At 49.5% G+C, this 115,343-nt stretch carries 104 protein-coding genes and 1 tRNA gene (1 of these 105 running past the window's edge); 97 read left to right on the top strand and 8 right to left on the bottom strand.

What is annotated here, in order from left to right; genetic code table 11:
• From recJ to ftsZ, 33 genes are all read left to right on the top strand, one after another.
• Positions 1 to 38, top strand: partial view of a single-stranded-DNA-specific exonuclease RecJ gene (recJ, locus tag DXA36_RS09020; protein ID WP_118678339.1) — the 3' portion only. Its footprint begins 1,732 nt before the window's first position; the window shows 38 of its 1,770 coding nt (coding positions 1,733-1,770); its start codon lies off the left edge, out of view; the stop codon is at positions 36 to 38.
• A 94-nt stretch (positions 39 to 132) separates the two neighbouring features.
• A complete protein-coding gene (pfkB, locus tag DXA36_RS09015; RefSeq protein WP_118678337.1) occupies positions 133 to 1,059 on the top strand; it encodes a 1-phosphofructokinase in 927 nt (308 codons plus the stop codon).
• Between the two features lie 444 nt (positions 1,060 to 1,503).
• On the top strand, positions 1,504 to 2,508 hold the full coding sequence (locus DXA36_RS09005; RefSeq protein WP_118678333.1) for an NAD-dependent epimerase/dehydratase family protein: 1,005 nt from the start codon (positions 1,504 to 1,506) through the stop codon (positions 2,506 to 2,508).
• Positions 2,496 to 3,059, top strand: coding sequence for an NAD(P)H-dependent oxidoreductase (locus tag DXA36_RS09000; protein WP_182478987.1), 564 nt, complete (start codon positions 2,496 to 2,498; stop codon positions 3,057 to 3,059). The genes DXA36_RS09005 and DXA36_RS09000 overlap by 13 nt, the downstream gene beginning before the upstream one ends.
• 439 nt (positions 3,060 to 3,498) lie before the next feature.
• Positions 3,499 to 4,041 (top strand): cysteine hydrolase family protein, encoded by a 543-nt coding sequence (locus tag DXA36_RS08995; RefSeq protein WP_118678329.1) that lies wholly within the window; start codon positions 3,499 to 3,501, stop codon positions 4,039 to 4,041.
• Between the two features lie 382 nt (positions 4,042 to 4,423).
• A complete protein-coding gene (locus DXA36_RS08990; protein WP_118678327.1) occupies positions 4,424 to 5,899 on the top strand; it encodes a UDP-N-acetylmuramoyl-L-alanyl-D-glutamate--2,6-diaminopimelate ligase in 1,476 nt (491 codons plus the stop codon).
• Positions 5,900 to 5,918: 19 nt separating this feature from the next.
• Positions 5,919 to 8,159, top strand: coding sequence for a replication restart helicase PriA (gene priA / locus DXA36_RS08985; protein ID WP_118678325.1), 2,241 nt, complete (start codon positions 5,919 to 5,921; stop codon positions 8,157 to 8,159).
• Positions 8,160 to 8,202: 43 nt separating this feature from the next.
• Positions 8,203 to 8,676, top strand: coding sequence for a peptide deformylase (gene def, locus DXA36_RS08980; RefSeq protein WP_118678569.1), 474 nt, complete (start codon positions 8,203 to 8,205; stop codon positions 8,674 to 8,676).
• 49 nt (positions 8,677 to 8,725) lie between these two features.
• Positions 8,726 to 9,658, top strand: coding sequence for a methionyl-tRNA formyltransferase (fmt, locus tag DXA36_RS08975; protein ID WP_118678323.1), 933 nt, complete (start codon positions 8,726 to 8,728; stop codon positions 9,656 to 9,658).
• Positions 9,652 to 10,356, top strand: a complete 705-nt coding sequence (locus DXA36_RS08970; RefSeq protein ID WP_118678321.1) for a zinc metallopeptidase — start codon at positions 9,652 to 9,654, stop codon at positions 10,354 to 10,356. The genes fmt and DXA36_RS08970 overlap by 7 nt, the downstream gene beginning before the upstream one ends.
• 97 nt (positions 10,357 to 10,453) lie before the next feature.
• The gene (gene rsmB / locus DXA36_RS08965; protein WP_118678319.1) at positions 10,454 to 11,827 is read left to right on the top strand and encodes a 16S rRNA (cytosine(967)-C(5))-methyltransferase RsmB; all 1,374 of its coding nucleotides are present in this window, start codon (positions 10,454 to 10,456) and stop codon (positions 11,825 to 11,827) included.
• A gap of 1 nt (position 11,828) precedes the next feature.
• Positions 11,829 to 12,872 carry a 23S rRNA (adenine(2503)-C(2))-methyltransferase RlmN gene (rlmN, locus tag DXA36_RS08960; protein WP_118678317.1) on the top strand — a complete coding sequence of 348 codons (1,044 nt, stop codon included), beginning with the start codon at positions 11,829 to 11,831 and terminating at the stop codon, positions 12,870 to 12,872.
• A 254-nt stretch (positions 12,873 to 13,126) separates the two neighbouring features.
• Positions 13,127 to 14,872: a sensor histidine kinase gene (locus DXA36_RS08955; RefSeq protein WP_118678315.1), complete on the top strand. Its 1,746-nt coding sequence runs from the start codon at positions 13,127 to 13,129 to the stop codon at positions 14,870 to 14,872.
• 12 nt (positions 14,873 to 14,884) lie between these two features.
• Positions 14,885 to 16,213, top strand: coding sequence for a response regulator transcription factor (locus DXA36_RS08950; protein WP_118678313.1), 1,329 nt, complete (start codon positions 14,885 to 14,887; stop codon positions 16,211 to 16,213).
• 142 nt (positions 16,214 to 16,355) lie between these two features.
• Positions 16,356 to 17,318 (top strand): ABC transporter permease, encoded by a 963-nt coding sequence (locus DXA36_RS08945; RefSeq protein ID WP_243114596.1) that lies wholly within the window; start codon positions 16,356 to 16,358, stop codon positions 17,316 to 17,318.
• A 15-nt stretch (positions 17,319 to 17,333) separates the two neighbouring features.
• Positions 17,334 to 18,212, top strand: coding sequence for a carbohydrate ABC transporter permease (locus DXA36_RS08940; RefSeq protein ID WP_118678311.1), 879 nt, complete (start codon positions 17,334 to 17,336; stop codon positions 18,210 to 18,212).
• Between the two features lie 98 nt (positions 18,213 to 18,310).
• Positions 18,311 to 19,894 carry an extracellular solute-binding protein gene (locus DXA36_RS08935; RefSeq protein ID WP_118678309.1) on the top strand — a complete coding sequence of 528 codons (1,584 nt, stop codon included), beginning with the start codon at positions 18,311 to 18,313 and terminating at the stop codon, positions 19,892 to 19,894.
• A gap of 20 nt (positions 19,895 to 19,914) precedes the next feature.
• Positions 19,915 to 21,513: a DUF4091 domain-containing protein gene (locus DXA36_RS08930; RefSeq protein ID WP_118678307.1), complete on the top strand. Its 1,599-nt coding sequence runs from the start codon at positions 19,915 to 19,917 to the stop codon at positions 21,511 to 21,513.
• A 240-nt stretch (positions 21,514 to 21,753) separates the two neighbouring features.
• Entirely contained in the window at positions 21,754 to 22,479 is a 726-nt protein-coding gene (locus tag DXA36_RS08925; RefSeq protein WP_118678305.1) for a Stp1/IreP family PP2C-type Ser/Thr phosphatase, read from the top strand.
• Positions 22,480 to 22,547: 68 nt separating this feature from the next.
• Positions 22,548 to 24,659 carry a Stk1 family PASTA domain-containing Ser/Thr kinase gene (gene pknB, locus DXA36_RS08920; RefSeq protein ID WP_118678303.1) on the top strand — a complete coding sequence of 704 codons (2,112 nt, stop codon included), beginning with the start codon at positions 22,548 to 22,550 and terminating at the stop codon, positions 24,657 to 24,659.
• 4 nt (positions 24,660 to 24,663) lie between these two features.
• Positions 24,664 to 25,554, top strand: coding sequence for a ribosome small subunit-dependent GTPase A (gene rsgA / locus DXA36_RS08915; protein WP_118678301.1), 891 nt, complete (start codon positions 24,664 to 24,666; stop codon positions 25,552 to 25,554).
• A 40-nt stretch (positions 25,555 to 25,594) separates the two neighbouring features.
• On the top strand, positions 25,595 to 26,692 hold the full coding sequence (gene ychF / locus DXA36_RS08910; protein ID WP_118678299.1) for a redox-regulated ATPase YchF: 1,098 nt from the start codon (positions 25,595 to 25,597) through the stop codon (positions 26,690 to 26,692).
• Positions 26,693 to 27,033: 341 nt separating this feature from the next.
• Positions 27,034 to 27,471, top strand: coding sequence for a division/cell wall cluster transcriptional repressor MraZ (gene mraZ, locus DXA36_RS08905; protein WP_118678297.1), 438 nt, complete (start codon positions 27,034 to 27,036; stop codon positions 27,469 to 27,471).
• A 22-nt stretch (positions 27,472 to 27,493) separates the two neighbouring features.
• Positions 27,494 to 28,438 (top strand): 16S rRNA (cytosine(1402)-N(4))-methyltransferase RsmH, encoded by a 945-nt coding sequence (rsmH, locus tag DXA36_RS08900; protein WP_118678295.1) that lies wholly within the window; start codon positions 27,494 to 27,496, stop codon positions 28,436 to 28,438.
• A 57-nt stretch (positions 28,439 to 28,495) separates the two neighbouring features.
• Positions 28,496 to 28,999: a cell division protein FtsL gene (locus DXA36_RS08895; RefSeq protein ID WP_118678293.1), complete on the top strand. Its 504-nt coding sequence runs from the start codon at positions 28,496 to 28,498 to the stop codon at positions 28,997 to 28,999.
• A gap of 14 nt (positions 29,000 to 29,013) precedes the next feature.
• Entirely contained in the window at positions 29,014 to 31,308 is a 2,295-nt protein-coding gene (locus DXA36_RS08890) for a peptidoglycan D,D-transpeptidase FtsI family protein (protein WP_118678291.1), read from the top strand.
• A gap of 105 nt (positions 31,309 to 31,413) precedes the next feature.
• Positions 31,414 to 33,168, top strand: coding sequence for a peptidoglycan D,D-transpeptidase FtsI family protein (locus DXA36_RS08885; RefSeq protein WP_118678289.1), 1,755 nt, complete (start codon positions 31,414 to 31,416; stop codon positions 33,166 to 33,168).
• A gap of 56 nt (positions 33,169 to 33,224) precedes the next feature.
• A complete protein-coding gene (gene mraY, locus DXA36_RS08880) occupies positions 33,225 to 34,181 on the top strand; it encodes a phospho-N-acetylmuramoyl-pentapeptide-transferase (protein ID WP_118678287.1) in 957 nt (318 codons plus the stop codon).
• 31 nt (positions 34,182 to 34,212) lie between these two features.
• A complete protein-coding gene (gene murD, locus DXA36_RS08875) occupies positions 34,213 to 35,565 on the top strand; it encodes a UDP-N-acetylmuramoyl-L-alanine--D-glutamate ligase (RefSeq protein ID WP_118678285.1) in 1,353 nt (450 codons plus the stop codon).
• 45 nt (positions 35,566 to 35,610) lie between these two features.
• Positions 35,611 to 36,765, top strand: a complete 1,155-nt coding sequence (locus DXA36_RS08870) for an FtsW/RodA/SpoVE family cell cycle protein (protein ID WP_118678283.1) — start codon at positions 35,611 to 35,613, stop codon at positions 36,763 to 36,765.
• Positions 36,766 to 36,865: 100 nt separating this feature from the next.
• Positions 36,866 to 38,116: a UDP-N-acetylglucosamine 1-carboxyvinyltransferase gene (gene murA / locus DXA36_RS08865; RefSeq protein ID WP_118678281.1), complete on the top strand. Its 1,251-nt coding sequence runs from the start codon at positions 36,866 to 36,868 to the stop codon at positions 38,114 to 38,116.
• Between the two features lie 14 nt (positions 38,117 to 38,130).
• Positions 38,131 to 39,153 carry an FtsQ-type POTRA domain-containing protein gene (locus DXA36_RS08860; RefSeq protein ID WP_118678279.1) on the top strand — a complete coding sequence of 341 codons (1,023 nt, stop codon included), beginning with the start codon at positions 38,131 to 38,133 and terminating at the stop codon, positions 39,151 to 39,153.
• 96 nt (positions 39,154 to 39,249) lie between these two features.
• Positions 39,250 to 40,440, top strand: a complete 1,191-nt coding sequence (ftsZ, locus tag DXA36_RS08855) for a cell division protein FtsZ (protein WP_118678277.1) — start codon at positions 39,250 to 39,252, stop codon at positions 40,438 to 40,440.
• Positions 40,441 to 40,573: 133 nt separating this feature from the next.
• Here ftsZ and DXA36_RS08850 read toward each other — a convergent pair whose 3' ends face one another.
• Entirely contained in the window at positions 40,574 to 41,443 is an 870-nt protein-coding gene (locus DXA36_RS08850; protein ID WP_182478986.1) for a LysR family transcriptional regulator, read from the bottom strand.
• Between the two features lie 182 nt (positions 41,444 to 41,625).
• Here DXA36_RS08850 and DXA36_RS08845 point away from each other — a divergent pair, with 182 nt between their 5' ends.
• The 27 genes from DXA36_RS08845 to gdhA all read left to right on the top strand — a co-directional run bounded on the left by DXA36_RS08845 (position 41,626) and on the right by gdhA (position 66,245).
• On the top strand, positions 41,626 to 42,909 hold the full coding sequence (locus tag DXA36_RS08845; RefSeq protein ID WP_118678273.1) for an L-cysteine desulfidase family protein: 1,284 nt from the start codon (positions 41,626 to 41,628) through the stop codon (positions 42,907 to 42,909).
• Between the two features lie 64 nt (positions 42,910 to 42,973).
• Positions 42,974 to 44,716, top strand: a complete 1,743-nt coding sequence (locus DXA36_RS08840) for a peptide ABC transporter substrate-binding protein (protein WP_118678271.1) — start codon at positions 42,974 to 42,976, stop codon at positions 44,714 to 44,716.
• A gap of 145 nt (positions 44,717 to 44,861) precedes the next feature.
• Positions 44,862 to 45,818, top strand: a complete 957-nt coding sequence (locus DXA36_RS08835; protein WP_118678269.1) for an ABC transporter permease — start codon at positions 44,862 to 44,864, stop codon at positions 45,816 to 45,818.
• Between the two features lie 12 nt (positions 45,819 to 45,830).
• Positions 45,831 to 46,748, top strand: a complete 918-nt coding sequence (locus DXA36_RS08830) for an ABC transporter permease (protein WP_118678267.1) — start codon at positions 45,831 to 45,833, stop codon at positions 46,746 to 46,748.
• Positions 46,749 to 46,764: 16 nt separating this feature from the next.
• Positions 46,765 to 47,793, top strand: coding sequence for an ABC transporter ATP-binding protein (locus DXA36_RS08825; RefSeq protein ID WP_118678265.1), 1,029 nt, complete (start codon positions 46,765 to 46,767; stop codon positions 47,791 to 47,793).
• Entirely contained in the window at positions 47,790 to 48,779 is a 990-nt protein-coding gene (locus tag DXA36_RS08820) for an ABC transporter ATP-binding protein (protein ID WP_118678263.1), read from the top strand. The genes DXA36_RS08825 and DXA36_RS08820 overlap by 4 nt, the downstream gene beginning before the upstream one ends.
• Positions 48,780 to 48,804: 25 nt before the next feature.
• Positions 48,805 to 49,161, top strand: coding sequence for a hypothetical protein (locus tag DXA36_RS08815; RefSeq protein ID WP_118678261.1), 357 nt, complete (start codon positions 48,805 to 48,807; stop codon positions 49,159 to 49,161).
• A 308-nt stretch (positions 49,162 to 49,469) separates the two neighbouring features.
• Positions 49,470 to 50,318, top strand: coding sequence for a sigma-E processing peptidase SpoIIGA (locus DXA36_RS08805; protein ID WP_118678257.1), 849 nt, complete (start codon positions 49,470 to 49,472; stop codon positions 50,316 to 50,318).
• The gene (sigE, locus tag DXA36_RS08800) at positions 50,278 to 51,015 is read left to right on the top strand and encodes an RNA polymerase sporulation sigma factor SigE (RefSeq protein ID WP_009252084.1); all 738 of its coding nucleotides are present in this window, start codon (positions 50,278 to 50,280) and stop codon (positions 51,013 to 51,015) included. Before DXA36_RS08805 ends, sigE begins: the two co-directional genes overlap by 41 nt.
• A 91-nt stretch (positions 51,016 to 51,106) precedes the next feature.
• Positions 51,107 to 51,886 carry an RNA polymerase sporulation sigma factor SigG gene (sigG, locus tag DXA36_RS08795; protein ID WP_118678255.1) on the top strand — a complete coding sequence of 260 codons (780 nt, stop codon included), beginning with the start codon at positions 51,107 to 51,109 and terminating at the stop codon, positions 51,884 to 51,886.
• Positions 51,887 to 52,127: 241 nt separating this feature from the next.
• A complete protein-coding gene (locus DXA36_RS08790) occupies positions 52,128 to 52,367 on the top strand; it encodes a YlmC/YmxH family sporulation protein (protein ID WP_118678565.1) in 240 nt (79 codons plus the stop codon).
• A gap of 302 nt (positions 52,368 to 52,669) precedes the next feature.
• On the top strand, positions 52,670 to 53,128 hold the full coding sequence (gene nrdR, locus DXA36_RS08780) for a transcriptional regulator NrdR (RefSeq protein WP_118678251.1): 459 nt from the start codon (positions 52,670 to 52,672) through the stop codon (positions 53,126 to 53,128).
• A 203-nt stretch (positions 53,129 to 53,331) separates the two neighbouring features.
• The gene (locus DXA36_RS08775; protein WP_118678249.1) at positions 53,332 to 54,849 is read left to right on the top strand and encodes an ABC transporter substrate-binding protein; all 1,518 of its coding nucleotides are present in this window, start codon (positions 53,332 to 53,334) and stop codon (positions 54,847 to 54,849) included.
• A gap of 37 nt (positions 54,850 to 54,886) precedes the next feature.
• On the top strand, positions 54,887 to 55,828 hold the full coding sequence (locus tag DXA36_RS08770) for an ABC transporter permease (protein WP_118678563.1): 942 nt from the start codon (positions 54,887 to 54,889) through the stop codon (positions 55,826 to 55,828).
• 30 nt (positions 55,829 to 55,858) lie between these two features.
• Positions 55,859 to 56,668 (top strand): ABC transporter permease, encoded by an 810-nt coding sequence (locus DXA36_RS08765; RefSeq protein ID WP_118678247.1) that lies wholly within the window; start codon positions 55,859 to 55,861, stop codon positions 56,666 to 56,668.
• Positions 56,661 to 57,458 carry an ATP-binding cassette domain-containing protein gene (locus DXA36_RS08760; protein ID WP_321013206.1) on the top strand — a complete coding sequence of 266 codons (798 nt, stop codon included), beginning with the start codon at positions 56,661 to 56,663 and terminating at the stop codon, positions 57,456 to 57,458. The genes DXA36_RS08765 and DXA36_RS08760 overlap by 8 nt, the downstream gene beginning before the upstream one ends.
• Position 57,459: 1 nt before the next feature.
• Entirely contained in the window at positions 57,460 to 58,248 is a 789-nt protein-coding gene (locus tag DXA36_RS08755) for an ABC transporter ATP-binding protein (protein ID WP_118678243.1), read from the top strand.
• A 49-nt stretch (positions 58,249 to 58,297) separates the two neighbouring features.
• Positions 58,298 to 58,819 (top strand): YqeG family HAD IIIA-type phosphatase, encoded by a 522-nt coding sequence (locus tag DXA36_RS08750; protein ID WP_118678241.1) that lies wholly within the window; start codon positions 58,298 to 58,300, stop codon positions 58,817 to 58,819.
• Positions 58,812 to 59,681 (top strand): shikimate dehydrogenase, encoded by an 870-nt coding sequence (gene aroE, locus DXA36_RS08745; RefSeq protein WP_118678239.1) that lies wholly within the window; start codon positions 58,812 to 58,814, stop codon positions 59,679 to 59,681. The genes DXA36_RS08750 and aroE overlap by 8 nt, the downstream gene beginning before the upstream one ends.
• 28 nt (positions 59,682 to 59,709) lie before the next feature.
• Entirely contained in the window at positions 59,710 to 60,264 is a 555-nt protein-coding gene (locus DXA36_RS08740; protein ID WP_118678237.1) for a shikimate kinase, read from the top strand.
• Positions 60,245 to 60,691: a type II 3-dehydroquinate dehydratase gene (aroQ, locus tag DXA36_RS08735; RefSeq protein WP_118678235.1), complete on the top strand. Its 447-nt coding sequence runs from the start codon at positions 60,245 to 60,247 to the stop codon at positions 60,689 to 60,691. Before DXA36_RS08740 ends, aroQ begins: the two co-directional genes overlap by 20 nt.
• 109 nt (positions 60,692 to 60,800) lie before the next feature.
• Positions 60,801 to 61,358: an elongation factor P gene (efp, locus tag DXA36_RS08730; protein WP_118678233.1), complete on the top strand. Its 558-nt coding sequence runs from the start codon at positions 60,801 to 60,803 to the stop codon at positions 61,356 to 61,358.
• A gap of 150 nt (positions 61,359 to 61,508) precedes the next feature.
• Positions 61,509 to 62,498: a DUF5688 family protein gene (locus DXA36_RS08725; protein ID WP_118678231.1), complete on the top strand. Its 990-nt coding sequence runs from the start codon at positions 61,509 to 61,511 to the stop codon at positions 62,496 to 62,498.
• 147 nt (positions 62,499 to 62,645) lie between these two features.
• A tRNA-Arg gene (locus DXA36_RS08720) sits at positions 62,646 to 62,717 on the top strand.
• A 100-nt stretch (positions 62,718 to 62,817) separates the two neighbouring features.
• Positions 62,818 to 64,173, top strand: a complete 1,356-nt coding sequence (locus tag DXA36_RS08715) for an SH3 domain-containing protein (protein ID WP_118678229.1) — start codon at positions 62,818 to 62,820, stop codon at positions 64,171 to 64,173.
• A gap of 138 nt (positions 64,174 to 64,311) precedes the next feature.
• Positions 64,312 to 64,743, top strand: a complete 432-nt coding sequence (locus DXA36_RS08710) for a hypothetical protein (protein WP_118678227.1) — start codon at positions 64,312 to 64,314, stop codon at positions 64,741 to 64,743.
• Between the two features lie 167 nt (positions 64,744 to 64,910).
• Entirely contained in the window at positions 64,911 to 66,245 is a 1,335-nt protein-coding gene (gene gdhA / locus DXA36_RS08705) for an NADP-specific glutamate dehydrogenase (protein ID WP_118678225.1), read from the top strand.
• Between the two features lie 223 nt (positions 66,246 to 66,468).
• On the opposite strand, the gene DXA36_RS08700 is transcribed toward gdhA, so the two are convergent.
• The gene (locus tag DXA36_RS08700; RefSeq protein ID WP_118678223.1) at positions 66,469 to 66,711 is read right to left on the bottom strand and encodes a helix-turn-helix domain-containing protein; all 243 of its coding nucleotides are present in this window, start codon (positions 66,709 to 66,711) and stop codon (positions 66,469 to 66,471) included.
• Positions 66,712 to 67,051: 340 nt separating this feature from the next.
• Here DXA36_RS08700 and DXA36_RS08695 point away from each other — a divergent pair, with 340 nt between their 5' ends.
• The 20 genes from DXA36_RS08695 (at position 67,052) to DXA36_RS08600 (ending at position 90,211) form a co-directional block, all read left to right on the top strand.
• Positions 67,052 to 68,116, top strand: coding sequence for a GGDEF domain-containing protein (locus DXA36_RS08695; protein WP_118678221.1), 1,065 nt, complete (start codon positions 67,052 to 67,054; stop codon positions 68,114 to 68,116).
• A 105-nt stretch (positions 68,117 to 68,221) separates the two neighbouring features.
• Positions 68,222 to 69,394 carry an AI-2E family transporter gene (locus tag DXA36_RS08690; protein WP_118678219.1) on the top strand — a complete coding sequence of 391 codons (1,173 nt, stop codon included), beginning with the start codon at positions 68,222 to 68,224 and terminating at the stop codon, positions 69,392 to 69,394.
• A gap of 3 nt (positions 69,395 to 69,397) precedes the next feature.
• Entirely contained in the window at positions 69,398 to 70,933 is a 1,536-nt protein-coding gene (cls, locus tag DXA36_RS08685; protein WP_118678217.1) for a cardiolipin synthase, read from the top strand.
• Between the two features lie 51 nt (positions 70,934 to 70,984).
• Complete coding sequence (locus DXA36_RS08680; protein WP_118678215.1) at positions 70,985 to 71,866, top strand: EamA family transporter; 882 nt, start codon at positions 70,985 to 70,987, stop codon at positions 71,864 to 71,866.
• Positions 71,867 to 72,036: 170 nt separating this feature from the next.
• Complete coding sequence (alaS, locus tag DXA36_RS08675) at positions 72,037 to 74,643, top strand: alanine--tRNA ligase (protein ID WP_243114600.1); 2,607 nt, start codon at positions 72,037 to 72,039, stop codon at positions 74,641 to 74,643.
• 210 nt (positions 74,644 to 74,853) lie between these two features.
• On the top strand, positions 74,854 to 75,030 hold the full coding sequence (gene rpsU / locus DXA36_RS08670; RefSeq protein ID WP_009252110.1) for a 30S ribosomal protein S21: 177 nt from the start codon (positions 74,854 to 74,856) through the stop codon (positions 75,028 to 75,030).
• A gap of 161 nt (positions 75,031 to 75,191) precedes the next feature.
• Entirely contained in the window at positions 75,192 to 75,785 is a 594-nt protein-coding gene (locus DXA36_RS08665) for a putative ABC transporter permease (protein WP_118678211.1), read from the top strand.
• Positions 75,786 to 75,906: 121 nt separating this feature from the next.
• Positions 75,907 to 77,169 carry a GH25 family lysozyme gene (locus DXA36_RS08660; RefSeq protein ID WP_118678209.1) on the top strand — a complete coding sequence of 421 codons (1,263 nt, stop codon included), beginning with the start codon at positions 75,907 to 75,909 and terminating at the stop codon, positions 77,167 to 77,169.
• A gap of 219 nt (positions 77,170 to 77,388) precedes the next feature.
• Complete coding sequence (locus tag DXA36_RS08655) at positions 77,389 to 78,579, top strand: D-alanyl-D-alanine carboxypeptidase family protein (protein WP_118678208.1); 1,191 nt, start codon at positions 77,389 to 77,391, stop codon at positions 78,577 to 78,579.
• Positions 78,580 to 78,636: 57 nt separating this feature from the next.
• Complete coding sequence (locus DXA36_RS08650) at positions 78,637 to 79,563, top strand: metallophosphoesterase (RefSeq protein ID WP_118678207.1); 927 nt, start codon at positions 78,637 to 78,639, stop codon at positions 79,561 to 79,563.
• Positions 79,563 to 80,390 carry a segregation and condensation protein A gene (locus DXA36_RS08645; RefSeq protein ID WP_118678205.1) on the top strand — a complete coding sequence of 276 codons (828 nt, stop codon included), beginning with the start codon at positions 79,563 to 79,565 and terminating at the stop codon, positions 80,388 to 80,390. Before DXA36_RS08650 ends, DXA36_RS08645 begins: the two co-directional genes overlap by 1 nt.
• A 59-nt stretch (positions 80,391 to 80,449) precedes the next feature.
• On the top strand, positions 80,450 to 81,019 hold the full coding sequence (scpB, locus tag DXA36_RS08640) for an SMC-Scp complex subunit ScpB (RefSeq protein ID WP_118678203.1): 570 nt from the start codon (positions 80,450 to 80,452) through the stop codon (positions 81,017 to 81,019).
• A gap of 135 nt (positions 81,020 to 81,154) precedes the next feature.
• Entirely contained in the window at positions 81,155 to 82,663 is a 1,509-nt protein-coding gene (locus DXA36_RS08635; protein WP_118678201.1) for a flotillin family protein, read from the top strand.
• Positions 82,664 to 82,789: 126 nt separating this feature from the next.
• Positions 82,790 to 84,133 carry a D-alanyl-D-alanine carboxypeptidase family protein gene (locus DXA36_RS08630; RefSeq protein WP_118678199.1) on the top strand — a complete coding sequence of 448 codons (1,344 nt, stop codon included), beginning with the start codon at positions 82,790 to 82,792 and terminating at the stop codon, positions 84,131 to 84,133.
• Between the two features lie 226 nt (positions 84,134 to 84,359).
• Positions 84,360 to 85,790: an acyl-CoA carboxylase subunit beta gene (locus DXA36_RS08625; RefSeq protein ID WP_118678197.1), complete on the top strand. Its 1,431-nt coding sequence runs from the start codon at positions 84,360 to 84,362 to the stop codon at positions 85,788 to 85,790.
• A gap of 18 nt (positions 85,791 to 85,808) precedes the next feature.
• On the top strand, positions 85,809 to 86,564 hold the full coding sequence (locus tag DXA36_RS08620; protein ID WP_182478985.1) for an OadG family protein: 756 nt from the start codon (positions 85,809 to 85,811) through the stop codon (positions 86,562 to 86,564).
• Positions 86,565 to 86,593: 29 nt separating this feature from the next.
• Positions 86,594 to 86,977, top strand: coding sequence for a biotin/lipoyl-containing protein (locus DXA36_RS08615; protein ID WP_118678193.1), 384 nt, complete (start codon positions 86,594 to 86,596; stop codon positions 86,975 to 86,977).
• Positions 86,978 to 87,061: 84 nt separating this feature from the next.
• Positions 87,062 to 88,213, top strand: coding sequence for a sodium ion-translocating decarboxylase subunit beta (locus DXA36_RS08610; RefSeq protein WP_118678191.1), 1,152 nt, complete (start codon positions 87,062 to 87,064; stop codon positions 88,211 to 88,213).
• 55 nt (positions 88,214 to 88,268) lie between these two features.
• Positions 88,269 to 89,675 carry an oxaloacetate decarboxylase subunit alpha gene (locus DXA36_RS08605; protein ID WP_118678189.1) on the top strand — a complete coding sequence of 469 codons (1,407 nt, stop codon included), beginning with the start codon at positions 88,269 to 88,271 and terminating at the stop codon, positions 89,673 to 89,675.
• Between the two features lie 113 nt (positions 89,676 to 89,788).
• Entirely contained in the window at positions 89,789 to 90,211 is a 423-nt protein-coding gene (locus tag DXA36_RS08600) for an acyl-CoA thioesterase (protein WP_118678187.1), read from the top strand.
• Here DXA36_RS08600 and DXA36_RS08595 read toward each other — a convergent pair.
• Positions 90,208 to 91,017: a helix-turn-helix transcriptional regulator gene (locus DXA36_RS08595; RefSeq protein WP_118678185.1), complete on the bottom strand. Its 810-nt coding sequence runs from the start codon at positions 91,015 to 91,017 to the stop codon at positions 90,208 to 90,210. The two genes, DXA36_RS08600 and DXA36_RS08595, sit on opposite strands and share 4 nt — an antisense overlap.
• Before the next feature lie 185 nt (positions 91,018 to 91,202).
• On the opposite strand from DXA36_RS08595, the gene arfA reads away from it, so the two are divergent.
• From arfA to DXA36_RS08555, 7 genes are all read left to right on the top strand, one after another.
• Positions 91,203 to 92,702: an arabinosylfuranosidase ArfA gene (gene arfA / locus DXA36_RS08590; protein WP_118678561.1), complete on the top strand. Its 1,500-nt coding sequence runs from the start codon at positions 91,203 to 91,205 to the stop codon at positions 92,700 to 92,702.
• Between the two features lie 161 nt (positions 92,703 to 92,863).
• Positions 92,864 to 95,332, top strand: coding sequence for an efflux RND transporter permease subunit (locus tag DXA36_RS08585; protein WP_118678183.1), 2,469 nt, complete (start codon positions 92,864 to 92,866; stop codon positions 95,330 to 95,332).
• Positions 95,329 to 99,126: a hypothetical protein gene (locus DXA36_RS08580; RefSeq protein WP_118678181.1), complete on the top strand. Its 3,798-nt coding sequence runs from the start codon at positions 95,329 to 95,331 to the stop codon at positions 99,124 to 99,126. The genes DXA36_RS08585 and DXA36_RS08580 overlap by 4 nt, the downstream gene beginning before the upstream one ends.
• A gap of 249 nt (positions 99,127 to 99,375) precedes the next feature.
• Positions 99,376 to 99,825 carry a LytTR family DNA-binding domain-containing protein gene (locus DXA36_RS08570; protein WP_118678177.1) on the top strand — a complete coding sequence of 150 codons (450 nt, stop codon included), beginning with the start codon at positions 99,376 to 99,378 and terminating at the stop codon, positions 99,823 to 99,825.
• On the top strand, positions 99,822 to 100,262 hold the full coding sequence (locus tag DXA36_RS08565; RefSeq protein WP_118678175.1) for a DUF6608 family protein: 441 nt from the start codon (positions 99,822 to 99,824) through the stop codon (positions 100,260 to 100,262). Before DXA36_RS08570 ends, DXA36_RS08565 begins: the two co-directional genes overlap by 4 nt.
• A complete protein-coding gene (locus DXA36_RS08560; RefSeq protein ID WP_118678173.1) occupies positions 100,243 to 100,929 on the top strand; it encodes a hypothetical protein in 687 nt (228 codons plus the stop codon). The genes DXA36_RS08565 and DXA36_RS08560 overlap by 20 nt, the downstream gene beginning before the upstream one ends.
• 241 nt (positions 100,930 to 101,170) lie before the next feature.
• Positions 101,171 to 102,571 (top strand): RsmB/NOP family class I SAM-dependent RNA methyltransferase, encoded by a 1,401-nt coding sequence (locus DXA36_RS08555; protein ID WP_118678559.1) that lies wholly within the window; start codon positions 101,171 to 101,173, stop codon positions 102,569 to 102,571.
• Between the two features lie 277 nt (positions 102,572 to 102,848).
• Here DXA36_RS08555 and DXA36_RS08545 read toward each other — a convergent pair whose 3' ends face one another.
• Both DXA36_RS08545 and DXA36_RS08540 read right to left on the bottom strand, forming a co-directional pair.
• Positions 102,849 to 103,301, bottom strand: coding sequence for a DUF3021 domain-containing protein (locus DXA36_RS08545; RefSeq protein WP_118678169.1), 453 nt, complete (start codon positions 103,299 to 103,301; stop codon positions 102,849 to 102,851).
• Positions 103,302 to 103,303: 2 nt separating this feature from the next.
• Positions 103,304 to 103,747: a LytTR family DNA-binding domain-containing protein gene (locus DXA36_RS08540; RefSeq protein ID WP_118678167.1), complete on the bottom strand. Its 444-nt coding sequence runs from the start codon at positions 103,745 to 103,747 to the stop codon at positions 103,304 to 103,306.
• Positions 103,748 to 104,024: 277 nt separating this feature from the next.
• Here DXA36_RS08540 and DXA36_RS08535 point away from each other — a divergent pair, with 277 nt between their 5' ends.
• The 10 genes from DXA36_RS08535 to guaA all read left to right on the top strand — a co-directional run bounded on the left by DXA36_RS08535 (position 104,025) and on the right by guaA (position 113,860).
• Positions 104,025 to 104,801, top strand: a complete 777-nt coding sequence (locus DXA36_RS08535) for an ABC transporter ATP-binding protein (RefSeq protein WP_182478984.1) — start codon at positions 104,025 to 104,027, stop codon at positions 104,799 to 104,801.
• Positions 104,798 to 105,550: an ABC transporter permease gene (locus DXA36_RS08530; protein ID WP_118678163.1), complete on the top strand. Its 753-nt coding sequence runs from the start codon at positions 104,798 to 104,800 to the stop codon at positions 105,548 to 105,550. Before DXA36_RS08535 ends, DXA36_RS08530 begins: the two co-directional genes overlap by 4 nt.
• 128 nt (positions 105,551 to 105,678) lie before the next feature.
• Entirely contained in the window at positions 105,679 to 106,176 is a 498-nt protein-coding gene (locus DXA36_RS08525; RefSeq protein ID WP_118678161.1) for a hypothetical protein, read from the top strand.
• A gap of 129 nt (positions 106,177 to 106,305) precedes the next feature.
• Positions 106,306 to 106,974, top strand: a complete 669-nt coding sequence (locus DXA36_RS08520; RefSeq protein ID WP_118678159.1) for a GTP pyrophosphokinase — start codon at positions 106,306 to 106,308, stop codon at positions 106,972 to 106,974.
• Positions 106,975 to 107,030: 56 nt separating this feature from the next.
• Positions 107,031 to 107,711 carry a response regulator transcription factor gene (locus DXA36_RS08515; RefSeq protein ID WP_118678157.1) on the top strand — a complete coding sequence of 227 codons (681 nt, stop codon included), beginning with the start codon at positions 107,031 to 107,033 and terminating at the stop codon, positions 107,709 to 107,711.
• The gene (locus DXA36_RS08510) at positions 107,708 to 108,955 is read left to right on the top strand and encodes a sensor histidine kinase (RefSeq protein WP_118678155.1); all 1,248 of its coding nucleotides are present in this window, start codon (positions 107,708 to 107,710) and stop codon (positions 108,953 to 108,955) included. Before DXA36_RS08515 ends, DXA36_RS08510 begins: the two co-directional genes overlap by 4 nt.
• Before the next feature lie 218 nt (positions 108,956 to 109,173).
• Positions 109,174 to 110,367 carry an NEW3 domain-containing protein gene (locus tag DXA36_RS08505; protein ID WP_118678153.1) on the top strand — a complete coding sequence of 398 codons (1,194 nt, stop codon included), beginning with the start codon at positions 109,174 to 109,176 and terminating at the stop codon, positions 110,365 to 110,367.
• A gap of 2 nt (positions 110,368 to 110,369) precedes the next feature.
• Positions 110,370 to 111,395 carry an ABC transporter ATP-binding protein gene (locus tag DXA36_RS08500; RefSeq protein ID WP_118678151.1) on the top strand — a complete coding sequence of 342 codons (1,026 nt, stop codon included), beginning with the start codon at positions 110,370 to 110,372 and terminating at the stop codon, positions 111,393 to 111,395.
• Positions 111,379 to 112,335, top strand: coding sequence for an ABC transporter permease (locus DXA36_RS08495; protein ID WP_243114595.1), 957 nt, complete (start codon positions 111,379 to 111,381; stop codon positions 112,333 to 112,335). Before DXA36_RS08500 ends, DXA36_RS08495 begins: the two co-directional genes overlap by 17 nt.
• 232 nt (positions 112,336 to 112,567) lie before the next feature.
• Positions 112,568 to 113,860, top strand: a complete 1,293-nt coding sequence (gene guaA, locus DXA36_RS08490) for a glutamine-hydrolyzing GMP synthase (RefSeq protein WP_118678149.1) — start codon at positions 112,568 to 112,570, stop codon at positions 113,858 to 113,860.
• Positions 113,861 to 113,979: 119 nt separating this feature from the next.
• Here the strand turns inward: guaA and DXA36_RS08485 are convergent, their stop codons facing one another.
• From DXA36_RS08485 to DXA36_RS34205, 3 genes are all read right to left on the bottom strand, one after another.
• The gene (locus DXA36_RS08485; RefSeq protein ID WP_118678147.1) at positions 113,980 to 114,672 is read right to left on the bottom strand and encodes a hypothetical protein; all 693 of its coding nucleotides are present in this window, start codon (positions 114,670 to 114,672) and stop codon (positions 113,980 to 113,982) included.
• A gap of 89 nt (positions 114,673 to 114,761) precedes the next feature.
• The gene (locus DXA36_RS08480; protein ID WP_118678145.1) at positions 114,762 to 114,995 is read right to left on the bottom strand and encodes a helix-turn-helix domain-containing protein; all 234 of its coding nucleotides are present in this window, start codon (positions 114,993 to 114,995) and stop codon (positions 114,762 to 114,764) included.
• A gap of 135 nt (positions 114,996 to 115,130) precedes the next feature.
• On the bottom strand, positions 115,131 to 115,316 hold the full coding sequence (locus tag DXA36_RS34205) for an Arc family DNA-binding protein (protein ID WP_243114594.1): 186 nt from the start codon (positions 115,314 to 115,316) through the stop codon (positions 115,131 to 115,133).
• Positions 115,317 to 115,343 lie beyond the last annotated feature (27 nt).

Here is a 115,343-nt window from a genome sequence, read left to right as displayed (position 1 = left end):
ATACAAAGCTTCAGCTGGTGATGCAGCAATATCAGTGAAAAGGAATAGGGAACACCGCTCTGGCAGCGGGCGGATGGTCATTTGGCACCTGATGAGTCAAGTTTACAAATAAAAAAGAACAGGGGATTTTATATGATTTTGACAGTAACGCTGAATCCGGCAGTTGATAAGACATACAGGACAGGAGAACTGTTCCCCGGCAGGGTGAACAGGATGCGTTCCGTTGACAATATCCCGGGCGGCAAAGGAATCAATGTGAGTAAAATTCTCCGCCAGTATAATTACGAGGTGACGGCCACCGGTTTTCTGGGCGGTTATCAGGGAAGGTGGATGGAAGCCCAGCTGGACAGGCTCCGGATAAGGAGCGCCTTTATCCGGGTGGAGGAAGAGACGCGCTCCAGCATGAACATCGTGGCGGATAACGGTTATGTGACGGAAATACTGGAGCCAGGCCCTCACATCAGTGATACCAGCCTGAAGGAATTTATGAAAAATTTTGTCCTGCTGGCAGAGGAAAGCAGCCTTGTTATCCTTTCCGGCAGCGCAGCTCCCGGTATCCCGTCAGATATCTATGCCAGGCTTATCCAAAGCGCTTCCGCGGTGGGAAAGCAGGTGGTTCTGGATACCAGCGGGGAACTGCTGAAGGAAGGGGTAAAGGCATCCCCAGCCGTGGTCAAACCAAACCGGAAGGAACTGGAATATATTATCGGACGCCGGCTTCCGGATCGGGAGGCGGTCAAAGAGGCAGCAGAGGTGCTGCTTTCCGATGGTGTGGGACTTGTCATGGTTTCCCTGGGGGACAAAGGCCTTCTTCTGGCGGAGCAAGGAAGATGCCTGTATGCCAGGGCGCCCAGGGTTTCGGCCCTGAACACGGTAGGCTGCGGCGACAGTGTGGTAGCTTCCCTGGCTATGTCCATAACCGCAGGGGAGGAAAAAGAGGAAATGCTGAGAAAAGCCGCTGCCATTTCCGCGGCGAATGCGACCACCCTGGAAAGCGGAAATGTTCCGCTTAAGCTGGCGGAAGATATGCTCCGCAATATCCAAATCGAAGAAATATAACAACTGCCCGTCAGGTAACCGCAGTACTGCGCATCCCTGCTGAACAATTAAGTAATAGAAAAAGATAAGATAAAAAGGCACCTGCTGACAGGCGCCTTTTTATCTTATCTTTTATGAGGGGGGAGATAGGTGTTGTTCATCTATCTGAAATATATGATAACCGGGAATTGTGACAGGAGTATGTCCATTTTAATAAAATGATATAAAATTTATAAAGTGTTTCTTTAGAATTCCTAAAAGAATAGGAGTCGGCAACATTTTTCTCCGATCTGTTCAAAAAGGGGGCAGAGAGGGGAAATCTGCTTATTGAGAGGGAAAATAGATGTTGCTATAATGATATTGACAAAAAGTTTGTAACTGTTCCGTACTTTCACAGCTACAAAATCTGCCGCTGCAGGAACCGCTTCCTGCAGCGGCAAACGACTCTGGACAGGGAGGTTCGCCATGAAGAAAATGTATATCATTACCGGCGCGGACGGACATCTGGGGAGTACCATCGTCCGTATGCTGGAACAACAAGAGTGTCTTGTGAGGGGGCTGCTTCTGCCTGGTGAGGAAGGGGCGGACAGGGGGAATATCACCTATTACAGGGGGGATGTACGCAGACGGGAGTCCCTGCTGCCGCTTTTTGAACATACGGACGGTATGGACATAATTGTGATACATACTGCCGGCATCATTGATATTTCGGGGAAGGTGACACCCCGGGTATACGATGTGAATGTAAACGGGACGAAAACCATTGCCGGGCTGTGCCTGGAAAAGCGGATAACAAGATTCGTATATGTCAGTTCCGTACATGCGATCCCGGAAAACGGAGATTACGGCGTGATGAAAGAGGTCAGTCAATTTTCAGAAAATGCGGTTACCGGCGGATATGCCAAAACCAAAGCGGAAGCGACAAAAGCGGTACTCTCCCTGGTAAAGCAGGGGCTGGACGCCGTGGTAGTGCACCCGTCCGGCATACTGGGGCCGTTTGGAGGTACGGGCAATTACCTGGTACAGCTGGTAAATGATTATATTATGGGGCGGCTCCCTGCCTGTGTGAAAGGCGGCTATGACTTTGTGGATGTGCGGGATGTGGCACAAGGCTGCCTTCTGGCGGCGGATAAAGGCAGGAAGGGGGAGTGCTATATCCTCTCTAACCGCCACTATGAAATCCGGGAAGTACTTGCCATGGTGCACAGGCTCTGCAGCTGCAGGCGGGTTCCTGTACTGCCTATGTGGATGGCAAAAGCGGCCGCCCCTATTCTGGCAGGCTATGCGAAATGCAGGAAAAAGCGGCCGCTGTACACCCGATATTCTCTTTATACGTTACGGAGCAACGACCGTTTTTCCCATGATAAGGCTACAAAAGAGCTTGGGTATAGTCCTCGGGATTTGATGCAGACGATGAAGGATACGGTACAATGGCTGAAGGAAGGGAAGAAACAAATATGCTTGGAATAAATTTCAGTTCCAGAAAAGACGGTAATTGCGGGGATTTTCTGTTGTTTCTCAAGCAGCAGACAAAAACAAGGTTTGTGGTGAAATGGATTCATGATTTTCCCTTTGACGGCTGCGGTCCCTGCTCCTACGAGTGTACACACGGCAGTTGTCCCAAAAAGGATGGCTTTGCGGAACTGACGGCCTGGCTGGACAGGGAAGAGGCGTATGTTTTTGTGATACCCGTGTATAATGGTAATTTACCGTCCGCTTTTTACCGCATGCTGGAACGGCTTTCGCCCAGGCTTCATGAAGAGGCGGAGGAACGGCGGTTCTGGAAGAAGGTGCGCATTCTTCTCATAGGGAATCCAGGGCATGGGCTGGAACGGTCGTCAGGGATTTTGAAGGAATTATTCCGTAATGCGGGACAGGTGCCGGGAATTATTACCTTTTCCTCCACGGATTATGGCATGAAGTCCACCAGGGACAGGCTGATTGAAGAAAAAGAGGTGCGTAAAAAGCTTATGAAGGCGGCAGAGGAAGAGGAACAGGAGGGGATGCCGCAGGGCACATAGGGACGCTGATCTGTTCAAACGAAAGGATTTCCGGCAGGAAGTGCCCGGGCATATACAGAAGAAAACGAAAAAGCTGCCAGCGGTTTGCACCGTACTGACAGCTTTTCGTTTTCTTATGAGGGGGGAGATAGTTTTGAGTTGTTTAACTATCTGAGATTATAATACAGGAAAAATGTGACGGGAATGTGTACGTTTTAGAAAAAGAAAATAAAAAGTCTTAAGGTTTTCTTTAGAAAAAGAGAAGAAGATCTTGCGGTGGGGCGGCATGGATAAGCTTTTTTGTCTGATGTGGTAACATTCTTAGGTATGTGGTAAAATAGAGGAGATTTCGGGAGGGTTATAAAAACAATAATTTACGAATTGCAATTGAATGTGGGTGCGCGGCTTTTTTTATACGTAATAATTAACGGGTAACAGTAATTAGGAAAGGACAGAGAAGATGAAACGGGAAAACACAATAGTACTGATTGTAGATATGCAGAATGCGCTCATGGAAGCACATCCCTTTCGTGAGGAGGAGTTAAAGGAGAATCTGAAGGCGGTTATCGGCACGGCCAGGCAAAGGGGTATCGAAGTGATATATGTTCGTCATGACGGCGGGGAAGGGGATGAACTCGCTTACGCAACCCAAGGCTGGCAGATATATGACGGGGTGTCGCCGCAGGAGGGGGAGCGGATATTTGATAAAACCTATAACAGTGCTTTTAAGGAAACCGGGCTGGATGCATATCTCAGAGAAAAGAAGATAACCGATATTATCCTTGGAGGGCTGCAAACAGAATATTGTATTGATGCCACCTGCAAGTCTGCATTTGAGAAGGGGTATCACGTATGCATTCCCGTTCACACAACATCAACCTTTGACAATGATTATTTTAGTGCGGAACAATTGACGGCATATTTTGAGAGGAAAATGTGGAATGGAAGATATGCTTCGGTAAGGCTGCCGGAGGATGTAATCCGAAAAATGGAAAACCTGTAACTGTTTAGCCGGACTGTGCATTTACTGCACGGAGCCGCTGAATAATACAAAACTCTTCCCTATTTCTTAATAATTCCTTCAGGGAATTAAGAACTTTTTTAAACTTTAATCACAGAATGAACACAATTTAAAGGTATCATTAGTGTCAGATAGTTGATTAACAACTCACTTAACTATCTCCCCCCTCATAAGCGATAAGCTCTCACGAAAGTGAGGGCTTATTGCATTTTGTGATGGATTTTTTCACCCCGGCCGCAGTGCCCGGAAGACGGCAGGGAACGGGCAGCTGGGACATATTGGTTGAAAAAACCGTCCCCCTGTGCTATTCTTATGGAAGTATTACGCTTAAATATCCATTTTTCAAAAAGAAAAGAGGAAAGATATGGCAGCATTAAAGACATTACTTGAGAATCTGGATGTTACGGTAGTGCGGGGGACAACGCAGCTTGATGTACCCGACGTTGTATACGATTCCAGAAAAATTACAAAAGGATGTTTATTCATTTGTATAGAAGGCGCTAATTTTGACGGGCACAGCGCTGCGGCACAGGCCGTGGAAAAAGGGGCTGCGGTTCTGGTGACACAAAAGGAAGTGGACGTACCCGGGGATGCCGTAGTGACGATCCTTCGGGTGGAGGATACCCGTTACGCCATGGCTTTTATTTCCGCTGCCTGGTTCGGACATCCGGCACGGCGGCTTAAGACCATAGGGATCACGGGAACCAAGGGAAAGACCACTTCCGCCTATCTTGTTAAATCCATTCTGGAAAAGACCGGATGTAAGGTAGGGCTGGTGGGCACCATAGAGGTTATCATCTCTGATACCCATATCCCTTCGGATAACACCACGCCGGAATCCTATATTCTGCAGTCTTATATGGCCAGGATGGTTGAGGCGGGTTGTGATACGGTGGTCATGGAAGTTTCCTCCCAGGCGCTCATGATGCACAGGAGCCAGGGCTTCGTGTTTGATTTTGGGATTTTTACGAATATTGAGCCGGACCATATCGGGCCGAATGAACACAAAAGCTTTGAAGAATACATGCACTGCAAGGGGCTGCTGTTCAGGCAGTGCCGTGTCGGGATAGCCAACCGGGATGATGGTCACTGGGAAAAAGTGATGGAAGGCCATACCTGTGAGCTGGAGACCTACGGTTTATCTCCTGATGCGGATTTGCGTGCGGAAAATCTGCGGCTGACCAATCATAACGGCCATCTGGGAGTGGCCTTCCAGGTGTGCGGGCTTATGGATTTCGAAGGGGAAATCGCCATGCCCGGCCGGTTCAGCGTATACAACGCTCTGACGGCGATCGCTATCTGCCGTCATTTCGGAGTGTCGGAGGAAGCGATAAAAAAAGCGCTCCGGGAAGCCAGGGTAAAGGGCCGGATAGAAATGGTGAAGGTGTCGGACGCATTCACTCTTCTTATCGATTATGCGCATAATGCCATGGCGCTGGAAAGCCTTCTGACCACGCTGAAGGAATATGATCACGGCAGGCTGGTATGCGTGTTCGGCTGCGGAGGCAACCGTTCCCGTCTGCGCCGTTACGAAATGGGTGAGGTGAGCGGCAGGCTTGCGGATTTAACTATTATCACATCCGATAACCCGCGGTTTGAAGAGCCTCAGGCAATTATCGAAGATATCAAAACCGGAATCGGGAAAACGGACGGAGAATATATAGAGATCTGTGACAGAAAAGAAGCCATTGCCTATGCGATTGATAACGGCCGTCCGGGAGACATTATCGTACTTGCCGGCAAAGGACATGAGGATTATCAGGAGATCAGAGGCGAAAAGCACCATATGGACGAAAGGGAGCTTATCGCGGAGATTTTGAAGGAACGCAAAGATAATTAAAAAAGAAGATGAGGTATACATGCAGGGCAGATTTGCGAATATTATAGTGGATATATCCCACGAAAAGGTGGACCGCCCGTTTCAGTACCGTGTTCCGGATGCCCTTTTGGGCGTGCCGGAGCCGGGGATGCGGGTGAGGATTCCTTTTGGCAGCGGCAACAATCTGCGCACAGGCTATATTATAGAAATGACGGATGAACCGGAATTTGATATAACCCGTCTGAAGGAAATCCATTCCATTATGGAAGAAGGCATACAGGTGGAAAGCCGTCTTATCCGGCTGGCCTTCTGGATGAAAGAGCACTATGGCTCCACTATGATTAATGCGCTGAAAACAGTCCTGCCGGTCAGGCAGAAGCTGAAACAGCAGGAAAAGAAAGAAATATGCCTCCGGGTGAGCATAGAAGAGGCCCGGGCCGAAATGCGGGAATGCGAACGGAAAGCGCAGAGAGCCAAGGCCAGGGTCCTGCAGGAGCTGATTGCCGAAGAACGGCTTCCCCAGGCGCTGGTGGCAAGGAAACTGAATATTTCCCCGGCCACATTTAAAAGCCTCCGGGATGCGGGTCTGATTGCGGTCAACAGCGTCCCCTATTACAGAAATCCTGTAAAACTGGATGCCAGGAGAGAAGCGGGGCGTATGCTCAGCAGGAACCAGCAGGCGATTGTGGATGCCGTAACCGCCGATTATGATCAGGGAATCCGGCAGACCTATCTGCTGCGGGGAATTACCGGCAGCGGTAAAACGGAAGTTTATATGGAGCTGATAGCCAGGGTTATCGCCAGGGGACGTCAGGCCGTTATGCTGATTCCGGAAATTGCACTTACCTATCAGACGGTGCTCCGGTTTTATAAAAGATTCGGGGATCGGGTGTCTGTTTTGAATTCCACCCTTTCTCCCGGGGAAAAATATGATCAGTGTGAAAGAGCCAGAAAAAGGGAAATTGATGTGATCATCGGCCCCCGGTCGGCTTTGTTCACGCCGTTCCCGGATATCGGAATCATCATCATAGATGAAGAACATGAAAACAGTTATAAAAGCGAAACGATGCCCAAATACCATGCCAGGGAAACGGCGGAGGAACTTGCCAGGCTTCATGGGGCAAGCGTCTTTTTAGGTTCGGCAACTCCTTCCCTGGACAGCTATTACCGGGCGAAACAAGGCCGATACCGGCTGTTCACGCTGGATGAACGTCTTACCGGAGGCGAACTTCCCCGCGTCTATGTGGAGGATCTTCGCAAAGAGCTGAAGGAAGGAAACCGTTCCATTTTTTCCGCCAGGCTTCAGAACCTTCTGCAGGATCGGCTGGAACGGGGGGAGCAGAGCATGCTCTTCCTTAACCGGCGGGGGTATGCGGGATTTGTTTCCTGCCGGATGTGCGGGCATGTTATGAAATGCCCGCATTGTGACGTGTCTTTATCCGAGCACAAAAACGGTACGCTGGTCTGCCATTACTGCGGCTTTACCCAGCCTGCCGTAAAACTCTGTCCGGAATGCGGTTCCAAATATATTCTGGGTTTCCGGGCCGGGACGGAACAGATAGAGGAGCAGCTGCATAAGCTGTATCCTGATAAAAAGGTGCTTCGTATGGATGCGGATACCACGAAAACGAAGGACAGCTATGAAAAGATCCTGTCCTCTTTTTCCGCAGGGGAAGCGGATATTCTGGTGGGGACACAGATGATAGTCAAAGGACACGATTTCCCCAATGTAACGCTGATGGGTATTATGGCCGCGGATATGTCCCTCTCGGTTAACGACTACCGGGCGGGGGAACGTACCTTCCAGCTGCTTACCCAGGCGGCGGGAAGGGCCGGAAGAGGAACCAGGCCCGGAGAAGTGGTGATCCAGACCTATCAGCCCGAACATTATAGTATTTTGCATGCGGCGGCCCAGGACTATGAAGGGTTTTATGAAGAAGAAATCCTTTACCGGCAGCTGCTTTCGTATCCGCCGGTATCCCATATTCTGGCAGTACAGGTAACCTCTTTGACGGCAGAAGGCGGGGAAGCGCTTGCCGGCCTGCTGAAAGGGCTTGCGTTAAAATCGGAGGAAGGCAGGGAGGAACACACGATCCTCATCGGCCCGGCTCCGGCCTTTATCGGCAGAATTAATGATATTTTCCGGTACGTCCTTTATATTAAGAACCCGGAGTATGCTATCCTGATCCGGCTGAAAAACCGGATGGAGCGTTTCCTGAAGGAACAGGAGCGCAAGGATGAAAATGTACAGTTCGATTTTGATCCCATGTCCTCTTTCTGAGAGAGGAACAACTATTATCAAAAGAAGAAAGGTGGAAGAAAAAATGGCTATCAGAAATATCAGAATCATGGGGGATCCCATCCTGGAAAAGGTTTGTAAGGAAGTAAAGGAAGTGACCCCCCGTATCAAAGAACTGATTGATGATATGTTGGAAACTATGTATGATGCGAACGGCGTCGGCTTGGCTGCACCTCAGGTGGGAATCCTGAAAAGAGTGGTGGTAGTTGATGTGACAGGGGAAGACCCCATTGTTTTGATCAATCCCCGTATCCTGGAAACCAGCGGAGAGCAGACCGGAGGCGAAGGGTGCCTGAGCCTGCCGGGAAAAAGCGGAACGGTAACCAGGCCCAATTATGTAAAAGTCAGGGCTTATGACAGGGATATGAAGCCCTTTGAAATAGAAGGAACGGAACTGTTGGCCAGAGCTTTCTGCCATGAAATTGATCACCTGGACGGCCATATGTATGTGGAAAAAGTGGAAGGTGAGCTGATGGATGTGGAAGAAGCGGAAGAATAGTAACTGTGAAGGGACGGAACAGTTACGACGAATAAAGGAAGGCAATCGTATGAAAATGGTATTTATGGGTACCCCCGATTATGCGGCCAGAGCGCTGGAAGCGATCTGGAAGGCGGGACATGAGATAAGCGCTGTGGTGACACAGCCGGACAAGCCGAAGGGAAGAGGAAAAGAACTGCAGATGAGCCCGGTAAAGCAATTTGCGGTTTCCCATGATATCCCTGTTTTCCAGCCCGTGAGGATAAAAAAGCCGGAAGCTGTGGAACAGCTGAAAACCTATGAGGCGGATATTTTTGTGGTGGCGGCTTTCGGACAGATTCTTTCCCGGGAAATCCTGGATATGCCAAGGTTCGGATGCGTGAATATCCATGCCTCCCTTTTGCCGAAATACAGAGGGGCTGCGCCTATTCAGCGGGCGATTATCAACGGAGAGGAAAAGACGGGCATAACGATTATGCAGATGGACACGGGTATCGATACCGGGGACATGCTTTTTAAAACGGAAGTGGCTATCACACCGGAGGATACCTATGCCAGCCTCCATGATAAGCTGGCCGAAGCGGGGGCTGCTTTGATTGTCCCTGCCCTTTCAGCCATTGAAAAAGGCGAGGCGGTTCCGGAGCCTCAGGACGATTCGGAAAGCTGTTACGCGGGAATGATTGATAAATCCATGGGACAGATTGATTTTACCCGTCCGGCGGCGGAAACCGCACGATTGATAAGAGGATTAAATCCATGGCCCAGTGCGTATACTTCATATAAAGGAAAAACGCTGAAAATCTGGGAGGCCTCTTCCTGTGGGGAGGCTGCGCAGGGAGAACCGGGAAGTGTGGAAAAAGCGGACAGGGAAGCCCTGTATATCAATACCGGGGATGGGATACTGAAGGTGACGCAGCTGCAGCTGGAAGGCAAGAAACGTATGCAGGTTAAGGATTTTCTTCTGGGCTGCAGAATAGAAAAAGGAGAAATGCTGGGATGTTAGGATTTGGTTATTATTTTGACCCTACTTATTTTTTGGTAATTATCGGTGCGGTGCTTTCTATCTGGGCCAGTTCCAGGGTGAACAGCACCTATAACAAGTATTCCCGGGTGCGGAGCATGACGGGCATGACAGGAGCGGAAGCTGCCAGAATGATTTTAAATTATAACGGCCTGGGAGACGTCAGGGTGGAGCATGTGAAGGGAAATCTCACCGACCATTACGATCCCAGGACCAAGGTCCTCCGCCTTTCAGATGCCACCTATGCTTCGGGCAGCGTAGCCGCCATCGGCGTTGCGGCTCATGAATGCGGCCATGCGGTGCAGGATAAGGAAGGCTATGCACCCCTGAAAATAAGAGGGGCGCTGGTTCCGGTAGCAAATTTCGGTTCTGCCCTGGGGCTGCCTATGGTGGTTCTGGGACTGATTTTCGGCCTCAGCTACACGTTCATACAGATCGGAATCTGGGTATTCGCCATTTCCGTGCTGTTTCAGCTGGTAACCCTGCCGGTGGAATTCAATGCTTCCGGCCGCGCCCTGAAGATGCTGCAGGGATATCGTATCCTGTCGGAAGAAGAAACCGGCTATTGCAGGAAGGTGCTCAGCGCCGCGGCACTTACGTATGTTGCCGCCGCTGCGTCCTCTATCCTGCAGCTTCTCAGGCTGTATCTTCTGGCAGGCGGAAGAAGAGATCGTGATTAAAGCCTGGCCGGAAAAGGTGCGGAGTGAAAATCCAGCCTTGTACGAACGGTAAGGATACGGAATAGTTATACAAAAGCAAACACGGATAGGAGTACGGATGAAGACGGAGTGCGGAATAAATGCCAGGGGCCTGGTACTGGATATTTTAATGGAAACGGAAAAAGGGCAGGAATATGTTAACCTTCTTCTGAAACGTGTTCTGGATAAATACAATTATCTGGACGGCCGGGATAAGGCGTTTATCAAACGCCTTACGGAAGGGGTGACGGAACGCAGGCTGCAGCTGGACTATATCCTGGGCCGGTTTTCCAAACTGCCCCTTTCCAAATGCAAGCCACTCATCCGTAATCTGCTGCGGATGGGAGCCTACCAGATCCTTTTCATGGACAGTGTCCCCGATTCGGCGGCCTGCAATGAGGCGGTAAAGCTGGCGGTAAGCCGTCATTTCCAGCAGCTGAAGGGCTATGTCAACGGTGTACTGCGTAGTTTGTCCCGGGGAAAAGAGAAACTGGAATGGCCGGATAAGAAAAAAAATCCGGTCCTTTATCTTTCCGTCATGTACTCTATGCCGGAATGGATAGTGAAAATGTGGCTTGCAGATTATGGGCCTGAGAATACGGAAAAAATCCTGGAGGGATTGCTGGAACCCAGGCCCGTGACTATCAGACTGTCAGGAAGGCTTTCGGAAGAGGAAAAGAAAGAGCTGCTCGCAGATCTTAAGGAATGCGGCGCCGGTCCCGCTCCCCATCCTTATCTGCCCTATGCCTATCTGCTTCAGAAATCCGAGGGAGTGGCTTCTCTTCCTGGTTTTGCCGGCGGTTTGTTTACCGTTCAGGATGTAAGCAGCATGTTGGTGACGGAGTGTGCATTGGCCGGCAGGGCAAAAACGGAGGTCCTTCTGGATGTCTGCGCAGCTCCCGGAGGCAAGGCGGTTCATGTGGCCGACCGGCTGACCGGCAGCGGCCGGGTGGAAGCCAGGGATGTTTCCGAATATAAAGCAGGATTGATTGTGGAAAATGCCCGCAGGCTGGGAATTTCCAATTTGGAAGTAAACGTATGGGATGCCACGGTCCCGGATGAGGGAAAAAAGGAATCTGCGGATGTGGTGCTTGCCGATCTGCCCTGTTCCGGCCTGGGGGTTATCGGGAGAAAACCGGATATTAAGTACCGGGTAACGCCGGACAGCCTGCGGGAGGTAGCGGCGCTGCAGCGACGCATTCTGGCTGTATCGGCGGAGTATGTGAAGCCGGGAGGAACACTCATTTACAGTACCTGTACCATCAATAAGGAAGAAAATGAAGAACAGGCCGCCTGGTTTGCGGATAACTTTCCATTTTCTTTCCAAAGTCTTGATGAAGGACTGCCCCGGGAGTTGAGAAATCGGGAGAGCGCGGCGGGAATGTGCCGGCTTCTGCCGGGGATCCATAAAACGGACGGCTTTTTTATTGCCGCCTTTGTGCGAGAGGGATAATATGGACACTGACATCAAATCCATGACGCTGGAAGAACTGAAAACCGAAATGGAGCGGCAGGGAGAAAAAAGCTTCCGTGCCGGACAGCTGTATGACTGGATGCACAACAAGCTGGCGGCTTCCTATGAAGAGATGACCAATATCCCTCTTTCCTTACGGAAAAAACTGGAGGATCAGTATCCTTATGTGAGCCTGAAGCCGGTTGAAATCCAGGAATCCAGGCTGGACGGTACCCGGAAATTCCTTTTCGCCCTTTCTGATGGGAATATGGTGGAAAGCGTATGGATGAAATATAAGCACGGCAATTCCGTATGCATCTCTTCCCAGGTGGGATGTAAGATGGGCTGCCGGTTCTGTGCCTCAACCCTGGACGGCTGGGAGAGGAACCTTCTGCCGTCGGAGATGCTGGATCAGATCTATGCGATTACCCGGCTGACAGGAGAACGGGTTTCTCATGTGGTGGTGATGGGAACCGGGGAACCTATGGATAACTTTGATAATCTGCTTACCTTTATCCACATACTCACAGAGGCGCACGGCCTTCATATCAGCCAGAGGAACATCACCGTTTCCACTTGCGGCATTGTGCCAAAGATGAGGGAACTGGCGGAAAAAGGGCTTTCCATTACACTGGCGCTTTCCCTGCATGCTACGACGGACGAAAAGCGCAGGAAGCTCATGCCCGTCGCGGAAACCTACCATATGGATGAATTGATGGATGCCTGCGCATACTACTTTGAAAAAACAGGCAGAAGGATTACCTTTGAATACAGCCTTGTTGCCGGCGTGAACGATACGCCCGGGGATGCCATGCAGCTGTCGGCTTTGGCGGGGCCGTTAAACTGCCATGTGAACCTCATTCCTGTGAACCCCATAAAAGAGCGCACTTACAGGCAGTCCGGGCAGGCGGAAATCCTCGCGTTTAAAAATAAACTGGAAAAAAACAAAATAAACGTCACTGTCAGAAGGGAAATGGGCAGAGATATAGACGGGGCCTGCGGTCAGCTGAGACGCAGACACATTTATGAAGAAAAAAGCCGGTAATGTTATGGATCGTTACGCCTCTTCATGGAATCCTAAAAAAAAGAATAGTTATGATCTTCGGGAGTTACAGTTTTTAAGCTGTCTCCCTTTTTTAGTTTTATAAAACATCCCCTTGAATTTGGATCCCCTTTTCGTGTATCATAAAATAAATTGATTACATGCGGAAAAATGATTAAGCCTGGGAGCGGTATCCTACGAACCGCATATACCGTGCTATTATAAAGGCTCTCATCTCACGAAAAGGAGGCGGTCCTATGCATAAACTTAAAATAAGGCAGCAGTTTGCGCTGGTACTGCTCATCATATTATTGACTATTTTATGCATTGGCTATGCGGTTTCCGTTCTGGCAGGCAAAATAGTCCTCCAGAAAAATATCGGTTATGTGGGCAGCATGCTTGAGAAAATCGAGCAGGAAGCAAATTACGTCGATGATAAAGGGAGTGCGGTAATTAACTTTTTACAAAACGACGGACTGCTGCAGGATTATTTTGAAGGAGAGACGGGCGGAGAATATTATGAGCTGGCAAAGCAGATGGACCAGCTTCTGACCAGCATTAAAATTATCTATCCGGAAACCAGTGATATCGTACTGTGCGGAAAACGTATTTATGCGAATATAACCACGAAACGCCAGGTGGATGAGCTGCTTAGCCGCTTCGGCAGGGAGAAGGCTGTTGTCTGCACGGGTATTGAGATGCAGACGGACGTCCAGAATGAATATAAAGCGATCCGTTATATGTCTCCCATTTACTCCAGCAGATCCGGAGAAAATTATGCCAATCCCATCGGTACCTGCATGGTATCCTTCCGGCTCAGGAATTTTAACTGGAACAACGAATTTGCGGAAATGGGAACCAATTATGTGCTGATGGATAATTTTGGGCAGTATTACCCTATTAATTGTGAGGAAGAGAGGGCTAAAATGATAGCCGGTATTTTTCTGGATCATCCGGACAGCAATACGGTGGATACCCGGGAATATTATCTTTCGGTGAAGAAAACCCACAGCAACAATCTGTATGTGATCAGCTATACGGACAAGCAGCAGCTGTTGTTGGACGTCGCCTATGTGCAGCGTTTGATTTTTATATTCGGGGCTGCGGGTATCGCTGCACTGTTGCTTGTATGCGGGCTGCTGTACCATAGTATTGTATCTCCCATTTATATATTGGAACAGTATATGGGAAGAATAGCGGCGGGAAATTTTAAGGAAGTGAAGAATCATGTGACTGTGAAGGGCAGCTGGGAAATGATACGCCTTGCCCGTGTCCTGAACGAAATGACAGATGAACTGGAAGAACGGTCGCGGAGAATTATCAATACTACGAATACGCTGTATGAGGTGGATATAGAAAAGCAAAAAGCGGAAATTGCTTTTCTGCGCAGTCAGATTAATCCGCATTTCCTGTATAATGCGCTTGAGATTATCAAGGGGATTTGTATGAAAAACAACCTCCCGGAGGGGGCAATGGTTGCAGGGAATCTGGGCAAAATATTCAGATACAGCATTAAAGGCGGGGATGTGGTTTTGCTTGCGGATGAGATCGGTATGGCACGGGCGTATATAGATATCCAGAAGTCGCGGTTTCCCTATAAAGTGGATGTTGTGTATAATTTAGCGGAGGAGACGCTTAAGCTGCCGGTAGCAGGTATGATTCTGCAGCCTATTCTGGAAAATGTTTTCCTGCATTCTGTGGAAAAGACCACCGCGATGACTACCTTGTACCTTGCCAGCAAGCTGGAGGGGGAGGAACTGTACTTAACGGTGCAGGATGACGGGGTTGGCATACATGAGGAGACCCTGGAGGAGCTTAAGAGGCTCATGTCCGCAGAAAGTGTCCACCAGTCCCGGCATGTGGGGCTTGCTAATGTAAACTTCCGCCTGCGTCTGATGTATGGGGAAAATTACGGGCTTATTGTGGAAAGCCGCTGGGGAGAGGGAACAAAGGTGGTGTTGCATATGCGCAGTACACCGCTTTACCGTTCCGACAAGAAATAGGAGGAAGAGACAATGCCGGTATCAGTAGTGATTGTAGATGACGAACCCATGGTGATAGAGTCGATACGCTGGGGAGTGGATTTTGAAGCGCTCCATGCAGAAGTATGCGCCGCCTTTACAGACAGCAGGGAGGCGCTGGAATATATCCGTGAGAATCCGGTGGATATTGTTATAACCGACATTGATATGCCTCCGTTTAGCGGCCTGGTGCTCTGCTCACGCATACTGGAGCTGGGCAGCGGCACGCAGTTAATCATTATAAGCGGCTATGCAGATTTTTCCTATGCACAGAAATGTATTGCGTATGGAGCCTTGGGGTATTGCCTGAAGCCCATAGACTATGATGATCTGACTGCCTGTGTGAAAAAGGCGGTTGGAAATATAAACAACGGAAACGGCATGGCGGTACAGGAATTTATTGAAGCGTTGTACGAGGGCAATAAACAGGCGCTGCGGGGCTATCTGGATGAAGGACATATCAATGAGACTTTTTATATCGCAGTATCCGTCAGTAAAGGACCGGTATTTTGCTGTTACGCGCAAAATATCGGGCTGAATGAATATCTGTATCTTTCCAATGAACCGATCCCGGCCCTGGATAAAGAATGGCTGGCAGGTAACCCGGATATTTTCGGGGTCAGCCGGAGCGCGGAAATGGTGTCCTGTAAAGAGCTGCAGCAGAAGGCATGCCAATTGGTCTATAATAGCTACCAGTTTTTCTTTTATGAGAAGGAGAAAGAATTTACAGAAAATACAGTTTATGATTCTCAGGTTATGCAGAAGGCCAGAGCTTTTCTTGCCTGTCCGGAGGAACTGGAGCGCTTGCTGCTTGACGGCGCAGGTATGAACCATATCCGGATGGCGGCGGATCTATATAACTTGGCTTTACAGTACATGGATGAGGAAAGCTGCCTGTATTCCTATAACCAGATCGTGTACCGTTTTAAGAATTTTAAGGGGCTGGCAGCATATATTGTGAAGGAACTGCGCGGGGAAAACGAACCGGAAACGGAGTATGAGAGCGGAAACAGAAAATTTCTGGAGCTGATAAAATTCGTAAATGCAAACTATTCCCAGGATATATCCGCACAGAGTCTTGCTGAGAAGCTGAATCTGAACCCCTGCTACATCAGCCAGCTTTTTAAGAAAGAGACAGGTACCACATTTGTCAAATACCTGACAGAGCTAAGAATAAGCCGGGCGAAGGAGCTGATGCTGAAAACCGATATGTCTGTTAATGAGATTGGCGAAGCCTGCGGCTTTCATGATTATTTTTATTTTATTAAAATCTTTAAGAAATTTACCGGTAAAGCACCCACTGTTTTCAGGCAGGAGAGATAGATAATATAAAAATATTCCGGCAATATGTCTTGTTTTAAGATGCAGTAATGGAAATATAAAAAAATTATTTGTGCAATATGTATTTGCTCCATACCAATCAAATCCCGTCCAAAGTATAATATCCACATGGAGGGGAGCAAAAATGAAATCTGAAAAACGCAATTCTAAATCCAATTCCATGATATCTGGAAAAGTCAGATCAACGTGGAAACAAATCAAAAACGATAAGCTGCTTTATCTCTTGCTGCTGCCGCTGGTGGTCTGGTATATCATATTCTGCTATCTGCCCATGGGAGGCCTCACCCTCGCTTTTAAGAATTTCCGGTATGATCTGGGGCTGTGGAAAAGCCCATGGGTGGGAACTGAACATTTCCGGGCAATGTTTGAGGATCAGGCTTTTTGGCAGGCTCTTAAAAATACATTGATATTCGCCGCCGGCAAAATCCTGTTCATCTTTCCGATTCCTATTTTATTATCTGTTATTCTCAATGAAATTTCTTCTAAAAAAGTGACGAAATTTTTTCAGACAGTATTTACCTTTCCGCATTTTATAACCTGGGTGGTGCTTTCCGGGATTCTGATTAACTTTTTCGGAACCAGCGGTGTTGTAAACGGACTGCTGGGTATGGCTGGGATCGCTTCCATTTCACCGCTTTCAACGCCGGCTATGTTCCGGCCGTTTATATGGCTGTCGGCACTTTGGAAAGAGATTGGCTGGGATTCCATTATTTATCTTGCTGCTTTTTCTTCCATTGATCCGGGTCTTTATGAAGCGGCAAGCATAGATGGGGCCAACCGGTTTCAGAAAATGATCCATATATCCTGGCCGGGTATCAGGGGGACGGTTTGTATTATGCTGATATTGGCGGTGGGCAGCCTGATGACGAACGGGGCCAGCTTTGATCAGGTGTTTAACCTTTACTCCGCACCGGTTTATAGTGTTGCAGATACCATTGATACTTATGTTTACCGTGGTTCCTTCGGTATGGGCATGAACTTTGGTTATACCACGGCGATAGGTTTCCTGAAGTCAATCATAAATATCATACTGATTACAATGGCTAATAAAATCGTGACGAAGAGCGGCGAGGCAGGGCTGTTTTAAAAAAGGAGGTGTATTATGTCCGGAAAAAAGAAAATTTCGTCCTTTCATGTTATTACTATTATGATTCTGTCCATTTTGGCAATTGTGACCATTTTCCCTTTTTATTACGTATTTATTGTATCCTTTTCCAGCCTGGAAGCAATCAGCAGCCATGTTCCCTATCTTTTTCCTTATGTATTTGATACGGAAGGGTACAAAATGGTATTCAGTGAGCCGCGGTTTCTTTCTTCTTTCCTGAATTCCGTTTTTGTAACGGCGGCGGGAACCGTAATCAATATGCTTTTGTCGGTTTTCGGAGCTTATGCCCTTTCTAAAAAGAGGCTTGCGGGAAGGAAAATTATTTTATCCATGATTCTGTTTACCATGCTGTTCAGCGGCGGTTTAATTCCTTATTACCTTGTGGTAAGCGGACTTCATCTTAGCAATACCATTTGGGCAATGATTATTCCCAGTGCAGTTAACACCTTTTATCTCATTATTATGAAAAACTACTTTTCATCGCTTTCACCCAGCCTGGAGGAGGCGGCTAAAATAGATGGGGCAAACGATATCCAGATCCTGTTTCGGGTGATGCTTCCCATATCCCTGCCGTTTATAGCGACTTTTGTCCTGTTCTATTCCGTAGAGCGTTGGAATGAATGGTGGAATGCCCTTCTGTTTATTAACGACAGCAGTCTCCAGCCGCTGCAGATCTATATGCGGAACCTTCTGGTGAACTATAACAATCAGATGTCTCAGCAGGCAATGTTGATCCTTGGTGACAAGCGCAGTGCTAATTTCCAGGCGGTACAGATGGCTTCCATTGTAGTATCCACCGTACCGATTCTATGTATTTATCCATTTGTCCAAAAACATTTTGTAAAGGGGGTTATGGTTGGTTCTGTAAAAGAGTAAGGAATTGCCCATACCGCAAAGCAGTGTGGGGAAAGGTCAAAATTCAGGCCCCGTAAGGGGCGGAAAGTCCTCCTTATGAGGATGGAAAGGGGATTCGTATGAAAAAGAAATATGTACAGGCAGCAGTAGCAGCAGCTTTGGCCGTTACGTTGACGGCATCTCTTATGGCATGTCAGCCGGCGGCTTCGTCATCCGGCAGCCAGGCCGGTGACGGCGGAACGGTCACAAGTGACGGGAAGGGGGAACCCGCCGAAATCAGTATTGCGATATGGGATATTGAAAATGCCATGCGCAATGGAACGGATGATAAGATCCTGACGGCAATTGAAGAAGGAGCCAATGTAACCATCAAGCCGGTCAATACAACCTGGGATGATTACAGGGATAAAATTCAGCTTTGGGCGGCATCGAATCAGCTGCCGGATATGTTTGCCATAGATGTCATCGGTTCCAGCTTTTATCATGATTGGATTTCCCAGGGAGTGGTTTCCCCTCTGCCTGATGATCTGTCCCGCTGGCCTAATCTGGAAAAGTACATGTCATCACCTGAAATACAGGGCCTGCGTGCCCCGGACGGCAAGATGTACGTGGTTCCCAGAGTAATGTGGGAGGATTTGATAGACGGTTCCCAGGAACGCAGAGTCTATTACCGCTGGGACCTGGCGCAGGCGGCCGGTGTAACGAAAGAACCGGAAAATTATGATGAGTTCCGGGATATGATCAAGAAAATTATAGCGGCGGATCCTGAAAATAAAAAAATTACCGGGCTGACTGTTTCCGTACCGCAGCTGTTTGACAGCTTTTTTATGCCGTATGGTGTGCCGCTGGGAATGGGGGATGGTTCCGGCAGTGATTTTAAATGGATTGAAAAGGATGGAAAATATGTACCGGCCTATTTTAACGGGGATCTGCTAAGTGTTTTCCAGCTTGCCCGCGATATGTATACGGAAGGTACCATCGATCCGGACGTGGCCCTTGCCAAAGCACAGCTGTCCGAAGATAAATTCCTTCAGGGAAAAGTAGCAGCCTATTTCTTAAATACTACAACAGACTCGCTGCAGCGGAAATGGGAAAAATCAAACCCTGGTATGAATTTTGAAGATTGTGTCAAAATTGCCCATCCTTTCCCTATGCAGGACGGCAGTATGACGACGGTTCCCGTATTTAAAAGCTATTGGTCTGAGACCTATATCGGAACCAAGGATCCGGAAAAGATAGAACGTATCCTGGATCTTATGGAATGGATGCTGGCGAATGACGAGCTGGTGCGCTTCGGCTTTGAAGGCGAAGATTATAAGATGGAAGATGGCGTCAGGATTACGCTGGGAGATATACCCATCGGTGAGAAGTATCCTGCAAATGCCCTGTGCTCCCTGGTTCAGTATGCAAACTGGTACCGCTTTGAAATGACCGGCAATGAGAATGTGGATAAATATCGTCAGTGGGATTTGGAATACCGTGATTGGGTACGTGAAAACTGTGAGCTTCCGGACTTTGAACCGGCTGTAACTAATCTTTCAACGCCTGCCAAGAATCAGTTCTCCATTAAGCCTGCCGATGACATCATAAAGATAATGACCGGGACGGAGCCTGTTGAGAAAATGTATAATGATTTGATGGATGCCTATGAAAAGATGGGCCTGCAGAAAATGATCGATGAAGTCAATGAAGCAATGAAATAGCAGCTTTCAGGAGGAAATCAATGAAGGGTTATTGTACCGTAAAAGAGGAATGGTTATACCCGGATCAAACGCTGGAGGAACTCCCGGAAAGAGTGGCGCTTCACAGTGCAAAGAACGGCAGAGAGGGGATACGGCTTTTACTGGAAAGCGGAAATGAAAAATTGAATGTCAGCCTGAATGGGAAAGGCTTTACGGCCGAACTGTTCGAGATGGTTGATGTATTTGTAGGCTATAATGAAGCGGAGACAGAAGAGCAGAATGGCATGTTCGTCATTACGGCTGAAGAATATGAGAAACCCGATTACTGTACAAGAAAGGCGCCTTTCAGGGTTTACGAGGCTCTCAGGCCGCTGCAAAACGATGAGCTTGCGGTGAAACATGGATTGGGTGCCTTGTACCTTACACTCACTGCACAGGAGGAAACGGCGGCAGGTATACATGAGCTGGAGCTGAGGGTGGGAGAATACAGGCTGATGATCCAATTACACCTGTATGAAGTCCGTATCCCGGAGGAATCTCTGGGGATTACGAACTGGTTTTCTCTGGATAATGTGGCGCTGCGCCATGATCTTGTGTTTGGATCAGAGGCTTATTATACGATGCTTCGGCGCTATGCGCGTGCCATGCGCCGCACCCGTCAGACACATTTTTTTATATCCTATGACCACAGGAGGCTTCCCTTTGATAAGGAGGAGGGCAAATTTGATTTCAGTTATCTGAAGCCTATTATCGGGATTTTTTTTGAAGAAGGCTTTTCCGTGATGGAATTTGGAAACTTTGCAACCCGCGGCGGCGATATGTTTACGGATGAAATGAAGTGTAACATGGATCCGTCTGTCTGTGTATCCAGTGACGAAGGCTATCATATGCAGCAGAATTTTATCAGGGGCCTGGCATCGTTTCTGAAGGAGAACGGCTGGGAGAAGAAGGTTATCTTTCATATTTTTGATGAACCGGATGTCCATCTTAAGGATAGGACGGCTCTTGAGAAAAGAAAACAGCAGTACCTTCGTATCAGTAACCTGCTGCGCCGGCATCTTCCGGGATGCCGCATTATAGAAGCGGTTAAAACCACGGAATTTAAAGCGGGTGTGGATATCTGGGTTCCGCTCAGTGCCAATTATGAAGAACAGAAGGCGGATTTTGATAAGCTGCTGGCGGCCGGAGAAGAGGTATGGGTTTATGTATGCTGTGTGCCTACAGGCTGTCATCTGAACCGTTTTCTCGATATTGACCTTATCAAGTCACGTTTGCTCTTCTGGGGCTGTGCGCGCTACGGGCTTACGGGATATCTCCATTGGGGATTCAATTACTGGCCGGAAGATGCGCAATACGATCCGTTTGAATGTTCCAATACACCGAATGCGGCATTTCGTGGTATCTATCCTTCAGGCGATGCTTATATTGTCTATCCCGGAGAGGATGGCCCTTTGCCGGGAATGCGTCTGGAGGCTCAGCGCCGGGGGGCAGAAGATTATGAATTGCTTTTGCTTCTCAAAGCTGTAAAACCGATGGAGTATGAACGCCTTATGAAGAAAACCCTGCGCGGCTTTTCCGACTATAACGCAGATGCAGAGGCTTTTGAAGAAACACGAAGGGAACTGCTTTCTCTTCTTTGACATCTGGCTGTTTCTCATGCAGATTATTGTAGAGGAAGGGACAGGACAATTACAAAAAATATTATAGCAGCCCGCGTCTAGTAATTGAATATATGGGAATAATATAGAAATAAAATTAATAAATATAAAGGATAAGCCGCTCTCTAAGTACTGCGGCTTGTCCTTTTCCTGTTTTTGTGTTAAAATGTGCTGTGTTATTCGTAATGAAATGCTGTATATGAAGGGAAATGGGAAGTATAAGTGAAAGCATTTTCTATCACCGATATCGGTAAGAAAAGACAACTGAATCAGGATCATATATATTCCTCCCTGGAACCTGTCGGGAACCTGCCGAATATTTTTCTGGTGGCAGATGGCATGGGAGGCCACAAGGCCGGCGGATATGCTTCCAGCTGCGCGGTGGAAACCATACTGGAGGGAGTCCGGGAATCGGAGGGCGGCAAGCCTGAGGAAATCCTGACACAGGCCATACAGAGAGCAAATGAAGTGATTGAAAAAAGAGCCGGAGAGGATGAACGTTTTTCCGGCATGGGGACTACGGTCGTTGCCGCCTGCTGGGACGGAGAAGAGCTGATTGCGGCAAATGTGGGAGACAGCAGGCTGTATGTGGTAAACGGCGGAATTGAACAGGTTACGGAAGACCATTCCCTGGTGCAGGAAATGGTCAGGATTGGAGGCATCAACAAGGAAGAAGCCAGAAGCCATCCGAATAAGAATATCATTACCCGGGCGGTGGGGCTGGAACAGGATTTAAGCGTGGACTGTTTCAGAAGGCCGCTGAAACCGGGGAATATCGTGCTGCTATGTTCAGACGGCCTGACAGATATGCTGGAGGATGAAGAAATTTACCGGATTTTGACCGGTGAGGGAACGATTCAGCAGAGGGCGCAGGCTCTGGTGCAGGCAGCCAACGATAATGGCGGCAGGGATAATATCGCAGTGATTGTGATTGACCCGTTTTCATAATAGATGGGCGATTCTATTTTTACCTGTCGGGAAAGCAGCGTATTTTCCGGGCGGGCAGGAGGACTGGAATGATTAAAATTGGAATGATGCTGGGAGAAAGATATGAAATGCTCGAAAAAATCGGTACCGGCGGGATGTCGGATGTTTATAAAGCCAAGTGCCATAAGCTGAACCGGTATGTGGCGGTAAAGGTACTGAAACAGGAATTCAGTGAAAATTCAAATTTCGTATCCAAATTCAGAGTGGAGGCCCAGGCCGCGGCAAGCCTGATGCATCCCAATATTGTAAATGTGTACGACGTAGGGGAGGACAACGGCATCCATTATATTGTCATGGAGCTGGTGGAAGGAATCACCCTTAAGAAATATATTGAAAAAAAAGCACGTCTTTCCGTAAAAGAAGCAGTCAGCATAGCCATTCAGGCGTGTATGGGCATTGAGGCGGCCCACAATAACCATATAATCCATCGTGACATCAAGCCTCAGAATATCATTATTTCAAAAGAAGGAAAAGTTAAAGTTACGGATTTTGGGATTGCCAAGGCTGCAACCAGCAATACCATTACTTCCAATGTCATGGGAAGCGTCCATTATACCTCACCGGAGCAGGCCAGAGGCGGCTACAGTGATGAAAAAAGCGATATTTATTCCATGGGCATAACATTATTTGAAATGCTCACAGGACGCGTCCCTTTTAACGGGGATACAACGGTGGCAATTGCCATTAAACATATACAGGAACCGATGCCTTCGCCCAGGGATTATGTGCCGGAAATACCGGTGAGCGTGGAGCAGATTGTGCTCAAATGCACCCAGAAAAGCCCGGATCGCCGATACCAGTCCATGAACTCACTGATTGAGGATTTAAAAAAATCCCTCATTTCACCGGACGAGGATTTTGTCCGTACCGTGGATCCGGAAGCGACGGCGGCCACACGTACCATTTCCAGGGATGATATGGAGCAGATTAAAAAGCAGTCCAAGAAACCCTCTCATACCGAGGAAATCCGGCTGAAAAAGAACACGGCCAAACCTTCCGCCCCTCCTTCCCGGAGCGGGAAAAAGAGGACACAGGCGGTATATCAGCCGGAGCCGGAAGACGATGAGGAGGAGGAAGAATACGAATCCAGGATGGAAAAGGTGACCACGGTCCTTGCGGTTATCGGCGCTATTATAATCGGCTGTGTCGTGATTTTCCTTGTCGGCAGGGCTATCGGAATCTTTGATTTTTCTTCCTCCACAGAAGACGGGACCGTAAAAATGATCGAGGTTGCCGGAATGACGGAGGATGAGGCCAAACAGAAGCTTACCAAGATGGGCCTTGAGCCGTCGGTGGAATATGTGGAAAGCGACAGCGTGGAAGAAGGCCTTGTTATTGATTCAGATGTCAAGAAGGGAACCCAGCTGAAGCCCGGATCCAAGGTAGTGCTTCGGGTGAGCGGCGAGGATGCAGGAATAACGGTGCCCGACACGTATAATAAACCGCTGGCGGAAGCGGTGGCCGCCCTGGAAGGGGAAGGCTTCCTTACGGAAAAGAAGGAAGGTTACTCCGATACCGTCCCCAAAGGAAATGTTATGACACAGAAACCGGAGGGCGGTACCAATGCGGAAAGAGGGAGTACGGTAACGATTACAATCAGCCAGGGCCCTCAGGAAAGCAAGGTGCAGGTGCCCGATGTCATGGGCCTGCTGCCTGACGAAGGAAAGAGCATGATAGAGTCCGCCGGACTCACGGTACGCAATATATCCGAAGTTTATAACGAAGATGAAAGCCTGCTTGGCAAAATATGCGGTTTGAGCTATTCTGTGGGAACTGAGGTTGATCCCGGCACATCCATCGATGTGTACGTTAGCAAGGGACCGGAGGCGACATACACCTACGCGGAGAATATCGCCAGCCCTGCGCTGGAGGATCCCCAGTATGTGGAGGGGACACCCTGTGTTCTCGTCGTGACCACGGCGTCCGGTACGGAGATTGCCCGTACGGTTGCAACCTCCTTCCCCTGGCCGCTTAACCTGTCCCAGATTAAAGAGCCGACAGGTACCCTTACCCTCATTTACAATGTGGCTACGGAATCGGTTACCACGACGGATCCGGTAACGGGAGAAGCTATGGTGGAACCCGGCGGGGTCCAGGAGAAAACAGTGACCAGGCCGCTGCAGTTTATGAAGAAAGAGTAGTTGCATGAGGGGAAGAATAGTCAGAGGGATAGCCGGTTTTTATTACGTGCAGGCCGGCAGCCGGATATATGAATGCAAGGCGAAGGGGATATTCCGGAAGGATAAGAAAAAACCGCTCCCCGGGGATTATGTGAAAATAGATATATTGGATGAGGGCACACGTACTGCCAACATCAGCACCATACTGCCCAGGACGAATGAACTCATTCGTCCTGCGGTAGCGAATGTGGATCAGGCGCTGGTCATCATGGCGGCGGCAAGCCCCGCACCCAACCTGAACCTCCTGGATCGGTTCCTGGTTACCATGGAGAAGCAGAAGGTGCATTGCTGCATCTGCTTTAACAAGCAGGATCTGGTGGAGGAAGAAGAAAAGGTAAGACTGCTGGATAGCTATCGGAATACGGGCTATCGGGTTTTATTCACCAGTGCCAGGCAGGGTGACGGGCTGGAAGAGCTTCGTCAGGTGCTTGCGGACAAGACCACCACGGTGGCAGGCCCAAGCGGCGTAGGCAAATCCTCCCTGATCAACCGGCTTCAGACGGGAATCTCCATGGAGACCGGTGAAATCAGCGTGAAAATCGAAAGAGGCAAACATACCACAAGGCACTCCGAGCTGATATATGTCAGTGAGGGAACCTATATCGTGGACACACCCGGTTTCAGTTCCATTGAACTTTACGGCATGGAAAAAGAGGAGCTGCAGGAATTTTTCCCGGAATTTGTTTTATGGGAGCCGAAATGCCGGTTTGCCGGCTGCGCCCACATAAAAGAGCCTGACTGCGGCGTGAAAACGGCGCTGGAGCAGGGGGAAATCAGCAGGAGCAGATATGAGAATTATTGCCAGCTGTATGAAGAACTGAAAGACAGAAGAAAGTATCGTACGCTACGTCAGTAAATACGTAAATAACCGAAAACCAAAGGAGATTTAAAAGAAAATGAAATTAGGTATCGTAGGCCTCCCCAACGTAGGAAAAAGCACCTTATTTAATTCCCTGACAAAAGCAGGAGCGGAATCCGCCAATTATCCCTTCTGCACCATCGATCCCAACGTTGGGATCGTGACCGTACCCGATGAAAGACTGAAGCTTCTGGGCGATATGTACCATTCCAAAAAGGTAACCCCTGCGGTCATTGAGTTCGTGGATATCGCAGGTCTGGTAAAAGGAGCCTCCAAGGGAGAGGGGCTGGGCAATCAATTCCTCAGCAACATCAGGGAGGTGGATGCCATTGTCCATGTCGTACGCTGCTTTGAAGATGACAATGTTGTGCATGTGGACGGAAATATTAATCCCATCCGGGATATTGAGACTATTAATCTGGAACTGATTTTTTCCGACATCGAAATCCTGGAAAGAAGGATCGCCAAAGTAGGGAAGCAGGCCAGAATGGACAAGACCGTTGCCAAAGAGGCGGCGCTGCTGGAACGGGTTAAGGCTCTTTTAGAGGACGGTAAGCTGGCGATGAGCTTTGAGGCGGAGGATGAAGAGGAGCAGGAAATTTTTGCATCATTGAATCTGCTGACGGCAAAACCCGTGATTTATGCAGCTAACGTTTCGGAATCGGATCTGGCGGACGATGGGGCCTCCAATGCAGGTGTGGCGGCTGTCAGGGAGTTTGCGGCCGAAAACGGCAGCGGCGTTTTTGTTATCTGTGCCCAAATCGAAGAAGAGATTTCCGAACTGGAGGAGGACGAAAAGGCGATGTTCCTGGAGGATCTCGGCCTGAAGGAATCCGGTCTGGACAAACTGGTGAAGGCCAGCTACCGGCTCCTCGGACTGATCAGCTTCCTTACCTCCGGGGAGGATGAGACAAGGGCATGGACGATTAAGCTGGGAACCAGGGCGCCCCAGGCGGCAGGCAAGATACATACCGATTTTGAAAGAGGTTTTATCAAGGCCGAGGTCGTGAATTATAAGGACCTGTTAGAACAAGGCTCTCTGGCAGCGGCGAGGGAAAAGGGACTTGTGAGAATGGAAGGCAAGGAATATGTGGTTCAGGATGGGGATAACATTCTGTTCCGGTTTAATGTATAAAATATGGGATTCTCCCCCACCATGGTAATTTATGGAAATGGAGTGGGGACGGGTGAAAGAAAAAACTATATATAGTGTTGGAAATAAAATTTCATACCATATGTGGATAATACGATAAAAAGCGGTTTGCAGTTCCTTTTGCAGACCGCTTTTTTTTATGGGAAAGGGTTGATTTTACTTGCAAATTGCTTTAGATTATACTAAAATCATAGTAAAAGTGGTGGAAAGTGGCACGAAGTGGTGGAAAGTGGTAGATTTTCCTTCGGCCGGACAGAAATTGCAGGCGAGGCAGCTTCGGAAGTGCTTTTCCGTGACAGGCCACTTTTGAGGCGGTGATTGTCATGTTCATGGGAGAATACAATCATACAATTGATACGAAAGGCAGGCTGATCATACCCTCAAAATTCCGTGAGGCTTTAGGCGGGGAATTCGTAATTACGAAAGGGTTGGACGGCTGCTTATTTGTGTATGACAATCAGGAATGGAACGCCTTTGAGGAAAAGCTGAAGGCTTTACCTTTGAATAAGAAGGATAACCGGCAGTTCGTCAGATTCTTTCTTGCAGGCGCTGCGGAAGTGGAAGTGGACAAGCAGGGAAGGATTCTGCTCCCCGGGAATCTGAGAGATTTCGCGGGACTGGATAAGGATGTGGTTCTGGTTGGCGTAGCCAGCCGTATCGAAATCTGGAGCAAGGCGAAGTGGGATGGAATGACAGAAGAGGAAGACGAAGCGATGGAAGACATCGCGGAACGTATGGCCGATTTGGGGCTGGGAATATAAGACACGGAAAGGTTGAGGCCCTATGGAATTTGTTCATAGATCGGTACTTTTAGATGAGACAATAGAAGGACTTGCGATAAAACCCGGCGGTATCTATCTGGACGGAACGCTGGGAGGCGGCGGCCACAGCAGTGTGATCTGCAGCAGGCTTGAAACAGGACGCCTGATTGGAATCGATCAGGATGCCCAGGCTCTTGCCGCGGCGTCGGTAAGGCTGGAGCCATATCAGGATAAGGTGACGCTTGTACGGGATAATTATTGTAACGCGCCGGCCGTAGTCAGGAGCCTTGGGCTTGACGGTGTGGACGGGATCGTGCTGGATTTAGGGGTTTCCTCCTATCAGCTGGACAATGCGGAACGCGGGTTTTCCTACCGTTATGATACCGCTCTGGACATGCGGATGGATACCAGGCAATCGCTGACCGCAAGGGAAATTGTCAACGACTACCCGGAAAGAGAGCTATACCGTATTATCCGGGATTATGGAGAAGATCAGTTTGCCAAGAACATTGCCAAGCATATAGCGGCGGCCAGGAAGGACAAACCCATTGAAACTACAGGCGAACTGAACGAATTGATAAAGGCGGCGATACCGGCCAGAATGAGGGCAAACGGGGGACACCCGTCCAAGCGCACCTTCCAGGCTATCCGTATCGAATGCAATCATGAGCTGGATGTTTTGAAGAATTCCCTGGATGAATTGATAGCATTGCTTCATCCCGGAGGAAGAATATGCATTATCACCTTCCATTCCCTGGAGGACCGCCTTGTGAAGTCGGCCTTCCGGAAAAAGGAAAACCCCTGTACCTGCCCGCCGGATTTTCCGGTGTGTGTGTGCGGGAAACAGTCACAGGGCAAGGTGATTACCAGAAAGCCGGTTTTACCCAAAGAGGAGGAACTGGAAACAAATTCCCGTTCCAAAAGCGCAAAACTGCGTATTTTTGAAAAAGCAGCAGCCGACAAGTGAACGCGCTTGTGTGTTTGTTTGGCTCGTTGCACGAAGAAAAAATGAAGGAGAATTGCCATGGCACAGACAGTTAGAAACAGACAAAACAGAAGCACTGGAAAAAGCGAATACAGAAAATCAGTCAGCCGCAGTGCATATGTGGCAGGCAATACGGTAAGACAAATAGATGTTGTAGAAGAGATACATAAGCCCCGCAGACAGGAACTGAGCCATGCGGTAAAGAAGAACAGGGACAAGGCTGTTTACATGAATCTGGGCTATGTGCTTTTTTTGACGGCTTCCCTGATCGTGGCGGGTGTGGTTTTGATCGGCTATATCCGTCTGCAGTCGGAAATCACTGCCAGCGTAAAGCATATCTCTGCCATGGAAAGCACCCTCAACAGCCTGAAGGTTGCCAATGATGAAGAATACAGCAGGATCGAAAGCTCCGTGGATTTGGATGAAATCAGGAGAATCGCTATTACCGAACTGGGTATGACCTATCCGGATCAGAACCAGATTGTGACTATTCCGGATGAAGGCAGCGATTATGTAAGGCAGCTGGCAGATATTGCAGATTAGAAGTAGGTGGCGGTTTGGATAGAAACAGAGAGAACAACGATAGAAAAGACGTACAGAATACAAATAAATTTACAACAAAAATGCAAAAGAAGCTGGTAGTACTGTATTTCCTGGTATTACTGGCTTTTGCAGGATTAAGCGTAAGGCTGGTAATGATTAACCGGGATAACGGGGAACAGTATAAGCGTCAGGTACTTTCCCAGCAGCAATACTCCAGCCGGACGATTCCTTTTAAAAGAGGGGAAATCCTGGATTCCAAAGGAACCAGGCTGGCAGTGAGTGAAAAGGTATACAACCTGGTGCTGGACTGCAAGCTGATGAATGAAAAAGAAGAATATGTAGAGGGAACCATTGCTGCCCTCACCCAGTGCTTTGATGTGGAGGAAGCTTCCATCCGGTCTTATAATGAGCAGAACCCCACCTCCCAGTACCATGTCCTGTTAAAGCAGCTGACCTATGATGAAATTGCCCCTTTCCAGGAACTGCAGAACGATGAGGAGCTGGGGAAATATATCCAGGGCGTGTGGTTTGAAGAGGAATACCGGAGGGTGTACCCCAACAATACCATGGCCGCTGATGTCATCGGTTTTACCAGTAAGGACAATGTGGGCAATTACGGGCTGGAGGAATACTATAACGATATTCTCAGCGGTGTGAACGGCAGGGAATACGGCTATATGAACGATGATTCCAACCTGGAGCGGACCACAAAGGCCGCGGTGGACGGCTATAACCTGGTTACCACGCTGGATGCCAATATCCAGGGTATTGTGGAGCGGAAGCTGCAGGAATATAACGATACCTATAAAAATGCGGCGGGAGAAGGAAACGGCGCCCAGAACGTAGGCTGCGTTATTATGGATGTAAATAACGGAAATGTCCTGGCTATGGCCAGCTATCCCTTTTTTAACCTGAATGATCCGAGAAATACGGACATGCTTCTGGGACAGCATGTGGTGGATGGGCAGGGAACGATTCAGGAGACCGTAATCAATGAGGAAACGCTGGCGGCCATGGATGATGATACCCTATACCAGCAGCTCAATGCCCTCTGGAAAAATTACTGTATAGCCAATACCTTTGAACCTGGTTCCACCATAAAGCCATTTACGGTGGCTGCCGGTCTGGAGAGCGGTAAGATGACCGGGAATGAGACCTATCAGTGCAACGGGAGCCTGACGATAGTGGAAGGGCAGAAGCCTATCAAATGCCATAGTTACAGGGTTGGCGGAGACGGATTGGTAACAGTTTCCGGAGCCGTTGAACGCTCCTGCAATGTTGCCCTTATGAAAATGGGACAGACCATCGGCAAAACCACGCTGCTGAAATATATGCAGGACTTTAATTTCGGCCTGAAAACCAATATTGACCTTGCCGGGGAAGCGCGTACCGCGTCGCTGGTGTTTACAGAGGACAGCATGGGGCCGGTTGAGCTGGCAACAGCCTCCTTCGGCCAGGGCTTTAACGTGACAATGATACAGATGGTGGCGGGCTTTTGCTCCCTGATTAACGGAGGCTATTATTATGAGCCGCATATGGTGAGCAAGGTCACCGCATCCGACGGATCCGTGGTAAGAAATATCGAACCCCGCCTTTTAAAACAGACCATTTCCGAGGCAACTTCCGAGAAAATAAGGGAATACTGTAAAGCGGTGGTTGTGGGGGAAAACGGAACCGGACATACGGCCAGGCCCGCCGGATATATAATCGGAGGAAAAACAGGTACGGCTGAGACCCAGCCCAGAGGAAATGGGCAGTATGTGGTTTCTTTTATCGGTTATGCGCCTGCCGACGATCCCCAGATCGCCATTTATGTGGTGGTTGACAGGCCCAACTCCGACAAACAGGATGATGCCAAATATGCAACGAGGATTGTGCGCAGCATACTCACAGAGGTCCTGCCGTATATGGATATTTTTATGACAGAGCCTCTTTCCGAAACAGAACGCAAGGAGCTGGAGGAACAGCAGATAGCCTATAAACAGAAGCTGATGGATCAGGTAAGCGGCAACGATATCAGCGGGAATGATATAGGCGGTGAAGGGGATGTGCCCCAGGAAGGAAGCCAGACCGGGGAAAGTTCTGCGGCCGGGGAAAGTACAGGAGACGAGGGGGATAATCCCAACCGGCCGGAGATGGAAATCGATCCGGAAACCGGGTACGGGATCCTGCCTGACGGTACCAAAGTGGATCCCAATACGGGGGAAGCGATAGACGAAGATACCCCTCTGGATCTTCCGGAGCCTAACCTGCCTCTGGGCGATGGGCAGGGCCGGGGAGAGGAAGACGGGGATGAAAACCCATTCTGATGAGCAGCTTTTCCGGAATCTTTCGTACAAAAGAAAGCTGAAATGAGAATAACCTCATAAATCCGGTAATAGATTGTATCAATTACCGCTTTATGAGGTTTTCCAATGGAAGAGAAAAATAAAACATTCCACAGAAAGAAAACAGTCTGGGCTTTCGCACTCTGTCTGGCCGCTTTTGTCGGGCTGGCGGGACGCCTTGTTTATCTGATGGTATACCAGTCGGCTTACTATACCCAGGCGGCGGAGGAACTCCATCAGAGAGAAAGAAATATCAAAGCAAAACGGGGAAGGATCATTGATGCCACCGGGACGGTGCTGGCGGATAACCGGACCGTATGTAACATTTCCGTTATCCACAACCAGATATCGGATCCGGACAAAGTGGTCGAAGTGCTTGCCAAAGAACTGGATCTGGAGGAGGAATATGTCAGAAAGCGGGTGGAAAAATATACCGCCATTGAAAAGATAAAAAGCAATGTGGACAAATCGGTGGGAGATGCTATCCGTGCTTACCAGCTGGACGGCGTTAAAGTGGATGAGGACTACAAGAGATATTATCCCTTTGACAGCCTGGCCTCCAAGGTGCTTGGCTTTACCGGCGGAGATAACCAGGGAATTGTGGGACTGGAAGTCAAATACGATGAATACCTGCAGGGGGAACCGGGAACCATCCTGACAGTGACCGATGCCAGAGGCGTGGAGGTGACGGAGGAGGGAGAAGACCGGGTGGAGCCGGTAAACGGCGACGATCTGCATATCAGCCTGGATGTGAATATTGAACAGTATGCCACCCAGCTTGCCAACCAGGTTCTGGCGGCCAAGGAAGCGGAGAGTGTTTCCATCCTTGTTATGAAGCCTGATAACGGTGAAATCCTTGCTATGGTCAATGTGCCGGAATTTAACTTAAATGACCCTTTTACCCTTCCGGAGGGGACGGATACGGAGAATCTGTCCGATAAGGAAAAACAGGATCTGCTGAACCGGATGTGGAGAAACGGCTGTATTAATGATACCTATGAGCCGGGGTCTATATTTAAAATCATCACCGCTGCCGCCGGGCTGGAGGAAGGTGTGGTGACGATGGAAGATAATTTCAGCTGCCCCGGTTATATTATGGTGGAGGATCGCAGGATCCGGTGCCATAAAACCTCAGGTCACGGGGCGGAAAACTTTGTCCAGGCTACCATGAATTCCTGCAACCCTGTTTTTGTTACGGTGGGGCTGCGGCTGGGAGCGGACAATTATTACAGATATTTTAACCAGTTCGGGCTTCAGAACAAAACCAATGTGGATTTGCCGGGAGAAGCCGGAACGATTATGCACAAGCTGGAAAACATCGGTCTGGTGGAGCTGGCTACCATTTCGTTCGGCCAGTCCTTCCAGATTACCCCGATACAGCTGGCGACTACGGTATCGTCCCTGATTAACGGGGGCAACCGGATCACCCCCCATTTCGGAGTGGAAACGGTGGATGAAGAAGGCAATGTAACAAATACCTTCGAGTATCCGGTTACGACCGGCATCGTATCGGAGGACACCTGTGAGAAGCTGCGCTATATGCTGGAGCAGGTGGTGGAAAACGGAGGTGGTAAGAACGGATATGTGGAGGGCTTCCGGGTGGGAGGCAAAACGGCAACCAGCCAGACCCTGCCGAGAGGAACCGGGCGTTATATTGCCTCTTTTCTGGGATTTGCGCCGGCGGACGATCCCCAGGTGCTTGCCCTGGCAATTGTAACGAACCCGCAGGGCGTGTATTACGGCGGCCAGGTGTCGGCCCCGGTGGTGCGGCAGCTTTTCGAGAATATCCTTCCTTATTTGGAAAAGTTGGATTATAATGTACGAGAACAGCAGGAAAAATGAAAGGAAAGGGTGACAAGTGTACTTTCTGTACACGGGATAGTCACAGGAAAGGTTAAATGAGTTTATCCGTTTGTATACCGGTGCTTCTTTCGTTTCTTGTAAGCGTTTTGCTGGGACCGGTAATCATACCTTTTCTAAAGAGACTTAAGGCTGGGCAGACCGTCAGAGACGAAGGGCCCAAAAGCCATTTGAAAAAAAACGGGACACCGACGATGGGAGGGATACTGATCCTGTCGGCAATGATTGTTACCTCTCTTTTTTATATGAAAGAATATCCGGAAATCAAGCCGATACTCCTGCTGACACTGGGGTTCGGGCTGATCGGTTTCCTGGACGATTACATCAAGGTGATTCTGAAGCGTTCCATGGGGCTTTCCCCTTTGCAAAAGATGGCGGGGCAGCTGGTGGTTACCGGCCTGTTCGCTTATTATCTGCTGAAGGTCACCGATATCAGCCTGGCGGCAAAGGTTCCTTTTATGCCGGGAGTCGAGCTGGATTTGGGCTGGCTGAATATACCGCTTCTGTTCTTCATTATAATAGGGACAGTGAACGGTGCGAATTTTACCGACGGCCTAGACGGCCTGGCGGCCAGTGTAACCGTGCTGGCAGCCAGCTTCCTGTCGGCAGCGGCTATCGGTACGGGGACGAGGATTGAACCCATAACCTGTGCAGTGGCAGGGGCTTTGATGGGCTTCCTGCTTTTCAATGTGTATCCGGCCAGCGTTTTTATGGGGGACACGGGTTCCCTTGCGTTAGGGGGATTTGTGGCGGGGGCGGCATATATGATGCAGCTTCAGCTTTTTATACCAATTATCGGTTTTATTTATGTGATAGAGGTGGTTTCCGTCATTCTCCAGGTAGTATATTTCAAAGCTACCGGAGGGAAGAGGTTATTCCGCATGGCGCCTCTGCATCATCATTTTGAGCTGGGCGGATGGTCCGAAACGAGGATAGTGGCAGTGTTCTCCATCATTACGGCGATTCTGTGCCTGGTGGCATTAATAGCCATGTAAAAAAGCGGCATTGCCGCCTGGGAGGTAGAAAATGAACGTAGCAGGTAAAAAGGTTTTGGTGGTGGGCACCGGAAAAAGCGGCATTGCCGCTGCCGCATTGCTGGCGGAGGAAAAAGCGGTGCTTTATCTTTTTGATGAAAATACGGAAACAGATTGCAGGGAAGTGGAAAAAAAGCTTCCGGATGCGGGGATCACAGTGATAACAGGAACCCTTCCGGAGGGTCTTGCCGGCGAACTGGATCTGGTGATAATAAGCCCGGGGGTTCCCGCGGATACGCCTTTTGCGGATGATTTCAGGGACAAGGGTATCCCGGTGTGGGGGGAAGTGGAGCTTGGCTATGCGTTTTCCAAAGGCGGGGTAATCGCAATTACCGGAACCAACGGAAAAACCACGACGACAGCGCTCACGGGCCAGATCATGCGGGACTGGTTTCCTTCCGTTTTTGTGGTGGGGAATATCGGGAACCCCTATACACGGGAAGCGTTAAATACCCGGGAGGACAGTGTGACGGTAGCGGAGATCAGCAGCTTCCAGCTGGAAACCACGGAACACTTTCATCCTGCGGTATCCGCCATACTGAATATCACGCCCGATCACCTGAACCGCCATCATACTATGGAGAATTATGTGGCGGTAAAGGAATCCCTTACGAAGAACCAGACCAAAGAAGACACCTGTGTGCTCAACTATGAGGATCCGTATACGAGGGCCTTCGGGGAACGCTGTCCGGCCTCTGTCATCTGGTTTTCCTCTGCGCGTAAGCTGACGGAGGGCTATTATCTGGAAGGGGAAGAGATTTTCCGATGCTTCGCAGGAGTGACCGAAAAGCTTCTTAATATCAATGAGATGCAGCTTATCGGCACACATAATGTGGAAAATGTTATGGCAGCAATTGCCATGTCGGCGGCATATGGCGTGCCTATGCCGAATATACTTTATACAGTAAAGCATTTTCAGGCGGTGGAGCACCGGATTGAATATGTGGCGACAAAGAATGGCGTGGCCTATTACAATGATTCCAAGGGAACCAACCCGGATGCCGCCATCCAGGGAATCCGCGCCATGAACCGCCCTACTATTCTGATAGGCGGCGGTTATGATAAACAAAGTGAATACGATGAGTGGGTGGAGGCTTTTGACGGAAAGGTCAAGCTGCTGGTACTCATCGGACAGACAAAGGAAAAAATAGCGGAATGTGCCAGGAAACATGGGCTTACCAACATTGTTTTCGCAGATACATTCGAAGAATGTATGGAAACCTGCGTAAAAAATGCGGTTTCCGGAGACGCAGTGCTGCTTTCCCCCGCCTGTGCCAGTTGGGGGATGTTTCCCAACTATGAGGTAAGGGGAAATATGTTCAAGGAATATGTGAATAATCTGTAACTGTGAAGGGGCTGAACAGTTACAAAAATCTGAAGGAGTGATTGCGTGGCATCCAGAAAAAACAAAAGGCAGTCTGAATATTTTTTTGATTATACCCTGCTGTTTATCGTGCTTTTCCTGCTGGGCTTCGGGTTGATTATGGTTTATTCCACCAGCTCGTATGAAGCGTCCATATCGGCCAACCTGAAATATGATGAGGCCTATTATCTGAAGCATCAGGCACTGGCTACGGTTATGGGGCTTTGTGCCATGATTATCGTGGCAAATATCCCCTACCATTTTTGGGAAAGATTCGCCACACTGGGGTATTTTGTATCGGCGGCTTTGATTCCTATGGTGCTCACGCCATTGGGAATCGAGGCGAACGGCGCCAGAAGATGGCTGAACCTGGGACTTTCCGTTCAGCCTGCGGAGATCGCCAAGCTTTGTATGATCCTGTTTTTGGCAAGCTTTATCTGTAAAATGGGAAAAGGGATCCGTACGGGCAGGGGCTTTTGGATGGTCCTCCTTATTCCCGTTCCTATCTGTCTGATGGTGTGGAAAATCACTAATAATATGAGCTCCGCCATCATTATTTTCGGGATAGCCCTTCTCATGCTTTTTGTGGCAAGCCCGGATTATAAGCGGTTTATTCTGATGGGCGCTGCCGGCGTAGCTGCAGTTGCCGCGCTTGTGTTTGTAATTATCCAGATGGAACACAGCGATCTGGGTTTCCGCGGCGGCCGTATTCTTGCCTGGCTGAATCCGGAGGATTATGCTTCGGGAACAGGCTTCCAGACGCTGCAGGCGCTGTATGCCATAGGATCCGGGGGAATCTTCGGCAAAGGTCTGGGACAGAGTATGCAGAAGCTCGGTTTTCTGCCGGAAGCGCAGAATGATATGATTTTTTCCATAATATGTGAAGAACTGGGGCTGTTCGGGGGCATTGCGGTGATACTCCTTTTTGTCCTGCTGATTTGGCGGTTTATGGTAATCGCAAATAATGCTTCGGATCTGTTCGGCGCGCTTCTTGTGGTAGGCGTGATGGGACATATTGCCATCCAGGTCATCCTGAATATTGCCGTAGTTACGAATACGATCCCCAATACCGGTATTTCCCTGCCTTTTATCAGCTACGGAGGTTCTTCCGTCATGTTCCTGATGATTGAAATCGGCCTTGTACTGAGTGTTGCCAAGGGAATCAAGCTGAAAAACATGTAGGCCGTCCCGGGAAGAAATTTACAGGTACAGGGTGTCAAGGCGCCGCCTTCCGCATAGGATAGAATAGTTCTATATTGAAAAAATCCGGGAAGGTGGACAATTGAAGTCTATTTATATCAGCGGAAACGCGCCTTTGTACGGCGAAGCTACGATCCAGGGATCAAAGAATGCGGCGCTGCCGATTATGGCGGCGGCTCTTTTAATTCCTGGAATCAGTGTACTTAAGAACTGTCCCCACATTGCCGATGTGGAATATATGTGCAGAATCCTGGAAACCATAGGCTGTATTGTGGTATGGGACAAAAACGAAGTACGCATAGATGCAACGGCTGTGAAAACAAGCCGGCTTCCTGAAGAATATGTGACCATGATGCGTTCCTCAGTAATGCTGATGGGTCCTATGCTGGGAAGGATCGGTGAGGTATCCTTACATTATCCGGGCGGCTGCGTCATTGGAGACAGGCCGATTGATATCCACCTGAAGGCACTGGAACGCCTTGGTGTCCGCTACAGCGACAGCGAGCAGGAGCTGGAGGCACAGGCATTCCGTCTGACAGGAACCGATGTTTCACTGGAGTTTCCCAGTGTGGGGGCCACGGAAAACCTGATTATGGCGGCGGCTGCCGCGGATGGGATTACCCGGATACAGGGAAGCGCCCTGGAACCGGAAATCATCAGCCTGTGCGCGTTCCTGCGGACGGCCGGTGCGGAGATACGGGGAGAGGAGACCGGCTGCATCACGGTTACGGGCGGAAGAAAGCTTCATCCCTGCTGCTTTACCATACCGTCTGACCGGATTGTGGCAGGTACTTATATCTGTGCATGCCTGGCGGCAGGAGGCGAGATTTTCCTGAAGAATACGCCCCGGGGACAGCTCACAGCCATGGAGGATGTGGCGGTGCGGATGGGCTGCATCCTGCGCAGAAGCCCGGAGGGGCTGTTCGTACAAAGACGCGGCGTCCTTTTTTCTCCAGGATTTGTGGAAACGCGAAGCTACCCGGGGTTTCCCACGGATCTGCAGTCCCCGCTTCTGGCGGCGCTTTCCCTGGCTGAGGGGGAAAGCGCTTTACGGGAAACCATTTTCAACGGAAGATTCGGGGTGGTGGATGAATTGAATAAAATGGGAACCGGTATTGTTGTGAGGAAGGATACGGCCTGTATACCGGGGGGCAGGAGGCTGTCAGGGCAACATGTGACCGCAAGCGAACTGCGGGGCGGTGCGGCCCTTGTGGTGGCCGGTCTGTGTGCGGAAGGGATGACTGAGGTGGAAAACCGGTATTTTATTGATCGGGGCTATGAGGATATTTGCCGTGATCTCAGTCAGCTGGGAGCGGATATTGACAGTTGGTAAGATAGGGGCTGTAAATGAAAACGGATAATAAAAAGAACACGAATAAAAAAAATGTCCGGAATAAAAAAGCCGGCGGCAGGAAAACTTCTGCCGCCCCCGGGGGCGGCTCCGGGAAGAAAAGCACCGGGAAACCGGCAGCATCCCCTTCCCCGCCGAAGAAAAACCCCGGCCCGGACAGAAGCCGCAGCATAGGGCGGGTGGCGGCAACCACCTCCACGGGCAGCAAACTCCGTCTGGTGCCGGGAAATGCCGCGGGAGGAAAGAGCAGCCGTTCCCCGAAGAGCACGGGAAGCCTCGGATCCCTGCAGAATACCGGAAGGAGAAAAGGGCTGATCGCGGCCGGGGTACTGTTTTTTTTGCTTCTTACGGCGGCCGGCGTACTTTTTTACATAAGCCGGCATTACCATGTGGAAACGATCTATGTGGATGGCAATGTCCATTATACGAATGAAGAAATCATTGAAATGGTTACATCCGAAAAGTTGGGGGACAACTCCCTTTACCTGTCCCTGAAATATAAAAACAAAGGAATCAAAGGAATTCCTTTCATAGAAAAAATGGATGTAAAGGTACTTGCGCCGGATACGATTAAAATTGTGGTTTATGAAAAGGCCGTGGCGGGATATGTGGAATATCTGGATAAATACATGTATTTTGACAAGGACGGAACCGTAGTGGAGGCATCCGATACCAAAACGGCGGGAATCCCCCAGGTTACCGGTATCCCTTTTGATCAGGTCGTGCTTTATGAACCGCTGCCGGTGGAGAATCAGGAGGTTTTCAAAGAAATCCTGTATATGACCCAGATACTGTCCAAATATGAAATCAGTGCGGACAAGATCTACTTTGATGATGCGTACGAAATGACGTTATATTTTGGGGATGTGAGAGTAAAGCTGGGAAATGACGACAACGTGGAAGAAAAAATATCCAGACTGAAGCAGATACTGCCGGCTGCAGAAGGAAAGAAAGGGGTCTTCCGAATGGAAAATTATGCCGGAAGCGGCTCTAATGTGTCGTTTGAACAGGATAAATAAGTAGAAGAAAATGAAAAAAGATATTGCGTTCTTTGCAAAATAATTATATGATAAGAACTGTGAAGTTTATATGGATATCTAAAGGAGGAACAACCTTTGCTGGAAATTAAGACAAATGACGCTGAGTCGGCCGCTAAAATCATTGTCGTTGGTGTTGGCGGTGCAGGCAATAATGCTGTTAATAGAATGATTGATGAGAAAATTGACGGTGTGGACTTTGTAGGAGTCAATACGGACAAGCAGGCGCTTCAGCTGTGCAAGGCGCCCAAGCTGCTTCAAATAGGGGAAAAACTGACTAAGGGGCTGGGAGCCGGCGCCAAGCCGGAAATCGGCGCCAAGGCGGCAGAAGAGAGCACGGACGAGATCACCAATGCCCTGACCGGGTCGGATATGGTATTTGTCACATGCGGAATGGGAGGCGGTACCGGAACCGGTGCGGCGCCTGTTATTGCGGGAATCGCCAAGAGGATGGGAATCCTTACGGTGGGCGTGGTGACCAAGCCTTTCCGTTTTGAAGCCAGAACCCGTATGACCAATGCGTTAAGCGGTATTGACCGTCTGAAAGAAAGTGTGGACACGCTTATTGTTATCCCGAACGACAAGCTTCTTGAGATTGTCGACAGAAGGACAACCATGCCGGAGGCCCTTAAGAAAGCGGACGAAGTCCTTCAGCAGGCCGTACAGGGAATTACGGATCTGATTAATGTACCTGCCGTTATCAACCTTGACTTTGCCGATGTACAGACCGTTATGAAGGAAAAAGGAATTGCCCATATCGGTATCGGCCATGGAAAAGGAGACGATAAAGCAAGCGAAGCTGTCAAGATGGCTGTGGAAAGCCCGCTGCTTGAGACGACAATCGCAGGAGCCACAGATGTTATCATCAACGTCAGCGGTGATATTTCCATGTATGATGCAGACGATGCGGCCAGCTACGTACAGCAGCTTACCGGTGATGATGTGAATATTATCTTCGGTGCCATGTACGATGATTCCACACCGGATACCTGTCAGATTACCGTTATTGCAACCGGACTGGATGACAAGCCTGCGCAGGCGCAGAACAAATTCGGTTCCGCTTTCAGTGTGAAGCCCCAGCAGTCACCTGTAAAGCCCGTGCAGCCCGGTATGGCGGGAAGGCCCTATACTCCGGTTTCCCCGGCTCCCGCAGGCGGAACCAAACCGGTTCAGACGCCTAATTACTCCGGAATACATAAGCCCGGCAACCTGAGAAGCAATGTGGAAGAGAAATCCCTCAAGATTCCTGATTTCCTCCAGAAAAAGTAAATCCATATAAACAGAAAGGGCAGAGGTTTCCTGCCGGTTTTATAAAAGGGCTGTGAAAAATCCTACAAAAAAAAGAACGTTTTCAGGTACAGAACCTGGAGTCGTTCTTTTTTTGCGGGAAAGTTATAGAATCTCACAGAGAGTCAAGAAAGGCTCTGAGGGGCAGGGATATCCGGCGTTTGTTGCTGTAAATGACCTGTATGGACATGCGGATCTGGTAATTCTGAACCTGGATCAGGGAAATGGTACCGAGCCGTAAAGCTTCCGAAAGGGTCATGGCAGGCAGGAGGCCGATACCCAGCCTGCGGGAAACAGCCTGAATGATGTACCTGGAATAGCCGATTTCAGTGATACAGGACAGTGTCTGTCCCCTGGCGGCGACTTCGCTTTCAAACACCTCCCGGTAGTTGCAGCCTTTTTCGGTCAGGATAAAGGGTTCCTGTAAAAGCTGCTCCAGCGTAATATCCTTCTGGGAAGCGAGAGGATGGCCGGAAGCGCAGAAAAAAGAAATATCAACAGGGTATTCCCGCGCAGTCACCATGTCAGGGCGGGATATTTTGTTATCCAGCAGGAAAATCAGGTCGAACTTCCCTTTTTCCAGCAGATTAAGGGCCTGGTGGGTGGTGACGATCTGCAGATTCAGCGATACCTGGTGATAGTTCAGGCTGAAATTCTGGAAAAGGGTAACGAATTCGGAAGCGCATATTGTTTCCATAATACCGATATTCAATTCTCCTTCGGGTTCGCCTGACAAAGAAAAATGTTCGACAGCCATGGACTCATATTTGATTATTTGATAAGCATACTGAAGGAATTCTTTTCCGGAAGCGGAGAGGATGATGCGTTTTCCATTTCGGTCAAACAGATTTACATGCAGTTCATTCTCCAGCTGTCGGATCTGTGCAGTTACTGTTGATTGTGCATATCCCAGTTCCTGTGCAGCTTTTGTAAAATTCCCCAGTTCCGCCGCCTTGACGAATGTACATATATTTTTAATCTCCATATTGTACTCTTCCTTCCCTTTGAAATCCTTGACGTATTCCATACTTTCATAATCGGAAAAACCGATATGTATTATTATACATTTTAATTATGCATAATGCAATTATTATGCTATACTAAAACACAAATTCAGATAATGATTTGTAACATAGTATACACATGATAATCAGGAGCCGGGAAAATATGAAACTTTCGAAGGAAGATTATATAAATTTTGTGGAAATATTGAAGGAGGAGCTGACGCCGGCTTTTGGGTGTACGGAGCCAATCGCTATTGCTTATTGCGCGGCTAAGGCCAGAGAGACGTTGGGATGTCTTCCGGAAAAAATTGTGATTGAGGCTTCCGGTAATATTATAAAAAACGTGAAGAGTGTTATCGTGCCGAATACCGGCAGGCTGAAAGGAATTCCGGCGGCGGCCGCCGCAGGGATTGTGGCGGGAGAGGTTTCGAAGATCCTGGAGGTGATTGCCCAGGTTTCTGATACCCAGAGGCAGCAGATCAGGGAGTACCTGGAACGAGCCTGTTTTGTGGTGAAATCGCTGGAAAGCGGGGACAAGCTGGATGTGCGGATCACTGTTTCGTCGGGAGGACAGGAAGCGGCGGTGCGGATAGCCAGAAGCCATACCAATATTGTACGTGTGGAAAAGAACGGAGAAGTAATTCTGGACAGAGAAGGGGAGGGCTGTGAGGTTTCAGGCCACAAAGCGGATCGCAGCGGCCTTTCCGTTGAGAATATAGTAACATTTGCGCAGGAGGCGGAGATATCGGATGTGCAGGAAATCCTGGACAGACAGATTTCTTATAATTATGCAATTGCTGAAGAGGGAATCACACACGATTGGGGCGCAAACGTAGGAAGAGTTTTGTTGAGAACCTGCGGTACGGATGTGAAGACGAGGGCTAAAGCCATGGCGGCAGCCGGTTCCGATGCGCGTATGAGCGGTTGTGAGCTGCCGGTGGTTATCAATTCCGGAAGCGGTAATCAGGGGATTACCGTATCTGTCCCGGTCATTGTATATGCGAAGGAGCTGCATTCCTCCGCGGAAGAGCTTTACCGGGCGCTTCTGGTATCCAATCTGATTGCCATTCATTTAAAGAACGGCATCGGCCCGTTGTCTGCTTTCTGCGGAGCGGTGAGCGCCGGCTGTGCGGCCGGGTGCGGTATCGCGTGGCTGCAGGGCGGGAGGCTGGAAGAGGTCTCTCATACATTGGTCAATTCCATTGCCATTGTCTCGGGAATTGTGTGTGACGGTGCCAAACCGTCCTGTGCCGGAAAAATAGCGTCTTCCGTAGACGCAGGCATCTTAGGGTATTCTATGTTTCAGGAAGGACAGCAGTTCTATGCGGAAGACGGGATTGTATCCCAGGGTGTGGAAAACACCATAGGGAATATTTGCCGTCTGGGTGCGAAGGGGATGTGTGAGACCGATGAGGAAATCATACGAATCATGACGCATTGCGACTAGGCATAGGATATAGGCTTTCACAATAGAAGACGTACAGTCTGAGAAGAACAAAGGAGGACACAAAATGAAAAAGATACTGGCAATGCTGCTGACGGGTGTGATGATAATAGGCACACTGTCAGGCTGTGGGGATGGTACGACGGAAGTGGCGACCGCAGGGGATTCAAATGTTTCCGCCCAGACGGCGGATAATGCTTCCGGGGAAAGTGCGGCGGCAGGTGCCGATACGCAGGTGCTTAATCTGCGGGCAACCTCGTTCGGGAACAATTATGATGTACAGGATATGGGCTGGCGCTGGATGATGGGCGACTGCTATGAGGGTCTGTACCGCAACGTGGCGGATGAGAACGGGGAGCACTTCATCCTGGCAGGTGCGGAGAGTGTGGATGTTTCCGACGATGGCCTGGTATATACCTTCCATCTGAGACAGAACGCGAAATGGTCCGACGGACAGCCTGTTACGGCTCATGATTATGAATATGGCTGGAAAAGACTGCTGGATTCTTCCAAAGGTTATGATTACGCTTCCTTCGCCCTGAATGTTGTGGGTGCGGAAGAATATAACAAAGGAACCGGAAGCAGAGACGATGTGGCGGCAAAGGCGCTGGATGATTATACCTTTGAGGTCACACTGAAGGTGGCGGATCCTACTTTTGATGCGAAGCTGGTGGCGACGCCTCTGTATCCCACACGTGAGGATATCGCGGAAGCTGCAGGCGACAACTGGGGCAAGGACTGGACGCTTTGCGTTTATAACGGCCCGTTCTGTATGTCCGAGCTGGTGGAAGATAACAAAATGGTATGGACGAAGAACCCTTACTACTGGGATGCGGATAATACAAAGCTGGATACCGTCAATTGGTTTTTGGTAGCGGAGGATTCCACCGCAGCGACCATGTTTGAAAACGGAGAGCTGGATGTGCTGCAGACCTCCGGTGACTATGCGACAAAATATTCCGCAGCGGCGGCTGAAGGAAAGTATGTGGAGCTGACCTCGGATTATCCGGGAACTGTTACCATGAATTTTGAATTCAGGGACGGCGGCCTCTCAGGACTGATGAAGAATGTAAAGATCCGGAAAGCGATTTCTTACTGTATTGACAGGGATGAAATGGTGGAAGCGATCTATGGCAGATACAAACCTGCTTACGGATATGTGGCTCCTGCCATCACCTTTGACGGAGAACCCTGGCGCAACCAGGTAGAGGAGCCGGCAAAGGCGGAATATGAACAATATGGCGGCGATCCGGCCAAGCTGCAGGCGCTGTTCCAGGAAGGTCTGGATGAGCTGGGCGTGACCACACCGATCAGTGATATTACACTGAACCTGCTTACCAGCGGGAATACGATTGAGAATCAGTCTGAAAGGGAATATATCCAGCAGGTGATCTCCCAGAAGCTGGGCTGTAAGGTGGAGCTGAATTCCGTGGGCGATTATGCCCTGTTTAAGGCACAGAGGGACGATAATCAGTATGATATGATGATCGGCGGCTGGTGGAGCGATTACAATGATCCGCTGGATTACCTGAATACCTTCCATACCGGTTATTATGATTCCTATGGATATTACAGCAATCCGGAATATGATGCGCTGTCTGATTCCCTGGTTGGTGAAAACGATATGGCGAAGCGCAAGGAAATCTACACAAAAATGGAAAATATGCTGTTTGAAGATTGTGCGCTGGCTCCGATTTATTACAATACCAAACAGGTATTCCTGCAGAACTGGGTGAAGGACTTCAGGACTTCCTCCTTCGGCGCGAGCCAGGAGCTTTATATCACAAGAATTGAAGGAAGAAACAGATAAAAGAAGCTGTAACTTCAGCGAAATAAGGTATACGATAAAAGAAAAAACTATAGAAGGGCTTACGAAGGGCGGTATGGTTTGGCGAAGATGCCAGGCCGTCCGCGTGAAGTAGCCCTTCTTTGGTATAAGAACAGGGAGTGCTGTTATGGTAAAATACTTACTCCGGCGATTCTGTGAAATGATACTGACACTTTTCCTGATCGCTACCGCAACATTTTTTCTCCTGGAGGCGGTTCCGGGAGATCCTCTATCCCAGCGTGCGGACAAGCTGCAGCCGCAGGCAAAGGAAACTCTGTATAAGAGATACGGTCTGGATAAGCCCGTGATGGAGCGCTATGCCATTACAATGGTCAATATGGCGAAAGGCGATTTCGGTGAATCCTTCGTATATGCGGGGCAGACGATCGGCAAACTGGTTCATGACAGGCTGCCTGTATCCGCCAGGCTGGGGATCCAGCAGATGCTGCTGGGTGTTACCATCGGCCTTCTTCTGGGAATTCTGGCTGCCACACGGAGGGGAACGATTGCGGACTATATGGTGGTCGGCCTGTCGGTGCTGCTCATTTCTGTCCCGCATTTGATTTTCGGCCTTCTGCTGCAGAAGGTATTCGCGGGAAACCTGCGATGGTTTCCGACGATCGGCTGGCCGGCGGGGAAGGATCTGTGGGTAGGAGGCTGGGAGTATACCTTCCTGCCGACGCTGACAGGGTGCTTTACTTATGTAGCTACCTATGCCAGGCTGTTAAAGACCTCCATGCTGGATGTCATCAACCAGGATTATGTGCTGACTGCAGAATCCAAGGGCTTAAGCCGTGCGGCTGTCGTGCGGAAGCATATTCTGCGCAACTCCTTTATTCCGGTCATGACGCAGCTGCCCATGTCCGTGGCCATGTGTATCACCGGCTCCTTTTTTATTGAGAGCATTTTTTCGATACCGGGCATCGGACAGTATTTCGTGACAGCGGTTAATAATCAGGATCTTTCCATCGTGCTGGGAGAGACGGTGCTGCTCGCCGCGCTCTATATTGTGGTGCTGTTCATCACCGATATTCTCTATGTGCTGGTGGATCCCCGGATCGGTATGCCGGGCAGCGGAAAATAGGAGGAGAGAAGAATGGCACAATTAACACCGGAAAAATTTAAAGTCATCGGCTTCTCCCAGGAGGAAGCCAACCGGATCGACCGACCGACCATCTCCTATTGGCAGGATGCCTGGAGAAGGCTGCGAAAAAATCCCGTGGCAATGGTATCGTTGGTGGTGCTGGGGCTGCTCGTTGTCCTTGTCATCATCGGTCCTTATATCCGCGGCTACGATTATATTGCCATGAATGTGGTGGATAAGAACAAGGGCTCAAGCGCCCAATACTGGTTTGGCACCGATAACCTGGGACGTGATCTGTTTTCCCGTATCTGGGTCGGCGCCCGGGCTTCCATCCTGATTGCCATCGTGGCTACCGTCTTAAAGCTGGTGGTAGGCACGCTGTATGGGGCGGCTATGGCGCACTTCGGCGGCTGGGTGGATGATGTACTGATGAGAATTATTGAGGTTATCAATTCCGTTCCCTACCTGCTGGTGACCATCCTGATCATGATGGTACTGGGTAATAATCTGTTCGCGCTGCTGATAGCCCTGAGCATTACCGCATGGTGCAATACGGCCAGGCAGACCAGGGGCATGATCAAGCAGCTGAAGGAATCGGAGTATGTCTATGCGGCAGAGGTCCTGGGTGCAAAGCCGTCCCGGATCATCTTAAAGCATTATATCCCGAATATGCTCAGCATCCTCATTCTGGATGCCTCCACGGCAATCCCGCAGTTCATTTTCACGGAGGCCGGACTGAGCTTTCTGGGGATCGGCCTGAAAGCGCCGGCGATCAGCCTGGGCGTCCTGATTTCCCAGGGACAGCAGACCATGGATTTCTATCCGGCCCAGCTGTTTTATCCGTGTGCGGTCCTCTGCATCATTGTCATGGCTTTTAACCTGCTGGGAGACGGCCTGCGTGATGCCCTGGATCCGAGACTGAGACAGTGAGGGAGGATAAGACAAAATGAGCGAAACAAAAAATATACTGGAAGTAAAGGAACTGCGGGTTTCCTATCATACCTATGCGGGAGAGGTACAGTCTGTCAGAGGGGTTTCTTTTGAATTGGAAACAGGGAAAGCGCTGGCGATTGTGGGTGAGTCCGGCTGCGGGAAATCCGTTACCGCCAAGTCCATTATGGGGCTGATCAAAGGACCTGCCGGAGAAGTCAAGGAAGGCAGTACGATCCTTTATAACGGCGACAACATATTAAAGTACAGTAAAAAGCAGTGGCAGGCGTATAAGGGCGGGGAGTGCGCGATTATTTTCCAGGATGCGCTGGCTTCCTTAAATCCCACCATGCGTGTGGGAAAGCAGATTATGGAAAATCTGATGGCCCATAAGAACATGGATAAAAAATCGGCGCAGAAGGAAGCGGTGGAAATGCTGCGTATGGTCGGCATCCCGGAGCCTGAGAAGCGGGTGAAGCAGTATCCGCATGAATTTTCAGGAGGTATGCGCCAGCGCGTCATGATTGCCATCGCTTTTGCCTGCGACCCGAAGCTTCTGATCTGTGACGAGCCGACGACGGCGCTGGACGTGACTATCCAGGGGCAGATTCTGGACATCATCAAGGATTTGCAGAAGAAGCATAATACTTCCGTTATTATTATCACCCATGACCTGGGTGTTGTGGCGAATCTGGCGCAGGATATTGCGGTCATGTATTCCGGCGTGATCGTGGAAAAGGGAAAGAGTGCGGACATTTTTTACCGCCCAAGGCATCCCTATACCTGGGCGCTGATCGAATCCGTGCCGCGCCTTGACCTGGAAAACAAACAGGAACTGGCCTCCATACCCGGAACGCCGCCCGATCTGTTGAATCCGCCCAAGGGCTGCCCTTTTTCCACCAGGTGCAGATATTGTATGGAAATCTGCAAAGAGGAAATGCCGGAGCGCACGGATTTCGGGGACGGCCATATGGCATCCTGCTGGCTGCATCATGAGATGGCGCCGAAGGTGGAGATGCCGGAGCGGAAAGGAGGAAAGCGATGAAGGAACAAAAGGAAGTGCTGCTTTCCGTACAGCATCTGAAAAAATATTTTCATGTGGGGAAAAACGCCATATTAAAAGCGGTGGATGATGTTTCCTTTGACATTTATAAGGGCGAGACGCTGGGAATGGTAGGGGAATCGGGCTGCGGCAAGACGACCTGCGGCCGTACCTGTATCGGCCTTTATGACAGAACGGACGGAAAGGTCCTGTACAAAGGGCAGGATGTACACGCGCTGGATCCGAAGGAGAAACGGTCCTTTAAAAAAGAAGTGCAGATGGTGTTCCAGGATCCCTATAATTCCCTGGATCCCCGTATGACGGTTGCGGAAATCATCGGCGAGGGAATTGACATCCATCACCTGGCAAAGACAAAACAGGAGCGCCAGGATATCATTTATAAGTATCTGGAACTGGTTGGGTTAAACAGGGAACATGCGAACCGGTTTGTACATGAATTTTCAGGCGGACAGCGTCAGAGAATCGGTATTGCCCGCGCGCTGGCGGTGCAGCCGGAGTTTATCGTACTGGACGAGCCGATCTCTGCGCTGGATGTTTCTATCCAGGCGCAGATTGTCAATCTGCTCGTTGATCTGCAGAAGAAGATGGGGCTGACCTACCTGTTTGTGGCACATGACCTGTCCATGGTAAAGCATATTTCCGACAGGGTGGCGGTGCTTTATCTGGGGACGCTGGTGGAGCTGACAACCTCCGCGAAATTATACGAAAACCCTCTTCATCCCTACACGCAGGCTTTGCTTTCCGCTATCCCCATTCCGGATCCGGAGATCGAAAAGGAAAGGGACGAGAACAAAATACGCCTGGAGGGGGAAGTGCCAAGCCCCATCAACACAAAGCCCGGCTGCAGATTCAGGGGAAGGTGCAAATATGCGATGCCCGTCTGCGAACAGGAAATGCCGTCTCTTACGGAGATCGGGGAAGAGCATTATGTGGCCTGCCATCGCTGTGTACAGGAAAAACGACGGTAAGTGATACGGTTTTTGAGGAGTGAATATGAATAGAATAAAAAATCTGCTTAAGGATTTGGTAAAAGCGCTTCTCTTGGGAATGGCTGCTGCATTGGCAGCGGCTGTTCTTTTATTGGTTTCAGGCTTATTTTTCGGAAAGGGCGGCATAGATGCCGGCTTGGAAACAGCAAAAAACGGCGTTTTCCTGATTGCGGCTCTTCTTCTGTTTCTTTTGGCGGGAATGCTTATAGTGAAGGGGAAAAAGCCCGACAGGGAGGAAAAGGGCCTTCGGAAACATTTTGAGGTGATAGGTTTTAAAACGGCGGCGGGTATGGCTGCCGTGGCTTTTGTGACTGTTGGGGCCGTTGCGGATTTTCTGCAGCGTTATCTGCACTCATTATAAATAAGTAAGCTTAGTACTAGAGCGAACTTTTCAAAAGTTCGCTCTAGTGCCGAAGGCACTTTCTTATATCTTCCGGAATACGCAGTTTTTCCGGATTATCCGACAGAACCGCAGGACAGCGGTTCTTTTTTGATCCCCGAAACGCGGGAAAAGGAGGGAACAAGCCTTTTTCCCGCGGTCAATTATATAAATTTGTCGAAAATTACAGACGGATACAGAAGAGAATATGCGTGGTTCCGACAAAAAATGCGGGGACTGGCCGCTATAATTAACCCATGTAAGCAGTCCTATAATACAGGAGGTGAGAGGTGAGATACATCGTATATATTGACCGCCTGTTTCTGCTTCAGTTCATACAAAGCTGCATGCTTTTGCTGCTGACAAGGGCATTTCTGCGAAGCACTGTCACGCTGAAACGGATTGTCCTGGCATCGTCGGCCGGCGCGCTGCTTTTTTGTATGATTCTACTCATGCCCGATATGGGCAGAAGCATGAAGATTCTGCTGTTTGCATGCAGCGGCCTGGTGACGCTGGGAATGGCGTTCCGGATAAAGTCCCTGCAGGTTTTCTGCAAGGCCGTAATCCTGTATCACGGGGCTGCGTTTCTGCTGGCAGGAGCCCTCAGTGCCCTTCGCGCTGTGTGTGGCAGGGAGACCGCAATGGACACCCTGCAGGCATCGGCCTGCGCTGCGGCGATAGGCATCACTGCACTTTGTATCCTGCGCTGGGAGCAGATAAAGAGGGAAGAGATAGTGGTAACCGTAATCCTGGAAGAAGGGGAGGTACAGCTTATGCTGAAGGCGCTGATAGACAGCGGCAACAGCCTGTATGATCCTATAAGCGGGAAACCGGTATGCGTTGTGGAAAGAGAGGCGCTGGAAGGGAAAATCCCCTTGGATATCCCTGAAAAGTTCCGTCTTATTCCCTATCACTCCATCGGAAAAAAGCATGGCATGATGCAGGCGGTGGAAATTGAGAAACTTAAGGTAAAGAAAGATGGACAGGAGTTGATTGTCGAAAAAGCGCTTCTTGGCCTGTATGAAGGAAAGGCCTCGGCACATGGCGGTTACCAGATGATCCTGCATCCTGCATTATTTGAAAATCGGAGGAACGGACATGATACTAAAAGTCGCAATACCAGGAAAAATGCAGTTTAAGATGATTCGCAGGGAACCCAGTTTCCTTTTATCAGGCCAGGGGGATATCCATTACATCGGAGGGGCAGAGGTTCTGCCGCCGCCGCTGGAATCAGAAAAAGAAAATGAAATCATAAGCGATCTGGGGACGGAATATGAAGACGAAGCGAAGAATATTCTGATTGAACATAACCTCAGACTGGTCGTTTACATAGCAAAGAAATTCGACAATACGGGAGTCGGTGTGGAAGACCTGATTTCCATCGGTACCATCGGACTGATCAAGTCCATCAACACCTTTAAACCGGACAAAAATATCAAGCTGGCGACCTATGCCTCCCGCTGTATTGAAAATGAGATCCTCATGTATCTGCGCCGTAATAACAAAACCCGCCTTGAAGTCTCCATTGACGAGCCTTTGAATGTGGACTGGGACGGAAACGAGCTTCTTCTTTCCGATATCCTGGGGACGGACGAGGACGTTATTTACCGGGACATTGAAAATGAAGTGGAAAGAAAGCTTCTCCTCAAGGCCATCAATAAGCTGACCGACAGGGAAAAGACCATTATTAACTTAAGATTCGGTCTTAATACCCCGGACGGGCAGGAAATGACACAGAAGGAAGTAGCCACACTGCTGGGCATTTCCCAGTCCTATATTTCCAGGCTGGAAAAGAAGATCATGAAGCGGCTGAAGAGGGAAATGGTAAAAGAATAAAGTTTCCAGATTTTGTATTTCCTGTTTGGTATATTTGGGTGAAATTGTGAGAATTCTCTTTAGTAGAAAATGAGAGCAGGAGGATTCGGCAATGGCACTGAATAAGGTGGAAATCTGCGGGGTAAATACATCAAAGCTTACGGTGCTTACCAATGAGGAAAAAACACAGCTTTTTGAGCGGATAAAAGAAGGGGACGAGGAAGCGAGACAGCAGTATATCAAAGGAAATCTGCGTCTTGTCCTCAGTGTGATCAAACGGTTTTCCAATAGTAATGAAAATGTGGATGATTTGTTCCAGATTGGCTGCATCGGCCTGATCAAGGCGATTGACAATTTCGATTCCACGCTGAACGTAAAATTCAGTACCTATGCGGTACCTATGATTATCGGGGAAATCAGGAGGTTTTTGCGGGACAACAACGCCATCCGTGTGAGCCGCTCCCTGAAGGATACGGCCTACAAAGCGATTTATGCCAAAGAAAACCTGATGAAACAGAACCAGAAGGAGCCTACCATTGCCGAGGTGGCCACGGAAATAGGTATTTCAAAAGAGGATGTGGTATATGCCCTGGATGCTATCCAGAATCCTATGAGCCTGTATGAGCCGGTATATACGGACGGCGGGGATACGTTATATGTCATGGATCAGATCAGCGATAAGAAAAACAAAGAAGAAACCTGGGTGGAGCATCTGTCCTTAAGTGAGGCGATGAAAAAGCTGAATGACAGGGAATTTGAAATTATATCCCTGCGCTTTTTTGAAGGAAAGACACAGATGGAGGTGGCGGAGCTTATCGGCATCTCCCAGGCACAGGTGTCTAGGCTGGAAAAAAATGCGCTGAAGGTGATGAAAAATTATCTGACCGCTTAATACGGGCGGGAGCTGAGAACGTATGGGAAAGGAAGAGAGCAACAGGCGGGCGCCTGTTTTGTATAACGGCCATATCCGGAAAAACGGATGTGGCCGGTTTTTCTTTTTTGGGGGAAGAAATCTTATCCGCCGCAACAGCAGGGGAAGGCGGATTTGTTTTCCCCGTGGGAGTGGCAGAAAGGGAAAAGCAGCATATGATACTAATAAATGGGTGAACGCATCACGCGTCAGGGAGAAAGATATGCTTTTTTCAGAACTGAAGTGTAAGGAAGTTATAAATTTGAGAGACTGCAGAAAGCTGGGACATGTGACCGATTTCGAGTTTGACCAGTGTACCGGCTGCATCTGCAAGCTGATTGTCCCCGGTGGAGCTAAATGGAAATCTTTTTTTTCCTGTGATACGGATCATGTGATCTGCTATAAAGATATTAAACAGATAGGACCGGATATTATTATTGTTGATTTGCCGGAATGTAACTAATGTTACTTTATTCCCGCGGGCAATGAGCCAAACGGATGCACACGTGCATCCACTTGGCGACTGCCGCGAGGGTCAAATACCCCAATTCCTTTTCAGTCCCGGGAACGCCACGCAGACAGCCGGCGGACATGGGTGGGTGCAGATAAAAAAGGTTGGCGTCACCTGCACATTCGTTTCTAAGTTGACATAAAATCAAAGCTACTTTATAATAAAACAGAAATGGAATAATATGGAGGGCGGAAACAGGCTGTTTTCTGCCTTTGTTGATTGGAAATGTGCCAAAGCACAGATAGGAGCCGAACATGAAGTGTCCTTTTTGCGGTCGAGACAATACAAGAGTGATCGATTCCAGGCCGGCTGATGAGAATAACTCCATCAGAAGGCGCCGTATGTGTGACGAATGCGGCAAACGTTTTACCACGTATGAAAAGATTGAGACAATCCCGTTAATTGTCATTAAAAAGGACAATAACAGGGAAACGTATGACCGTTCCAAGATTGAAGCCGGAGTTTTGCGTGCCTGCCATAAACGTCCGGTAAGCGCCAATCAGATCACCCGTCTGGTGGATGAGGTGGAGACGGAAGTATTTAATATGGAAGAAAAGGAAATACCCAGCCAGGTTATCGGGGAACTGGTGATGGACAGGCTGAAGGACCTGGACGCGGTTGCTTATGTACGTTTTGCTTCTGTATACAGGGAATTTAAAGATATCAATACGTTTATGGACGAACTGAAGAAGGTTATTAGTACGAAGGGATAGTACTGCGTCGCGCATCCGCCTCTGTGCACAGATGGAATAAAAATCTGTGCACAGATTTTTTTCTTGCAATTTTTTTTGTTTTTGTATACAATACTACGGTAAAACTAAATATAGAAAAGGTACTTTTCACGTGACAGTTCAGACAGGTCTGCGCATTTGCTGCGCACCGGGTCGGAAAAGTGCTGAGAGAGAAAGGAAAACACATGAAGACAAAGACTTTAAAACGGTTTCTTTTGACTTTAGTGTGCACAACACTAACTATTGCACTGAGCGCATGCTCAGGTGATAAGGCGGGTGAGAACTCTTCTCAGATAACGATTGGCATACCTCAGGACATAGAAGACAGTCTTGACCCTCACAAAGCGGTGGCGGCAGGAACGGAAGAGGTATTGTTTAATCTGTACGAAGGACTTGTAAAGCCGGACAGCAGCGGAGATCTGCAGCCGGCAATTGCGAGTGATTTTCAGATATCGGAAGATGCGACCACCTACACCTTTACCTTAAGGGAAGGAGTAAAATTCCATGATGGCAGTCCGGTAACGGCCGAAGACGTGAAGTATTCCATAGACAGATGCGCCGATACCACAAATGGGGAACCCCTGGTAGCGGCGTATTCTCATATTCAAAGTGTGGATATTCTGGATGAAAAAACAGTGGAAGTGGTATTGGACGGGCCTGACACGGATTTTCTGGCTTATATGACCAATGCCGTTATACCGGCATCCAATGAAAGCCCGGATACCAATCCTATCGGAACCGGGCCGTATAAATACGTATCCCGTTCCCCCCAGGAAAATTTTGTGATGGAAAAATTCGATGATTATTGGGGAACACCTGCCAATATCGAGCATGTTACCTTCAAGGTATGCGCCAATGCGGATTCCATCGTCATGGATCTGCAGGGAGGCTCCATCGATATGTTTGCCAGGGTGACGCCCGCACAGGCGGAACAGCTGGGAGACAATTTCCAGGTGCTTGAGGGTACCATGAATCTGGTACAGGCCTTGTATCTGAATAATGCGGCGGAACCTTTTACCGATGAACGTGTCCGTCAGGCATTGTGTTATGCGGTGGATCCCCAGGAAATTATGGATATTGTTTCCGACGGAAAAGGAACGGAAATCGGCAGCAGTATGTTTCCTGCTTTTGGGAAATACTATATGCCGGAACTGAATGACATGTACAGCCAGGATCTGGATAAGGCGAAGGCGCTTTTGAAGGAAGCCGGGTATGAAAACGGCTTTTCCTTTACCATAACGGTTCCGTCCAATTACCAGCAGCATATCGATACGGCGCAGGTAATTGTGGAACAGCTGAAAAAAATCGGCGTGACGGCAGAAATCAATCTCATTGAATGGGACAGCTGGCTGTCCGATGTATATGCGGGAAGAAAGTATGAAGCTACGGTGGTGGGAGTGGATGCATCCAGCCTGACCCCCAGCGCACTGCTTTCCCGTTTCGTATCCACGGCGGGCAACAATTTTATTAATTTCAGCAATGCGGATTATGATGCCGCTTATGCCAAAGCGCTTGCCACAATTGAAGACGAAGAAAAAACGGCTGCGTTCAAGGATTGTGAAACGCTTCTGGCAGAGCATGCGGCCAATGTATATATTCAGGATCTGCCTTATCTGGTGGCGTTGAACAAAAAATATACAGGGTACGAGTTTTATCCGCTGTATGTGCAGGATATCGCCAAGCTTAAAATCGCCGGACAATAGGTTCCGGATTCCGGCTTTGCAAGGGAGCGTGAGAGATGTGAAATATTTGATAAAAAAACTGGTATCCATGGCTGCGACCCTGTTGGTGGTGTCCTTTCTGGTGTTTCTTGCATTTGCATGGATTCCCGGGGATCCCGCCACGGCAAAGCTGGGCACGGAGGCCACGCCGGCCAAGGTGGAGGCGCTGCGTGAGGAGATGGGGCTGAACCGCCCCCTCCCGGTACGCTTTGCCGGCTGGCTTGGCGGTCTGCTTAAGGGGGATCTGGGAACCTCCTACAGCTATCAAATGCCGGTGGAGGATATGGTGGCGGAAAAAATCCCTGTCACCCTGACCCTGACCCTGATGGCGTTTGCCATGATGGTGCTCATCTCTATCCCCCTGGGGCTTTATACGGCCAGGCATGAGGGAGGGGCGGCGGATCATGTGGTATCTGTGCTGAACCAGATCATTATGGCAATCCCGCCTTTCTTTTCAGGAATACTGATAACCCTCCTTTTCGGCCTGATTCTCCATTTATTCACGCCGGGCGGCTATGTATCCTATACCAAAAGTATAACCGGTTTTATCGGATACCTCTTTTTTCCGGCGCTGTCCATCGCCCTTCCCAAAGCTGCAATGGCTGTTAAGCTGCTGCGCAGCTCCATCATACAGGAAATGCAGCAGGATTATGCCAGGACGGCATACAGCAGGGGGAACAGCACCAGGGATGTGATGTACCGCCATCTGCTGAAGAATGCCATGATTCCTGTGGTAACTTTTCTGGGTATGGCGCTTACGGATATGCTAGCGGGAAGCATCATCATCGAGCAGGTATTTAATATTCCCGGCCTGGGACGGATCCTGCTCACATCCATATCAAACAGGGATTATCCGGTGGTGGAGGCCATTATTGTTCTGCTGGCCTTTCTTGTTATTTTCATCAATTTCCTGGTGGATTCCATTTATAAGAAAATCGATCCCAGGATTCGTGTACAGTAAGAAACTGCCGCGGAAAGATGAGGCCAAACTATGAAGAAAAAGAACCTGAATTTAATTCTCGGAAGCATTCTCACAGGTTTTGTCCTGTTGGTGGTGCTTATCGGAATCTTTTATACACCATATGATCCAACGGCTATGGATAATGCAAATAAGCTTTCCGGCGCCACGCTCGCCCATCCCTTCGGGTGCGATAATTTCGGCAGGGATATCCTGAGCCGGGTGATGAAGGGCAGCGGCACAACGCTGTCGGTGGCGTTGTCGACCGTTGCCATAGGCACCTTTTTCGGGGTGCTTCTGGGCGCTTTTACGGGATATTTCGGCGGTCTGCTGGATGAGGTGCTGATGCGTATCAATGATGTGGTATTCGCGTTTCCAAGCATCCTTCTGGCGTTGGTTTTTATCAGCCTTCTGGGGCCGGGAAAGGGGAATGTGATCATTTCCCTGGGAATTGCCTTTATTCCCAGCTTTGCCAGGATTGTGCGCTCCGAATTCATCCGCTGTAAAAATATGGACTATGTGAAGCTGGCAAGACTGGCAGGTGCCGGACGTCTGCGTATTATGTTCGTTCATATCCTGCCCAACACCCTAAAGGTGCTTGTCCCGGCGGTGATGATTGGGTTTAATAACGCGGTGCTGGCGGAAGCGGGTATGAGCTACCTTGGGATCGGGGTACAGCCTCCGGAAGCCAGCCTGGGAAGGATGCTTTCCGAAGCGCAGACCTATATTTTCTCCGCCCCCGGCTTTGCGCTGTTTCCCGGCATGTTTATCGTTTTGATGGTTCTGGGCTTCAGCCTGCTTGCAGAAGGGCTGAAGGGGAAAGGCGGGTATGGGTATGCTTGATGTAATTGATCTCAATCTGGAATTCCATGATCATCTTGTCCCGGAAACGGTGGTCTATCATTTGAACCTCCATATGGACGAGGGGGATATTGTCGGTCTGGTCGGGGAATCCGGATCCGGGAAATCCATGACGGCCCTGGCGGTGGCGGGACTGCTCCGCAGGCATGATATGAAGAAAACCGGGCAGATCCTGTTTCAGGGAACGGATTTGCTCACCTGTCCCAGGGAGCAGCTCCGGGCTTTTCAGGGAGATGATATCGGTATTGTGTTCCAGGAGCCTATGACATCCCTGAATCCGGTATACCGGATCGGCCGGCAGGTAGAGGAAAGCCTGCGTATACACCGTCCTGACATGAGCCGGGAGCAACTCCGGGAAAAAGCCCTGGAAATGCTGAAAGTAGTGGAACTGCCCGATCCGGAGCGTATGTATCATTCCTATCCCCACCAGATATCAGGCGGGCAGCGGCAGAGGGTTATGATCGCGGCTGCCATGATCTGTGAACCCAGGCTGCTGATTGCGGATGAACCCACCACAGCCCTGGATGTTACGGTGCAGCTTCAGATTGTCAGGCTCCTTTCCAGACTCAATCAGGAAAAGAAAACGGGAATCCTGTTCATTTCCCATGATTTGAGTCTGGTAAAGCGTCTTTGCGAACGCATTGTGGTGATGAAGGACGGGGCGGTGGTGGAGCAGGGGGACTGCCGGGAGATATTTGAACATCCCCGGGAGGATTATACCCGGAATCTGATAGCCGCTATTCCCAGATGCGTAAAGCCTGCGGAGGTTTGAAATGGAAGAAAAACAGACAAAGTATGTCCTTATGGTAAAAGATCTGCGTGTTTCCTACGCCCAGGAGGAGGGGGGCCTGTTCCATCCCAAAAAAGATCTGGATGTATTAAAGGGCGTCTCCTTTTCCATCCGGGAGGGTGAAGTCATGGGGCTGGTGGGAGAGAGCGGCTGCGGAAAGTCCACGCTTTCCAAAGCGCTTCTGGGGCTGATTCCCAAATATGAGGGAGTTATCGTCCAGAAATCCCGGCATCCCCAGATGATTTTCCAGGACCCTTACAGCTCCCTGAATCCCGTAAAAAAGGTAGGCTGGATTTTGGAAGAGCCTCTGCGGCTGAATACGGATCTGAACAGACAGCAGCGCAGGGAGAAGGTGCTGGAAATGCTGAAGAAGGTGGGGCTTGATGAAAAGCAGGCGGATCGCTATCCGCGGCAGCTTTCCGGCGGCCAGAGGCAGAGGGTTTGTATCGCGGAAAGCCTGATGCTATCCCCCAGGCTCCTGATTGCGGATGAGCCGGTTTCGGCTCTGGATGTGACGATACAGGCGCAGGTCATCGCGCTGCTGAGGAACATACAGAAGGAATTGGGCCTTGCCATCCTCTTTATTTCCCATGATATGCGTGTGGTGTACCAGCTGAGTCAGCGGGTTATGATCATGAAAGACGGGGAAATTGTGGAAAGCGGGGATGTGGACGATGTTTATTTCCATCCGAAGCATCCTTATACGAAAAGCCTGCTGGAAGCGGCGGGAATTGAGTCCCCCGGAACGGATTCCTCCGGTCCGGCGGTATGAACGCAGAAGCTGCGCGCGGTTACTGCTAAGTGAGAAAGGGAGAAAATCCATGTTTGAGAAGTTTTATCCGGACAGCTATGTGGAAAGTGCTTATGTAATAGACTATGAGGGGCTGTATAAGAAGGGTTACAGAGGTATTATATTTGATATTGATAATACGCTTGTGCCGCACGGAGCGCCGGCAGATGACAGAAGCATCGCACTTTTTAAGCGGCTGAAGGGCATTGGTTATGAATGCCTTCTGCTTTCCAATAATAAGGAGCCACGGGTAAAAATGTTCAACGATGCGGTACATGTGAATTATATATACAAAGCCGGTAAGCCGGGCATCAAAAATTATGAACGGGCGATGGACAAGATGGGGACGGATGACGTCAATACCTTTTTTGTGGGCGATCAGCTGTTTACCGATGTATGGGGAGCAAGAAAAGCGGGGCTTTACAGCTATCTGGTGAAGCCGATTAATCCCCGGGAAGAGATTCAGATCGTGCTGAAACGCTATCTGGAGAAGATTGTCCTCCATTTTTATAAGAAAAAACGGGCGGCAGAAGGAGGAAAACAGCATGATTGACGGCAAGACAAGAACCTGTGCCCTCTTGGGGAACCCGGTGGAGCATACCCTTTCCCCTGTCATCCATAACACCCTGGCAAAGCGATGCGGCATCAATATGGTCTATGTCCCATTCCTGGTGGAAGGGGAACAGGTACGTCAGGCCGTTGAAGGCGCGTGGGCGCTGAACCTGCTCGGGGTAAATGTTACGGTGCCGCACAAAAGCGCGGTAATCCCCTTTTTATCCGGGATAGACAGGGAGGCATCCTGTATCGGGGCGGTAAATACCCTGGTCAGGACAGAACAGGGCTTTTGCGGATACAATACCGACTTGTCCGGATTGTACAGGGCCCTTTTGGCGGAAGGAATTTCGGTTTCCGGCGAGGAGGTAATCCTGCTGGGAGCGGGGGGCGCGGCAAGGGCGGCGGCTTTTTTGTGCGCTCTGCGCGGGGCCAAACAGGTATATCTACTGAACCGCAGCCTGGAAAAGGGAGAGGCGGTTGCCAGGGAGGTAAACGAAAAGGCGGGGAGATGCTGCATCCGTGCGATGGGACTGGACGGCTGGAAACAGCTTGCAGGGGATCAATATCTGGTGATCCAGGGAACCTCCGTGGGTCTCGCTCCCCATACGGAGGAAGCGGTTATTGAGGATCCCGGTTTTTACCGGCTGGTACATACGGGATACGATTTGATATACCGCCCCGCGGATACGAAATTCATGCGCCTTGTGAGAGCGGCGGGCGGAAAAGCCTGCAATGGCCTGAAGATGCTGTTGTTTCAGGGCGTGGAAGCCTTTGAACTATGGACCGGCGTTTCCGTCCGGGAAGAGGATGCGGACTTTTGTTATGAACAGATGAAAAAGGTAACCGATCAACAAGCCTGATCGGTTACGAAAAAGGAACCGGGAGAACATGAGTGACAGGAAGAAAAACATTATTCTGACAGGTTTTATGGGAAGCGGGAAAACCACCGTGGGAATCCGGCTTTCCTACCGGCTGCGCCAGCAGCTGGTGGATACGGACCGCCTGATCGAAAAGGAAGAAGGCAGGAGCATTTCTGAAATATTTGCCGGGCAGGGAGAAGAGGGGTTCCGGAGAATGGAAACGGCGGCTCTGAGAAGCCTTCTGGAAACGGAAGGAGAGCAGATCATCTCCACCGGGGGCGGACTTCCTATGCGGGAGGAAAACCGGATGCTGCTGAAAGAGCTGGGGACGGTGGTGTTTCTGCGCGTGAGCGCGGAAACGGTCTATGAGCGGCTGAAGGGAGATGATACCCGCCCCCTTCTGCAGAAGGAAAACCCCATGGAAGAAATCAGGAGGCTTCTGGAAATCAGGAACCCTGTTTACCAGGCGGCCGCCGATATTACGGTCGATGTGGACGGTAAGGATTTTGAGGAGATTATCGGAGAAATCGCCGGCATAGCCGGCGGGGAAAAGGAGACGGCGGATGAAAATACTTGTGATTAACGGCCCTAATTTAAATTTCCTGGGAATCCGGGAAAAAGCGATTTATGGAAATCAGGATTATAATTACCTTCTGAAGCTTCTTGAAAAGAAGGGGAAGGAAACAGGCAGCCAGGTGACCGTGTTCCAGAGCAATCATGAAGGCGCTATTATCGACAGGCTGCAGGAGGCCTATTTTGACGGAACCGAAGGGATCGTCATCAATCCGGGCGCGTTCACCCATTACAGCTACGCCATACGGGATGCCCTTTCCAGCATCACGGTACCCAAGGTGGAAATCCACATTTCCGATATCACCAAACGGGAAGAGTTCCGCAAAATATCGGTCACGGCTCCGGCCTGCGACAAACAGATTTACGGCCGGGGGCTTGACGGCTACCTCCAGGCGATTGATTTCATTCTTGCAGGCGCAAAGGGCCGTGAATGGTGACCTGGAATCCGGGGAAAAGCAGATTCTGTAAAAAAACAGTTGAAAAAAGAGAAATTTTATTATAAACTAGTAGAGAATTAAACGCGAAAATTTAGGAGGAAGATTTTTTATGATTTCTGCAGGTGATTTCAGAAATGGTATTACGATTGAAGTAGATAACAATATTTTTCAGATAATTGAGTTTCAGCATGTTAAGCCTGGTAAAGGCGCCGCTTTTGTACGGACAAAGCTGAAGAATATCATTAACGGAGGTGTTGTAGAGAAGACCTTCCGGCCCACTGAAAAATTCCCGCAGGCACGTATTGATAGAAAAGATATGCAGTATTTATATTCTGACGGTGATTTATTTACTTTTATGGATATGGAAACCTATGATCAGGTAGCCCTTAATTCTGAAACGGTTGGAGATACATTAAAATTCGTAAAGGAAAATGAAGTCTGCAAGGTATGTTCCCATAACGGGAATGTTTTTGCAGTTGAGCCTCCGCTTTTCGTTGAGTTGGAGATTACCGAGACAGAACCCGGATTCAAGGGCGATACCGCTACAGGCGCGTCCAAGCCCGCAACTGTTGAAACCGGAGCTGTTGTATATGTGCCTCTGTTCGTAAACCAGGGTGACCGGATTAAAATCGACACCAGAACTGGCGAATATCTTTCCAGAGCATAATACGGACAGGCATAATTCTATTATTAGCCTATAAGACAATGAGATTTCTGCTTGGCAGAGTTTTCATTGTCTTTTTTATTGAGGAAGGGAAGAAAAAAGCGGATTGTGGGAAGACTGTTGCCTTATAACAAGGTAAAGAGAGGAAAAGGAATGGAATTTGATAAGTTTCTGGAAAAAGTTAAAAATGCCGTACAGGCTTATTTTGGTGATAAAATCCACCTGACCGTAAGCAATGTGCTGAAAAATAACGGCGTGACCCTGAGCGGCCTGATTTTCATGAATGAGGAAAGCGATGTGGCTTCCACAATCTATTTGAACGGGCTTTATGAGGAATATGGCCAGGGAAAGCCCTTCAGTGAAATAATCCGCCAGATTTGCAGCATTTATGAAGAAAATAAACCGGAGCCGGACTTGAATATGGACTTTTTCCATGAGTACGTAAGGGTAAAGCCCAAGCTGGCATGCCGGCTGATTAATTATGAGAAGAACAGGCAGCTGCTGGATAAGGTTCCCCACAGGAAATTCATGGATCTGGCCGTTGTTTACTGCTGTATCCTGATGAGCGACCGGATGGGCTGCGCCTGTATCCTGATCAATGAAAGCCATACGGATCTGTGGGAGGTAACGGAGGAACAGCTCTGGCAGGATGCCATGGAAAATATGCCCAGGATACTTCCTCCGGAGATTTCCTCCATGGATGATTTTATGTTTGATATCATCCGGAAGGCTGTGCAGGACCGGATGGCAGAAACCGTGGAAATGGAGAATCCGGAAGAGGACGAGGACGGCTGTCTGGCTATTCTGGACGGCGTTGCGGATTTTCTTGTGGGATGGCCCAAAAGGGAAAATTCGGAAAGGAAGATGTATATACTGACAAATAAACAACATTTTTATGGAGCCGCATCCGTCCTGTATCCGGAGGTGCTGGAAAAATACGCCAACGAATTCGGCCATGATTTTTATATTTTTCCCAGCTCCGTACATGAGGTAATCCTGCTGGCTGATACGGGAGTGGAAAATAAAGAGCACCTGTATGATATGGTGCGCGAGGTGAACGGCCAGAATGTGCCGCAGGAAGAGCTTTTATCCGATAATGTCTATTATTTTTGCCGCGAAAACGGCAGGATAACTATTCTTTGATATTCTGATTATTTCTTAAAATGATCTAAAAATTCTTTTTTTTCCAAAATGTGGTCTGGACATCCGGGGAAAGTTATGCTAATATATGTCAGAGCGATGCATGTAACAAGTTTGTAATAATTAACCAGTGCATCACCATATGCTTATGCACCCGTAGTCTAATGGATAGAACGGAGGCCTCCGACGCCTTTAATGCAGGTTCGATTCCTGTCGGGTGCATTTGTGTCACTCTGGCATATATTTCCCTTCAGGGAAAGTATGCCGGCCCGGTGGCGGATGAGAATTTTACGGCTTTTGTATTAAGAATGAAGGTGTGATATTGAGCGAAGAACAAAAAGATAAAAAGGAAACCTCCAAACCGGAGGGTACCCCCAATGAGTTTTTGGAACTTCTGAAAAAGAACAAGAAATCGCTGGCTGTTATCGTAGTGATTGCAGTTGTGCTTCTGGGAATCGGCATTTTGCTCGGATCCCTGATAGGAAGCAGTACCGGTAAAAATAAAAACCTGCAGGCGGAAGCCCAGCCCGCGGAATCGACGGAAGCCCAGACGGAGACAGCGGTGCCGGATGTGCCTCTGGAAGAAAATGCAAACCCCGAAGTCAATGCCCTGATGGAAAAATATTATCAGGCGGCGGCATCGGGAGATATCGATACCATTAATACCCTGAAGGATTATTCGGACCAGGCTGAATTGCTCCGGATTCAGGAAAAGAGCAAATACCTGGAAAGCTATGATGATATTAACTGCTATACCAAGCCGGGGCCGGAAGCCGATTCGTATGTGGTTTACGTTACCTATTATGCCAAGTTCCGCGACATAGAGCAGAAGGTTACCGGGCTTAATACGTATATTGTGTGCAAGAAGGACGATGGAAGCTATTACATCCATGACTGCTCGGAAGATGAATCCATGAAGGAATACCGGACGAATGTAACCAAGCAGGACGATGTGGTGGATCTGTTTAACCGGGTTCAGGTGGAATACAATGAGGCGGTTACTGAGAATGAAGAATTGGCGGCGTTCCTCACGGAGCTTTCAGAGAGCCTGAAGACTGCGGTGGGTGATGCTCTTGCGGAAGCGGAGACAGCCGTTCAGACAGAGACGGCGGAAGAGGCCGGTACCGAACAGCCGGCTGATGCCGGAGAAGCACAGACCGCATCCCGCGTGAAGGCTACGGATGTGGTGAATATCCGGAAGTCGGACAGCGAGACAGCGGACAGCCTTGGCAAAGCGCAGGTGGGAGAAGAGTTTGCTCTTCTGGAAAACCGTGCGAACGGCTGGTCTAAAATTGAATTTGACGGACAGGAAGCCTATATTAAATCGGAGTTCCTGGAGCCTGCGGAGGAAGCTCCGGCAGAAAATGAACCGGCGGAGGATACCCCGGCTGCAGAGAACACAGGGGAACAGGAAGCGGCTGGAAATGCCAATACGGATAATCCTGTTTCGGCTCCCGGAGCGGGCGATGGTGCGGCTTCTGTGGATGTGCCTAACAGCGGAACCTATCGTCTGACCACTACCGTAAATATCCGTAAATCGGCAAGTGAGACAGCGGACAGGCTTGGTGTGGGATACTACGGTGATGAAGTGGAAATCCTGATGAAACAGGCTGACGGCTGGACTAAAGTAAAATTTAAGGGCGAAACCGGATATATCAAGACAGATATCTTAAAGTAAGTATAACAAATGTCTGTGAAAGACATTGGAATAAGGAACCCATTTACCGGGAATACTTTTTAAAATAAAAGTATTCCCGGTTTTTTTGAACATAAAGAAGTCAGGCTTTTGTTCAACCGGCGAAGGGAGGCAGAAAAGATGCGCGGTGATGATGCGGCAATTTACAGAGAGATCCAAAAAAATGCGGAAATGGGAATCAAAGCGATCGAAACTTTATCCCCAAAGCTGTCCGATGATGCCTTTGCTTTGCAGCTGAGCAGGCAGGAATTGAAATATTCAGAGCTGAGGGACAAGGCCCGTCGTGAGATGCTGGAAGGAAGAGGGGAGAACTACCAGGCGAACGGCGTATCGGATTTGATGCTGAAGGGCAGCATACAGGCCAATACGCTTCTTAACACCAGCACCAGCCATATTGCCGAGCTTATGATTAAGGGAAGCAGCAGAGGGCTGACAAGTATGTGGAAGGCCCTGAACCACTTTGGGAATGCAGGGAATGAAAGCACGGAACTGGCCCGTGAGCTTATGGATTTTGAAGAAGAAACCATTGAAAAGCTGAAAAAGTATCTATAATAAGGTGTTTTTTGGCAAATTTCGTCAAGTTAACGTAATAAAGTACTTGCATGCAGGCTTTATCCATTATATAATAATAGCCGGACAAAGCCGTCTGGAATGCTCAGGTCAGCAGTAATCTGTCCTGGGCGTTTTTTATGTTAAAAACAATTAAGGAGGAATCACACATGTCATATGTAGACGAGGTCATCGCGCAGGTGATTGAGAAAAATCCTGCACAGCCTGAATTTCATCAGGCAGTTAAAGAAGTTCTGGAATCCCTCAGAGTGGTGGTGGAAGCCAATGAGGAAGCCTACAGAAAAGACGCGTTGCTGGAAAGACTCGTTAATCCGGAAAGACAGATTATGTTCCGGATTCCCTGGGTGGATGATAAGGGACAGGTTCAGGTTAACACCGGCTTCCGTGTTCAGTTCAACAGCGCTATCGGACCTTATAAGGGAGGCTTACGCCTGCATCCTTCCGTTAACCTGGGTATTATCAAATTCCTTGGTTTTGAACAGGTGTTTAAAAACTCTCTCACCGGCCTTCCTATCGGCGGCGGCAAGGGTGGTTCCGACTTTGATCCGAAAGGGAAATCCGACAGGGAGGTTATGGCCTTCTGCCAGAGCTTTATGACGGAGCTTTACAGACATATAGGAGCAGATACCGATGTCCCTGCCGGAGATATCGGAACCGGCGCAAGAGAAATCGGATACATGTACGGGCAGTATAAGAGAATCCGCAACGTATATGAAGGTGTACTTACCGGAAAGGGCCTGACCTACGGCGGTTCCCTGGCAAGAACCGAAGCAACGGGTTATGGCCTGCTGTATATGACAAAAGAAATGCTTAAATGCAATGGCATTGCTATTGAAGGAAAGACCATCGCTGTATCCGGATCCGGAAACGTGGCGATCTATGCTATCCAGAAAGCACAGCAGATGGGAGCGAAGGTAGTGACTTGCTCCGATTCCACCGGCTGGATATATGATCCGGAAGGAATTGATCTGGCAGCGCTGAAGGAAATCAAGGAAGTAAAACGCGGTAGAGTATCCGATTACCTGAACTACAGGCCCCATGCGGAATACCATTCCGGCAAAGGCGTATGGAGTGTCAAGGCTGACATCGCTCTTCCCTGTGCCACCCAGAACGAACTTCTCCTTTCCGATGCGGAAGGCCTGGTTGCAAACGGCGTAAAAGCTGTTTGTGAAGGCGCCAATATGCCTACCACGCTGGAAGCTACCGAGTATCTGCAGAAGAACGGTGTCCTTTTCGTTCCCGGAAAGGCGGCAAACGCCGGCGGCGTAGCTACCTCCGCTCTGGAAATGAGCCAGAACAGCGAACGCCTCAGCTGGAGTTTCGAAGAAGTGGACAGCAGGCTGCAGGGAATTATGATTAATATCTTCCATAATCTGGATGATGCTGCGAAGCGATACGGCATGGAAGGAAACTATGTGGCAGGCGCCAACATTGCAGGCTTTGAAAAGGTTGCAACGGCCATGACCGCACAGGGGATTGTATAAGATAACCTCACCCCCCGGGAACTCAGTGTTTCCGGGGGGTTCCTGTATTTGTTTTTTAGAGATGGCTGGTTACTGTTCACTCCGTGACCAGTAACATGCATAAATCCATTTAAAATCGCCTGCGGCGATGGGATTTATGCACTCTTGAATCACTTGTGGGCCGTCTGGGTAAAGACGGCATGAAAGAAACGGACAAGGAAATTATCCGCATTATGACCGGCTGTTAATCGTCGTCTGCCGTTCGGAAGAAATCGGAGAACTCCGCGTGGAATACCTCTTTCATGGTCAGAAGCTCCTGTACACTGATATTCTGGATACCTGCTTCTATTTTTGCATAGGAACCCCTTGTAAGGCTGCAGCCTAAAAGCTGCAGCTTTGCTATTGTCTGCTCCTGGGTCAGACCGCAGGATCTGCGGAGAGTGCGTATATTGGCACCCAGAGAAAGATCGTGTTTTATTTTTTGCATAAAAACTGCTCCCTAGTGTGCTGTCTCGTTTTTCTCCGTCCTAACAGCACTGAATATATCGTGTTTAGTTCAGCCTCCGCCTCCGCTGCCTGCCCGCCTTTATAGAGTCTCGACGTATGGAGCGATGCCGTAAGCTGTATGTAAATATCCGGCAGGCGGCTCCAAAGAGACTCGGAAGGCGGGCAGGAAACGGGGACGGAGGCTGAATGGTGTGAACCGTAACCAACGATAATCTCCCGATTCCTATTATTGGTATATATTATTGATTTTATTAAAAAAGTAGGATATAATTGCTCTAGTATTAGAGCAAAATTGAGATGTGCCCGGGAAAGGTGTTGGAATGATTGAAAAGGAATTATGCGGCTTAACAAAACAGTTGATGCTTCGTTGCCTGGGCGGGCACAGTTTGGGTGAAATCCAGGAAATTGCGGGATTTTTTACCAATAATTCCATCGTGATCGGGAGCCGGTCTGAAGAATTCTACACATCTGTAGAACAAATAAAAAATGATCTGCATACTGATAAAGGGACGAATGGAAGAAATTATATATGCAGGCCGGTGAAAGAATGGTTTCAGAGCATTTCTCTGTCGGAAAAGGTGTTTTTGGTATGCGGCAATGTCAAGTTTGAATTGCTGTTTGTATCCGGAAAGGAAGAAGAACCCAATGAGGATTCCAGGACAGGATTGTGGGAAAAGGAGGTACGGATCAGCGTGGTCTGGAAAGAGGAAGAAAGGGAATGCTCTGCTTCCGCGGAAGCAGAATGTCCCAATAAATTCCGGGTGGCGCATATCCACTTATCCCTTCCCGAGGAGGATGCGGCCCTGTACAGGAAGCCGGTCTGGAATGCGGAATCCTGTGAAGAATACCCTCCCGGCGGGCAGCAGAGGGAAGCGGCATATTACCGGAAACTGTCAGAAAGGGATTTGATAACCGGGCTGTATAACCGGGGGAGCTTTGAGCGGTATGTGAAGCGGCGGCTGAATGAAGCGGGCGGCGGGACCTTTTATATGATAGATCTGGATGATTTTAAGGCGGTGAACGATACCTATGGACATGTGGCGGGCGACCGGGTGATTATGGGAATGGCGGAAATCCTCAGAGAAGTATTCGGTGAGGAGGCGGTCATAGGCCGGCTGGGGGGCGATGAGTTCGCCGTATTTGAGAATAAAAGCGATACGAGAAAGGAAGCGGAGGAAAAAGCGAGGAAAGCGATGGAGGCCTACCGGACCATGTCAGGGAGGTACGGAAATGAGGTGGTATTGAGCTGCTCCATCGGCCTGTACCGGGAAAAAGGGAACGAAACCTTTGAAAACCTGTACTCCCGTGCGGATGAAGCGCTATACTTCTCCAAAAACAGTTATAAAGGAACGTTCCACTGGTATTACCGTCAGGGCAGATCTTAACCGATCGGCTTCTGACGGTTCTTTCTTTCTGGAAAGATTTGTGGTAAGATAAGATAATGTTTTGCATAAGACAGAATTGTAACTGCCTAATCGATTGGAGGTATTATGAAAAAAAAGAAAACGGACAGTGCTGTAATCATTTATATCTGCCTGGCCGCGTTGCTCATTTTGGCGATCCGCTATTTTGACAATATTGCAGGACTGGCGGTCAGTTTATGGAATGTGGTTTTTTCCCTGCTGCTGGGGGCGGCAATGGCTTATGTGCTCAATATAATCATGGTCCGGGTGGAGCGGCTTTATTTCCCGCGCTCCAGGAATACATGGATCCGGTCCAGCAGAAGAGGCGTGAGCATCCTGCTTTCCATCCTTCTTGTAATCGGGATAATAATGCTGATCGGAAGACTGGTTCTTCCTGAACTGGGAAAGGCCTTCGGCGTAATCGGAAGAAGTGTTCCGGTTTTCCTGGAAGAGGCAGCCGTATGGCTTGAGAAAAACAACGCCATGAATATTGCTGCAAGCATTAAAGACGTGGACTGGAACAGTGCCATGGAAAAGGTTATGGATTTTGCGAGAACAGGTCTGGGGGATGTGCTCAATTCCACTCTTACCGCAGTGGGGGCAGTGCTGGGCAGTGTGGTGAATTTCTTCATCGGCCTTGTTTTTGCCATCTATATCCTTTCCGGTAAAGAAAAGCTGCGTTCCCAGGCGGAGAAAATACTTCATGCCTATGTGAAAGAGGAGACAATTGCCCGTATCCGGAATGTGTACCGGACGGCCAATGAAACTTTTTCCAGTTTTATTATCGGACAGTGTACAGAAGCGGTAATTCTGGGTACACTCTGTACTGTGGGAATGCTGTTGCTGCGTTTCCCTTATGCGCCCATGATCGGCGCGTTTATCGGGGCAACGGCCCTGATCCCTGTTGTGGGGGCTTATCTGGGAGCTTCAGTGGGAGCATTTATGATACTTACGGTGGATCCTGTCAAGGCTCTGTTGTTTGTTGTGTTTATTGTGGTGCTGCAGCAGCTGGAAGGAAATCTGATATATCCCAAAGTGGTGGGATCCTCTATCGGGCTTCCCGGCATGTGGGTTCTGGCGGCCGTTACGGTTGGCGGCGGCCTGGGAGGAATCGGGGGAATGCTTCTTGGAGTCCCGATTGCGGCAACGGCCTATAAGCTTATCCGCAATGATGTCAACCGGAGAAACCAAACGGAAAAGAAGGTTCCGGCTGAAGGAGCAGCATCCGCAGGACAGAACGGGAAGCGGAAAGGAAGATAGCAGATGAAAGGGAAATACAAAAGACTGGTGGTCAACCGCATTGTTGTTACGGTTGTACTCATTTTGCTTCAGATTCTCTGGATTATCTTTATGCTGGAGGAACTTGCAAAATATTCCAGTTGGATAACAACGGCTTTTACGGCGCTCAGTATTGCCATTGTTCTGTATATTATAGGAAAAGACGATAATGCAGCTTATAAAATAGGCTGGATCGTATTGATTATGACGCTGCCTCTGTTCGGCGGCCTGCTTTACCTGTTTTCGGGGGATAAAAAGCCGTCACGCAGAATGAGGCGTAAGCTGAATGAACAGCATGAGATGTTTAAGGACAGCCTGCTCCAGGAGGCGGAAATCCAGGATCATCTGGGAAGGGTCCACGGACGTGCCGCGGGTACCTTTGATTATGTAAGGCGTGTGGGCGATTTCCCGGTTTACGGAAACACCGATGTGACCTATTATCCCAGCGGGGAAGAGATGTTCGTGGATATGCTGGAAGAGCTGAAAGCGGCAAAGCATTTTATTTTTGTGGAGTATTTCATCGTTTCCGAAGGGGAAATGTGGGAACAAATCCTGGAAATCCTGAAGCAGAAGGCGGCGGAGGGTCTGGATGTGCGCATGATCTATGATGACATGGGATGCGTGACCCTGCTTCCCGGCGGCTATTTTATGGGGCTTGAGAAATACGGAATCAAATGTATGGCCTTTAACCCGGTGATCCCCTTTTTCTCCCTGGTTATGAATAACCGGGATCACAGGAAAATCCTTGATATAGACGGGTATACCGCCTTTACCGGCGGAATCAACCTGGCAGATGAATACATCAACAAAAAGGTGCGTTTCGGCTACTGGAAGGACACCGGTGTCAGGCTGAAGGGAGAAGGGGTATGGAACTTTACGGAGATGTTTCTGGAAATGTGGAATGCCTTCCGCAAAGAGGATACGGATATCAGCTGTTTCAAGCCCCATGTACACCATCCCGGGCCGTTTGAAGGGGAGGGATTTGTCCAGCCCTATACCGATTCCCCTCTGGATAATGAAACGATAGCGGAAAATGTATACCTGGAAATCCTGAATCAGGCGAAGAAATATGTTTACATATTTACGCCTTATCTCATCGTGGATGACGTAATGCGCAATGCTTTGTGCGTGGCGGCCAAAAGAGGCGTGGATGTGAGGATTGTGACGCCGGGGATTCCGGATAAACCCATGATTTTCCGCCTGACACGTTCCAATTATCCGCCCCTGCTCCGGGCAGGCATCCGTATTTATGAATATACACCCGGTTTTATCCATGCCAAAAGCTATATATGCGACGATGAATTCGGCGTGGTAGGCAGCGTAAACATGGATTTCAGAAGCTTGTACCTCCATTTTGAATGTGCAACGCTCCTGTACCGGACCGGCGGCCTGAAGGAACTGAAGAAAGACAGCCTGGATACCATCGCAGTCAGCAGGGAAATCACATTGAAGGATTGCAAGCAGGGGATTATCGGCGGCCTGTTTGATTCCGTCCTCCGCGTATTTGCCCCTCTGTGCTGATCGGGAAAGGAAAGGGAAGGAAGCGGCCTTCCCGGCAGGTGTAAACGGAAAATGTGGATATTGTTTGCGTGCGGTTCCGCGCTGTTCGCGGGAATCACCGCCATATTAGCCAAAATAGGGATCCGGGATACGGATTCCAATGTGGCGACGGCCATACGTACGGTTATCGTGCTGTTGTTTTCCTGGCTGATGGTATTTGTCGTAGGCTCCCAGGATACGTTGGGAAGCATCCGCGGGGAGACATTGCTGTTCCTTATCCTGTCGGGGGTTGCCACAGGAGCTTCCTGGCTTTGTTATTTCCGCGCCCTGCAACTGGGGGATGTGAATAAGGTCACCCCCATAGATAAATCCAGTACGGTAATAACCATGCTGCTGGCATTCCTGCTGCTGGAAGAGACGGTTACGGTTCTTAAGGCCGCGGCAATGGTAGTGATTGGAGCCGGGACTCTTCTCATGATAACCAGAAAAGAGAAAGCGGGTTCTGCCGGCGCTGCCCAAAAGCAAGGGAAAAACAGCCGTAAATGGCTGCCATATGCGCTTCTGTCCGCCCTGTTTGCCAGTCTTACGGCAATATTGGGCAAGGTGGGAATATCCGGAGTGGAGTCCAATCTGGGAACGGCAATCCGCACCATCGTGGTGCTTCTTATGGCTTGGGTTATGGTGTTTGTAACCGGAAAGCAGAAGGAAGTGGCGAAGCTGGATGGCAGGAGCCTGCTGTTTATCTGTATTTCCGGCGTTACGACGGGGCTGAGCTGGCTGTGCTACTACAAAGCCCTGCAGGACGGGCCGGCCAGTGTGGTGGTTCCTATTGATAAGCTGAGCATTCTGGTAACCGTGGCTTTTTCCTGGTGGTTCCTGAAAGAGAAGCTGTCCCCAAAAGCCGGCGCGGGCCTGGTGCTCATTGTGGCCGGAACCCTGCTTTTGCTTGTCTGAACCAAGCTGCGGGAAAAGGTAACGGTTCAGACAGGTCTGAACCGTTACAAAATGCGGTTTTCAGGTCCGTGCGGCGTTGACAAGGGAAAAATTTGAATTTATAATAGGATAGATTAGCGATTTTGGAGGAAAGAAACGTGAATAAATACGGAGTAAATGAACTGAGAAAGATGTTCCTGGACTTTTTCGAAAGCAAGGGACATCTGGTGATGAAAAGCTTCTCCCTGGTGCCCCACAATGACAACAGCCTTTTGTTGATCAATTCCGGTATGGCGCCGCTGAAGCCTTATTTTACGGGACAGGAAATCCCGCCCAGGAAAAGGGTGACAACCTGTCAGAAATGTATCCGTACCGGTGATATCGAGAACATCGGCAAGACGGACAGGCATGGGACTTTTTTTGAAATGCTGGGGAATTTCTCTTTCGGTGATTATTTCAAAAAGGAAGCCATTGCCTGGTGCTGGGAGTTTCTGACTGAGGTGGTCGGGCTGGATCCGGACAGGCTGTATCCTTCCGTATATCTGGACGATGACGAAGCCTTTGCTATCTGGAATAACGAAATCGGCATTCCTGCAGAACGTATTTTCCATTTCGGCAAAGAAGATAATTTCTGGGAGCATGGCTCAGGTCCCTGCGGCCCCTGTTCCGAGGTTTATTATGACAGAGGCGAAAAATACGGCTGCGGAAAACCCGGCTGTACGGTGGGCTGTGAATGCGACCGCTATATTGAAGTATGGAATAATGTATTCACCCAGTTTGACAACGACGGACACGGCAATTATACCGAACTGGATCAGAAGAACATAGATACCGGGATGGGGCTGGAGCGTCTGGCTGCGGTGGTCCAGGATGTGGAATCCATTTTTGATGTGGATACGATCCAGGCGCTGCGTAACAGGGTATGCGAGCTGGCAGGAAAGACCTATAAGGTAAATCATGACTGGGATGTTTCCATCCGTATTGTAACGGATCATATCCGTTCCGCCACTTTCATGATTTCCGACGGCATCATGCCCTCCAATGAAGGAAGAGGTTATGTGCTGCGCCGTATTATCCGCCGTGCTGCCCGTCACGGAAGACTTCTGGGGATCCGGGGGGATTTCCTGGCAACCCTGAGCCGTACTGTAATCGAAGGAAGCAAAGACGGCTATCCGGAGCTGGAAGAGAAACAGGACTTTATTTTCAATGTGCTCACCCAGGAAGAAAGTAAATTTAATAAAACGATTGATCAGGGCCTGAGTATTCTTTCCGATATGGAGGATACTATGATGAAGGAAGGAAAGACTCAGCTTTCCGGTGAGGATGCCTTCCGCCTTTACGATACCTATGGTTTCCCGCTGGATCTCACGAAGGAAATCCTGGAAGAGAAGAACCTTACCATTGATGAAGAAGGCTTCCGGGCTTCCATGAAGGAGCAGAAGGAGAAAGCCCGCGCGGCCAGGAAGGTTACGAATTATATGGGCGCGGATGTTACGGTATACGAATCCCTGGATCCGGCGATTAGCTCGGAGTTTGTGGGATTCGATAAGCTGGTGTGGGAATCGGCAGTTACCGCCATGACGACGGAAGAAGCCGTGGTGGATGCTCTTACGGACGGAGAAAACGGGACGATTATTGTATCCCAGACTCCTTTTTACGGAACCATGGGCGGACAGTGCGGGGATATCGGTATGATCCGCTGTGCAGACGGTGAATTTGAAGTAAAGGATACGGTTCATCTGGCCGGAGGCAAGATCGGCCATATCGGCAGGATGACCAGAGGAATGATTAAAAACGGGGATAAGGTGGAGCTTTCCGTTAACGCGTCGGAAAGAGCGGCTACGTGCAAAAACCACAGCGCCACCCATCTGCTCCAGAAGGCTCTGCGCACAGTGCTTGGCTCCCATGTGGAACAGGCAGGTTCTTATGTGGATGCAGGCAGGCTCCGTTTTGACTTCAGCCATTTTTCCGCTATGACACAGGAAGAGCTGGACAAAGTGGAAACGATCGTAAATGAAGAGATCGCAGCGCATCTTCCTGTAAAAACTTCCCTTATGACATTGGAGGAAGCGAAGAAAACCGGCGCCATGGCCCTGTTTGGTGAAAAATACGGCGACAATGTGCGCGTGGTCCGGATGGGGGATTTCTCCACGGAGCTATGCGGCGGCACCCATGTGGCTAATACCGGAGATATTGCCGTATTCAAGATCCTGTCGGAAAACGGGGTGGCAGCAGGTGTCAGAAGAATTGAAGCGATTACGGGTACAGGTGTTTTCGCCTACTATAAAGAAGTAGAGGACAAGCTGACGGAGGCGGCCAGAATTGTAAAAGCAACTCCGGCAAACCTCAGTGAGAAGCTTACCCACCTCATGGCGGAGCTGAAACAGCTTTCCGCTGAAAATGAATCACTGAAGAGCAAAGCCGCCAGAGAATCCCTGGGGAACGTCATGGATCAGGTAAAGGAAGTGAAGGGGGTCAGGCTGCTGGCCGCCAAGGCGGACAACGTGGACATGAACGGGCTTCGTGACCTGGGCGATCAGCTGAAGGAAAAGCTGGGAGAGGGTGTTGTCGTGCTGGCTTCTGAAAAGGACGGCAAAGTGAATCTGATAGCTATGGCAACGGAAGAAGCCATGGCAAAGGGTGCCCATGCCGGCAATCTGATTAAAGGAATTGCGGCTCTGGTAGGAGGCGGCGGCGGCGGACGTCCCAATATGGCCCAGGCCGGAGGAAAGAACCCCGCTGGAATTCCCCAGGCGATAGCCGAAACGGAAAAAATTCTGGAGGGACAGATAAAGTAACTGTTAACAGCACGGAAAACAGGAAAAAGTGAACAAAAAATGTTGAAAACCAAGGCTTAAGCTCACTTTTTCTTAAAATATACTTAATTTGCAAAAAAAGTAGTTGACGTCTTTGCAATTTTTGGTATAATATTTCTTGTGCATTGATGTGCATAAAAAACCCAATCAGTCGTGAACTTGAAGGGACTGAAGGGAGGTCAGGTGTGAGCTATGTCAAACATTATTGTAAAAGAAAATGAAACTTTGGACAGCGCTTTACGTCGTTTTAAAAGAAGCTGCGCAAAAGCCGGGATCCAGCAGGAAATCCGCAAGAGAGAGCATTACGAAAAGCCCAGCGTAAGACGTAAGAAGAAATCCGAAGCGGCCAGAAAACGTAAATATAACTAAGTAAACGGAAGTCCTTGGCATCTATTACCAAGGACTTGTGTTTTAGTAGCGGTTCAGACAAGTCTGAACAGTTACATGTTTTATATGGTGCAAAGCTGTCCTGCGGTGCGGGACGGTTTTATGAGGATGATAAGTCCGGATTAACAGAGGGGAAAGACAATATGTGGATTCATGGAATACTGGGAGCTGATGTCTGGCATCTGGTCGCGGCGTTCTGTATTTACAGTGTTTTGGGCTGGCTTGTGGAATCTGTCTATATGTCAATCTGTAACCGCAGGCTGACTAACAGAGGATTCGCCAAAGGCCCGTTCTGTCCTATTTATGGGTTCGGAGCGCTTGCCGGTTATTTTTTGCTGCGTCCTTTTGCCGGGAATCCGGTGCTGCTGTATTTAACAGGAGCTTTTACCGCTACGGTATTTGAATACCTGGTCGGCAAAGCTATGCTGCGTCTGTTTGGTGAGGTATGGTGGGATTACAACGAGAAGCCCTTTAACTATCAGGGCATTGTCTGTCTGGAAAGCACCATTGCCTGGGGATTTTATGCGGTCATTATCATCGGATATCTGCATGGGGCAGTAATGGATGTGGCTGCATGGTATACATATGGGCCCGGGCTGTGGGTGCTCAGGGCGGTTATCTTATTATTTATTTTAGACTTTTTACATCAGCTTCTGCTGGCTCTGCATATCAATGTGATGGAAGAGCGGGACAGGCTGATGGAAAAATATGAGGAATTCAAGGCCAGATGGTATTAACTCTGACGTATAAGGCGGGGACCTTCAGGCCCCGCCTTTTTATTGTGCGGAATTGGCAGAAATTCCCTGACACATGAGAATACAGGTTTAGGTACGAGAGAAAGCAGGAGGAAAGTTACGGATGAACTGGAAGAAAAGAATTGTCAGCCTGGTATTGGCGGCTGTCATCGGCTTTGGAACATTTCTTACATCAGGAGTGGATGCACAAGCAGCCGGTGTGATAGCAAAAGGGATTGATGTGTCCAAGTACCAGGGGGCTATTAACTGGAGTGCGGTGGCGGCTGACGGTTACAGTTTTGCATTTATTAAGGTAGGAAGCGCAAAGAGCGGCCTGGATCCTTATTTTGCGGCCAACATGGTGGGGGCAAATGCCGCCGGTCTTAAAACAGGCGTTTACCTTTATTCTTATGCCACCACAATTGAGGCGGCGATGGCGGAGGCTCAGTTTACCCTGGCTGCCATAGCGCCGTTTACGGTAAACATGCCCGTGGTTTTTGACCTGGAGGATGCGGTACATAAATCCATGACTCCGGAACAGCTGTCGGCACTTACGGTAGCCTTCTGCACGATTATTCAGGCGGCAGGCTATTATCCCATGGTATATTCCAGCAAAAACTGGCTGACACAGCGGATTGGGCCTGTTCCCTTTGATGTCTGGGCGGCTCAGTATGCGGAAGCGTGTGAATATCCCAATCCAGCGTTCTGGCAGTTTACCAGCAGCGGTGCGGTGAACGGTATCCAGGGAAGAGTGGATCTGAACTTCCAGTTTAAGGATTATTCGAATATTATTATCCCTTATGGATTTACCACGAGGGGAGGCAGGACCTATTTTTATAACAATTACCGTATGCAGTACGGCTGGGTAGATTATGAAGGGAACCGTTATTTCATGAATGCGGACGGAAGCCTCTATACCAACGGCTGGCTCACGGACGGTGTGAATACTTTCTATATGGATACCAAGGATGGCCACATGCTTCACGATCTGGTGACGATAGCAGGCAAGAATTATTACTTCGATGCCAACGGCTTTATGCAGAAGGGCTATGTGAATATTGCAGGCATTACCTATCTGTTCGGTGCGGACGGTTCCATGCAGTATGGCTGGTTTACAGATGAGAAGGGCGTTCGCTACTTCCAGGAGGACGGCAGTATGGCTGTGAACAAGACGCTTGTGCTGGACGGCAAGACGTATCTGTTTGACGCTTCCGGCTACGGCCAGGAGGTGGTGGCACCGGATATCGATCTGACAGGTGTGGATCCTTCCACCTGGGTGCTGGATCCGGCGACCGGTAATATGATTGATACCGCTACAGGGCTTCCTGTGGATCCGGCAATCGCAGCAGCAGTGATTGCCCAGGCCCAGGCAGCAGCGGCGCAGTAAATTCTCATGTCCGGTTTGCCGGGCAGCACCATGCATGAAAGCAGCTGGACATGCTTTTGTCCTGTCTGCCCGGAATATCCACGGACTTCCCGGAAGGCGGCCATGCCTTCCGGGAGGCCTGTGGTTTTTTTGTACTTGTTTTCGGACACTCTCCAGGAATAATCCCCACGCACGTACATAAAATGTGTTATAGAACTTATGTGGAGGGGAGTTTCCCTTATGAATTGTGTGTATCAAAAGGCAATAGCGAAAAAGCTTATTTCCTTCATGCTGGTCATATGTCTGATAGGAATGCCGGAAATAAAAGGATATGCCCAGGAAGGGGCCCCGGTGAGCATATCGGCGCCCTCTGCCATTTTGATGGAGGCATCCACCGGGACGGTCATTTATGAGCAGAATGCGGATGCTTCCTGTTCCCCGGCGAGCATTACCAAGATTATGACGATGCTTCTCATTTTCGAAGCGCTTGACAGGGGAGATATCAAGCTGGAGGATGAAGTCATGACCAGCGCCCATGCGCAGTCGATGGGAGGCTCCCAGGTGTTCCTGGAAGAAGGGGAAATGCAGACGGTGGACACCATGATCAAATGTATCGCGGTTGCCAGCGGAAACGATGCAGCGGTCGCTATGGCGGAATTCATTGCAGGAAGTGAAGAAGAATTTGTATCCCGCATGAATGAAAAGGCGGCCCAGCTGGGAATGCAGGGTACCCATTTTGAGGATTGCTGCGGCCTGACGGATTCGGATAACCACTATACGACAGCAAGGGATGTTGCAACCATGTCCAGAGAGCTGATTACCAGGCATCCGGCCGTTTTTAACTATACGATGATCTGGATGGAGGATATCACCCACAATACGGCCCGCGGCAGCTCTACTTTTACGCTGTCCAGCACAAACAAGCTGCTGAAGCAGTATCAGTGGACCACCGGTCTGAAAACCGGATCCACCAGCAAAGCAAAGTACTGCCTGTCCGCAACGGCCCGGAAGGATGAAATCGATCTGATAGCCGTGGTCATGACGGCTCCGGATTATAAAGTGCGGTTCAGTGATGCCGCCACGCTGCTGAACTACGGTTACAGTGTCAGTGCCCTGTATAAGGATGAAAATAAGGATGCGCTGCCCCGTCTGCTGGTGGAAGGCGGTGTGGAAGAGGATGCGGGCCTGGTTTACCAGGAAGGATTTTCCTATCTGGATGTCAAGGGAAATGATCTGAATGCGGTGGAAAAGGTCCTGAACCTGCCGGGAAGCACCCGGGCGCCGGTTGAGGCCGGTGAAAAGGCCGGAGAGGCCGTCTACAGACTGAACGGTGAGACCATAGGCACGGTTCCGATCCTGTTTTCGGAATCGGTTGCGAAAGCGGTATACAAAGACTATGTTTTAAAAGTTCTGGCATATTTTCTTTTATAATAGAGAAAAATATGGTATACTGCTGAAAGAAAAGACGCAGAGGCAAAGGAGTAAACAGTGATTCAGATTCTAGCAGGCCTGGCGGCCCTGGCGGTCTTATTTTTTCTTGTTGTTATCATATGGGATGTGAACCGTTTTGTTACGATAGAGTACCGTATTCCCTGTAAAGGGCTGAAAAAGAGCTATTGTTTTGTTATGCTCTCCGACCTGCACAACAAGCAGTTCGGGGAGCATAACAGCAGGCTTCTGGATGCCATTGACGGCTGCGGACCGGACAGTGTCCTGATAGCGGGGGATATGCTTACCTCCCAGACCTCCGGAAGCTTTGTGCCGGCGCTGGAAACGGTGAAGGCGCTTGCGGGAAAGTATCCGGTTTATTATGCCAACGGCAATCACGAATACCGTTTGAAAACGGATACGTACAAATACAAACACATGTATGAGAATTATGCAGGGCAGCTCAGACGGGCGGGGGTGGTGCTGCTGGAAAACCAGAGTGTTTCCCTTCCCGGTGCAGGTATCCGCGTTTTCGGTGTGGAAATAGATATGGATTATTATCAAAAGCTTCACCGCAGGGATATGAAGGTTTCTTATCTGGATTCCCTGCTGGGCCGTCCTTCTCCCGGGGAATACAATATCCTGATTGCCCATAATCCGGATTATTTTCAGGCTTATGCAGGCTGGGGGGCGGATCTGGTCCTTTCCGGCCATGTACACGGGGGAATCATGCGTCTGCCGGTGCTGGGAGGTGTGCTGTCGCCGGCGCTGCGCCTGTTTCCCAAGTATGACGGGGGGATGTATGTGGAAGCAAAGCATTCCACGGAAGCGAAGCGTTCCACGGAGGCGGGGCATGCAGAAAATGTCAGGGAAGAAAACAGCCGTATGATATTGGGAAGGGGGCTGGGCACCCATACCCTGCCCATCCGTGTATTCAATCCGGGGGAATTGATTGTGGTCCGTCTGGATCCGGAAAGAGGAAGCTGATGGCGATTGAAGTGAAGCTGCAGGTATTCGAAGGCCCGCTGGACCTTCTTCTGCATTTAATCGAAAAAAACAAGGTGGATATTTACGATATTCCCATTGCGGAAATAACGGAGCAGTATCTGGATTATATCCGTCAGATGGAATCCGAAGACATGAATGTGATGAGTGAATTCCTGCTGATGGCGGCCACATTGCTGGATATTAAATGCAGGATGCTTCTTCCCAAGGAAGTAAACGAGGAGGGAGAGGAAGAGGATCCCAGGGCAGAACTGGTCCAGAAGCTGCTGGAATATAAAGCTTATAAATATATGTCTTATGAACTGCGGGACATGCAGGTGGATGCCCGGAAGAACTTTTACAAAACTCCCACAATCCCGGCGGAGGTGGCAAAATACAGGGCGCCTGTGGATTATGAGGAACTGCTGAAGGATGTCACGCTTACCCGCCTGCACCAGATTTTCCAGACCTGCCTGAAGCGGCAGGAGGACAAGGTGGATCCTGTCCGCAGCCATTTTGGCAGGATAGAAAGGGACGAAGTCAATATTGACGCCAAGGCCAATTATGTGGCAGGTTACATAAAAAGCCATAAACGGATGAATTTCCGGGAACTGCTGGAAAACCAGGGGAGCCGGATGGATGTGATTGTCACCTTCCTGGTGGTCCTGGAACTGATGAAGACAGGGGCGGTTTTTGTGGAACAGGAATCCATAGAGGACGATATTATTATTACAGCCAGGGAGCTTCCGGAGGGAGAACTGGAATTTCACGGCCTGACTTCTCTGGGCGGTAGCGGCGGGGAAGAAGAGGGAAGCATGGATAACGGGTAAGCCGGGCCTGTACATTTACTGTGCAGACCGTTACAACATAGATAAGGAGGAGAAGGAGGATGGAACGCAGACGGCAGGAGGCTGCCATGGAAGCGGTGCTTTTTGCTATGGGAGAGTCCGTGGAGATAGGCAAGCTGGCTGAGGTGATAGAGGAAGACGAAGAGACTGCCAGACAGATTATCGGAGAAATGAAGGACAAATGGGAGCAGGAAGGCAGAGGCGTCTCCATTGCAGAGTTTGAGAATTCTTTCCAGATGTGCACCAGGGGGGATATGTATGAATATCTGATCAAGGTGGCAAGCACTCCCCGGAAATATGTACTGACGGAGACGCTCCTGGAGACGCTGTCCATCATAGCCTATAAACAGCCGGTGACAAAGCTGGATATCGAAAGGATCCGCGGAGTGAACTGTGATCATGCGGTCAACCGCCTCATTGAATATGAACTGGTTACGGAGCTGGGAAGGATGGATGCTCCCGGAAGGCCCCTTCTGTTTGGTACAACGGAGCAGTTCCTGCGGAGCTTCGGGGTAAAATCCCTGGAGGAGCTGCCGGAGCTGAATGAAAGGAAGCTGGAGGAATTCAAGGTGGAAGCCGAAGAGGAGGCCAGTCTGCAGCTGCATTTATAATTGCTTCCAGGGCCGCATATGCGGTCATAGGAGAACGGCAGCCGCCGGGAGAACGCGCAGGCGCGTTGTTTGGTCCGCTGTCCGTGGAAATAAACATGGTGCCCGAAGGAGGCACACACAAAAGGAGGAGAAGGTATGATAGGTTACATCATTGCCGGAGTAGTCATCGTTATAGTCATCGCTATTTTATTTTCCGGGTACAAGAAAGCGCCCCCGGATACAGCATTCATCATTTCGGGTCTCCGGAAGAAGATCATCATCGGGAAGGCCAGCGTCAAGCTTCCCTTCTTCGAACGTATGGATAAGCTGAGCCTGAAGCTGATTGCTATTGATGTGAAGACCACGAATGCGGTTCCCACTGCGGATTATATCAACATCCAGGTGGATGCGGCGGTCAACATAAAAATCAGCAGTGTGCCGGACAGGCTCGCGGTGGCGGCAGAAAACTTCCTGAATCAGAATACCCAGTATATCGCAGCGATTGCAAGGGAAGTGCTGGAAGGAAATATGCGTGAAATCGTGGGGCGTATGCGTCTGGAGGAAATGGTGAGCGATCGCCAGAAGTTCGCCAATCTGGTAAAAGAAAATGCGGAACCGGATCTGGCTGCTATGGGACTGGATATCGTCAGTTTCAATGTACAGAACTTTTCAGATGGAAACGGCGTAATCGAAGATCTTGGTATCGACAACATTTCCCAGATTAAGAAAAAAGCGGCAATTGCCAAAGCGGAGGCAGAAAAGGAAATCGCTGTGGCAAAGGCTGACGCGGATCGGCAGGCAAATGATGCCCGCATTAATTCGGAACGGGAAATTGCCAAAAAGAACAACGAACTCGCCCTTCAGAAGGCCGAGCTGAAAAAGCTGGAGGATACCAAGAAGGCGGAGGCGGACGCAGCCTACAGCATCCAGCAGCAGCAGCAGAGGAAAACCATCGAGGTGGCTACCGCAGAAGCCAGCATTGCCAAACAGGAAAAGGAAGTTATCCTGAAGCAGCGTGAAGCCGAGGTACAGGAGATGGCGCTGGACGCTCAGGTAAAGAAGAAATCCGAAGCGGACCGTTATGCCCGTCAGCAGCAGTCCGAGGCTGAACTGTATGAAAGACAGAAGAGGGCGGAAGCGGAGAAGTTTGAAACCGAAAAGAGTGCTATGGCAATGAAATCCACGGCAGAAGCACAGAAATTTGCCAAGGAGCAGGAAGCCGCCGGTATCCGCATGGTCGGTGAAGCGGAAGCGGAGGCTATCCGGGCAAAGGGTATTGCGGAAGCCGAAGCCATGGAAAAGAAAGCGCTCGCTTATCAGAAATACAACAATGCCGCCATGGCGGAAATGATGATCAACGTACTTCCGGAAATTGCCGGCAAGATAGCGGAACCCCTTTCCCAAATCGACAAGATCACGATCATCGGAAGCGGCGACAGCAACGGCGTGGGAGCCGTTGCGGATCATGTCCCTGCGGTAATGTCCAAGCTGTTTGAAACCATGAAGGAAACCGTAGGGATCGATATGGCCGAAATAGTAAAGGCTGGGACCTATGATGCCAAGGTAAACCGGAATATCAATATCAACGGTGTGACGCAGGAGGAAGCCGCAAGGCTTACCCAGGCGGCACAGGCGGCTGCTGTTGTGGACTCCATGAGTGAGTAAAGGTCCGGGTGACGGAAGAACAAGCGAACCGGTTCAGGACCGTCTGAACTGGTATGGAAAAGTTACACACATAAAAATGGGGACTGCCCAATAAAATGTATTAATACATTGTGAAAAGGTACCCATATGCGCACGAAACATTTTCGTATGAAACTTTTCCGCACAAAAATGATCCAGGCCGTGTCTGTAACCTGTATTTTGATTCTGAGCCCGGTTGTACTGCTTCCGGCACAGACTGTCCGGGTCTGTGCGCAGGAAAATGACAAAGATAGTACAACCAGTGAATTATACGCCCTGTCCGCAGTCCTCATGGATGCGGACAACGGGCGTATTTTACTGCAGAAAAACGGGACAGAGGTACTTCCCATGGCCAGCACCACCAAAATTATGACCTGTATCCTTGCCCTGGAGCAGGCCAATCCCGATGATTATGTTTCCGTTTCATCCTATGCAGCGGGGATGCCGAAGGTACATCTGGGGGTCAGGAAAGGAGACGTTTTCCGGCTGGGCGACCTGCTGTATTCCCTTATGCTGGAATCCCATAATGATTCGGCGGCGATCATTGCGGAGCATGTGGGAAACTGTCTTGCCGGAGGCGGTAAGCGCAGCGCGGACAATTCGGAGGAGGAAAGCAAGGAAGCCATCCTGCGTTTTGCGGGCCTGATGAATTCCAAAGCGGAGGAAATCGGCTGCACGGATACGTTCTTCGTTACCCCCAACGGACTGGATGCCATACTTACCTATCAGGACGAAAGCGGCAGTGAGGTTCAGAGGCAGCATTCCACCACAGCCAGCGATCTGGCACGTATCATGAGCTACTGTATTACGGATTCGCCCAAAAAAGAGGAATTCCTTTCCATTACCAGAACCCCGTCTTATACGTTCACCGATTATAAGCTGGGGGAAGACAGCCAGTGGCAGAACGGGAGCAGGCAGTTTTCCTGTACCAACCACAATGCGTTCCTGAATATGATGGAGGGCGCCCTGTCAGGGAAGACCGGCTTTACCGGAAAGGCGGGTTATTGCTATGTGGGGGCGCTGGAACGGGACGGGAAAACCTTTACGATAGCCCTGCTCGCCTGCGGATGGCCGAACCATAAAAGCTGGAAATGGCATGACGCCAAGCTGCTGTATGAATATGGGCTTGCCAATTTTGAAAAAAAGAATATCTACGAACAGGCAGAGCTTTCTCCTGTCCCGGTGGAAGGCGGTATCCGTGAGGAGACCACGCTGCAGGTGCAGGAGCAGGAGATCTCCCTGCTGCTTTCCGGACAGGATGAGGTACATATGGAGCTGGAGGTGCCGGAATCCCTTGCAGCCCCGGTGGAGGCCGGTAAAACGGTGGGCTGGGAAACCTATTACGTGAACGGGGAGATCTATGCCCAGCTTCCCATTACGACAGAGGAAAATGTGCTCCAGCTGACCTACAGGTATTGCCTGGACAGCATTCTGGAGCTGTTCTGGCTGTAAGACGGTTTATGAAAAAAGAAGGGAAAATTTACGTTTTCCATCTAGTCCTTTTTTAGGTTTCGTGTTATACTACTAAAATACGGATGCTATGAGCACAGGCCGCAGGAGGGCGGGGAGGGTTACTGATCGGAACCACTTCCTCCGGCCGCAGATTTCAGCCTGCAGTGCTTGTACAGCCGTAGATTAAAGTTAACTTTTTTATTAATATAAAATGGAGGGCTGAAAAATGAGTATTACTTCACAAGCGAGTCAAAGAATTACCGCTTTGCTCGATGACAACAGTTTCGTTGAAATTGGCGCAATGGTAACGGCCAGAGCGACTGATTTTAATTTGAAACAGACAGAGACTCCTTCCGACGGTTGTATTACCGGTTATGGAGTGATTGACGGTAACCTTGTGTATGTTTACAGCCAGGACGCTTCCGTATTAGGCGGCAGTATTGGTGAGATGCATGCGAAGAAGATTGCCGGCCTCTATGATCTGGCGATGAAGACAGGTGCTCCTGTCATCGGACTGATTGATTCCGCCGGTCTCAGGCTGCAGGAAGCGACCGACGCCTTAAATGCATTCGGCGAGATCTACAGGAAGCAGACCATGGCTTCCGGCGTGATTCCCCAGATTACGGCTGTATTCGGAACCTGCGGAGGCGGACTTGCCTTATTCCCTGCGCTTACTGATTTCACCTTTATGGAAGAAAAGAAGGCTAAGCTGTTTGTAAACGCACCGAATGCACTTGCAGGCAATGAAATTTCCAAATGTGATACCTCCAGCGCCGCATTCCAGAGCGAAGAGGCCGGTATCGTGGATTTCGTTGGTGACGAAGCATCCATTCTCGGACAGATCAGAGATTTGGTATGTATGCTTCCTTCCAACAATGAAGATGACAATTCTTTCGTAGAATGTGCGGACGATCTGAACCGTGCTGATGCGTCTTTGGCTAACTGCGTGGGAGATACCTCCATCGCGCTTTCCACAATCGCTGACAATAGTGCATTCGTTGAAGTAAAAGCTGCGTATGCAAAAGAGATGGTAACCGGATTCATGAAGCTGAACGGTGTTACCGTAGGCGCTGTGGCAAACCGCAGTGAAGTATACAATGAGGAAGGCGAAAAGGCAGAGACCTTTGACGCGGCTCTTTCTCCTGCCGGCTGTGATAAGGCGGCTGAATTCATCAGCTTCTGCGATGCTTTCAATATCCCCGTGCTGACCCTGACCAATGTCAGCGGCTTTACGGCGGACAAGTGTTCCGAGAAGAAAATCGCCAAGGCGGCGGCAAGACTTACATATGCATTTGCAGACGCTACCGTTCCGAAGGTAAATGTTATCATCGGCAAAGCGTACGGAAGCGCTTATGTTGCTATGAACTCCAAGGCCATCGGTGCAGATATGACCTATTGCTGGCCGAACGCTGAAATCGGGACCATGGATGCCGGGCTGGCAGCCAAGATTATCTGCGATGGACAGGGTGCTGACGCAGTGACCGAATGTGCAAAGGAATATGCTTACCTGCAGACCAGCGCAGTTTCTGCTGCTAAGAGAGGATATGTGGATGCAATTATCGAACCTGCCGACACCAGAAAATATGTTATCGGCGCATTCGAAATGCTCTTCACAAAGAGAGAAGACCGCCCTGCAAAAAAACACGGTACAGTATAAGAAAGGATGATACTTAATATGAAAAAAAGGTTATTAGTATTAGGTATGGCTATCATCTGTATCTTCGGCATGACGGCCTGTGGCAAAGCCGCAGATGACACTGCAGCCAATGCACTTGGTATCACGGAAGAAGGAGCCATTAACTATGCGGACCAGGTTCTTGATTCCGTAAGGACCATTGTGGATCAGAACATGCAGGAGCAGTATGCAGGCGATGCGGTGGTTTCCGCAGCCCTGACAAGCTGGACATCTGCGATGGAAGACATCGGCGAATTCAAGTCCATTACGGATCATGAAGTGATTGTGGACAAGGATGGGGCTACCATCAATGTGATGATAGAAGGAACCGAACACAACGCCGTTGTGGAAATCCTTCTGGATGGGGAGCTGACATTGACCGGTATCACAACGAATGTGCAGTATTCCTTCGGGGAACTGATGGAAAAAGCGGCCCTGAATACCATACTCGGTATGGGAACCGTTTTCGTTGTCCTGATACTTATCAGTCTGCTTATTTCCTGCTTTGTTTTCATACCCAGGATACAGGCCGCCCTCACCAGGAAAAAGGATGAGGACACAACGGAGCCTGAAGCAGTTGCTGCCGCACCGGTAAGTACTGCAGCAGCCGTTACGGAAGATTTAACAGATGATTATGAACTGGTAGCAGTTATTGCAGCCGCTATTGCAGCAAGCGAAGGCGCTGCATCCACAGACGGTTTTGTAGTAAGAAGCATCAGACGTGCCAATACCAGCAAATGGAAAGCAAATTATTAATAAATGAATTAACAGGAGGAATTTTCACCATGAAGAACTATACAATTACCGTTAACGGAAACGTATATGATGTAGTAGTAGAAGAAGGCGCTTCCACAGGCGCACCTGTAGCTGCTCCCAAAGCGGCACCCAAGGCTGCCCCCAAAGCAGCTCCCGCACCTGCGGCAGCTCCCGCAGCGGCATCTGCCGGTGCAGCAGGCAGCGTTAAAATCGAAGCCGGTGCAGCCGGTAAGGTATTCAGCATTGATGCCAAGGTTGGACAGGCCGTGAAAGCAGGAGATGCTGTAGTTACTATCGAAGCAATGAAAATGGAAATCCCCGTTGTTGCACCTTCCGACGGAACCGTAGCAAGTATTGATGTAGCTGTTGGCGATGCTGTTGAAGCAGGGGCACTGCTTGCAACATTAAACTAATCAGAAGGAACGTAAAGCGTCCTACCAAAGCCCATGAAAATAAGTTTATGAGTTTTGGCTGAATTAACATGGGAGGTCAACAGAATGGATTACATAGTAACCACATTAGACAATCTGGTGCATCAGACGGCGTTCTTCAATTTGACCTGGGGAAACTACCTGATGATCGCAGTAGCTTGTATATTTCTCTACCTGGCGATAGCCAAGGGATTTGAGCCGCTGCTTCTTCTTCCGATTGCCTTCGGTATGCTGCTTGTTAATATCTATCCGGATATTATGCTGCATGCAGACGAGGCATCCAACGGAGTTGGCGGTCTGCTTTATTATTTCTACGTACTGGATGAGTGGGCAATCCTGCCGTCCCTGATATTCCTGGGAGTAGGAGCCATGACCGACTTTGGTCCCCTTATTGCCAATCCGAAGAGCTTCCTGCTGGGTGCAGCAGCCCAGTTCGGTATCTTTGCGGCATATTTCGGAGCCATCGGTTTAGGCTTCAACGATAAGGCAGCAGCAGCCATTTCCATTATCGGCGGTGCTGACGGCCCTACCTCTATTTTCCTCTGCGGTAAGCTGGGGCAGACGGCTCTGCTGGGACCTATCGCAGTAGCGGCATATTCTTATATGTCCCTGGTGCCGATTATCCAGCCGCCTATTATGAAGCTGCTCACCACAGAAAAAGAAAGAAAAATTAAAATGGAACAGCTGCGTCCGGTTTCCAAACTGGAAAAAATCCTGTTCCCTATCATTGTTACCATCGTTGTATGTCTGATCCTTCCTACCACAGCTCCCCTTGTTGGTATGCTGATGTTAGGTAACCTGTTCAGAGAATCCGGAGTTGTAAGACAGCTGACAGAAACGGCCTCCAACGCCCTGATGTATATCGTAGTTATCCTGCTGGGTACCTCCGTTGGAGCTACCACGAGCGCAGAAGCATTCCTGAATATGGATACTCTTAAAATCGTTGCCCTGGGCCTTATCGCTTTCGCGTTCGGTACTGCGGCCGGTGTCCTGTTCGGCAAGCTGATGTGTGTGATAACGCATGGCAAGGTTAATCCGCTGATTGGTTCTGCAGGTGTGTCCGCAGTCCCTATGGCCGCCAGAGTTTCCCAGAAGGTGGGGGCGGAAGCAGATCCTTCCAACTTCCTTCTGATGCATGCAATGGGACCTAACGTAGCCGGTGTTATCGGTACGGCAGTTGCTGCCGGTACCTTTATGGCTATCTTCGGAGTATTCTGATTGAAACAGCCATTCAGATTACTGAACTTTATTAGAAATTTAGGAGGAAAAGGAAATGTCAGACCCGAAACCCATTAAAATTATGGAAACCGTATTACGTGACGCCCATCAGTCTCTGATCGCCACAAGAATGCCTACCGAATTAATGCTTCCTATTGCAGAGAAGATGGACAAGGTTGGCTACGAGGCAGTTGAGTGCTGGGGCGGCGCTACTTTCGATGCATCCCTGCGTTTCTTACATGAAGATCCCTGGGAAAGACTGAGAAAATTAAGAGCAGCTTTTAAGAATACCAAGCTGCAGATGCTTTTCAGAGGACAGAACATCCTTGGATACCGTCATTATGCCGATGATGTTGTTGAATATTTTGTTCAGAAATCTATCGCTAACGGTATTGATGTAATCCGTATTTTTGACTGTCTGAACGACCTGCGCAACCTGGAATGTGCGGTGAAAGCCTGCAATAAGGAAAAAGGACATGCACAGATCGCGCTGAGTTATACATTGGGTGATGCTTATACCATGGATTATTGGATGAACATCGCAAAAGAAATCGAAGATATGGGTGCAGATTCCATCTGTATCAAGGATATGGCAGGACTTCTGGTTCCTTATGAAGCAGACAGGCTGATCCGTTCCCTGAAATCCGCTACCAAGCTGCCTATCCAGCTGCATACCCATTATACATCAGGTGTTGCCAGCATGACTTACTTAAAGGCGGTGGAAGCAGGCGTTGATGTTATCGACTGCGCAATTTCTCCTTTTGCACTGGGAACCTCCCAGCCTGCAACAGAGGTTATGGTTGAAACCTTCCGCGGAACTCCTTATGACTGCGGTTATGATCAGGCTCTGCTGGCGGAAATCGCAGACTATTTCAGACCTTACAGAGAAGAGTGCTTAAAGTCCGGACTGATGGATGCAAAGGTTCTTGGCGTAAACATCAAGACTCTGATGTATCAGGTACCCGGCGGTATGCTTTCCAACATGGTTAGCCAGCTGAAAGAGCAGAATGCAAGTGACAAGTACGATGAAGTGCTTCAGGAAATCCCCAGAGTGCGTAAAGACCTGGGTGAGCCTCCGCTTGTTACTCCTTCTTCCCAGATCGTTGGTACACAGGCTGTATTTAATGTACTGATGGGTGAGAGATACAAAGTGGCTACCGACCAGACCAAGGATCTGCTTTCCGGAAAATACGGCGTTACCGTTAAGCCTTTCAACCCGGAAGTTCAGAAAAAGGTTATCGGCGATGCGGAAGTGATTACCTGCCGTCCTGCTGACCTGATTCCCAACGAACTGGCAAAGATCGAATCCGAGATGAAGGAATGGAAGCAGCAGGATGAGGATGTGCTCACCTATGCATTGTTCCCTCAGGTTGCACTGGATTTCTTCAAATATCGTCAGGCGCAGCAGGAAAAGGTTGATATGACACAGGCTGATACCAAAAACGGAGCTTATCCTGCATAGGCTGCTGTTTCCAATTAAAATGTACATGAACAGGCGGACATCTCAGGGTGCCCGCCTGTTATTTCCGCATGGTATTTGATACGGTGAGAAGAATAGTTAGTATGAGGTGAAGCATGACAGAAGTAAAGGAATATGGAAGAAAGATTCAATATTATGAAACGGACAGAATGGGGATCGTCCACCATTCCAACTACATCCGCTGGATGGAGGAAGCCAGGACGGATGTGCTGGAGCAGATAGGACTGCCCTATGACAAAATAGAAAAAGCAGGAATCCTGATCCCGGTACTGGGTGCCTCCTGTGAGTACAGGATTTCTTTCAGATATGCGGAAAGCTTTCGGATAAAGGTAATACCCAATGGATTTAACGGCATTAAAATGGGCCTGAAATATGAAATTTATGGACAGGAGGACGGAAAGCTGCATGCGGCGGGAGAAACCAGCCACTGCTTTCTGGATCGGAAAATGATGCCGGTCCATTTAAAAAGGGATTACCCGGAGATTTATGACAGACTTACGTTATATATGGAAGATTAATAAAAAACTTCACGGTCAGCCCCCAATCCTTCTTTCCGGGCCTGGCCATATTCTCTGGGGGAACAGCCGAAATATTTCCGAAAATACCGGGTGAAGTGCTGCAGGCTGGAAAAACCGCAGAGACGGGCGGCTTCCTGAACCTGCAGGGCTTCATTGCTCAGAAGGCTTTTTGCTTTTTCCATGCGTACGTGGAGCAGATCGTTTTTGGGGGTTGTGGAAAAGAAATGATGGTAATAGACGTAAAACTGGCTCTTCTCCAGATTTATTTCCTGGCAGAGGCGTTCAATACTCCAATCCTCCTGACAGTTGGAAAGCATTTTCAGGCGCAGATTCTGGAAAAGCTGGTACAGGTTTTCCCCATCCTCCTTCTGATCCGCGCAGTGGAGCAGATCCCTGGAAAGGGAAATGAACATTTGGGAAATCAGGCAGTTAATATATTCCTCCCGGAATTCGGCGAGAGAGAAATATTCCAATTGTATGCTGCGGATAAAAGAATCTGTCTCTCCCGGATGGGACGGATAAAAGATTTTGTTTTCCGGGAAACCATATTGTCTGGCCGGGTTTAGATCGGAAGAAAAGTGCAGATAGCTGTTGCAAAACCTTTTAACCGCCTGGTAATGCTGGGGAGTCTGGGGCGTGAAGAGGATACAGGCGTTTTCCTTGGTGATGATAAGCTCCTCCTGCAGATAGATCTTCATGGGTGTTTTCAGCAGAAGGAACAGGTAATCCCCGCTTCCGCCCGGACGGCAGATCGTGTCATAGTCCTGGTTAAAACGATTGTATTCACAAAAATGAAGGGTGATCATACGTTGTCTCCTGGTAGTTGGTCCCGCTGCAAAAGCCGGATACTCTCTTTGTTTGAGGATAGCACAGAACCGGAAGAAAAGTCAAATAAATCGGAGGAAAAGAACTGGCGGTTTTTGTCTGCGGAGATTATGATGAAACTACAGAAATAACGAAAGCGGCCGGACACGGCGGAATGGAGAATGGTATGAAAAAAGCGGAATTGATTGTAGACAAGTACTATCTCACGGGAAAGGTGGACAAACGGATTTTCGGTTCTTTTATTGAGCATCTGGGAAGAGCCGTATACGAGGGAATCTATCAGGAAAACAGCCCCTTTGCCGATGAGCAGGGGATGCGGAAGGATTGTTTGGATTTGGTGAGGGAGCTGAAGGTTCCTATTGTACGTTATCCCGGCGGCAATTTTGTGTCCGGCTATCATTGGGAAGACGGCGTAGGTCCTAAAGACATGCGTCCTTCCAAGGTGGATCTGGCATGGTCGGTGATTGAAAGCAACCAGTTCGGTCTGAATGAATTTGCCGACTGGGCAAAGAAAGCCGGAACGGATATCATGATGGCTGTCAATCTGGGGACCAGAGGGCCGGAAGAAGCCAAGGATGTACTGGAATACTGTAATTTCAAGGGCGGCACCTATTACAGCGATTTAAGAAAGAAGCACGGCTATGAAGCGCCTCATGATATCAAGCTCTGGTGTCTGGGAAATGAAATGGACGGTCCCTGGCAGATGGGCCATAAAACGGCAAAGGAATATGGCCGTATCGCAGCGGAAACAAGCCGTCTGATGAAATTTATGGATCCTACCATCGAAACCGTAGCCTGCGGAAGCTCCTCACTGACGATGGATACCTTCGGTTACTGGGAAGAGGAAGTGCTCGGCGAATGCTATGAGCAGGTGGACTATCTTTCCCTGCATCAGTATTACGGGAACAGGGACAACAACACAAAGGAATTTCTGGCAAATTCCAAAGGAATGGATGAATTTATCAGCTCTGTTCTTTCCATCTGTGACTGTGTCAAGGCGAAGAAGAGAAGCAAAAAACAGATTAACCTGTCCTTTGACGAATGGAATGTCTGGTATCACAGCAATGATGCGGACGCCCAGCTGGAAAAATGGGTGCAGGCGCCGCACCAGCTGGAGGATGTTTATAACTTTGAGGATGCCCTGCTGGTGGGCAGTATGCTTATCACCATGCTGCGTCATGCGGATCGCGTAAAGGTGGCATGTCTTGCCCAGCTGGTAAATGTAATAGCGCCGATTATGACCTCCGATACGGGGGCGTGGAGACAGACAATCTTTTATCCGTATATGCATGCATCCGTATACGGCAGAGGAACGGTGCTGAATACCCAGGTACAGGCACCAGTTTATGAAAGCCGGACCTATGGGGAGGTTTCCTGCCTGGACAGCGTATGCATCTGGAACGAAGAGGAAGAAGAGCTTACCATTTTTGCGGTAAACAAGGATCTGGAAGAGGATCTGGAAGTGAGCTGTGATTTCAGGCAGTTTGCGGATATGAAAGTGGTGGAACACATCGTGCTGACAAATGAAGATCTGAAAGCGGTTAATACGGAAGCGGATCCGGATTGTGTGGTTCCCGTACACAGCGCCGCATCCAAAATGGACGGCGGACATTTTACAACGCTGCTCGGCAAACATAGCTGGAATGTGGTAAGACTTAAGAAATAATAGAAATGGTATGACAGAGGGCGTTTTCCTTTCGGGAAAACGCCTTTTTTGGACAATTGAAGCAAATTGGGTAAAAGGGAAACGGGAAATCCCCTTGCCTTCCCCGGAAGCCGGGACTATAATTTCCACTGACGAAACGACGAAGGCAAGAGGTGTGTCAAATGGAAGATAAAAAAGAAAAAGGTAATTTTTGGCTGACGGCTGCCACTTTTATCGTTAATAAGAGGAAGGCCATCTATGTTCTCTTTTTTATAGCGATTATTTACAGTGTGGTGTCCATAAACAAGGTGTCGGTAAATCAGGATATAACCAAGTATCTGCCTGCCGACAGTGAAACCAACCGGGGCCTTTCCCTGATGGAGGAGCAGTTCCTGACCTATGGAAGCGCCCGTGTCATGGTGTCCAACATCACCTATTCCCGGGCGGAGGGGCTGGTGGGGAAACTGGAAGAAGTGGACGGGGTGAAGGAAGTGGCCTTTGACGATACACAGGATCACTACACCGGGACCAATGCTTTATATGATATAACCTTTTCCGGGGAAGAAGAGGAGCCGGTCAGCAAGAAGGCCATGGAAGAGGTCAGGAATGTCCTTTCCGGCTATGATACCTATGTATCAACAGAGGTGGGGGCTGAAGAAGCTGCCAGCAAGGCGCTGGAAAAGGATATGAACCTGATATTGGTTCTGGCTGTCATTATCATCGTTGCGGTTCTCCTTCTTTCCACAAAGGCTTATATGGAAATCCCCGTATTGCTCATCACCTTTGGCGTGGCTGCGATTCTGAATAAGGGAACAAACTACTGGCTGGGAACCATATCGAGTGTTACCGATTCCATAGCCGTGGTACTGCAGCTGGCGCTGGCGATCGATTATGCGATTATCCTGTGTGACCGCTTTATGGAGGAGCATGAAACCATGGATGCGGAAAACGCGGTGAAGGTAGCGCTGTCTAAGGCCATCCCTGAAATCAGCGCCTCCTCCCTGACCACCATTTCCGGTATGATAGCCATGATGTTCATGCAGTTCCGCCTGGGCTACGATATGGGTATTGTCCTTGTGAAGGCCATTATATTCAGCCTGATTTCCGTATTCATGCTGATGCCGGGTATCCTTCTCCTGTTTGCAAAAGGAATTGACCGTTCCCATCACAGATGCTATGTCCCCAACATTACCTTTGCCGGAAAGCTGGCGAACAAGACGAAATATATATTTCCGCCCCTGTTCGTACTGGTACTTGTTTTTGCTTTCCTCAAATCGAATAACTGCCAGTATATTTATGATACCAGCTCGGTGGAAAGCGCGAAGAAAAGTGAGTCGAAAATTGCCCAGGAAAAGATAGAAGAAGCCTTTGGGGTATCCAATCAGCTGGTGGTCATGGTCCCCAACGGAAATTATGAAGGCGAGGAAGCGGCTCTGAAGGAAATGGAAAAGCTGGATTATGTGGACAGCGTACTTGGGCTGGCCAATGTATCCATAAACGATGACTATGTGCTCACCGATAAGATATCCCCCAGGGATTTTTCCGAACTGGCGGATCTGGATATCGAAATTGTAAGGCTTCTCTATGTGGCCTATGCCTATAATCAGGAGCAGTACGGTCCGGTATTTACAGGAATCGATGAATATGAAGTGCCCATCATTGATATGTTCCTGTTTTTGTATGACCAGTATCAGCAGGGCTATGTGACTCTGGATGCGGAGATGGATAAAAATCTGAATGAGCTTTATGATACGCTTCATGATGCCAAGCAGCAGCTTCAGGGAACGGACTATTCCCGTTTTGTATTGTCCCTGAAGCTTCCGGTGGAGGGGGAGGAAACTTACAAGGCGCTGGATGAAGTGCGGGCTGTCTGCCGGAAGTACTTTCCGGGAAAAGAAATAATCCTGGTGGGCAATTCCACGAGTGACCATGATTTGATGTCCTCCTTCGGTTCGGATAATCTGATTATCAGCATCCTTACAGCGTTGTTTGTTATGGGAATCCTCTTTTTCACCTTCCAGTCCGCAGGGCTGCCGGTACTGCTGGTCCTGACGATTCAGGGAAGTATCTGGATTAACTTTTCCGTTCCGACGCTGTCCGGGGATCCGGTATTTTTTATCGCGTATCTGATTGTATCGGCTATCCAGATGGGTGCTACCATCGATTACGCTATCGTGATTTCCAACCGGTATCTGCAGCTGAAACAGGTTATGCCTATTAAGGACGCCATTGTGGAAACCTTGAACCAGTCCTTTCCCACCATTTTTACATCAGGATCCATACTGACCTGTGCCGGTTTCCTGATCGGCAGAATAGCTTCAGATGCTACGGTGGCATCCATCGGCATCGCTTTAGGGCGGGGGACATTAATTTCCATCATCCTCGTTCTATTTGTGCTGCCTCAGATTTTGCTGTTCGGAGACTTCCTTATTGAAAAAACGGCTCTCACCATCAATCTGTCCAAATACAATACCAGGGAAATCGGCGGCCGTATGAGCGTAAACGGCCATGTAAAGGGCTTTATCCAGGGAGAGATTGATGCGGAAATCAAAGGCAGCTTCCAGGGGCGTATGAACGCTTCCCTGGAAACGCGGATTCCCGGAAGACAGACGGAAATAGAAATGCTGGAGGATGGAGGAGAAGTAAAATGAGAGGAAAAGCATACATAAAGAATGCGAAAGGTATCCGGAGATTTGATAGGATATTTGCCGCACTTTTACTCACCGTTTCCCTTTTGCTGTCCGATACAGGCACGTGTATGGCCGCGGATACGGCAGAAGCATCGCAGGCAACAGAAGGCGCAGAAATCATACAGATAGCCACGGCAGAGGATTTGACAGAGCTGGCGGAACAATGCCGGAACGACTGGTACAGCTATGGAAAAGTTTTTTCCATGGCGGCGGATATTGATGTAAAGGGGACCGGCTTCCAGGGAATTCCGTATTTTAACGGCACGTGGGAAGGAAACGGATATAAAATCACAGGTTTTACCATTTCACGTAAAGGATCGGATTTCGGATTCTTCCGGTATCTGGGAAAAAACGCACGGATAGAAGATTTGACTGTGGAAGGCAGTATCCACATGGAAGGAAGCGGGGAAAATGTAGGCGGCCTTGTCGGAGTGAATTTCGGTTTGCTGTCAGGCTGCCGTTTCAATGGCGAGATATCTGCCGCAAAATCCGCAGGAGGGATTGCCGGATACAATAAGGCGGACGGAAGGATAGTGGGCTGCAGCGCTGCCGGAACGGTAACCGCAACCAACGGGACCGGCGGTATCTGCGGGGAAAACAAAGGGATTATCAAGGATTGTGTCAATGAGAGCACGGTAAACGGGGAGGATTTGAAAACCACGCTGAATCTGGACGGCGTGGATTTGGGGGATTTGAATCTGACGCAAAATGTGGTTACCAGAAATGACAGCGGCGGTATTGCAGGCATTTCCTCCGGAACCCTATCCGGGTGTACCAACCGGGGAAACGTGGGGTATGCCCATGTTGGCTATAATGTGGGGGGAATCGCAGGCAGACAGAGCGGAACCGTTATGGAATGCACAAACGAAGGCAGCATCCTGGGAAGAAAGGATGCGGGAGGTATTGTGGGCCAGGCGGAGCCTTATATGGAATCGGAATATCTTTCGGATCGTCTGGAAAAGCTTCAGGATGATCTGGGGAGTATGAACAGCCTGGTAATCCAGATGTCCGATGCACTCAGCCAGACCTCCAGCGATGCGGGACAGTATGCCAAAGCCCTTCAGCAGCAGTATGAGGATACCATTGACAGTCTGAACCGGGAGGTAAATTCTCTCAGGGATACCCTTTCGGAGGATAAACAGCAGACCCGGGACTATCTTAACAGCATCAGCGATGCATTGGATAATATCGGCAGTCTGGGGAATGAAACGGTGCAGCGCATGGTGGACGGTGTGCGCAAGGACATGAATACGGCTGTCGATGCCGTAAACGACGCAGTAAATGATGTAAAGGATAAAATAGAAAACAGCAAACCCGGGGATACGGATGAAGGAGATTCCAACGCAGGTACGTCAGGGGGCGGAACGCAGAACGGCGGGTCACAGGATGACGGCACGCAGAGCGGCGGGACCGGAGACGGCGGGTCACAGGACGGATCCGGGGATCATTCCGGCGGAAGCGAAGGGGGCGGAACCGGAAACGCTGACGATGGGGATAAGAACGGAAATACCGGCGTCGGAGGAAACACCGGAGAAAGCGGCGGCAGCACCGCAGAAGGAAGCGGCAGCACCGCAGGAGGAAGCGGCAGCGGTACGGGAGAAGGTGGCAGCACCGCAGGAGGAAACAGCAGCGGCACAGAAGGAAACCGTACGGAAAGCGGCGGCAGTGAGGGAAAGGATAACTCATCTAAGGCGGCAGACAGTGCCGGAGCGTCCGTCGCAAGACAGATAAAAGGCGGGCAGGGGGATTCTGCACAGCACGGAGTATATCAGATAGATGCGGCGGATTTCCCTTACAGGAACAGAAACGGCGAAACCCTGCTGAAAAATAGGTTAGAAGGTACCCTTATTGCCTGCGCCGATGTGACAGGTGCGCAGGAGGGAAACAAGACCGGTGCGGGAAGCGGAGCCGGGAGTGAGAACGGTACGGGAGCCGGGAGCGACAGCGTTGCGGGAAGCGGAACCGGGAGCGACAGCGATACAGGAAGCGGCGGCAGCACAGGGAAGGATGGGAATTCCGGCGGAACCGGAAAGCTTCCGGAAATAGACAAGGACAAGATAGAAGAAGGCCTGGATCATGCCAAGGATAAGCTGGAACAGAAAAAAAACAGTATCAGTATGCCGGAAGCGGATCCGGAAATCAAAGAAAACCTGAACAAGATGAAGGAGGAGCTATCTTCCATATCAGGGAACATGAAAAATATGCAGAATACCTTATCGGACAGCGGGGATTCCGTTTCTGACGCGGCAGGGAATATATCCAATGAGCTGACGGATCAGAGCAAGCTCTCCGGGGATACCATTGACAGCCTGACGGATTCCATCGACGGCGGGATCCAGAGCCTTACAAGCAGCATGAAGGGGCTTATGAATACCCAGCAGCACATTACGGATTCCGTGAGTTCGGATCTGAATATCCTTATGGGAAATGCAGACTCCCTTTTGGACGTATCTTCAGGAAATATCACAGAAAAAACGCGGGGAGTAATTTTCGGCTGTACCAACAACGGTTCTGTGGATGCAGATATCAATCCGGGCGGAATTGCCGGGACTATGAACGTGGAATATACTATTGATCCTGAGCTGGATCTGGACTTATCCAGGCTGACGGATGTGGCTGTGCGTTCCACAACCAACGATGTGATCATCCACTGCAGCAACTATGGAAAGATAACGGCGAAGAAAAATAATGGGGGCGGAATTGCCGGCAGTGAAGAACTGGGGCTGATCTATGACTGTGAAAATTATGGGGATATCCGTGCGGAAAGCGGAAAAAAGCTGGGCGGAATCGCGGGTATCAGCACCAGCACTATCAGCAGAAGCTATTCCTTCTGTAAAGTAACAGGAGTGGATTACCTGGGCGGAATCTGCGGGGATGGCTATAATATCAGCGGCTGCGGATCCATGTGCACGCTGGAAAGCGACAAGGGAGAACGTGTGGGAAGCATTGCCGGGCATGTGGACGAAGAGGCGGAGATCGCATCCAATTTCTTTGTGTCCCGGGAGTGGGGAGGAATTGATAATATTAACTATTATGGAAAAGCGGAAGCCTGCACCTATGAAGAAATCATGCAGAAAGAGGATATGCCCCAAGGTTTTTCCACGGTAACGGTATCCTTTGAAAATGCAGGTGAGATCTGCAAAACCATGACGATTCCTTACGGAGGCACCATTCAGGAAGAAGATGTGCCCCGGATTCCTGCACGGGATGGTTATTGGAAATGGGAAAAAGAGTTTCCGCTGCGCAGTGTGACGGAAAATATCACATTACAAGCGGTAGAGCAGCGTTGGACGCAAAGCCTTGCGTCCAGAGAGGAATCGGAAAGCGGCAAACCGTTGTTCCTGCTGGAAGGAAATTTCTATGAGGACACCGGGCTGGAGCTTACCGCATGTTCCCCGCCTTTAGAAGAAGAGGCTTGCGCCTATGCATATTCCTGGACATTGGAAAAGCGGCCGGAGAATCAGGATCAGACAGAGCTGACGGCCCATTTCCTGATACCGGACAATGCGGACAGCGCACAGATATGGATCCTTTCCGATGGAAAATGGAAGGAAACCAAAACGCAGGCGGATGGAAGCTACGTGACCGCATCCATTCCCCTTGGATCATCCTTTGCCGTATATGGGAAAACGGAAAGCAAAGCCGTTTACTATGCGGCAGGTGCGGCAACAGTAGTGATTCTCCTTATTCTACTGATTGCCAGAGCGGGAAGAAGAAAAAAGAATGGGAAAAAAGCGGCGGTAAAAGAAAAATAAATGCCGGCAGATGAGTAAAAAAGGCTGTGGAGCCCTCAGAGGGTTCCCGGCCTTTTTTTCGGTAAAAAGATGGAAAACCTGGTATATGGCCAGGGCTCTTGCTGCAGTTTGCGCATTCGGAATTGCAGCTTGCGCACGGCGGTCTTGCAGGAATGAAAGGGTCTGTTATAATCATAGAGTAGCCGGCAGAAAAGCGAGTAACGGTCCGGGCTTAGCGGAACCGTTACGGGATGTAAAGGTAGAAACAGTATGAAAATCAACCAGTTCCGGGAACCCGGGCTTAAAGAAGATTATATGGACGTCCATTACCGGGAATATAACGAGGAAATCAGAAGGATCCTGGCATCTGCGGAAAGCGGGAATGCTCTTCTGGGAAAACAGGAGGGAGTGCAGGTCTATCTGGTTCCTGAGGAAATCTATTATTTTGAAACCGTGGATCGGAAATGTTTTGCCTGCCTGAAGGAGGATGTCTACCAGGTGGAACTGAGCATCCAGTCCGCAGCGGAACGGTTCGGGGCTTCGGGTTTTGTGCGTATCAGCAAATCAGCGGCAGTGAATGTCTACAAGGTACGTCAGCTGACGGCGGATGTAAACATGCGCATGCAGCTGCTATTGGACAACGGGGAAAAACTGGTGTTGAACCGGGCATATAAAAATGATTTCCTGCAATTCATCAATGAAAGGAGAATGCGGAAATGAAATTAATAAACAAAAGTAACTTTTTTTCCACTGTTTGTGAGGTATATGCCCTGCTATCTATCGGAAAGATTGTCCTGGAGGCGGTTACACAAGGCAAATGGGGAAACGATCAGATGAATTTTATCCTGATGTTTGTGATTTCCCTGGGCGCCACCTTTGTGCTGTCCCAGTATTACAGGCTGGTAAGATTTCCTCTCACACTGGTGATCCTGGGACAATATCTGGTGATCCTGGGAGCGCTTATGCTTTTCTTGTGGGTATACAGCCGCTTCGGTATTTTGGGAAGGCATGCCTACAGAGATATGTTTATATCTTTTACCATTCCGTATATCCTCCTGGCAGGCGGGTATTATCTGAATCTGTTTAAGGAAATAAAAAAGGCAAATGTAATTCTGGAAGAACTATGGAGGGAAAACAATGAAAGCGATGATAACTGACAGAAAAAAAGGATGGCTCATAATGGGGCTGGGACTGGATGCTTTTGCGGGACTTGGTCTGGAGGTGCTGCTGGCCTTCTGGCTGGAGCCTATGCTGTATGGCGTACCTATGGAACAATGGAATACCTGGCAGGCGGTGCTGCACTGGATTATAACCTGTTTGCTCTGGGGGCTGGCAGCGGCATATCTGCTGCGCACGGCGGATAAAAAATACGGGCTGAAGCTGTTAAACCCGGGATCCGGCGGCAACACCCTCCGTTCGGTAAAGCTGTGGCAATGGGGACTGGTGGCAGCCGGCGGCGCCTGTAAAATCATGACTTCCGTCATAAGCTGGGGAGGCTTTAAAGTATATCTGGAATGGAAAAGCCACGGAACGCTTATGTTTCTCTTCCAGTATATATATTATTTATTTGAAGCCGTACTTTTTACTTTAATCCTGGTATTTGCCCAGATTGCCTTTGAAACCTGGTTTAAGAATAAAAAAATTCCTTACGGCGGCATTATCCTGGGGCTGACCTGGGGACTTGCCCATGCCTTTACCAAAGGGAGTATCCTCATAGGACTGGAAGGGGTGGTGGTAGGGCTTCTGTTCGGTTCCCTGTATTTATTGCTGAACCGGAACCTGAAAGGGACCTATTGTTTATTGTTCTTTCTGTTTGTGCTGTAATGCGGTAACGCTTCCGGCATGCCTGCACTTGTGTATATTTGGCGTTATAATTCACGGCCCCCGTGCCCGCCGCCCGTGAATTATAACTATTTGGCGCAGTCTGAGAAAAAGTATGGATTTCCACTGGAATTTGTATAGAAAATCTGATAAAGTATAACGGTTCAAACAGATCTGAACCGTTACGATAAAGTTCCATTCGAGTAACCGCTCAGGAAAATATACGAAGGAAAGGGATGAAATGATGCTTCCGGAGAAGTTTATAATACGAATGCAGGAAATGCTCGGAGGAGAATACGGAGCCTTTGAGGAAGCTCTGAAGGAAGGCAGATACCAGGGGCTGCGGGTGAATACCCTTAAGGCGGATGTACAGGATTTCCGGGAGAGGGCGCCTTTTGTTCTGTCCCCGGTTCCGTGGACGAAAACCGGTTTTTATTATGAGGCGGCACAACAGCCGGGAAAGCATCCATTACATGAAGCGGGGGTTTATTATATTCAGGAACCCAGCGCCATGGCCCCGGCGGAACTGGCCGGTGCGCGGCCGGGAGAGAGGATTCTGGATCTATGCGCCGCCCCGGGAGGGAAAAGCACCCAGCTGGCGGCGGCTATGAAAGGAAAGGGGATCCTCGTCTGCAATGAAATTCATCCCGCCAGGGCCAAAATCCTGTCGGAAAATATAGAACGTATGGGAATCCGGAATGCGGTGGTGACCAATGAGACGCCGGAAAGGCTGGCGGAGCGGTTTGCCGGCTTCTTCGATAAAATCTTGGTGGATGCTCCCTGCTCAGGAGAAGGGATGTTCCGGAAAAATGAAGAAGCCTGTGAGGAATGGAGCCCTGAGAACGTGGAAATGTGCGCCGCAAGGCAGGATACCATCCTGGACAGCGCCGGGCAGATGCTGCGCAGCGGGGGTCTGCTGGTGTATTCCACCTGTACCTTTGCCCCGCAGGAAAATGAAGGGACGATCAGCCGTTTCCTGAAACGCTGCCCGTCTTTTTCCGTGGAGACGCCTGCTGCGGTGCCGGAGGGCTTTTCCTATGGACGGCCGGACTGGATCCCGGAGCCTGCTCCTGGAATAGAAGGAACCATGAGGCTGTGGCCCCATAAGCTGAAGGGAGAAGGTCATTTTCTGGCTGTCCTCAGAAAAGAAGGGCAGCTTACAGACATTTCCTCTTTTCCTGTCCGAAAAGACGGAAACCGGGGGATCCCGGAAAGAGACTGCGGCGAATTTCCTGCATTTGCGGCCCGGTTTTTAAAGGACTGGCAGGGCGGTACCTATGTTGTCTTTGGGGATCAGCTCTATTTGCTGCCTGTTGGAATGCCGTCCCTGCAGGGAGTAAAGGTGCTGCGCCCGGGCCTGCATCTGGGAACGTTGAAAAAGAACCGGTTTGAGCCATCCCACGCGCTGGCACTGGCGCTGAAGCCGCAGGAATCCTGTCTGTGTGCGGAACTGCTTTCCGGGGAAGAAGGCAGGGATTACGGGCCGGCCCGCGCCTGGATCAACGGGGAAACTTTTCCTTGCGCCGGCGAAAAGGGCTGGTATCTGATTACGGCGGACGGCTACAGCATCGGCTGGGGCAAGCTGGCCGGCGGAATGATGAAAAACCACTATCCCAAGGGGCTTCGGAAGAACTGGAAGCAGTAGTCCCTGGAAAAACGCAATATAGCTTTTTTATGCATGGGACAGTCCGGGAAAACGCAGCTTATGCTGACGGAACGGATTGTCCTTTTTTGTAAGGAAAAACAGGGTATCATCATCTGCCAGAGGAGTAAGAAGAAAACCTTCCGTATCCTTCGGGGTAAATTCCAAAACGGCATGTTTCATGCCCGGACAGGAAAGGGTATCCAGGATTTCCCGGAAGGGCATTCCGTCTTTGCAGAAAATATCATGACAGATCAGGGAAGCTTCTCCCGGTGTCCGTTCAGCTTTTCTCTTCCTGTTCCATTTCTTTTAACCGCTGATTCCACTTTTTTGCCTCGTTTTTGTTATAAAGATAAAAAGCCGTCCATATTGCCACAAAGCTCAGGATACCAATGACGACAAAGGATACCAGGTTCCAGCTCAGCTGTCCGGGAATCCATTCCAGATAAAAGGCGGTCAGAAAATAAATTCCCATTCCAACCGTGAAATGAATAACGATCTGCAGGCCGTGGGAGAGCTTTTCCAGCGTATAAACGATACTTGTGCTTCCGCAGGCAATTCCTACGATAATGGATCCTGCGGCATGTCTGGGAAACTGATTCACAATCGGATCCAGATAGGCGCGCCCGCCCAGGAAATAACCGATGAGACAGGTTAGCACGAAGAACGTGCAGCCCCAGGAAATACCCCAATACAGATATTTCAATAGTTTCATGATCGTTTTTTTCTTCATTATCACACCCCCAGACGTTCTTTGAATTGCTGCCGATAGCTCCTGGTTATCACTTCTTCCACACCGTTTTTCATCACCAGCTCCATCGTGCCGTTAAAGGAGGCTTCCACATGGCTGATACGCCTGATATTGACAAGGGCGGATTTGGAGATTCTGACAAAGCTGCTTCCCAGAAGCTTTTCCAGCTCATATAATGGCTTGCTGAGAAGAAACCGTTTTTTCTGCCGGTCGTAAAGAACCAGCTCCCGGCCCTCCGTTCGGATGATTTCTATGGTATCCGGTTCCAGGATATAGGTTTTCCCGTCCCGCTGGGCGGAAAAGATGGTTTCTTCGCACTCTTTTTCCAGGAGAGCCACTGCAGCCTGCAGGGAGGGGGTCAGCCTGGCAATGTGCAGAACCGCATATGGATCCTTGCGGCCCGGTTCGATCTGGATTTCCACGCGCATTCGGGTTACCTCCTGTGGATGTATTCTATAGGTACGGACCAGCCAGCCTTCTTTGTCCATGGGCAGGCTGAACTGTAATTATTATAGCATAAAATAGGAAAAGGGAAGTGCATTTTATCCTCTGCATGTGCAACATATCCCGGAAAAGAAGCATCTTGCCCCACAACGGTTGTATCCCGGAAAGGCATCTTTTATGATAAAAGGGAAAACAGGTAACAGGGAAGGTACGGCCCCGTTACAAAGAGGCATAGAAAACAGCCACGGACAGGAGAATCGCATGAAAGAAAAAATAATGATAAAGGCGGAACACCTGAAGCTGTATTACGGTAAAATATGTGCGGTAGATGACGTATCCTTTTCCATGTATAAAGGGGAAATCCTGGGAGTGATTGGGCCGAACGGCTCCGGAAAAACATCACTCATAGAATGTCTGGAGGGGCTGCGGAGACCGTCGGATGGGAAAATCGAGGTATTCGGGTACCATCCCTGCAAAGACAGGCGGGAGATGTATAAGAAAATGGGAATCCAGCTCCAAGAGGCAGCATACCCGGAAAAAATCAAGGTAAAAGAGCTGTGTGCCCTTTTTGCCGCGTTTTATGAAAATCCTGCGGACTGGAAGCTTTTGTTACGGCAGCTTGGCCTGGAAGAAAAGGCGGGGCGCATGGTCAATAAGCTGTCAGGCGGGGAAAAGCAGCGTCTTTCCATATTGCTGGCCCTGCTGCCAAGGCCGGAGCTTCTGATTCTGGATGAGCTTACAACGGGACTGGATCCGGAAATCCGCAGGGGGCTGTGGGAAAGCCTTTTGCGGATAAGGAGGGCAGGGACCGGCATCCTCCTTGTTTCCCATTATATGGATGAAATGGAAGCGCTGGCGGACAGACTGCTGTTTATGACGGAGGGCCGCTGTATATTCCTTGGAACAAAAAAGGAATTCCGGCAATATGCAAGACAGATAATCGGAGAAGAAAAGTGGAGCGCACAGTTGTCTCTGGAGGATATTTACCTGCTGCTATCCCCCAAAACCAACCTGTTGACGATGGAGGGGATCTTATGAAAAAATTTATGGTTCTGTTACGTATGGAGGCCCTGCTGTTTATCCGCGATTTTTACGGCTTCTTTTTTACTTTTGTATTCCCCCTTCTGATGCTGCTGCTTTACGGGAGCATCTACGGGAATGAACCGTCGCCTTATTTCGGCGGAAGGGGGACAATGGATGTTTCCGTACCGGCCTATTCCGCCATGATCATCGGGGTGACGGGGCTGATGGCTTTTCCCCTGACCCTGGCGGGCTATAAGGAGAACCGGATTTATAAACGGTTTGACGCTTCGCCGGCAGGAAAAGGGATGGTCATAGCCGCCCAGGTGCTGGTGAACCTTCTGATGACGCTGGCGGGCTTCGGCCTGCTGTTCGGGGCGGGGAAGCTTTTGTATCGGATACAGACAGAGGGCAGTTTTCCGGTGATACTCGCCTCCCTTCTTTTATCAGCCGGCGCCATTTTTTCCCTTGGTTTCTTTTTTACCGCAATAGCAAGAGATATGAAGATCAGCAGCCTGCTGTGCTATCTTTCTTATTTTATCATGATTTTCCTGTCCGGGGCCACGCTGCCGAAGGAAATGTTCCCGGATGCGGTGAGGTACATTTCCCGGTGGCTTCCGCTGACCTATGTGGTGGAGCTGCTGCAGGGAACCTTCCGGGGAGCGCCGCCGGAGGAATACCGAAGCAGCCTTATCCTTCTGGCCGGGATCCTGGTGGTGTGCACCGGGACAGGTGCCTTTCTCTACCGTAGAAAAAGCTGGGTGTAAGCCCGGCTTTTTTTAAGTGCTTTTATAGTTGGGCTGTTAGTATCTTCCTAAGAAGCCGGTGCTGCCGCTATCGTTACCAGGGGATGGGGCACCAGGCAGCGGGCCATGTTAGGGAAGGAAGGATATGTATGGACAGAAGAGCAGTTTGTGCCGCCGTTTTGCTGCTGGCCGCTGTTTGTATACTGGCGGCCTGCGCAGAAAGAATGCAGGCAAATAAATCCAGTGAAACAAAGGATTCCGTGGAAGATGGGGATAACGTCCAGGCCAGGATAAGAGTGACGCTTCAGGATGAGGATGGATCCGTGCTATCCGGCGGTGAACTCCGGGCGGAAAAGGGAGCGGGAGAACAAAACTGGATCGCGGATGAGAGCGGAATCCTGGAAATTTACGGATGGGAAGAAAATAAGGTAATGGAAATCAGGCTGTTCAACGCTTCCGGGACGGAATTGGGTGAGGCCGCCCTGCAGCTGCTGACAAGCCTGGTTACGGACGCGGCTGTGCTGGAGGATAATCATATCCGGATATGTGCGGCGGAAGGTGCCGGGTATGTGGAGGTTATTTTCCGGCCGGACGGATCGGGCGGCATCCTGTGCCGGCTGAAGCTGGACGGAGGCTGGGAGCAATGAAGCGGCTGTCCGGACAGCGGTGCAGGAGGGCGGGAAAAGTTACGCCGGATCCGTTAATTAATGCAGGTTACTTAGCTTCCGCAGATATTGACAAGAAAACCCGGTGATTTTACAATAAAAGGAGCGTCTATGGAATATTTTGAAATGGAGATTACGGAAAGGGAGAAGGAGTTTTATGAGGATCAGCTGATTCTGCTTACAGGAACATTGACGGAATTCCTCTCCTGTATGGATATGCTGAGAAAGTATCAAAAAACCGTTACAGGCCGGGATCCGGTGGCATCCTGCCAGGCGCGTATCAAAAAGGCGGAAAGCATGGCGGGGAAGCTGCAGCGGATGGGGCTGAAGGTCTGCCGGGAAAATGCCCTGGAGAAGGTATTTGATGCTGCGGGGGTGCGCATTATATGTCCCTTTGTGGAGGACGTGTACCGTATGGCGGATCTGATCACGGATATCCCCGGGGTCAGGCTTTTCCGGGAAAAGGATTACATTGCCCATCCCAAGCCTAACGGGTACCGCAGCTACCATATGATCATCCGTTTTCCTCTGCGGTTCCTGGGAAAAGAAGGCATGGAAAACAGCCTCTGGCTGGAGCTGCAGCTGCGGACCATAGCCATGGACTGCTGGGCAAGTATTGAACACAGCCTGAAATATAAGAAGGATATATCCAATCAGGAATTCATGAAAAAGGAATTAAAACGGTGTGCGGATGAAATTGCATCCACGGATCTTTCCCTTTCCACAATAAAGGAAATGATCCAGGATGACAGTTCTGTACATTTGCCGCCCAGGCTGTAAGTATACGTGGTGGAAACAGGCAGCCGGGAGAAGCTGGAAGGAAGGGAAACAGATAGATGCGGGTATTGATAGCGGACGACGAACGGGAGATGACCCAGGCACTGGAGGCTATATTAAAACATGAGCATTATTCGGCGGATACGGTATATGACGGGCAGGCCGCACTGGATTACGGGCTGGCGGAGACCTATGACTGCCTGGTACTGGACATTATGATGCCCGGCCTTACCGGCCTCCAGGTTTTGGAGCGGCTGCGGGAGAATAATGTTTCCACTCCTATTTTGCTGCTGACGGCCAAAGGGCAGGTGGAGGATCGGATAGAGGGGCTTAACTGCGGGGCGGACGATTATCTGCCGAAGCCCTTTGACGTAGGAGAATTTATAGCCAGAGTGCGGGCGCTCACCCGGAGAAACGGGGTGTTTACCTCCCATATACTGACCGTGGGCAACATCAGCCTGAACCGCTCCACCTTTGAGCTGGGGCGGGAGGAAATGGCCGTCCGTCTGGGCAATAAGGAATTCCAGATGATGGAGCTGCTCATGCGGCAGCAGGGCCGTTTTATTTCCACGGAGCAGTTCATGGAGCGGATCTGGGGCTATGAAAGCGAAAGTGAAATCAATGTGGTATGGGCTTATATTTCTTATCTGCGTAAAAAGCTTTCGGCTTTGGGGGCCAATGTAAAGATTTCAGCCAGCCGCGGACGGGGCTATATGCTGGAAGTGGAGGAAAAAGGATGATCCAGGCACTGCGCAGACGGTTTCTCATGATTGCCATGCTGTCCCTGACGGGAACGCTTTGCGTGATAGGGGCTTCCATCAATTTGGGCAACCTGTACCGGATAACAAGACTGTCGGATACGGCTATTGAACTTCTCTACCAAAACGACGGTACCTTCCCTCTGGCAGACGGAGGACGGCCGGATGTGGCGGGAGGTTTCCAGATTACGGAGGAAACCCCTTTTGAAACCCGTTATTGTATCGTGCATCTGACGGAAAAGAGAGAGGTGCGGGAAGTGGAGATGGAGCACATTGCCGCTCTGGATCGGGAAAAGGTAGTGGATCTGGTCAGCGAAATTATCCGGGACGGAAAGAAAAGCGGGTTTAACGGCTATTACAGATATCAGGTTTTTGAAAAGGACGGAGAAAGCACCATTGTGGTGCTGAACTGCTTTCTGCAGCTCCAGTCGGTCTATAATGTGCTCCAGGTGACATTGCTGGTTATCGTATGCTGTGTGACCCTCGTTTTTTTTCTGCTGCTTCTTCTTTCCGGCAGGGTGATCCGTCCTTTTACGGAAAATATGGAACGCCAGAAGCGCTTCCTCACGGATGTGTCCCATGAACTGAAAACACCGCTGGGTATTATTTCCGCCAATACCGGCGTCCTGGAGCTTACCAGGGGAAAAGACGAATGGACGGAGAGCATACGGAACCAGGTAAAAAGGCTGGATAGTCTGATCAAGGATCTGATAGAGCTGTCAAAGTCGGAAGAAAGTGTGAAGGAGAGCGAATTTACCGAATTCTGTATCAGCCATATCGCGGAAAATAATGCGGATTCCTTCCGCACCCTCGCGCAGTCACAGGGAAAAAGCCTTGTCACCGGAATAGAGCCGCAGGTACGTATGAGAGGCCAGGAGGATTCCGTCACCCGCTTGGTGACAATCCTGTTGGATAACGGGGTAAAATACTGCGATCTGGCGGGAACGGTGACGCTTGACCTGCGGCAGAAAGGCAGGCAGATAATCCTGCGGGTATCCAATCCCTGCAAAGATATGGATCCCGCCCAGGTCCCCCATCTGTTTGACCGTTTCTACCGGGCGGACAGCTCCCGGTCCCGGCAGAGCGGGGGGTATGGAATCGGCCTGTCTATCGCCAGGGCGGTGACGGAGGGGCACAAGGGAAAGATAAGCGCATCTTATGAAGCCGGAAATGTTGTTTTCACGGCGGTTTTGCCGGGAGGGACAGGAAAAAATCCACAGCCTTAGCAGCCGCTGTAAGGGGAACGGGTTATTTCGCGTCAGTTCCTAAGGGCGTTCACAAAAAATTCACAGGGATTCCGCGGGCACAGGCGGCTTGCGGAGTCTTTTTTTTAAGTTCATTTATACTTGGACGTATATAATTTCAAACACGGAAGGCAGTCCGGAGACAGGGAGCACTGAGGATCCGCGGACTGCCGGAAAAAAAGAAAAGGAGAGAGAAAAGTATGAATGGAATTGCAGGTTCGCGGAGGAAAACAGCGGTGCGTATTATGGCGGCGCTGGTTTTGCCGGCCCTTTTACTGCTGGGCGCCGGCAGAGAGGTATCTGCGGCGGGAGGGCTGCAGATGAGCACCGGATATCCGGGAATGGCGGTAACGGCAGGGGACGAGCTGTCTTTTGCACTGGACTTCACCAATACAACCGGGGCGGGAATGGCCGTGTCCCTGGAGACGGTATCCCTGCCGGAAGGATGGGAAGGCTATTTCACCGGAAACGGAAGTGAAGTGAGTCAGGTTTACGTGAAAAACGGGGAAAATGAAGGAACGGCAGCCTACAGCCTGTCCATCCCGGAGGAAGCGGCCGGCGGTGATTATGAAGTGGTTCTGAGAGCTTATACCGGCGGGGAAGCATCCGATACGCTCACCCTGAATCTGAAGGTAACGGAAGAAGAGCTGGGCGGCAGCAGCTTCCAGTCCGAGTACCCTGAACAGGAAGGCTCTGCGGGAGCCAGCTTCAGCTTTGACACGACACTGGTAAATAACAGTGCCAGCGAACAGAATTACAGTTTTTCTTCCAATGCCCCTTCCGGCTGGAATGTAACCTTTACGCCATCCGGGGAGAGCAGCCCGGTGAACAGCATTACCCTGGAGCCGCGTAAGAGCCAGACGATTACCGTGGGAGTGACGCCTGCTGCCGATGCCCAGGCCGGAGCCTATACCATTTCCTGCGCCGCAGTTTCCGCAGGGGAAAATCTGAAAACCGAGCTTACCGCAACGATTACCGGCCAATATGCCCTGGATGTGACCACCCCCAGCGGACGGCTGAGCACGGAGGCTTATGCCAACAAACAAAAAGAGGTTGCCCTGAAAATCGTCAATAACGGAAATACGGATCTTACCAATGTAACCTTAAGCTCCTCAGCACCGGACGGCTGGACTGTCAGCTTCAGCCAGCCTACCATAGACGTCATTGAAGCGGGGGCATCTGTAGAGGTGACAGCCTATATGACACCCGGAGAAGATTCCCTGTCCGGTGATTATGTGGTTTCTATCAAAGCATCCAATTCCGATACCTCGGATAATGCGGAATTCCGTATTTCTGTGAAAACGGAAACCATTTGGGGCGTGGTGGGCGTTCTTCTGATAGTCTGTGTATTTGCCGGTATTGGCTGGGTATTCCATAAGTATGGGAGACGATAATTATGTCAGAAACGATTATAAAAACAGAGGGGCTATCTAAGCGTTACGGTGCCATTACCGCGGTGGACAAACTGTTTCTGAATATCCGCAGGGGAGAGGTTTTCGGCCTGCTGGGGCCTAACGGTGCCGGAAAGACCACCACCACCCTGATGCTTCTGGGGCTGACCGAACCCACCAAAGGCAGCGCACAGATCTGCGGCTATGACTGTACCAGGGATTCCCTTCAGGTGAAGAAAATCACCGGATACCTGCCCGATAACGTAGGTTTTTACCCGGATATGACCGGCAGGCAGAACCTGCGCTTTACCGGCCGTCTGAACGGCCTGCAGGGCGTACCGCTGGAAAGGAAAATCGAAGAAATGCTGAAACGGGTCGGCATGACGGACGCCGCCGACCGCAAAACAGGCACCTATTCCCGTGGTATGAAGCAGCGCCTTGGAATCGCGGATGTACTGATGAAGGACCCGGAGATTATTATCATGGATGAGCCTACGCTCGGAATCGACCCGGAAGGCATGCGGGAGCTTCTGGCGCTGATCCGACAGCTTTCGGAGGAGGATAAGAGAACCATCCTCATTTCCTCCCACCAGCTGCATCAGGTACAGCAGATATGCGACCGGGTGGGGGTTTTCGTGAAAGGAAAGCTTATTGCCTGCGGATCCATCAGTGAACTGGCGGTACAGCTGCAAAGCGAGGGCAATTACATCCTGGAGCTGGAGGCCTATCCCCATGATGAAAGAATGGAGCATCTGCTTGGCACCGTGGAAGGCGTAAAAGAAATCACGAAGGAAAATGAAATGCTTCTGGTTCATTCCGACAGGGACTGCCATAATGACGTGATTGTGACCCTGCTGATGAACGGCTATGATCTGCGCAGACTCCGCCAGCGCGGCGGGGATCTGGATGAGATATACAGTAAATATTTTGAAAAGGCAGGTGAAACATATGACAGCTTTACAGGTAAAAGAAAAAGTTTCCGGGAAAATTTCAGGGGCCTTATCCGGAATACACTTGGGAAAGGAAAATAGCGCCCTGCACGGTCTTTTAATCCTGTTCCAGAAGGAACTGGCGGATCACCTGCGAAGCACCCGCTTTTTGCTGATGACAGCGCTTCTGACTCTGACGAGCATGGCGAGCCTGTATGGTGCGCTGAGCAATATCCGGGATGAGGCGACGGAAAACAGCGAGTTTATTTTCCTCTCCCTGTTTACCACAAGCGGAAATTCTCTGCCCTCCATTTGTACTTTTTTAGCTTTTCTCGGACCGCTGGCCGGGATCGTGCTGGGCTTTGACTGCGTGAACCGGGAGCGCTCCCTGGGAACCCTGAACCGCCTGACCTCTCAGCCCATTTACCGGGATACGGTGATTAACGGAAAATTTCTGGCAGGGTTTGCCGCGATTTTTATTATGGTATTTTCCCTGGGAATCCTGGTGAGCGCCATCGGCCTGCTGGTGATTGGCATAGCCCCCCAATATGAAGAAGTGCTCCGTATTCTTGCATTTTTGCTTTTTACGGTATTCTATATCGCCTTCTGGCTGGGACTGTCCATCCTTTTTTCCGTAATCTGGAGACATGCGGCAACGGCGGCCCTGGCGGGAATCTCCATCTGGATTTTTCTTTCCTTCTTTATGAACATGATCGCGGGAGTGGCGGCGGATATGGCCTATCCCACGGAAGGAATCGAAGGGATGTTTAACCTGCGGAGTAACTATACGCTGGAGCTGGGACTGAACCGGATATCCCCCTACTATCTGTTCGGAGAGGCCGCGTCCACTATTCTGAATCCCAATGTCAGGAGTATAGGGATAGTCAGTACCTCCCAGCTTTCCGGGGCTATTGCGGGCTATCTGCCATTCGGACAGAGCCTGCTGCTGGTATGGCCGCATCTGGTATGTATGGTTGCCCTGACGTTGGTATGCTTTGCCCTGTCCTATATCTGCTTTATGAAGCAGGAAATCCGTGCATAGAAAGGAGGATGCCTGAGTAAAAACAGGAGCAGAAAAATCAAATGCCGGTGAAATGCCGCGGAAACGTTGTCCGCGAAAATAAAATTTCCGTAGAAAAAATGCCTCCATGCAGTTATAATAGATTTGTATAGCGAAAAATGCTTTATCCGGCAGACGGAAGCGGAGGAGGGGCAAAAAGCCCGCTTCCGCCGTACGGGCCGCCTGCCGGGGCGATAGGAAAAGGAGACGAAAGATGAAACAGGACATGATTGCAATTCTGGACCTGGGAAGTACGGAAAACACAGTGGTTGCCCGGGCAATCCGTGACATGGGCGTTTACAGTGAAATCCATCCCCATGATATCACCGTGGACGAGCTGAAGGCTCTGGACAATGTGAAAGGTATTATTTTAAACGGCGGTGAAAACCGTGTGGTTGACGGCAGGCCGGTTGATATCGATCCCGCTCTGTACAGCTGCGGGGTGCCCGTTATGGCAATCGACCATCCCACGGCACAGTGCGAAAAAAAGTATACGGCCATACCGGAAGAGGATGTGCTGAAGGATTTCGTGCTGAAGCAGTGCAAGGCTGAGACCAATTGGAATATGAAGAACTTTATCGAAGACCAGGTGGAGCTTATCCGCCGTCAGGTGGGTGATAAAAAGGTGCTCCTCGCTTTATCCGGCGGCGTGGATTCCTCCGTGGTTGCCGCTATGCTGATTAAGGCCATCGGCCAGCAGCTGGTATGTGTCCATGTAAACCATGGTCTCATGCGGAAAAATGAATCCGAAAGTGTTGTGGAGGTATTCCGTAATCAGCTTCATGCGAATCTGATCTACGTGGACGCCACAGAACGTTTCTTAGGAAAGCTGTCCGGCGTTTCGGATCCGGAGGAGAAGAGAAAGATCATCGGCGGCGAATTCATCCGTGTATTTGAGGAAGAAGCCCGCAAGCTGGACGGCATCCACTTCCTGGGCCAGGGTACCATTTACCCGGATATCATTGAAAGCGGAACCAAAACTGCGAAGATGGTAAAATCCCATCATAACGTGGGCGGGCTGCCGGAGGATCTGCAGTTTGAACTGGTTGAACCCCTGAAGCAGCTGTTCAAGGATGAGGTAAGAGCCTGCGGTATCGAACTTGGGCTGCCTGCAGGCATGGTATACCGTCAGCCGTTCCCCGGCCCCGGCCTCGGTGTCCGCTGTCTTGGCGCGATCACCCGTGACAGGCTGGAAGCTGTAAGGGAATCGGATGCGATTCTGCGGGAGGAATTCGAAAAAGCCGGACTGGATAAAAAGGTATGGCAGTATTTTACCGTAGTTCCGGATTTTAAATCGGTTGGGATGAAGAACCATGCGAGATGCTTTGAGTATATGGTGATTGTCCGTGCGATTAATACGATTGATGCAATGACCGCCAGTGTGGAGAAAGTGGACTGGGAGGTGTTGGAGCGGATAACGAACAGGATACTGGCTGAGGTGGAGAATGTGAACAGGGTTTGTTATGATTGTTCTCCTAAGCCGCCGGCTACGATTGAATTTGAATAACGGACAGAACCCCGGAAATGCTGATAGAATGGGCATTTCCGGGGTTGCTTTATGTCGTTTGGCTCTATTTAATTTGCTTGTGTATCTGAAAATAGCTTATTGCATGCATTATAATAACTTTAAATATCGTTCCGTAGATATAACATTTTATCATTCATTGAATAAAATATTTTTATCTGGTGCAGGTCAGAAATGAAGTTATTATATTGGTTATATTCAAGGTAGAGAACGTCTTTGACAATTGTTGCAAATGCAAAAACAATAGAAAAAATAAGTAAAATTATTATAATTAACTGAATTGCCAAGGCGAGAATATCGACTTGGGGTGTATCCTCACCTATTTTTTGTGCAGCATATGCAACTATCGGGATAATTATAGCACCCAATATTTTAATTGATTTTTTCAAAGGTGTTAAATAGTCACATTGGATTTGAGCGGCCTTAGCTTCTGATATTAGCATATCAATTAAGTCCATGTTTTTTACATCGATTGCGTATTTCTCAAGTACTTGGATTACCATTCTCATTCGTTTTTGAGAATAAGGAGAGTAATGTTGTTTTAACATTTTCTCAAGGTTGCGCTTGGTTGAATCAATTATTAAAAATATAATTAGAAGTAGTATTGTAGTTGCCATTAATATAAAAGCAATTTTATAATATTTTATTATTAGTAGAAAAGCAGATATTAAACTAAATGTAAATATTAAGGCAACAGCAATCTTTCGATAAAAAGGTAATTTGGTAAAAGGAATTGTGCTTTTAATCCCCTTTAATCCTATTTTATAAGAAATGAATAAGTCGCAAAATCTCATATATAAAATTTCCTTTCTACAATTAAGTTCATATTATTGTAGGGCCGTTTTATGCTGTTTGGTTCTATCTGCATACTTGAAAAAATCATTTATTTTAAGAGTTCATCATAGGTGGTTTCCAGACAATCACGAATGCCACGAAGCTGTGCGCCAGTAATATGCTGAATGCCACGCTCAATTTTCACTAATGCTTCTCTGGTCATTCCAATGTCTTTTAAATCTAACATCCCAATTAATTCAGTCTGACCGATTTCTTTTTCTAATCGTATTCTACGGATATTTCCCCCAATATCAATTCCTTCTTGCTTTATTTTCTGCTCCATCGTTTTTCCCTTTACGTGTGGACTGAAATTAGTCCGTTTTCTCTTTATCTTATAGAGAAATAATGATAGAATGGGACTAGAATGAGTCCACTTGAAAGGTAAAACAATAGCCGCAGAAAAAACATGGACAAAATCTTATTTAAGAGTCCCATGTTTATGCTCATGCTGTGCGATTGCCTGTCGAATGAGATAAAACACTTCTCCATTTATGGAACGTCCGTCAAATTCAGCAAGACTTTTTAGTTTCTTATGAGTTTCGGAATCAATGCGTAATCCCAGATGTTTATCTTTATCCAGGTCAATATTTAAACTAACATCCACATTCTGAAATTAACATCCACTTTGCGT

The sequence above is a fragment of the Eisenbergiella sp. OF01-20 genome, from assembly GCF_003478085.1.
GTDB lineage: Bacteria > Bacillota > Clostridia > Lachnospirales > Lachnospiraceae > Eisenbergiella.
This window is presented reverse-complemented; position numbering and strand designations above follow the sequence as displayed.

Coding starts and splice junctions, on each gene's coding strand:
- pfkB (WP_118678337.1), top strand. CDS start 133: ATGATTTTGACAGTAACGCTGAATCCGGCAGTTGATAAGACATACAGG.
- DXA36_RS09005 (WP_118678333.1), top strand. CDS start 1,504: ATGAAGAAAATGTATATCATTACCGGCGCGGACGGACATCTGGGGAGT.
- DXA36_RS09000 (WP_182478987.1), top strand. CDS start 2,496: ATGCTTGGAATAAATTTCAGTTCCAGAAAAGACGGTAATTGCGGGGAT.
- DXA36_RS08995 (WP_118678329.1), top strand. CDS start 3,499: ATGAAACGGGAAAACACAATAGTACTGATTGTAGATATGCAGAATGCG.
- DXA36_RS08990 (WP_118678327.1), top strand. CDS start 4,424: ATGGCAGCATTAAAGACATTACTTGAGAATCTGGATGTTACGGTAGTG.
- priA (WP_118678325.1), top strand. CDS start 5,919: ATGCAGGGCAGATTTGCGAATATTATAGTGGATATATCCCACGAAAAG.
- def (WP_118678569.1), top strand. CDS start 8,203: ATGGCTATCAGAAATATCAGAATCATGGGGGATCCCATCCTGGAAAAG.
- fmt (WP_118678323.1), top strand. CDS start 8,726: ATGAAAATGGTATTTATGGGTACCCCCGATTATGCGGCCAGAGCGCTG.
- DXA36_RS08970 (WP_118678321.1), top strand. CDS start 9,652: ATGTTAGGATTTGGTTATTATTTTGACCCTACTTATTTTTTGGTAATT.
- rsmB (WP_118678319.1), top strand. CDS start 10,454: ATGAAGACGGAGTGCGGAATAAATGCCAGGGGCCTGGTACTGGATATT.
- rlmN (WP_118678317.1), top strand. CDS start 11,829: ATGGACACTGACATCAAATCCATGACGCTGGAAGAACTGAAAACCGAA.
- DXA36_RS08955 (WP_118678315.1), top strand. CDS start 13,127: ATGCATAAACTTAAAATAAGGCAGCAGTTTGCGCTGGTACTGCTCATC.
- DXA36_RS08950 (WP_118678313.1), top strand. CDS start 14,885: ATGCCGGTATCAGTAGTGATTGTAGATGACGAACCCATGGTGATAGAG.
- DXA36_RS08945 (WP_243114596.1), top strand. CDS start 16,356: ATGAAATCTGAAAAACGCAATTCTAAATCCAATTCCATGATATCTGGA.
- DXA36_RS08940 (WP_118678311.1), top strand. CDS start 17,334: ATGTCCGGAAAAAAGAAAATTTCGTCCTTTCATGTTATTACTATTATG.
- DXA36_RS08935 (WP_118678309.1), top strand. CDS start 18,311: ATGAAAAAGAAATATGTACAGGCAGCAGTAGCAGCAGCTTTGGCCGTT.
- DXA36_RS08930 (WP_118678307.1), top strand. CDS start 19,915: ATGAAGGGTTATTGTACCGTAAAAGAGGAATGGTTATACCCGGATCAA.
- pknB (WP_118678303.1), top strand. CDS start 22,548: ATGATTAAAATTGGAATGATGCTGGGAGAAAGATATGAAATGCTCGAA.
- rsgA (WP_118678301.1), top strand. CDS start 24,664: ATGAGGGGAAGAATAGTCAGAGGGATAGCCGGTTTTTATTACGTGCAG.
- ychF (WP_118678299.1), top strand. CDS start 25,595: ATGAAATTAGGTATCGTAGGCCTCCCCAACGTAGGAAAAAGCACCTTA.
- mraZ (WP_118678297.1), top strand. CDS start 27,034: ATGTTCATGGGAGAATACAATCATACAATTGATACGAAAGGCAGGCTG.
- rsmH (WP_118678295.1), top strand. CDS start 27,494: ATGGAATTTGTTCATAGATCGGTACTTTTAGATGAGACAATAGAAGGA.
- DXA36_RS08895 (WP_118678293.1), top strand. CDS start 28,496: ATGGCACAGACAGTTAGAAACAGACAAAACAGAAGCACTGGAAAAAGC.
- DXA36_RS08885 (WP_118678289.1), top strand. CDS start 31,414: ATGGAAGAGAAAAATAAAACATTCCACAGAAAGAAAACAGTCTGGGCT.
- mraY (WP_118678287.1), top strand. CDS start 33,225: ATGAGTTTATCCGTTTGTATACCGGTGCTTCTTTCGTTTCTTGTAAGC.
- murD (WP_118678285.1), top strand. CDS start 34,213: ATGAACGTAGCAGGTAAAAAGGTTTTGGTGGTGGGCACCGGAAAAAGC.
- DXA36_RS08860 (WP_118678279.1), top strand. CDS start 38,131: ATGAAAACGGATAATAAAAAGAACACGAATAAAAAAAATGTCCGGAAT.
- DXA36_RS08850 (WP_182478986.1), bottom strand. CDS start 41,443: ATGGAGATTAAAAATATATGTACATTCGTCAAGGCGGCGGAACTGGGG.
- DXA36_RS08845 (WP_118678273.1), top strand. CDS start 41,626: ATGAAACTTTCGAAGGAAGATTATATAAATTTTGTGGAAATATTGAAG.
- DXA36_RS08840 (WP_118678271.1), top strand. CDS start 42,974: ATGAAAAAGATACTGGCAATGCTGCTGACGGGTGTGATGATAATAGGC.
- DXA36_RS08835 (WP_118678269.1), top strand. CDS start 44,862: ATGGTAAAATACTTACTCCGGCGATTCTGTGAAATGATACTGACACTT.
- DXA36_RS08830 (WP_118678267.1), top strand. CDS start 45,831: ATGGCACAATTAACACCGGAAAAATTTAAAGTCATCGGCTTCTCCCAG.
- DXA36_RS08825 (WP_118678265.1), top strand. CDS start 46,765: ATGAGCGAAACAAAAAATATACTGGAAGTAAAGGAACTGCGGGTTTCC.
- DXA36_RS08820 (WP_118678263.1), top strand. CDS start 47,790: ATGAAGGAACAAAAGGAAGTGCTGCTTTCCGTACAGCATCTGAAAAAA.
- DXA36_RS08815 (WP_118678261.1), top strand. CDS start 48,805: ATGAATAGAATAAAAAATCTGCTTAAGGATTTGGTAAAAGCGCTTCTC.
- sigE (WP_009252084.1), top strand. CDS start 50,278: ATGATACTAAAAGTCGCAATACCAGGAAAAATGCAGTTTAAGATGATT.
- sigG (WP_118678255.1), top strand. CDS start 51,107: ATGGCACTGAATAAGGTGGAAATCTGCGGGGTAAATACATCAAAGCTT.
- DXA36_RS08790 (WP_118678565.1), top strand. CDS start 52,128: ATGCTTTTTTCAGAACTGAAGTGTAAGGAAGTTATAAATTTGAGAGAC.
- nrdR (WP_118678251.1), top strand. CDS start 52,670: ATGAAGTGTCCTTTTTGCGGTCGAGACAATACAAGAGTGATCGATTCC.
- DXA36_RS08775 (WP_118678249.1), top strand. CDS start 53,332: ATGAAGACAAAGACTTTAAAACGGTTTCTTTTGACTTTAGTGTGCACA.
- DXA36_RS08765 (WP_118678247.1), top strand. CDS start 55,859: ATGAAGAAAAAGAACCTGAATTTAATTCTCGGAAGCATTCTCACAGGT.
- DXA36_RS08760 (WP_321013206.1), top strand. CDS start 56,661: ATGCTTGATGTAATTGATCTCAATCTGGAATTCCATGATCATCTTGTC.
- DXA36_RS08755 (WP_118678243.1), top strand. CDS start 57,460: ATGGAAGAAAAACAGACAAAGTATGTCCTTATGGTAAAAGATCTGCGT.
- DXA36_RS08750 (WP_118678241.1), top strand. CDS start 58,298: ATGTTTGAGAAGTTTTATCCGGACAGCTATGTGGAAAGTGCTTATGTA.
- aroE (WP_118678239.1), top strand. CDS start 58,812: ATGATTGACGGCAAGACAAGAACCTGTGCCCTCTTGGGGAACCCGGTG.
- DXA36_RS08740 (WP_118678237.1), top strand. CDS start 59,710: ATGAGTGACAGGAAGAAAAACATTATTCTGACAGGTTTTATGGGAAGC.
- aroQ (WP_118678235.1), top strand. CDS start 60,245: ATGAAAATACTTGTGATTAACGGCCCTAATTTAAATTTCCTGGGAATC.
- efp (WP_118678233.1), top strand. CDS start 60,801: ATGATTTCTGCAGGTGATTTCAGAAATGGTATTACGATTGAAGTAGAT.
- DXA36_RS08725 (WP_118678231.1), top strand. CDS start 61,509: ATGGAATTTGATAAGTTTCTGGAAAAAGTTAAAAATGCCGTACAGGCT.
- DXA36_RS08710 (WP_118678227.1), top strand. CDS start 64,312: ATGCGCGGTGATGATGCGGCAATTTACAGAGAGATCCAAAAAAATGCG.
- gdhA (WP_118678225.1), top strand. CDS start 64,911: ATGTCATATGTAGACGAGGTCATCGCGCAGGTGATTGAGAAAAATCCT.
- DXA36_RS08700 (WP_118678223.1), bottom strand. CDS start 66,711: ATGCAAAAAATAAAACACGATCTTTCTCTGGGTGCCAATATACGCACT.
- DXA36_RS08695 (WP_118678221.1), top strand. CDS start 67,052: ATGATTGAAAAGGAATTATGCGGCTTAACAAAACAGTTGATGCTTCGT.
- DXA36_RS08690 (WP_118678219.1), top strand. CDS start 68,222: ATGAAAAAAAAGAAAACGGACAGTGCTGTAATCATTTATATCTGCCTG.
- cls (WP_118678217.1), top strand. CDS start 69,398: ATGAAAGGGAAATACAAAAGACTGGTGGTCAACCGCATTGTTGTTACG.
- DXA36_RS08680 (WP_118678215.1), top strand. CDS start 70,985: ATGTGGATATTGTTTGCGTGCGGTTCCGCGCTGTTCGCGGGAATCACC.
- alaS (WP_243114600.1), top strand. CDS start 72,037: ATGTTCCTGGACTTTTTCGAAAGCAAGGGACATCTGGTGATGAAAAGC.
- rpsU (WP_009252110.1), top strand. CDS start 74,854: ATGTCAAACATTATTGTAAAAGAAAATGAAACTTTGGACAGCGCTTTA.
- DXA36_RS08665 (WP_118678211.1), top strand. CDS start 75,192: ATGTGGATTCATGGAATACTGGGAGCTGATGTCTGGCATCTGGTCGCG.
- DXA36_RS08660 (WP_118678209.1), top strand. CDS start 75,907: ATGAACTGGAAGAAAAGAATTGTCAGCCTGGTATTGGCGGCTGTCATC.
- DXA36_RS08655 (WP_118678208.1), top strand. CDS start 77,389: ATGAATTGTGTGTATCAAAAGGCAATAGCGAAAAAGCTTATTTCCTTC.
- DXA36_RS08645 (WP_118678205.1), top strand. CDS start 79,563: ATGGCGATTGAAGTGAAGCTGCAGGTATTCGAAGGCCCGCTGGACCTT.
- scpB (WP_118678203.1), top strand. CDS start 80,450: ATGGAACGCAGACGGCAGGAGGCTGCCATGGAAGCGGTGCTTTTTGCT.
- DXA36_RS08635 (WP_118678201.1), top strand. CDS start 81,155: ATGATAGGTTACATCATTGCCGGAGTAGTCATCGTTATAGTCATCGCT.
- DXA36_RS08630 (WP_118678199.1), top strand. CDS start 82,790: ATGCGCACGAAACATTTTCGTATGAAACTTTTCCGCACAAAAATGATC.
- DXA36_RS08625 (WP_118678197.1), top strand. CDS start 84,360: ATGAGTATTACTTCACAAGCGAGTCAAAGAATTACCGCTTTGCTCGAT.
- DXA36_RS08620 (WP_182478985.1), top strand. CDS start 85,809: ATGAAAAAAAGGTTATTAGTATTAGGTATGGCTATCATCTGTATCTTC.
- DXA36_RS08615 (WP_118678193.1), top strand. CDS start 86,594: ATGAAGAACTATACAATTACCGTTAACGGAAACGTATATGATGTAGTA.
- DXA36_RS08610 (WP_118678191.1), top strand. CDS start 87,062: ATGGATTACATAGTAACCACATTAGACAATCTGGTGCATCAGACGGCG.
- DXA36_RS08605 (WP_118678189.1), top strand. CDS start 88,269: ATGTCAGACCCGAAACCCATTAAAATTATGGAAACCGTATTACGTGAC.
- DXA36_RS08600 (WP_118678187.1), top strand. CDS start 89,789: ATGACAGAAGTAAAGGAATATGGAAGAAAGATTCAATATTATGAAACG.
- DXA36_RS08595 (WP_118678185.1), bottom strand. CDS start 91,017: ATGATCACCCTTCATTTTTGTGAATACAATCGTTTTAACCAGGACTAT.
- arfA (WP_118678561.1), top strand. CDS start 91,203: ATGAAAAAAGCGGAATTGATTGTAGACAAGTACTATCTCACGGGAAAG.
- DXA36_RS08585 (WP_118678183.1), top strand. CDS start 92,864: ATGGAAGATAAAAAAGAAAAAGGTAATTTTTGGCTGACGGCTGCCACT.
- DXA36_RS08580 (WP_118678181.1), top strand. CDS start 95,329: ATGAGAGGAAAAGCATACATAAAGAATGCGAAAGGTATCCGGAGATTT.
- DXA36_RS08570 (WP_118678177.1), top strand. CDS start 99,376: ATGAAAATCAACCAGTTCCGGGAACCCGGGCTTAAAGAAGATTATATG.
- DXA36_RS08565 (WP_118678175.1), top strand. CDS start 99,822: ATGAAATTAATAAACAAAAGTAACTTTTTTTCCACTGTTTGTGAGGTA.
- DXA36_RS08560 (WP_118678173.1), top strand. CDS start 100,243: ATGAAAGCGATGATAACTGACAGAAAAAAAGGATGGCTCATAATGGGG.
- DXA36_RS08555 (WP_118678559.1), top strand. CDS start 101,171: ATGCTTCCGGAGAAGTTTATAATACGAATGCAGGAAATGCTCGGAGGA.
- DXA36_RS08545 (WP_118678169.1), bottom strand. CDS start 103,301: ATGAAGAAAAAAACGATCATGAAACTATTGAAATATCTGTATTGGGGT.
- DXA36_RS08540 (WP_118678167.1), bottom strand. CDS start 103,747: ATGCGCGTGGAAATCCAGATCGAACCGGGCCGCAAGGATCCATATGCG.
- DXA36_RS08535 (WP_182478984.1), top strand. CDS start 104,025: ATGAAAGAAAAAATAATGATAAAGGCGGAACACCTGAAGCTGTATTAC.
- DXA36_RS08530 (WP_118678163.1), top strand. CDS start 104,798: ATGAAAAAATTTATGGTTCTGTTACGTATGGAGGCCCTGCTGTTTATC.
- DXA36_RS08525 (WP_118678161.1), top strand. CDS start 105,679: ATGGACAGAAGAGCAGTTTGTGCCGCCGTTTTGCTGCTGGCCGCTGTT.
- DXA36_RS08520 (WP_118678159.1), top strand. CDS start 106,306: ATGGAATATTTTGAAATGGAGATTACGGAAAGGGAGAAGGAGTTTTAT.
- DXA36_RS08515 (WP_118678157.1), top strand. CDS start 107,031: ATGCGGGTATTGATAGCGGACGACGAACGGGAGATGACCCAGGCACTG.
- DXA36_RS08510 (WP_118678155.1), top strand. CDS start 107,708: ATGATCCAGGCACTGCGCAGACGGTTTCTCATGATTGCCATGCTGTCC.
- DXA36_RS08505 (WP_118678153.1), top strand. CDS start 109,174: ATGAATGGAATTGCAGGTTCGCGGAGGAAAACAGCGGTGCGTATTATG.
- DXA36_RS08500 (WP_118678151.1), top strand. CDS start 110,370: ATGTCAGAAACGATTATAAAAACAGAGGGGCTATCTAAGCGTTACGGT.
- guaA (WP_118678149.1), top strand. CDS start 112,568: ATGAAACAGGACATGATTGCAATTCTGGACCTGGGAAGTACGGAAAAC.
- DXA36_RS08485 (WP_118678147.1), bottom strand. CDS start 114,672: ATGAGATTTTGCGACTTATTCATTTCTTATAAAATAGGATTAAAGGGG.
- DXA36_RS08480 (WP_118678145.1), bottom strand. CDS start 114,995: ATGGAGCAGAAAATAAAGCAAGAAGGAATTGATATTGGGGGAAATATC.